At 68.3% G+C, this 115343-nt stretch carries 106 protein-coding genes, 1 pseudogene and 1 riboswitch (2 of these 108 running past the window's edge); of the genes and pseudogenes, 50 read left to right on the top strand and 57 right to left on the bottom strand.

Annotated elements, in window-relative coordinates; all coding sequences use genetic code 11:
- Both AC4HOU_RS23540 and AC4HOU_RS23535 read left to right on the top strand, forming a co-directional pair.
- A protein-coding gene (locus tag AC4HOU_RS23540) for an MFS transporter (RefSeq protein WP_194991434.1) crosses the window boundary here: on the top strand, positions 1 to 437 show its 3' portion. It extends 988 nt beyond the left edge of the window; only the last 437 of its 1425 coding nucleotides appear in the window; its start codon lies off the left edge, out of view; the stop codon is at positions 435 to 437.
- Between the two features lie 166 nt (positions 438 to 603).
- Positions 604 to 2127, top strand: a complete 1524-nt coding sequence (locus AC4HOU_RS23535) for an alpha/beta hydrolase (protein WP_228806712.1) — start codon at positions 604 to 606, stop codon at positions 2125 to 2127.
- A 90-nt stretch (positions 2128 to 2217) separates the two neighbouring features.
- Here the strand turns inward: AC4HOU_RS23535 and AC4HOU_RS23530 are convergent, their stop codons facing one another.
- Complete coding sequence (locus AC4HOU_RS23530; RefSeq protein WP_194991431.1) at positions 2218 to 2784, bottom strand: DUF8020 domain-containing protein; 567 nt, start codon at positions 2782 to 2784, stop codon at positions 2218 to 2220.
- A gap of 296 nt (positions 2785 to 3080) precedes the next feature.
- Here AC4HOU_RS23530 and msrA point away from each other — a divergent pair, with 296 nt between their 5' ends.
- The 4 genes from msrA (at position 3081) to AC4HOU_RS23510 (ending at position 8690) form a co-directional block, all read left to right on the top strand.
- Positions 3081 to 3596, top strand: coding sequence for a peptide-methionine (S)-S-oxide reductase MsrA (gene msrA, locus AC4HOU_RS23525; RefSeq protein WP_163812339.1), 516 nt, complete (start codon positions 3081 to 3083; stop codon positions 3594 to 3596).
- A 372-nt stretch (positions 3597 to 3968) separates the two neighbouring features.
- On the top strand, positions 3969 to 5240 hold the full coding sequence (locus AC4HOU_RS23520) for an ABC transporter substrate-binding protein (RefSeq protein WP_163812337.1): 1272 nt from the start codon (positions 3969 to 3971) through the stop codon (positions 5238 to 5240).
- Position 5241: 1 nt separating this feature from the next.
- Positions 5242 to 7047 (top strand): ABC transporter permease family protein, encoded by a 1806-nt coding sequence (locus AC4HOU_RS23515; protein WP_194991432.1) that lies wholly within the window; start codon positions 5242 to 5244, stop codon positions 7045 to 7047.
- Positions 7044 to 8690 carry a tetratricopeptide repeat protein gene (locus AC4HOU_RS23510; RefSeq protein WP_195007171.1) on the top strand — a complete coding sequence of 549 codons (1647 nt, stop codon included), beginning with the start codon at positions 7044 to 7046 and terminating at the stop codon, positions 8688 to 8690. The genes AC4HOU_RS23515 and AC4HOU_RS23510 overlap by 4 nt, the downstream gene beginning before the upstream one ends.
- On the opposite strand, the gene AC4HOU_RS23505 is transcribed toward AC4HOU_RS23510, so the two are convergent.
- Together AC4HOU_RS23505 and AC4HOU_RS23500 are read right to left on the bottom strand one after the other, a co-directional pair.
- Positions 8691 to 8840, bottom strand: coding sequence for a hypothetical protein (locus AC4HOU_RS23505; protein WP_194992496.1), 150 nt, complete (start codon positions 8838 to 8840; stop codon positions 8691 to 8693).
- A gap of 117 nt (positions 8841 to 8957) precedes the next feature.
- A complete protein-coding gene (locus tag AC4HOU_RS23500; RefSeq protein ID WP_194992495.1) occupies positions 8958 to 10181 on the bottom strand; it encodes an oxygenase MpaB family protein in 1224 nt (407 codons plus the stop codon).
- Positions 10182 to 10480: 299 nt separating this feature from the next.
- Here AC4HOU_RS23500 and AC4HOU_RS23495 point away from each other — a divergent pair, with 299 nt between their 5' ends.
- From AC4HOU_RS23495 to AC4HOU_RS23485, 3 genes are all read left to right on the top strand, one after another.
- Positions 10481 to 11107 carry an ABC-2 transporter permease gene (locus AC4HOU_RS23495; protein WP_163812329.1) on the top strand — a complete coding sequence of 209 codons (627 nt, stop codon included), beginning with the start codon at positions 10481 to 10483 and terminating at the stop codon, positions 11105 to 11107.
- A 122-nt stretch (positions 11108 to 11229) separates the two neighbouring features.
- On the top strand, positions 11230 to 12693 hold the full coding sequence (locus AC4HOU_RS23490) for a glyceraldehyde-3-phosphate dehydrogenase (protein WP_195019228.1): 1464 nt from the start codon (positions 11230 to 11232) through the stop codon (positions 12691 to 12693).
- A gap of 401 nt (positions 12694 to 13094) precedes the next feature.
- On the top strand, positions 13095 to 13436 hold the full coding sequence (locus tag AC4HOU_RS23485) for a DUF5713 family protein (protein WP_195019229.1): 342 nt from the start codon (positions 13095 to 13097) through the stop codon (positions 13434 to 13436).
- A gap of 131 nt (positions 13437 to 13567) precedes the next feature.
- Here AC4HOU_RS23485 and AC4HOU_RS23480 read toward each other — a convergent pair whose 3' ends face one another.
- The 8 genes from AC4HOU_RS23480 to AC4HOU_RS23445 all read right to left on the bottom strand — a co-directional run bounded on the left by AC4HOU_RS23480 (position 13568) and on the right by AC4HOU_RS23445 (position 20797).
- Entirely contained in the window at positions 13568 to 13741 is a 174-nt protein-coding gene (locus AC4HOU_RS23480) for a hypothetical protein (protein WP_163812319.1), read from the bottom strand.
- 103 nt (positions 13742 to 13844) lie between these two features.
- Positions 13845 to 14573, bottom strand: coding sequence for a flavodoxin family protein (locus tag AC4HOU_RS23475; RefSeq protein ID WP_195019230.1), 729 nt, complete (start codon positions 14571 to 14573; stop codon positions 13845 to 13847).
- 40 nt (positions 14574 to 14613) lie between these two features.
- On the bottom strand, positions 14614 to 14955 hold the full coding sequence (locus tag AC4HOU_RS23470) for a hypothetical protein (RefSeq protein WP_195019231.1): 342 nt from the start codon (positions 14953 to 14955) through the stop codon (positions 14614 to 14616).
- A gap of 273 nt (positions 14956 to 15228) precedes the next feature.
- Positions 15229 to 15792, bottom strand: a complete 564-nt coding sequence (locus AC4HOU_RS23465) for an LGFP repeat-containing protein (RefSeq protein ID WP_163812315.1) — start codon at positions 15790 to 15792, stop codon at positions 15229 to 15231.
- Between the two features lie 265 nt (positions 15793 to 16057).
- Positions 16058 to 16273 (bottom strand): dodecin, encoded by a 216-nt coding sequence (locus AC4HOU_RS23460; protein ID WP_163812313.1) that lies wholly within the window; start codon positions 16271 to 16273, stop codon positions 16058 to 16060.
- A gap of 48 nt (positions 16274 to 16321) precedes the next feature.
- Complete coding sequence (locus tag AC4HOU_RS23455) at positions 16322 to 17290, bottom strand: Acg family FMN-binding oxidoreductase (protein WP_195019232.1); 969 nt, start codon at positions 17288 to 17290, stop codon at positions 16322 to 16324.
- A 296-nt stretch (positions 17291 to 17586) separates the two neighbouring features.
- Complete coding sequence (locus AC4HOU_RS23450; RefSeq protein ID WP_195019233.1) at positions 17587 to 19380, bottom strand: hydroxysqualene dehydroxylase; 1794 nt, start codon at positions 19378 to 19380, stop codon at positions 17587 to 17589.
- Positions 19373 to 20797, bottom strand: coding sequence for an NAD(P)/FAD-dependent oxidoreductase (locus AC4HOU_RS23445; RefSeq protein ID WP_195019234.1), 1425 nt, complete (start codon positions 20795 to 20797; stop codon positions 19373 to 19375). The genes AC4HOU_RS23450 and AC4HOU_RS23445 overlap by 8 nt, the downstream gene beginning before the upstream one ends.
- 153 nt (positions 20798 to 20950) lie before the next feature.
- Here AC4HOU_RS23445 and AC4HOU_RS23440 point away from each other — a divergent pair, with 153 nt between their 5' ends.
- From AC4HOU_RS23440 to narI, 6 genes are all read left to right on the top strand, one after another.
- Positions 20951 to 21601, top strand: coding sequence for a TetR/AcrR family transcriptional regulator (locus AC4HOU_RS23440; protein WP_163812305.1), 651 nt, complete (start codon positions 20951 to 20953; stop codon positions 21599 to 21601).
- 267 nt (positions 21602 to 21868) lie between these two features.
- Positions 21869 to 22159, top strand: a complete 291-nt coding sequence (locus AC4HOU_RS23435; RefSeq protein WP_171048237.1) for a hypothetical protein — start codon at positions 21869 to 21871, stop codon at positions 22157 to 22159.
- 273 nt (positions 22160 to 22432) lie between these two features.
- Positions 22433 to 26116 (top strand): nitrate reductase subunit alpha, encoded by a 3684-nt coding sequence (locus AC4HOU_RS23430; protein WP_490725290.1) that lies wholly within the window; start codon positions 22433 to 22435, stop codon positions 26114 to 26116.
- Positions 26116 to 27786, top strand: coding sequence for a nitrate reductase subunit beta (gene narH, locus AC4HOU_RS23425; protein WP_195019237.1), 1671 nt, complete (start codon positions 26116 to 26118; stop codon positions 27784 to 27786). The genes AC4HOU_RS23430 and narH overlap by 1 nt, the downstream gene beginning before the upstream one ends.
- Positions 27783 to 28445: a nitrate reductase molybdenum cofactor assembly chaperone gene (gene narJ, locus AC4HOU_RS23420; RefSeq protein ID WP_195019238.1), complete on the top strand. Its 663-nt coding sequence runs from the start codon at positions 27783 to 27785 to the stop codon at positions 28443 to 28445. Before narH ends, narJ begins: the two co-directional genes overlap by 4 nt.
- A gap of 2 nt (positions 28446 to 28447) precedes the next feature.
- Positions 28448 to 29179: a respiratory nitrate reductase subunit gamma gene (gene narI, locus AC4HOU_RS23415; RefSeq protein WP_195019239.1), complete on the top strand. Its 732-nt coding sequence runs from the start codon at positions 28448 to 28450 to the stop codon at positions 29177 to 29179.
- Positions 29180 to 29226: 47 nt separating this feature from the next.
- Here the strand turns inward: narI and AC4HOU_RS23410 are convergent, their stop codons facing one another.
- The 12 genes from AC4HOU_RS23410 to AC4HOU_RS23355 all read right to left on the bottom strand — a co-directional run bounded on the left by AC4HOU_RS23410 (position 29227) and on the right by AC4HOU_RS23355 (position 43227).
- Positions 29227 to 31920, bottom strand: a complete 2694-nt coding sequence (locus AC4HOU_RS23410) for a fumarate reductase/succinate dehydrogenase flavoprotein subunit (RefSeq protein ID WP_195019240.1) — start codon at positions 31918 to 31920, stop codon at positions 29227 to 29229.
- Entirely contained in the window at positions 31917 to 32654 is a 738-nt protein-coding gene (locus AC4HOU_RS23405; protein WP_194991536.1) for an ABC transporter ATP-binding protein, read from the bottom strand. Before AC4HOU_RS23405 ends, AC4HOU_RS23410 begins: the two co-directional genes overlap by 4 nt.
- Complete coding sequence (locus AC4HOU_RS23400) at positions 32651 to 33457, bottom strand: ABC transporter permease (protein WP_324197293.1); 807 nt, start codon at positions 33455 to 33457, stop codon at positions 32651 to 32653. The genes AC4HOU_RS23405 and AC4HOU_RS23400 overlap by 4 nt, the downstream gene beginning before the upstream one ends.
- 191 nt (positions 33458 to 33648) lie before the next feature.
- The gene (locus tag AC4HOU_RS23395) at positions 33649 to 35031 is read right to left on the bottom strand and encodes an ABC transporter substrate-binding protein (protein WP_490725289.1); all 1383 of its coding nucleotides are present in this window, start codon (positions 35029 to 35031) and stop codon (positions 33649 to 33651) included.
- Positions 35032 to 35039: 8 nt separating this feature from the next.
- The gene (locus AC4HOU_RS23390; protein WP_036536327.1) at positions 35040 to 35267 is read right to left on the bottom strand and encodes a 4Fe-4S dicluster domain-containing protein; all 228 of its coding nucleotides are present in this window, start codon (positions 35265 to 35267) and stop codon (positions 35040 to 35042) included.
- On the bottom strand, positions 35268 to 36041 hold the full coding sequence (locus AC4HOU_RS23385; RefSeq protein WP_195019242.1) for a GntR family transcriptional regulator: 774 nt from the start codon (positions 36039 to 36041) through the stop codon (positions 35268 to 35270).
- 161 nt (positions 36042 to 36202) lie between these two features.
- Positions 36203 to 36847: a QsdR family transcriptional regulator gene (locus AC4HOU_RS23380; protein ID WP_280211681.1), complete on the bottom strand. Its 645-nt coding sequence runs from the start codon at positions 36845 to 36847 to the stop codon at positions 36203 to 36205.
- Between the two features lie 43 nt (positions 36848 to 36890).
- Positions 36891 to 38684, bottom strand: a complete 1794-nt coding sequence (locus AC4HOU_RS23375; protein WP_194991859.1) for an acyl-CoA dehydrogenase — start codon at positions 38682 to 38684, stop codon at positions 36891 to 36893.
- A 99-nt stretch (positions 38685 to 38783) separates the two neighbouring features.
- Positions 38784 to 39329, bottom strand: a complete 546-nt coding sequence (locus AC4HOU_RS23370) for a dihydrofolate reductase family protein (protein ID WP_195019243.1) — start codon at positions 39327 to 39329, stop codon at positions 38784 to 38786.
- Between the two features lie 224 nt (positions 39330 to 39553).
- The gene (gene cysC, locus AC4HOU_RS23365; RefSeq protein WP_195019244.1) at positions 39554 to 41386 is read right to left on the bottom strand and encodes an adenylyl-sulfate kinase; all 1833 of its coding nucleotides are present in this window, start codon (positions 41384 to 41386) and stop codon (positions 39554 to 39556) included.
- A complete protein-coding gene (gene cysD / locus AC4HOU_RS23360) occupies positions 41386 to 42318 on the bottom strand; it encodes a sulfate adenylyltransferase subunit CysD (RefSeq protein ID WP_163812281.1) in 933 nt (310 codons plus the stop codon). Before cysD ends, cysC begins: the two co-directional genes overlap by 1 nt.
- Positions 42319 to 42327: 9 nt before the next feature.
- Positions 42328 to 43227, bottom strand: coding sequence for an IclR family transcriptional regulator (locus AC4HOU_RS23355; RefSeq protein ID WP_195007169.1), 900 nt, complete (start codon positions 43225 to 43227; stop codon positions 42328 to 42330).
- 82 nt (positions 43228 to 43309) lie between these two features.
- Here AC4HOU_RS23355 and AC4HOU_RS23350 point away from each other — a divergent pair, with 82 nt between their 5' ends.
- From AC4HOU_RS23350 to AC4HOU_RS23340, 3 genes are read left to right on the top strand one after another with little or no spacing between them, the layout of a single operon-like run.
- Positions 43310 to 44473, top strand: coding sequence for a hypothetical protein (locus tag AC4HOU_RS23350; protein WP_490725288.1), 1164 nt, complete (start codon positions 43310 to 43312; stop codon positions 44471 to 44473).
- Entirely contained in the window at positions 44473 to 45249 is a 777-nt protein-coding gene (locus AC4HOU_RS23345) for an SDR family oxidoreductase (protein ID WP_195019245.1), read from the top strand. Before AC4HOU_RS23350 ends, AC4HOU_RS23345 begins: the two co-directional genes overlap by 1 nt.
- Positions 45250 to 45263: 14 nt before the next feature.
- The gene (locus AC4HOU_RS23340; protein WP_195019246.1) at positions 45264 to 46427 is read left to right on the top strand and encodes a sulfotransferase family protein; all 1164 of its coding nucleotides are present in this window, start codon (positions 45264 to 45266) and stop codon (positions 46425 to 46427) included.
- A gap of 81 nt (positions 46428 to 46508) precedes the next feature.
- On the opposite strand, the gene AC4HOU_RS23335 is transcribed toward AC4HOU_RS23340, so the two are convergent.
- Together AC4HOU_RS23335 and AC4HOU_RS23330 are read right to left on the bottom strand one after the other, a co-directional pair.
- On the bottom strand, positions 46509 to 47177 hold the full coding sequence (locus AC4HOU_RS23335; RefSeq protein ID WP_194992131.1) for a PaaI family thioesterase: 669 nt from the start codon (positions 47175 to 47177) through the stop codon (positions 46509 to 46511).
- Between the two features lie 52 nt (positions 47178 to 47229).
- Positions 47230 to 47826 (bottom strand): TetR/AcrR family transcriptional regulator, encoded by a 597-nt coding sequence (locus AC4HOU_RS23330; RefSeq protein ID WP_163812268.1) that lies wholly within the window; start codon positions 47824 to 47826, stop codon positions 47230 to 47232.
- Positions 47827 to 47847: 21 nt separating this feature from the next.
- Here AC4HOU_RS23330 and AC4HOU_RS23325 point away from each other — a divergent pair, with 21 nt between their 5' ends.
- The 5 genes from AC4HOU_RS23325 to AC4HOU_RS23305 all read left to right on the top strand — a co-directional run bounded on the left by AC4HOU_RS23325 (position 47848) and on the right by AC4HOU_RS23305 (position 51273).
- Positions 47848 to 48216: a hypothetical protein gene (locus AC4HOU_RS23325; protein ID WP_194992130.1), complete on the top strand. Its 369-nt coding sequence runs from the start codon at positions 47848 to 47850 to the stop codon at positions 48214 to 48216.
- Entirely contained in the window at positions 48213 to 48701 is a 489-nt protein-coding gene (locus tag AC4HOU_RS23320) for a hypothetical protein (RefSeq protein WP_194992129.1), read from the top strand. Before AC4HOU_RS23325 ends, AC4HOU_RS23320 begins: the two co-directional genes overlap by 4 nt.
- 297 nt (positions 48702 to 48998) lie before the next feature.
- Complete coding sequence (locus tag AC4HOU_RS23315; RefSeq protein WP_280213786.1) at positions 48999 to 50315, top strand: cytochrome P450 family protein; 1317 nt, start codon at positions 48999 to 49001, stop codon at positions 50313 to 50315.
- Positions 50316 to 50408: 93 nt separating this feature from the next.
- Positions 50409 to 50717 (top strand): DUF7677 family protein, encoded by a 309-nt coding sequence (locus AC4HOU_RS23310; RefSeq protein WP_218586385.1) that lies wholly within the window; start codon positions 50409 to 50411, stop codon positions 50715 to 50717.
- Between the two features lie 43 nt (positions 50718 to 50760).
- Complete coding sequence (locus tag AC4HOU_RS23305) at positions 50761 to 51273, top strand: mycothiol transferase (protein WP_163812261.1); 513 nt, start codon at positions 50761 to 50763, stop codon at positions 51271 to 51273.
- Positions 51274 to 51366: 93 nt separating this feature from the next.
- Here the strand turns inward: AC4HOU_RS23305 and AC4HOU_RS23300 are convergent, their stop codons facing one another.
- Positions 51367 to 52170, bottom strand: a complete 804-nt coding sequence (locus tag AC4HOU_RS23300) for an ABC transporter ATP-binding protein (RefSeq protein WP_490725287.1) — start codon at positions 52168 to 52170, stop codon at positions 51367 to 51369.
- Positions 52167 to 52838, bottom strand: coding sequence for a FadR/GntR family transcriptional regulator (locus AC4HOU_RS23295; protein WP_490725286.1), 672 nt, complete (start codon positions 52836 to 52838; stop codon positions 52167 to 52169). The genes AC4HOU_RS23300 and AC4HOU_RS23295 overlap by 4 nt, the downstream gene beginning before the upstream one ends.
- A gap of 173 nt (positions 52839 to 53011) precedes the next feature.
- Between AC4HOU_RS23295 and AC4HOU_RS23290 the strand changes: the two genes are divergently transcribed.
- The gene (locus AC4HOU_RS23290) at positions 53012 to 54778 is read left to right on the top strand and encodes a 2-isopropylmalate synthase (RefSeq protein ID WP_490725285.1); all 1767 of its coding nucleotides are present in this window, start codon (positions 53012 to 53014) and stop codon (positions 54776 to 54778) included.
- 119 nt (positions 54779 to 54897) lie between these two features.
- Here the strand turns inward: AC4HOU_RS23290 and AC4HOU_RS23285 are convergent, their stop codons facing one another.
- On the bottom strand, positions 54898 to 55419 hold the full coding sequence (locus AC4HOU_RS23285; protein ID WP_490725284.1) for a DinB family protein: 522 nt from the start codon (positions 55417 to 55419) through the stop codon (positions 54898 to 54900).
- A gap of 59 nt (positions 55420 to 55478) precedes the next feature.
- Complete coding sequence (locus AC4HOU_RS23280) at positions 55479 to 56108, bottom strand: maleylpyruvate isomerase family mycothiol-dependent enzyme (RefSeq protein ID WP_490725282.1); 630 nt, start codon at positions 56106 to 56108, stop codon at positions 55479 to 55481.
- A gap of 263 nt (positions 56109 to 56371) precedes the next feature.
- Here AC4HOU_RS23280 and AC4HOU_RS23275 point away from each other — a divergent pair, with 263 nt between their 5' ends.
- The 5 genes from AC4HOU_RS23275 (at position 56372) to AC4HOU_RS23255 (ending at position 60580) form a co-directional block, all read left to right on the top strand.
- Positions 56372 to 56833, top strand: coding sequence for a thioredoxin family protein (locus AC4HOU_RS23275; RefSeq protein WP_490725280.1), 462 nt, complete (start codon positions 56372 to 56374; stop codon positions 56831 to 56833).
- A gap of 112 nt (positions 56834 to 56945) precedes the next feature.
- On the top strand, positions 56946 to 58409 hold the full coding sequence (locus tag AC4HOU_RS23270) for a serine/threonine-protein kinase (RefSeq protein ID WP_280211598.1): 1464 nt from the start codon (positions 56946 to 56948) through the stop codon (positions 58407 to 58409).
- Positions 58410 to 58527: 118 nt separating this feature from the next.
- Positions 58528 to 59358 (top strand): IclR family transcriptional regulator, encoded by an 831-nt coding sequence (locus AC4HOU_RS23265; protein ID WP_490725278.1) that lies wholly within the window; start codon positions 58528 to 58530, stop codon positions 59356 to 59358.
- A gap of 134 nt (positions 59359 to 59492) precedes the next feature.
- Positions 59493 to 59825: a hypothetical protein gene (locus tag AC4HOU_RS23260; protein ID WP_490725276.1), complete on the top strand. Its 333-nt coding sequence runs from the start codon at positions 59493 to 59495 to the stop codon at positions 59823 to 59825.
- A 101-nt stretch (positions 59826 to 59926) separates the two neighbouring features.
- The gene (locus tag AC4HOU_RS23255) at positions 59927 to 60580 is read left to right on the top strand and encodes a cutinase family protein (protein ID WP_490725274.1); all 654 of its coding nucleotides are present in this window, start codon (positions 59927 to 59929) and stop codon (positions 60578 to 60580) included.
- 9 nt (positions 60581 to 60589) lie between these two features.
- On the opposite strand, the gene AC4HOU_RS23250 is transcribed toward AC4HOU_RS23255, so the two are convergent.
- From AC4HOU_RS23250 to AC4HOU_RS23240, 3 genes are all read right to left on the bottom strand, one after another.
- The gene (locus tag AC4HOU_RS23250) at positions 60590 to 62620 is read right to left on the bottom strand and encodes an SDR family oxidoreductase (RefSeq protein ID WP_490725272.1); all 2031 of its coding nucleotides are present in this window, start codon (positions 62618 to 62620) and stop codon (positions 60590 to 60592) included.
- A 341-nt stretch (positions 62621 to 62961) separates the two neighbouring features.
- Positions 62962 to 63645, bottom strand: coding sequence for a biliverdin-producing heme oxygenase (locus AC4HOU_RS23245; protein ID WP_280499165.1), 684 nt, complete (start codon positions 63643 to 63645; stop codon positions 62962 to 62964).
- Positions 63646 to 63796: 151 nt separating this feature from the next.
- Positions 63797 to 65359, bottom strand: coding sequence for a threonine/serine exporter family protein (locus tag AC4HOU_RS23240; RefSeq protein WP_490725270.1), 1563 nt, complete (start codon positions 65357 to 65359; stop codon positions 63797 to 63799).
- Between the two features lie 167 nt (positions 65360 to 65526).
- Between AC4HOU_RS23240 and AC4HOU_RS23235 the strand changes: the two genes are divergently transcribed.
- Positions 65527 to 67458, top strand: a complete 1932-nt coding sequence (locus tag AC4HOU_RS23235; RefSeq protein WP_195007166.1) for an acyl-CoA dehydrogenase family protein — start codon at positions 65527 to 65529, stop codon at positions 67456 to 67458.
- Between the two features lie 117 nt (positions 67459 to 67575).
- Here AC4HOU_RS23235 and AC4HOU_RS23230 read toward each other — a convergent pair whose 3' ends face one another.
- From AC4HOU_RS23230 to AC4HOU_RS23220, 3 genes are all read right to left on the bottom strand, one after another.
- A complete protein-coding gene (locus AC4HOU_RS23230; RefSeq protein ID WP_490725268.1) occupies positions 67576 to 68244 on the bottom strand; it encodes a phosphatase PAP2 family protein in 669 nt (222 codons plus the stop codon).
- Positions 68245 to 68278: 34 nt separating this feature from the next.
- Positions 68279 to 69157, bottom strand: coding sequence for a nuclease-related domain-containing protein (locus tag AC4HOU_RS23225; protein ID WP_280212815.1), 879 nt, complete (start codon positions 69155 to 69157; stop codon positions 68279 to 68281).
- A 134-nt stretch (positions 69158 to 69291) separates the two neighbouring features.
- Positions 69292 to 70701, bottom strand: a complete 1410-nt coding sequence (locus tag AC4HOU_RS23220; protein WP_490725266.1) for a DUF2252 domain-containing protein — start codon at positions 70699 to 70701, stop codon at positions 69292 to 69294.
- Positions 70702 to 70897: 196 nt separating this feature from the next.
- Here AC4HOU_RS23220 and AC4HOU_RS23215 point away from each other — a divergent pair, with 196 nt between their 5' ends.
- The 7 genes from AC4HOU_RS23215 (at position 70898) to gcvP (ending at position 78253) form a co-directional block, all read left to right on the top strand.
- Positions 70898 to 71488: a CDP-alcohol phosphatidyltransferase family protein gene (locus tag AC4HOU_RS23215; RefSeq protein ID WP_104361077.1), complete on the top strand. Its 591-nt coding sequence runs from the start codon at positions 70898 to 70900 to the stop codon at positions 71486 to 71488.
- A 63-nt stretch (positions 71489 to 71551) separates the two neighbouring features.
- Positions 71552 to 71950 (top strand): glycine cleavage system protein GcvH, encoded by a 399-nt coding sequence (gcvH, locus tag AC4HOU_RS23210; protein ID WP_163812232.1) that lies wholly within the window; start codon positions 71552 to 71554, stop codon positions 71948 to 71950.
- Between the two features lie 159 nt (positions 71951 to 72109).
- Entirely contained in the window at positions 72110 to 72595 is a 486-nt protein-coding gene (gene odhI, locus AC4HOU_RS23205) for an oxoglutarate dehydrogenase inhibitor Odhl (protein WP_036536402.1), read from the top strand.
- Positions 72596 to 72649: 54 nt separating this feature from the next.
- Complete coding sequence (ftsR, locus tag AC4HOU_RS23200; RefSeq protein WP_163812230.1) at positions 72650 to 73459, top strand: transcriptional regulator FtsR; 810 nt, start codon at positions 72650 to 72652, stop codon at positions 73457 to 73459.
- A gap of 158 nt (positions 73460 to 73617) precedes the next feature.
- Positions 73618 to 74091, top strand: a complete 474-nt coding sequence (locus AC4HOU_RS23195) for a bifunctional nuclease family protein (RefSeq protein WP_163812228.1) — start codon at positions 73618 to 73620, stop codon at positions 74089 to 74091.
- A gap of 229 nt (positions 74092 to 74320) precedes the next feature.
- The gene (locus AC4HOU_RS23190; protein WP_014350797.1) at positions 74321 to 74878 is read left to right on the top strand and encodes a MerR family transcriptional regulator; all 558 of its coding nucleotides are present in this window, start codon (positions 74321 to 74323) and stop codon (positions 74876 to 74878) included.
- 312 nt (positions 74879 to 75190) lie between these two features.
- A riboswitch (glycine riboswitch) is annotated at positions 75191 to 75287 on the top strand.
- A 215-nt stretch (positions 75288 to 75502) separates the two neighbouring features.
- Positions 75503 to 78253 carry an aminomethyl-transferring glycine dehydrogenase gene (gcvP, locus tag AC4HOU_RS23185; protein ID WP_490725296.1) on the top strand — a complete coding sequence of 917 codons (2751 nt, stop codon included), beginning with the start codon at positions 75503 to 75505 and terminating at the stop codon, positions 78251 to 78253.
- A gap of 137 nt (positions 78254 to 78390) precedes the next feature.
- Here gcvP and AC4HOU_RS23180 read toward each other — a convergent pair whose 3' ends face one another.
- Positions 78391 to 78978 carry a TetR/AcrR family transcriptional regulator gene (locus AC4HOU_RS23180; protein ID WP_490725263.1) on the bottom strand — a complete coding sequence of 196 codons (588 nt, stop codon included), beginning with the start codon at positions 78976 to 78978 and terminating at the stop codon, positions 78391 to 78393.
- Between the two features lie 124 nt (positions 78979 to 79102).
- Here AC4HOU_RS23180 and AC4HOU_RS23175 point away from each other — a divergent pair, with 124 nt between their 5' ends.
- Complete coding sequence (locus AC4HOU_RS23175; protein ID WP_490725262.1) at positions 79103 to 79960, top strand: Vgb family protein; 858 nt, start codon at positions 79103 to 79105, stop codon at positions 79958 to 79960.
- A 147-nt stretch (positions 79961 to 80107) separates the two neighbouring features.
- On the opposite strand, the gene AC4HOU_RS23170 is transcribed toward AC4HOU_RS23175, so the two are convergent.
- The 7 genes from AC4HOU_RS23170 to AC4HOU_RS23140 form a co-directional block, all read right to left on the bottom strand.
- Positions 80108 to 81778: a VWA domain-containing protein gene (locus tag AC4HOU_RS23170; RefSeq protein ID WP_490725260.1), complete on the bottom strand. Its 1671-nt coding sequence runs from the start codon at positions 81776 to 81778 to the stop codon at positions 80108 to 80110.
- Between the two features lie 84 nt (positions 81779 to 81862).
- Positions 81863 to 82111 (bottom strand): WhiB family transcriptional regulator, encoded by a 249-nt coding sequence (locus AC4HOU_RS23165; protein WP_163812220.1) that lies wholly within the window; start codon positions 82109 to 82111, stop codon positions 81863 to 81865.
- A 28-nt stretch (positions 82112 to 82139) separates the two neighbouring features.
- Positions 82140 to 82688, bottom strand: coding sequence for an HNH endonuclease (locus AC4HOU_RS23160; RefSeq protein ID WP_490725258.1), 549 nt, complete (start codon positions 82686 to 82688; stop codon positions 82140 to 82142).
- A 69-nt stretch (positions 82689 to 82757) separates the two neighbouring features.
- Positions 82758 to 82883, bottom strand: a complete 126-nt coding sequence (locus tag AC4HOU_RS23155; protein ID WP_490725256.1) for a hypothetical protein — start codon at positions 82881 to 82883, stop codon at positions 82758 to 82760.
- Positions 82884 to 83010: 127 nt separating this feature from the next.
- A complete protein-coding gene (locus AC4HOU_RS23150) occupies positions 83011 to 83544 on the bottom strand; it encodes a DM13 domain-containing protein (protein ID WP_194992689.1) in 534 nt (177 codons plus the stop codon).
- An 88-nt stretch (positions 83545 to 83632) separates the two neighbouring features.
- Complete coding sequence (locus AC4HOU_RS23145) at positions 83633 to 84766, bottom strand: acyl-CoA dehydrogenase family protein (RefSeq protein ID WP_490725254.1); 1134 nt, start codon at positions 84764 to 84766, stop codon at positions 83633 to 83635.
- 108 nt (positions 84767 to 84874) lie between these two features.
- Positions 84875 to 86167 (bottom strand): acyl-CoA dehydrogenase family protein, encoded by a 1293-nt coding sequence (locus AC4HOU_RS23140; RefSeq protein ID WP_490725252.1) that lies wholly within the window; start codon positions 86165 to 86167, stop codon positions 84875 to 84877.
- Positions 86168 to 86439: 272 nt separating this feature from the next.
- On the opposite strand from AC4HOU_RS23140, the gene AC4HOU_RS23135 reads away from it, so the two are divergent.
- Positions 86440 to 88620 (top strand): malate synthase G, encoded by a 2181-nt coding sequence (locus AC4HOU_RS23135; RefSeq protein ID WP_490725250.1) that lies wholly within the window; start codon positions 86440 to 86442, stop codon positions 88618 to 88620.
- Positions 88621 to 89507: 887 nt separating this feature from the next.
- Here AC4HOU_RS23135 and AC4HOU_RS23130 read toward each other — a convergent pair.
- From AC4HOU_RS23130 to AC4HOU_RS23115, 4 genes are all read right to left on the bottom strand, one after another.
- A complete protein-coding gene (locus AC4HOU_RS23130; RefSeq protein ID WP_490725248.1) occupies positions 89508 to 89933 on the bottom strand; it encodes a hypothetical protein in 426 nt (141 codons plus the stop codon).
- A 234-nt stretch (positions 89934 to 90167) separates the two neighbouring features.
- On the bottom strand, positions 90168 to 91331 hold the full coding sequence (locus AC4HOU_RS23125) for an alpha/beta hydrolase family protein (protein WP_194991663.1): 1164 nt from the start codon (positions 91329 to 91331) through the stop codon (positions 90168 to 90170).
- A gap of 446 nt (positions 91332 to 91777) precedes the next feature.
- Positions 91778 to 92143: a hypothetical protein gene (locus AC4HOU_RS23120; protein WP_194991661.1), complete on the bottom strand. Its 366-nt coding sequence runs from the start codon at positions 92141 to 92143 to the stop codon at positions 91778 to 91780.
- 411 nt (positions 92144 to 92554) lie between these two features.
- Positions 92555 to 92764, bottom strand: a complete 210-nt coding sequence (locus tag AC4HOU_RS23115; RefSeq protein ID WP_228806793.1) for a hypothetical protein — start codon at positions 92762 to 92764, stop codon at positions 92555 to 92557.
- Positions 92765 to 92843: 79 nt separating this feature from the next.
- Here AC4HOU_RS23115 and AC4HOU_RS23110 point away from each other — a divergent pair, with 79 nt between their 5' ends.
- On the top strand, positions 92844 to 94232 hold the full coding sequence (locus AC4HOU_RS23110) for an enoyl-CoA hydratase-related protein (RefSeq protein ID WP_490725244.1): 1389 nt from the start codon (positions 92844 to 92846) through the stop codon (positions 94230 to 94232).
- 197 nt (positions 94233 to 94429) lie between these two features.
- Complete coding sequence (locus AC4HOU_RS23105) at positions 94430 to 95218, top strand: MHYT domain-containing protein (protein ID WP_490725242.1); 789 nt, start codon at positions 94430 to 94432, stop codon at positions 95216 to 95218.
- A 10-nt stretch (positions 95219 to 95228) separates the two neighbouring features.
- Here AC4HOU_RS23105 and AC4HOU_RS23100 read toward each other — a convergent pair whose 3' ends face one another.
- From AC4HOU_RS23100 to AC4HOU_RS23090, 3 genes are all read right to left on the bottom strand, one after another.
- Entirely contained in the window at positions 95229 to 95882 is a 654-nt protein-coding gene (locus AC4HOU_RS23100) for a DUF305 domain-containing protein (protein ID WP_490725240.1), read from the bottom strand.
- The gene (locus tag AC4HOU_RS23095; RefSeq protein WP_490725238.1) at positions 95879 to 97453 is read right to left on the bottom strand and encodes an LVIVD repeat-containing protein; all 1575 of its coding nucleotides are present in this window, start codon (positions 97451 to 97453) and stop codon (positions 95879 to 95881) included. Before AC4HOU_RS23095 ends, AC4HOU_RS23100 begins: the two co-directional genes overlap by 4 nt.
- A gap of 323 nt (positions 97454 to 97776) precedes the next feature.
- Positions 97777 to 98658, bottom strand: coding sequence for a 3-methyladenine DNA glycosylase (locus AC4HOU_RS23090; RefSeq protein ID WP_490725295.1), 882 nt, complete (start codon positions 98656 to 98658; stop codon positions 97777 to 97779).
- A 174-nt stretch (positions 98659 to 98832) separates the two neighbouring features.
- On the opposite strand from AC4HOU_RS23090, the gene AC4HOU_RS23085 reads away from it, so the two are divergent.
- Positions 98833 to 99453: a TetR/AcrR family transcriptional regulator gene (locus AC4HOU_RS23085; protein ID WP_490725236.1), complete on the top strand. Its 621-nt coding sequence runs from the start codon at positions 98833 to 98835 to the stop codon at positions 99451 to 99453.
- Here AC4HOU_RS23085 and AC4HOU_RS23080 read toward each other — a convergent pair whose 3' ends face one another.
- Entirely contained in the window at positions 99454 to 100446 is a 993-nt protein-coding gene (locus AC4HOU_RS23080; protein WP_490725234.1) for an NAD(P)H-quinone oxidoreductase, read from the bottom strand.
- Between the two features lie 198 nt (positions 100447 to 100644).
- On the opposite strand from AC4HOU_RS23080, the gene AC4HOU_RS23075 reads away from it, so the two are divergent.
- Entirely contained in the window at positions 100645 to 100767 is a 123-nt protein-coding gene (locus tag AC4HOU_RS23075; RefSeq protein ID WP_490725232.1) for a hypothetical protein, read from the top strand.
- A 30-nt stretch (positions 100768 to 100797) separates the two neighbouring features.
- Here AC4HOU_RS23075 and AC4HOU_RS23070 read toward each other — a convergent pair whose 3' ends face one another.
- The gene (locus AC4HOU_RS23070; protein WP_490725230.1) at positions 100798 to 101412 is read right to left on the bottom strand and encodes a TetR/AcrR family transcriptional regulator; all 615 of its coding nucleotides are present in this window, start codon (positions 101410 to 101412) and stop codon (positions 100798 to 100800) included.
- Between the two features lie 84 nt (positions 101413 to 101496).
- On the opposite strand from AC4HOU_RS23070, the gene AC4HOU_RS23065 reads away from it, so the two are divergent.
- From AC4HOU_RS23065 to AC4HOU_RS23040, 6 genes and pseudogenes are all read left to right on the top strand, one after another.
- The gene (locus tag AC4HOU_RS23065; RefSeq protein WP_490725228.1) at positions 101497 to 102249 is read left to right on the top strand and encodes an SDR family oxidoreductase; all 753 of its coding nucleotides are present in this window, start codon (positions 101497 to 101499) and stop codon (positions 102247 to 102249) included.
- 43 nt (positions 102250 to 102292) lie between these two features.
- Positions 102293 to 103552 (top strand): acyl-CoA dehydrogenase family protein, encoded by a 1260-nt coding sequence (locus tag AC4HOU_RS23060; RefSeq protein WP_195019264.1) that lies wholly within the window; start codon positions 102293 to 102295, stop codon positions 103550 to 103552.
- Positions 103549 to 104687: pseudogene (locus AC4HOU_RS23055) on the top strand (phosphotransferase family protein). The gene AC4HOU_RS23060 and the pseudogene AC4HOU_RS23055 overlap by 4 nt, the downstream one beginning before the upstream one ends.
- 202 nt (positions 104688 to 104889) lie before the next feature.
- Complete coding sequence (locus AC4HOU_RS23050) at positions 104890 to 105606, top strand: type 1 glutamine amidotransferase domain-containing protein (protein WP_490725226.1); 717 nt, start codon at positions 104890 to 104892, stop codon at positions 105604 to 105606.
- A 376-nt stretch (positions 105607 to 105982) separates the two neighbouring features.
- Positions 105983 to 107170 (top strand): lipase family protein, encoded by a 1188-nt coding sequence (locus AC4HOU_RS23045; RefSeq protein ID WP_256673393.1) that lies wholly within the window; start codon positions 105983 to 105985, stop codon positions 107168 to 107170.
- Positions 107171 to 107443: 273 nt separating this feature from the next.
- Positions 107444 to 108748, top strand: coding sequence for a DUF1254 domain-containing protein (locus AC4HOU_RS23040; protein WP_195007162.1), 1305 nt, complete (start codon positions 107444 to 107446; stop codon positions 108746 to 108748).
- Positions 108749 to 108759: 11 nt separating this feature from the next.
- Here the strand turns inward: AC4HOU_RS23040 and AC4HOU_RS23035 are convergent, their stop codons facing one another.
- The 3 genes from AC4HOU_RS23035 to AC4HOU_RS23025 all read right to left on the bottom strand — a co-directional run bounded on the left by AC4HOU_RS23035 (position 108760) and on the right by AC4HOU_RS23025 (position 112878).
- Complete coding sequence (locus AC4HOU_RS23035) at positions 108760 to 109827, bottom strand: hemolysin family protein (RefSeq protein WP_163814704.1); 1068 nt, start codon at positions 109825 to 109827, stop codon at positions 108760 to 108762.
- Positions 109817 to 111196 (bottom strand): hemolysin family protein, encoded by a 1380-nt coding sequence (locus AC4HOU_RS23030; protein WP_195019267.1) that lies wholly within the window; start codon positions 111194 to 111196, stop codon positions 109817 to 109819. Before AC4HOU_RS23030 ends, AC4HOU_RS23035 begins: the two co-directional genes overlap by 11 nt.
- A gap of 242 nt (positions 111197 to 111438) precedes the next feature.
- The gene (locus tag AC4HOU_RS23025; RefSeq protein WP_490725222.1) at positions 111439 to 112878 is read right to left on the bottom strand and encodes a GuaB1 family IMP dehydrogenase-related protein; all 1440 of its coding nucleotides are present in this window, start codon (positions 112876 to 112878) and stop codon (positions 111439 to 111441) included.
- Positions 112879 to 113056: 178 nt separating this feature from the next.
- Here AC4HOU_RS23025 and AC4HOU_RS23020 point away from each other — a divergent pair, with 178 nt between their 5' ends.
- On the top strand, positions 113057 to 113479 hold the full coding sequence (locus AC4HOU_RS23020) for a PPOX class F420-dependent oxidoreductase (protein WP_163814707.1): 423 nt from the start codon (positions 113057 to 113059) through the stop codon (positions 113477 to 113479).
- Between the two features lie 356 nt (positions 113480 to 113835).
- On the opposite strand, the gene AC4HOU_RS23015 is transcribed toward AC4HOU_RS23020, so the two are convergent.
- Together AC4HOU_RS23015 and AC4HOU_RS23010 are read right to left on the bottom strand one after the other, a co-directional pair.
- Complete coding sequence (locus AC4HOU_RS23015) at positions 113836 to 115182, bottom strand: DEAD/DEAH box helicase (RefSeq protein ID WP_490725219.1); 1347 nt, start codon at positions 115180 to 115182, stop codon at positions 113836 to 113838.
- Positions 115175 to 115343 carry the end of a M56 family metallopeptidase gene (locus tag AC4HOU_RS23010; protein WP_163814709.1) on the bottom strand. Its footprint extends 770 nt past the window's final position, so the window shows 169 of its 939 coding nt (coding positions 771-939); its start codon lies off the right edge, out of view — the gene reads right to left on this strand; the stop codon is at positions 115175 to 115177. The genes AC4HOU_RS23015 and AC4HOU_RS23010 overlap by 8 nt, the downstream gene beginning before the upstream one ends.

Genomic DNA, 115343 nt, shown 5'->3' with positions numbered 1-115343 from the left:
CCGGTGCGATCGGCTCGCTGATCCTGGTGCAGCGCTGGGGGATCCGCGTTCTCGCCGCAGGCATCGCCCTGTTCGGCGGCTGCATGGCCGCGGGTGCGATCTACCTCCACCTCAGCGGGGGCGAGATCAACGCGCTGCTCTGGGCCGGGCCGGTGTTCGCCTCGGGGTTCGGCGTCGGCGTTTTCGGCGTGCAACTGCAACCGATCATGCTGTCCGGTTTGGACGCCGACCGGATGGCGGAAGCTTCCGGTGTGCTGCCCACCATCGAACAGATCGGCAACGCCGTCGGTCTCGCGGTGCTGACCACACTGTTCTTCGGTTCGCACACCGTCGCCGGCACCATCACGATGATGGCGGCTATCGCGGTGGTGGCCATGGGTATCGGATTGCTGACACTCGCCATGCCGGAGCCCGGGGACCGCAGGGAGACCGAGTGAGTGCCGGTCCCCGAGTGTCGTAACCCGCTCAGGCGTCGACCGGGCTGTTCTCGCGGCTGTCAACCCCGAAATTCGCACCCTGGATGTCGCACCAAAGGAGGATGCTCGGCCGAGGGAGGTCGCGGATCATCGGGTGATGCGGTGGGCGAGAGTTGTTCTTGCGGTGATGTTCACGGTGACCGTCGCGGGATGCGCGGCCACCGGAGAGCGCGTCGATCAGGCGTCGGCGATGGTGGCCCGCTTGGCCGCGGAGGCCGACGCCGTGCCCACGCCGGAGCTCAGGTGGGATGCGTGTGCGGAGCCGGGGCTCGACGGCCATCAGTGCGCTCGGGTGCGGGTGCCGGTGGACTACGCGCGGCCGCAGGGGCGAACGGTGTCGTTGGCGCTGGTCCGGCAGCCCGCCGCCGATCCGGAGCAGCGCATCGGGACGGTTTTCGCGGCGGTCGGTGGGCCGGGCGGCTCGGGATACGACTGGGCCCGCGACACCGAGATTCTGTCGGGTGAGATCGCGCGACGCTTCGATGTCGTGACCTTCGATCAGCGGGGCATCGGGCGCAGCGGACAGGTGCGATGTTTCGCCGACGATGCCGCGCAACAACAGTTCTGGGATGGCCTGCGCATTCCACCGGTGAACGGTGAGCAGGACAGGGCGGCTGCGGCGGCGGCTCGGCAACTGGCCGCCGGGTGCGCCGAGCACAGCGGTGCGATGCTTCCGTACCTGACCACCGTCGACGCGGCGCGCGATCTGGAACTGTTGCGTCGCGCGGTCGGCGAGCCGCAGATGACCTACGTCGGTTACTCCTACGCCAGCTACCTGGGCCAGGTGTACGGCGCGCTGTTCCCCGACCGGGTGCGCGCCTTGCAGCTCGGTTCCATGATCGACCCCCAGCGGTATACCAACGACAGCGTCACCGCCCTCGGTGACGCTGCCACCGGCACCGAGGAAGTGCTCACCGAATTCCTGCGATTGTGCGAGACCGCCGCGCCCGGCGCGTGCGCGTTCGCCGGCGGGAATCTCCGTCAGCGGCACACCACGCTGCTCGCGTCGCTCGAACGGGCTCCGATCGTGATCGGGTCGGGCGCCGACGCGCTGCCGTTCAGCTACCACGATCTGATGCTGGTGCACGCGGCTCTGCTCTACGATCCCGATCAGGGCTGGTCCGCACTGGCCCGGCTACTGTCCGAGCTCGAACGGGCAGCGCTCGGTGATCCGGCCGCTGCCCGCGCGATTCTGGCGTCGGCGCCGTTCGACTACGACTTCCTCGAGTCCTACGTCGCGATCAGCTGTGCCGACAACTCACTGCCGCGCGATCCGGACCGCTGGCCGGAACTCGGGCGCGAACTCGACCGCACCGCACCCACTTTCGGCGGTTACTGGCTGTATCCGCTACAGGCTTGCGCTGCCTGGCCCGCACCCGAGTCGGGCTACCCGCAGCGTTATCTCGGACCGTGGACGTTGCGCACCAGAACGCCCGCGCTGCTGATCAACAACCGTTTCGATCCTGCCACCCCGCTGCCTGCTGCCCAACGCGCACAGCAGGCGCTCGGCAACGCACACCTGATGGTGATTCCCGGATACGGGCACGATCCGACCAGCCCGTGCGTGCGCGCTGCCCAGGAGCGATATCTGATCGAGCTGGAACTTCCCGCTGCCGGATGCCCGGCCGCTCATCGGCCTTTCACCGCTTGAGCGGCAGTCGGCGCACGAGTGCGACGGCCCGCGGCGTCCACCTCCTACCGCGGGCCGACACGAGCAACCGCGTCGTCGGAAATCTCTCGATTACGGCGTCGAGAACCCGATGAGCGCGCCGATGCCAGCGCCGATCGGCACGGTGACCAAGGCGCCGACTCCGCCGAGGAAGAAGCCGAGGACCGCGCCGATTCCGGCGCCGATGAGTGCGCCGACGCCCGCGTTGTGCTGCTTGCGGGCGAGGGTGGCCGCATCGTCGTCGACGAAGGAGGCGAGGCGGTCGGTGGTGGCGGCCGGGGCGCCGACGGGGGTGAGGGTGAGGGTGCGGCCCGCGTCGCTGATCTGCGGCGCGAGGCCGAACTTGTGGCCGTCGGCGACGAAGGCCATCGGAAGGGTGGCGACCACTCGGCCGGTGCCATCGGCGAGGGTGACGGCCTTTCCGTCCGCGGTCAGCGCGAAGCCGCCCTGGGCGACGGTGGCCGACACGCCGGTGCCGTCGGCGGTGGGTGCTGCGGTGTAGCCGATGCCCTGTTCGGTGCCGTGTACCGCGATAGCGTCGGGGGCCGGTGCTGCCGGGTGGGCGTGCACGACACCCGCGGAAGCGCCCAGTACCCCGATGGTCAGGAAGGCGGTGGCGGTGAAACGCTTGAATCTCATCTGAATCCCCACTTAGTCCGATGCGGCACGACGGCCGACACGTCCCCTCTGCGCCGAAGGCTTCGTTCATTGTGATCGATAAGGTATTGCGCTGCAAGGGTATTCGCTCATAGATAGCTGGCGGCCGAATACTCGGCGCGGATCGGGCGCACTGCGCAGCGGTGTCTTGGCACCCCGGCCACCTCGCTCGACGCCGAGGACCGGGACTATCGTGGAATATCCTGCGCCCGCCACCACGTTCTACTGGTCGACCAGAGGCGCGGACGGCGCTATCCGGAAGCAGTGAAGGAGACGGTGTGAGCAATCCACGGAAGGCGATTCTGGCCGGCGGATGCTTCTGGGGGATGCAGGACCTGATTCGCAAGCAGCCGGGGGTGCTGTCGACGCGGGTCGGCTACACCGGCGGTAGCAACGACCACCCGACCTACCGCAATCACCCGGGCCACGCCGAGGCGGTGGAGATCGTCTACGACCCGGATCGGACCGACTACCGCGCCCTGCTGGAATTCTTCTTCCAGATCCACGACCCGACGACCAAGAACCGCCAGGGCAACGACATCGGCACCAGCTACCGGTCGGAGATCTTCTACCTCGACGAGGACCAGCGGCGCACCGCGCTGGACACCATCGCCGACGTCGAGGACTCGGGCCTCTGGCCGGGCAAGGTGGTCACCGAGGTGTCTCCGGCTCGCGAGTTCTGGGAGGCCGAGCCGGAGCACCAGGACTACCTCGAGCGCTTCCCCGACGGCTACACCTGCCACTTCCCCCGTCCGGGCTGGAAGCTGCCCAAGCGCAGCACGGCGAGGCAGTAACTCTCGGTTGTATCGCGGTGGCAGGCCGTCGGCGTTGCCATCGCTTGCCGTTCCGCCGGGCACGCGCATTCCGCATTGCTGTCCCGTGGCCGGTCGGCCGGGGACCGAGGTGCCCGCTGTGATGGGGGGAGTAGGCGTCGGTGCGGCAAGTCCACGGCAAGGAGCCGCTACCAGACGCCGGGCTCCGGTGCCCGAATTTCGTTGCGTGAACCTGGGTCGCAGTGGCGTCGAGAGGTTCGCTGCCGAACGGCCGTGCCGAGCGTGATGCCAACGGCCGATCGGGGCGAAGCCGGGCAATCCGCGGCGAAATACCCTGTCGCCTAGCATAATAGGCCGTGCTCACGCGGAGATGACGGCTGGGACTGGGGGGCGATGCTGACCCGTAGGACGGTGTTGCATGCGGCGCTGGTGGCGCCGCTGGCGGCGTGTGGCGACGGTGTGCTTGGGACGCCGGGGGCGGTGCGGATCGCGGTGGCGTGGAGCGGGTCGGAGCTGGCGGCGTTCCGGCGGGTGCTGGAGGCGCTGGGCTTGTCGGGCTCGGTGGATGTGATTCCGCTCGGTGATGAGATCGGTACGGCGTTGACCGGTGGGCGTTCGGCGCCGGAGTTGGTGATGTTGCCGCTGGCCGGGCGCGTGCGTGAGCTGGCGGCCCGGGGTGCGCTACGGGATGTGCCCGAGTCCCTGTGGGCGGATGAGGCGCTGGAGCCGCGCTACCCCGCGGTGTGGCGGGGGCTGCTCTACCACGACGGACGCCCCTACGGTGTGCCGTTCAAGGCCGCGGACAAATCGCTGGTCTGGTACGACCGGGAATCGGCGCGCGACTACGAGCTCGGCGATCCGGCCCGGTGGACCCTGGAGGACTGGCTCACCCGCATCGAGTTCCTCGCCGGCAAGGACATGCATTTGCTCGCGTTATCGGCGGGAGACGGCTGGGCATTGACCGACCTGTTCGAAAACCTGCTGTACGCCGAATCTCCGGACACCTACATCGCGCTCGCGGACGCAGGCCCGGACGCGGTCTGGGAACGCGACGCGGTGCGCGCGGCTCTGCACCGGCTCGGCACCTGGTCGGTGCACGAATCGGCCTATCCCGGCGGCATCGGCACGGCACTCACCATGCAGTTCTCCGATGCGGTGCGGGAGGTGTTCGAACGGCGCCGGGCGGTGATGGTGGTGGCGCCGGATTTCGCCGAGCCGGTGGTGCGCAAGGCCGTCGCGGCCTCGGGTCGCAATCCGTACGACGTCGTCGGTGTCACGGGTTTTCCCGCGGTCGAGGCCGACGGTCCCGCGCCACTGATCTTCGGCGGCGACGCGCTCGTGCTGAACCGGGCCGCCGATGAGCGGGCCGAGCGGGTGCTCGTCGCGCTGGCCGCGCCCGCGGCGCCGTTGCAGTGGATCAACTCGTTTCACGGGTTCCTCGCCCCGAATCTGGCCACCGATGCCGCCTATTCGCCGTTCCTGCGGATGTCGGCCCAGCGGCTGCGCGGCGAGGTGGTCTTCGAACTGCCCGACCGATTCGGCCCGGCCGGCGGCCGCCATGAATTGTGGCGGGTACTGACTGAGTACCTGATCGCCGTCGACGCGGACCGCGCCCACGTCGTCCGCGCGGTCAACCAGGCCGTCCTCGCTCTCACCGGGCGGTGAGATGAACACGATCCCCGGTTTCTCCAGCAACGGTGTGCGGCTCGAGCTCGCGACGCGGCGGATGCGTGGCGCGCTGATCGGCGGCAGGCATCCCTGGCGTGGGTGGGAACGAGCCCAGCTCGTGCCCGCCGTGCTGCTGCAGGTGCTGTTGGTGGTCGCCTCGGCGTGGACGGTGGCGACCGCCGGGCCGCGAGTGGGTGTGCCGCTGGCTGTGCTCGCCTGCGGGGTCGCTGCGGTGTTCGTGCTGCGGAAGGCGGTGCGTCCGCAGCCGCGGGCACTCATGTGGACCGTGTATGCCGTAGTGCTCGCGCCGGGTCCGTTGCTGTTCTGCCGCATCGCGAATGCCGACGAGCTCGGGGTGTATGCGCGCACGCTGCTGTTCGTGGCGGCCGGGCTGGTGTTGATGGCGCTGGCGCTGGCCGCGGCGTGGTTCGGGCGCGGAGTGCGCTGGGTGTGGCTGCCGCTGGTGGTGCCGTTCGGCATCGCCGCGTTCGTCTCGGGTCTGGCATTCCGGGTGATGTTCGACCAGGCGGTGCCCGTCGGCGACGTCGGCACCTTCCGCACGGGGTACCGATGGATGCCGTTGTTCGCCTTCTGGTGGACCTGGTTCGGTTTTCTCGCAGGCATCTTCTCGGCGGCGCTGCGCGCGATCGAAGCGGACTCGGTGCGCTGGGGTTACCTCACCGGTCCCACCACCACGTTCCGGCCCGCGGTGCTGATGTGGCGGCTGCTGAGGCTGATGCAACCGGTGCTGCTGGTCACCGGGATCGCCGTGGTGGTCGCCGCGGCGCGGGTTTTCGACGTGATTCTCATCGGCGTTCCGGCCTCCTATCAGTACCAGCGCGACAGCGCGACCGTGCGCTGGTGGCGGTTGGTGACGGGGGAGAGCACCGCCGCCGAGGCGGCGATGTATTCGGTGCCGTTGGCGGTCCTGGTCGGCATGTGCGCGTTCGCGCTGTGGAAGGCGGGCGGCGCCAGGGAAATTCGCCTGCCATTGCGCCCGAATCCGCATGAGCCGTACGGCGTGCCACGCACGGCGTGGCCGACCACGGTGTTCGCGGTGCTGGTTGCCGCGGTGTTCGCGACGCCGCTGCTCATGCTGCTGTGGGTGTCGACGCGTCGTCCGGGTGGCCACGGCTGGCCCGCGCTCGGCCGGGTCTGGGAGGCCGGTCTGCCGTCGACGCTCGGCCTGACAACCCTGGTCGCGACCGTTGCCACCGTGCTTGCGGTTTCGGCGGCGCTGCCGGTGGCGCGCTGGCTGTCGACCACCGCGCCGGGCAGCTGGCGGTTCCGGATCGCCATCACCGGGCTGGTGGTGCTGGCCGTGCTGCCCGCCCAGATGTATCTGGGGCCGATCGACCAGGTGAGTGGGGCGCTCGGGTTCTCGGGGACGCAGTATCCGTTGATGCTGGTCCACGCCGCGGCCGGTATCCCGGTCACCGTGCTGATCCTGCGCGGTGCGTTACGGGCCGCCGCCGAGAATCCGCGCACGGCCGCGATCCACGGGCTGGCTCGCCCCGGGGCGGTGGCGCGGCGTTTGTGGGCCGGGGTCGGCGGCGCGGTAGTCGCCGCCGCGGTGCTGGAATTCGTTCAGGTGTGGAACGACTTCTTCGTCAGCCTGATGATCAGCGGGGCCGGGGTGAGCCCGTGGTCGCTGCTGCTGTGGGGCGAGGCCCGCCACTTCGAGGAGAATCTGCCGCAACTGGCGGCCGGATCACTGGTTTTCGCGATCGTGCCGGTCACGCTGTTGCTGGCCACCTGGCGGCGATTCCTGGTGCCGGCGCTCACCGGAGGAGTGCTGCGGTGACCGATCAGACGCCGCGGCCGCGATCCCCGGTAGTGCGTGCGGTGCCGTCCACCGGGATCCGCCTGCGGTTCGGCGGCGGCGCGCTGGCCGGCGCTATCCTGCTCGGACTGGTCATCAATATCGTGTCCAGTCTGTTCCTCGAACGCGGTGTGGGACTGCTGATCTCGGTGGCGCTGCTGGTGATCGGCGTGACCGTCGTCGTGGTGCTGGTGATTCGCTGGTTGTCGGCCGAACAGCGCAGACTGCGCGAAAGCCCGTACACCGCACGAGAACTCGAACTACTGGCGCAATTCGACGATGCCGAGACCCCGGTCGGCGTGCATACGTGTGCACCTCGCCCGCTGACGGTTCACCATGGCTCGGGCGTCGAGGCGAGGGTGCTCGGCGCGCTGCCGGTGCACGAATACACCGCCGCTGCCCTGCTCGATGTGCTGACCGCGATCCTGGACGCACCCACGCGCATTCCCGACGCGGGCGAGCCCGCCTACACCGGCGCGCCGCTGCTGCTAGCCGAACTCGAGCGCCAGGGATGTGTCGAGAACGCCGGAGTGCAGCAGTATCGCGTCGTCGCGGTGCCGCCGCCCGATGCGATGGCCGAGGTACGGGCGCAGGTGCAGTGGCAGGCCGCGATCACCGCACTGGCTCGCCACCACGCCGACCAGGCCGAACGATGGGCGATCGGCCTCGGCACGCTGCGCTTCGCCGCCGCAGCGCGCCGCTGGTTCGAGGTGGAAGAACCATTCCTGCGGCGGTTGGTGCTCGGCTGCGCGGAGCTCGGCGTGCGGCTGCCCCGCAGCGCGACGCCCGGACTGATCCGGATCACCGACGCCCTCGACGTATGGCACGCGCGCACCGGCGGCTACGACGTGCCGCTGGCCGAGGCGGTGGCCCGGCTGCCCGGACTCGACACCTTCGGCGCGCACGCCGCCCAGGTGCGGCTGCGCGCGGGCCGGGCCGAACGGACACCCCGCAACGGCCAGGGCGGCCGCTACGCCGATCTGGCCGCGCGCCGCGAACACGCAACGGCCCTCGCCGACCTCCCCGACCCGGCGGCGGCGGGCCCGGAGCACCTCGAACAGGCCCGCAAGCGCCTCGAACGGGTCTGGTGGATGCTGCCGCGCGAAGACATCCCCGGCGAGGTCTGCGCACTCGTCAACCTCGGGGTGGTCCTGTTGTGTCAGGGCAGGCTCGACGACGCGCAGGATCGTCTCGAACTGGCGGAGGCCCTGACCAGTCAAGGCCGCGACCCGGGCGGCCGCGCGCACATGCACGAAATCCTCGGGCATGTGTGGTGGGCGCGCGGCGAGGGGATCCGCGCGCTGCGGTGCTGGCGGCTCTCGCTCACCGCCAACCGCGCGCTGTGCGACGACCGTGCCGTCGCCCGCTGCCTCCAGCATCTTGCCGCGGCGGTGATCGTGGACCCGCGCTGCGCCGACGACGTCCTCGGACCCGACTCGGCCCGCCTACCTCGCGCGGCCGTGAAGGAGGCGACCGGCTGGCTCGCCCACGCGCTTCGGCTCGATCCTCGCGCCTCGACCGCCGGTCACTACCGCGACCTGGCGATCAGGCAGTACGGCATCGTGCCGCTGACCAGCATCGGCCATTGGCCACTGGCACTAGAGGAGAGTGTGCCGGGGGAGTGATCAGTCCGGCGGCTCCTGCGCACCGTCGGTCTCGGCGATCTCCGGAGCCACCTCGCGGGTCGCCATGCCGCCGTCGCGGCCCTGATCGGTGGGACCGGGGCGTCCGCCCTCGGGCTCGTCGGCGTCGTCGGTGTCCTTCTGTCGGGGCATGGGAATCCTCCTCGGTGTTTTCTTGGCAGTACCCACTCCCACCGAGTTCGATCACGCACGAGCCACGAGCTTCGTGGCGAGCACAGTGACTGCGCTACCCCGGTGCGGGCAGCCGCGTCAGGCGGCCTGGTGGATTGCCTGCGCGGAGTCGCCGACGACGGCGGTCTCGGCTCCGGTGAGTGTGCGGATGAAGGCGATCTGCGCGGCACGCCCGCGCGCGGCCGAGCGTGCGAATTGGCCGGGGACGACGCGTGCCCACGCTGTGCGAGCGAGGTTGATCGGCGCGCGCAGCATCGGGTACCACGGCAACGTGTAGGCGGGGAGGCCGAGTTTCTTCATCGCGTCGGGGCCCAGCAGCATGGTGGCGATCGACAGGTGCTGCGAGCGGGCGATGCGCCGGCGCGGTCCGGCGAGGTGGTCGTAATGCCAGCCCAGCGGTTCGTCGCGCATCGGCAGTGCCAGCTGGGGCGAGGTCTCGTCGGGGTTCGTGATGGCCGTCATCGTGTGGTAGAGGATGCGGACGCTGTCGCGGAAATCCTTGGGCAGGAAGCGTTCTTCCACGCCCATCACCCAGCCGACGTAGCGGGTGAAGTGCGCGACGGCGTCGGCGTCACGCGGGGTCACCAGCCCGCCCATGCCGATGGCGCCGATCATCGGAGCGATGAGCGCGCCGATGATCGTGGCGGCCATATCGGTCTGGTTGATCGGCAGACCCCATTCCTCGCCGCGCCAATCCGGTTGTGCCGCGATATGGCGGCGGACCATCGAATGGATCATCCGCACGTGCATCGTCGACCGGTAGCCGAGGCCGCGCGGCCGCATGCCGTCGGTCGAGGTGACGTCCATCGCCCACTGCGTCGTCTCGGCGAACCGCTTGGCCGGTCCCTTCTCCAAAGCCCCCGTGCGCAACAGGGTTTTGTTGAAACCCGAGGCGAGGTAGCCGCCGAGGAAGGACATGTCGCGCGCGACGTAGAGCCCGTCGCGGCCGCCGAGGCCGAAGACGAGTTCGGCGTGCCGGATCTTTCGCCAGTCGACCCAATCGGGGACGGCTTCGACGTACTCGAAGAACTCCCGCAGCGGCGCGGGAGCCTCCGGCACGGCGGCGATGCCCTCCCGCAGCGCGCGCTCGAACAGTGGGCGGGTGTTCGCCATCCCCTCGCGGTACATCCAGTCCACCAGCTCGTCCATCGGCTGGTCGCCGATGGTCAGCGCCGCACCCAGTTCATCGAACTGAGCGGGTGTCGGCTTGCGCAGCCCGAGCAGGCGGGCGAACGGGGCCAGCCCAAGTCCGGGGACGGTCTGCGGCGCGTCCGGGTGCCGGCCGGGGATCGTCGAAGCCATGGTCACTCTCCTTTGAGTAGGCGCGCACGGCGGGAACCCCAGGGATCGGCTGGAGCCCGCGTTCGCAGCTTCTGGCAAGAGTCTCTACCAGAATGAAGGTTTTGGCAAGAGTCCCTACCAAAGTCTGGTTCGAGTCAGCAGCGTCTGGCCCGGTTCGCAGCATCGGGGCCGGGCGGCACTTCACCCGCAGCGGGTGAGCCGTCCACCGCCGTCGGCTCCTAACGTCGCTATCGCGTGCAGTGAGCGGCCGTTGCGCCTGCTCGCCAGGTGGGTGGTCCGGCAGTCGAAAGGGGTGCCCGATGAACGGCATCGTGGTCGCGGTCGTCGGCGTACTGCTGTGCTTCTACGGGATCCGTTCGGTCCATCTGGGGATCCTGGCGATCGGGTTCGGCCTCGGCTGGATGATCGCCGACCTGTTCGACGCCTCGTTCTGGTGGTTGCTGCTGGTCGCGCTGATCGGCGCGATCTCGTCGTGGGTGGTGACCTCGCTGATCTTCCGGTTCGCGGCCTACTTCATCGGTGGGCTCACCGGCGCCATGATCGGCACCAAGCTCGCGATGGTGCTGCAACCCGGCGACAAGAACTGGGCACTGAGCATGATCGTCGCGCTCGCGGTCTGCGTGGCGGGCGCGTTCCTCGCGCAGAAGTTCCGCGCCCGCGCCCTGCTGTGGCTGACCTCGATCGGTGGCGCCAGCATGATTCTCAGCGGCGTCGCCCGCATGAGCGACTCGCTCGAATTCCTGCGCAGCCCCGAACCCGGCTGGCAGCAGATCACCTCCACGCTGGCCTGGATCGGGCTGTCGGTGCTCGGCTGGATCACCCAGCGTCACCTGTTCGCCGAGAAGCTCGGCATCGAGCATCTCGCCGGCGACGACGACGCCAAGGCCGACATGCGCCGACGCAACGGAGGCTGGCCTGCCGGCTGACGGCCGTACCTCGGTGCGCGCCATCAGCGGATCTCACAATGCGGTATCCGGCTCCGGTGATGTCACCGGGCCTGACTAGCATTTATGCGGCGAACCTTTCGATCAAGCCCCGAGGATCTGCGTTGACGACTGAACAACTCGACCGCTGGAACAGCCAGGAAGCAGCCGCAGAGGCGATGATCCCCATCATCGGTACGTTGTATCGAGACAAGGGCGTGACGATCCTGCTGCACAGTCGATCGCTGGTGAACAAGTCGGTGATCAGCATCCTGCGCACGCATCGGTTCGCCCGTCAGATCGAAGGTGAGGAGCTGTCGGTCGGCGAAACGCTGCCCGTCCTCCAGACCCTCACCGAGCTGGATCTGGGGCCGTGCAAGATCGACCTCGGCCAGTTGGTCATGGCCTACCGCGCCGACGATCGCGGCCTGTCGATCCGCGAGTTCACCGCCGCCATCCTGGCCGACGTGACCAACGGCAAGGTGCAATCGAACGGTCCGAGGGACGTCGTGCTCTACGGCTTCGGCCGCATCGGCCGGCTGGTGGCCCGGCTGCTCATCGAGAAGGCGGGCTCCGGGAACGGCCTGAACCTGCGCGCGGTGGTGGTGCGCCGCGGCGGAGCCGACGACCTGGTCAAGCGTGCGTCGCTGCTGCGAAGGGATTCGGTGCACGGCCAGTTCAACGGCACCATCAAGGTCGACGCCGACAACGACACCATCATCGCCAACGGCAACGTCATCAAGTTCATCTACAGCAACGATCCGGCGTCGGTCGATTACACCGAGTACGGCATCAACGACGCGATCCTGATCGATAACACCGGCAAGTGGCGCGACCGCGAGGGCCTGTCGAAGCACCTGCGCCCCGGCATCGCGAAGGTCGTGCTGACCGCGCCCGGTAAGGGTGACGTCCCGAATATCGTGCACGGCGTCAACCACCGCAGCCTGGACCTGTCGCAGCAGATCTTCTCCTGCGCCTCGTGCACCACCAACGCGATCGTGCCGCCGTTGAAGGCGATGGACGACGAATTCGGCATCCTGCGCGGCCACGTGGAGACGGTGCATTCGTTCACCAACGACCAGAACCTGCTGGACAATTACCACAACGCCGACCGCCGCGGCCGCTCCGCGCCGTTCAACCTGGTGCTCACCGAGACCGGCGCCGCCTCCGCCGTCGCGAAGGCCATGCCCGACTTCAAGGCCAAGATCACCGGCAACTCGATCCGCGTCCCCACCCCGGACGTCTCGATGGCGATCCTGAACCTGCACCTCGAGCGCGAGACCACCAAGGCCGAGGTGAACGAGTACATGCGCCGGGTATCCCTGTCCGGCCCGCTGAGCCGCAACCTCGACTACACCGCCGCCACCGACGTCGTCTCCAGCGACTTCATCGGCTCCCGCGCGGCCTCCATCATCGACGCCAACGCCACCATCGTCGAAGGCGACACCGCAATTCTGTACGTCTGGTACGACAACGAATTCGGCTACTCCTGCCAGGTGGTGCGCACGGTGCAGTACATCTCGGGCATCGAATACCCGACCTACCCGCAGCTCGAAGCAGCACAGGAGGTCGCCGCCGTCGCGGGCTGAGCGCCCGCTTCGGTCCGCTCGAAATCCGGGCCGAGTTCCGGGGATGCCGGCTTCCACGGCTCCCCGGAACCGGCCTTTCGCGGCCTCGTCATAGTGACGCCGAGAGCTCATTGCTTGCCCCACGGACCGGGCAGCGCTACGGCCAGGACCAGCACGGCCAATGGAAGGCCTACTGCGATGACATATCCCACCGCGATCACAGTTGCGGCTCGGCTGGCACGGCGACTATCGACCATCGGGGATACCGCTGCGTGCGGGTGATGAGTTCGGCTGGCTCGGTCACCACCCACCACGGAGTGCGTGCCTGGAGCGTGCCTAGATGGGGGACCACCACCACGTCGGCGAGGTGCTCGATGGCGTGCTGCACCGACTGCCTTGTCGAAATCCGAGAATGGGACGTTATGCCGATCACCGATCAGCAGGTGGCCACACACCATTTTCTTCGTCTCCTCGACGAGGACGATTACTATCCCAGCCGACTGGTGGAGCGAGGTAAAGCGATCCTGCTCGGGCTGTGCGAGCGCATCGAAGTCGAGCAGCCCGCCGACCTCTCGGCGCTGTACGTCCTCACCCACGCTGCTACGGAGGATTTCAATGCGCTCGAGCTCGAATTCGACTCGGCGGGAAGCGAATTAGATACTGTGGCACGTGAAGAAATAGGCGAGGACTTCTGGTTCATCGCCCGCGCCTATGGTTTCCACGAGGCGGACCTGTCGGAGCTGATCGCCGCCCGCGAGTGGTGAACCGAGTGGCTGGTTATCGCGGGGCGCGAAGGTGTCCACCGTGTGCGCCGGGACGGAAGCCGGCGGAACTCGGCCCGGGCGGAGCGGCGGCAGCTCGCCCCGGATGTCGCCGCTCACCCCTCGCGGCCGAATTACTTTGCGGTTCGCTGGAATTCGAACGAACCCGGCTTGTGTAGCGCGTTCGTGGTGAGTGTTCCGACGATCCGGCCCGGCCCCGGATCGAAGCGGATCTGGGTGCCGCCGGTGCCGTAGATCTGCTGGTGGACGGTCCCGGCGGCCCCGGTATCGAGGTTGCGCCAGTTCACCGCCACCTCCACCGAGCACGGCCCGATCCCGTGCAGCGCGCTGACAAGCCCGAAGTAGGGCGTGTCGGGGCCATGCGTTTCCTCGTCGTGTCGGTTGGATCGTTCAGCGATGTTCAGGGTTGGCGAAGTCGGGGCGGCAGCCGGCGTCCCATTCGCTGCGCCGGTTGCCTTCGGTGGGGAACCCGCCGGCATCGCGGAGCATCGCGGCCAGGTGCATGAGGTTGTAGGTCATAAAGGTCAGGTTGCGGTTGGTGAAGTCGTTGTCCGGGCCGCCGGAGCCCGGGTCGAGGTAGGAGGGCCCGGGTCCGGCTTCGCCGATCCAGCCGGCGTCGGCCTGCGGCGGGATGGTGTATCCGAGGTGCTGCAGGCTGTAGAGCAGGTTCATCGCGCAGTGCTTGATGCCGTCCTCGTTGCCGGTGATCAGGCACCCGCCGACGCGGCCGTAATAGGCGTACTGCCCGGCCTCGTTGAGCAGGCTCGAACAGGCGTAGAGCCGTTCGACCACCCGTTTCATCACCGAACTGTTGTCACCGAGCCAGATCGGCCCGCACAGCACAAGCATGTGCGCCGCCATCACCTGCTCGAACAACCCCGGCCAGGCATCCCGCGCCCACCCGTGCTCGGTCATATCCGGCCACACCCCGGTCGCGATGTCGTGGTCGACGGCTCGAACGACGTCGACGTGCACACCGTGCTGCCGCATGATCCCCGCCGAACGCTCGATCAGCCCGTCGGTATTACTGATCTCGGGCGAAGGTTTGAGCGTGGCGTTGATGAACAGCGCCCGCAGCCCGGTGAACCGGTCGGAGATCGCACCTTCCACCCGGTCCATGCTCAGCTCCTTTCATCGAAGCAGCCGATCACTCCTCGAACTATCCGCGGGGCCTACGGGCTTGGCATTCCTCGAACGGCACGCCGGACTGCACGCAGTCGTAGAGACCGCTTTGGACATCGCCGGAGGTGGGTGGCTCACCGCAGAGCAGCCCGCAGCGCTTGTAGCCCGGCACGTCTGACCCGTCAGGGAAATGGCAACCCGAGTCGTCGCAGGTGTAGTCGCGCAGGTTGGGGTCGTGTGGCATGAGACTTCGTGACAGTGACCAGACGTAGGCATCGGTCTGTGCGACACGCGTGCAATAGACCGTTCTGCCGTCCGCAAGTTGAGCGACCGCGCCGGGATCTTGGCAGTAGTCGTTCAGATTGACCTGCTGGGTCACGGTGCCACCGGCGGAGCCACTATCCACCAAGGGAGCGGCGGTCGCAGCGCCGGCGGATGCCGCGATGAGGGCGGCACCGAAGACGGCTCCGGCAAGTCGGGAGCGGACGGTTGTAGGTGGTGCGGCGGACTGCATCGGATCAATCCCGTTCTGTCGGCCCCGACCCGGTTCTTCGTCGACTCTAACGCTGTCCGATCACCGACACGCGCAGTTTCGGCTGGGCGGAAACTTTACCACCAGCCCATACCCGGCCGGGCGAACTGTTGGTCCGCCTCACGGCTTCCAGGTGATGCGCCCACCCTGGAAGTCCTGCGCTTTCCCGCCCTGATGGTCGTATTCGTCGCTGGTCGGGTACCCGTAGCGGCCGTTTTCGGCGCCGGCGGCGAGCCAGGTGTCGCGGATGGAGCCCCAGATGATGTGGGCGCCGGTGGCGGGGGACCAGTAGATGTCGCCGCCGTTGAAGCGGTTGAAGCGGCCGTTGTTCTTGGCGGTGGCTTCGTCGGTGATGGGGAAGCCGAGCGGGCTGTTCTCCCAGCCGACGGTGCCCCATTTGTCGCGGATGGCGCCGCCGATCTGGTGGGCGGCGGTGCCGAGGGACCAGTAGATGGAGTTGTTGCGTTCGAAGGCCTGGAACTTTCCGCCGTTGGCGTCGAGTTCCGGGGTGATGGGATTGCCGAAGGTGTTGTAGCCGCCGGCCTGGTCGTATTTGACCTCGATGGCCCCGCCGACGTCGAAGGGGCCGATCGGGCGGGCGCCGGCGGTGGTGGCGAACGCGGTGGTGAGGGCCAGGCCGGTGGCGGCAAGGGCGGTGGCGGCGGTGATCTTTCGGCGTGCCAAGTGAGCCTCCTAGGTCAGCTGGTGCGCGGTCGTTGTCGCGAGCCCGTGCACGGTGGCCGTCGGCCCGAAACCAGCCCCTGCGCCGGTCGGCACAGGTGAAGGGCGCGGACTGCGGCGCCGCGATGCACGGACGTTCTCCTTCGGCAGATGTGGACGTGTGGCATCCCCGAATGCTCTCCAGCCCTATCGGACCACTGGCGGGAGCCGTTAGCGTGGCCGTCGTCTCGCCGCGTGAACCGGCGCGGCGCTATCCCAGCCGACCGGCTCAGTCCGGTGGGTCGATCCGGAACCCGATCTTGACCGTGACCTGGGTATGGGCGATGGCACCGTCGACGATGTGGCCGCGCACGCTCACCATCTCGAACCATTCGAGATTGCGCACGGTCTCGCCGGCCCGGGTGACCGCATTGGCGATCGCGGCGTCGACGCCGTCTGGAGAGGAACCGACCACCTCGATAACGCGATAGACGTGATCACTCATGAGAAGAGTGTGGCACCTGTCACACGATGCCGCGGGAGAGTTGGGTGATCAGATCTCGAGCACGTCGGCGACCGGCCGTCGCGGCGTCGAGGTGAGCGGCGCGGCGGTGTGCGCCATCCAGCCCACCCGGACCATCGCTTGCGGATAGGCGCAGTCGTGCAGCAGGCCGGCTCGGATCTCCTGGCGGGGATCCGCCATGCCGAGCGGTTCGGTCTGCAAGCTGGTGGCCAGGCCGCGATCGGTCGCGGTGAGCAATACCGCGCTGGTGGCCTCACCGGCGCGTAGCTGCGATTGCCGATCGTCGCGAGCGGTGCCGACGACCAGCCACACGGCGGCGTCGGGCTGATCGGCCGAGTCGGCCAGCGTGGCATCGGCGAAGGTGCGGACCGGAATCTCGCCGGCGGCGCGGGGCGGTGGGGCGTTACGGCCGGGTACGCCGTCGGTGCTGCGCTCGCCACTGCTCCATCGGGCGAGTTCCGCCTGGTAGGCGGAATCCGTGGCGTGCGAGGCGGCGGCGCGGCGCATGGGCCCGGCCAGCCGTGGCAGCCACGGTTCGGGGATCTGCCGGACCACGGCGCCACAGTCGGCCGCCCGCTGGGCGAGCGCGCGGATCAGCCTGGCCGGAACGGGGCGGTGCAGGTAATGGCGCCGGTCGGTCTGCCGCATCAGGATGGCCGCGGCGAGCTCGATATCGGAGTCGCTCGGCGGCCTGCGGGTGACGTCGATATGGGCCAGATGGTCCGGGTCCCGCGGATCCGGCCGGCGCTCGACGCTCGTCGCCCATCCCAAGGCGGCGAATGCCACGCGCAGGTGATGGAGCACGACGCCGCAGCTGACGACCAGCGCGCGCTCGTGGGGGTCGGTGGCACCGAGTCCGCGGCTGGTATCGGCGAACAGATCGATCCCGCGGCGACCGATCCGCCACCGCCACGGCTGGGTGTTGTGGATCGACGGTGCGCGGACCGCCAGGTTCAGCGCGATATCGGCGGTGTGGAGATCGAGGCTCGAGCAGGGCATCGGTGGGTATCCTTCCGGCCGCGAGCGTCCCCGGAGCGGCCGTAGTCATCGGGTCAGCGCCCGAGGGTAGGCCGTTTTCCCAGTTCACGACGTCGCGTGCACGACCGCCGCCCGGTCGGCCGAAGGGTGCGCACAGCGCCGCGGTCGGACCATGGGAGGCGAAAGGGCCGGGCGCCGAATGACTCTGGGTACCCCTGAACACCGATCGACAGCTCGGCTATGAATTCGCTCATAGAGAGGTTTCGATCGGCTCGAACCGGGGTCGTGCTGCACGGCGCCGGCCTGGACCGAGGAACTCAGACATCGAGCACATGCGGCAACCCCGCCCGGAAGCGGTCCGCGTCCAGCTGCTTGGCGGCCGCGAAGATCGGCAGGTCGACGAGTGGGTGGATGACCGCTCGCGGCGCGGGGTCGTCGGCGGCGTCGAGGATGGCGTTGGCGGCCGCGCGCCCGGCCTCGTTGGCACCTTCCATGGTGGCGAGGTCGATGTTGGTGCGCACATGGTCGCCCCCGAAGAACAGATTCGGGATGGCGCAGCGCGCGTCGGGACGATGCTGGTAGGAGCCGACGGTGTTGACCAGCAGTGGAGTCTCGTTGTAGGTGGTGCCACCGGACCAGCTGATGCCCGGATCCAGGTGCCAGGAGTGGATGTCCTCGGCCCGCAGCCAGCCGGTGCCGGTATTGAGCCACTGCTCGAGCTGGGCCCACACCTCGCGGGCGATCTCGTCCTTCGAGCACTGTTTGGCGGTTTTGCCGAAGAGGATGCCGGGGGTGTCCCAGTCGGAGACGTCGACCGACAGGCATTCGACCGCGCGCCCGTCACCGTAGCGCTGCGCGAAATCGCCGACCCACATCGGTGCCTGACGCAGCGCGGTGATCGCCCACGGCGAGCCGAGCGCGGCGATATGGCCTTCGGGGATCTCGGTGGGCCGGGTCAGGTAGTACTGGATGCCGACCATCCAGTCGGTCACCAGTTCGGCCATCCCCGCCAGCCGCGGATCTGCGGCCAGGATCGCCGGGCTCAGCAGCGGCACCGTTCGCTCCACCGGCATCGCGCAGATGTACCAATCCGCCTCGACCCGCGTGGCGGCGCCGCCGGAATCGATGACGGTGGCACCGGTGATGCGTCCGCCCTGGAGGTCGAGCGCGGTCGCGCGCTGATCCATCACGAACCGCACGCCCCGCCCGCGCAGGTACGTGACCCACGGATCGATCCACGCCTCATTGGTCGGGCGATTGAGGATCCGGTCGATTCCCGCCGCGTATTGCGGGATCAGCCCGGTGCCCGCCAGCACCAGCGCCTCACCGATGGTGCCGATGGTGCGCGCCGAGCTCATATGCGGTTTGGCGGCCACGGTGATGCGGGTCAGCGCCGACACCAGGTAATCGCGGTAGGCCTGTGATTTTCCGTCCGCGCGCAGAATCTGTTCCCAGGTCAGGTACTCCCACTGCCCGAACCGCCGTTCGGTGGACGAGGTGAACCACATCATCATCTGTTTGGTGAAGAACGCCAGCTCGGCGGGCGGCAGCTCGGGGATGAAGCCGAAGGCCGTGACGAGGGTGTTCTGCAACAGTTCCGGCGTGAGCTGCCCGATCGCGGCCGGCTCGACCGGAAGGAACACCGGTGGCCTGCCGCGGAATCCGGCGACGGTGCCCTCGACCCGCACCAGATTTCCCGCCACGCCGTCCGGATTGCCGGGAAACGGTATGCGCCGCATGGTGTCCGGGAGATTCTGATAGCAGCCGGGGAAGAAACGGAAGCCGTGCTCGCCGGGCAGATCGAGCCTGCCGTCGGTGGCGGTACCGGGAACGCCGAGACTGCGGGCCTTACCGCCGAGATAGGCCGGCTCGTACACAGTCACCGTGTAGCCGCGTTCGATGAGCTCGTGTGCGGCCGACAGCCCGGCCACCCCGCCGCCCAGGATCGCGACATCGCGGTTGCCGCGTGCACCGGGGGAGCGGCGGACAGGGGTCGCACCAGAGGTGGCGGCACCGAGCGATAGTGCCGCTCCCGCTCCCGCGACGACGGCACCGCGCAATACATCGCGACGGGTCCAGGACGGGGCCGTATTCGATGGCGATTCAGACATCTTCGTCTCCAGCGCGGGAAGGGTGAGCGATCGGTGCGGGTGTGAGCGGAGGTGCGGGGGCGCGGTAACGATTGGCGCGCAACGCGGTTCGTGCCTCGTGCCAGTCGGCGGCCGCCTCGCGCAGTTCACGGGTGACGTCGGCCAGCACCGCGCCTGCGGCGGTCGGCGTGTGCCGGAGCGCACCGGCAGCCAGCCCGACCGCCCGGCGCGGCGTGAACACCGCGCCCGGTTCGGTGGTGCGGGAAAAGATGCCGGTCACCGCGGCGGCCAGGGACGGGTCGCGGGTAGCGGTGCGATAGAGCTCGATCTCCAAGGGATGCATGTCTTCTGCCCGCGCGAGCCGATTGGTCCACTGGTAGATCGGCAGGCACTCGCGAAGGCGTCGATCGGCCCAGTGCGACATGGCGAGGTCGAGGGCTTTCGGATGCTCGAGCAGCGGGGCAGCGGTGTCGGCGAGCAATCGGCCGTAGCGCAGCGCATCGCGAATGCCCTGGGCGGTGACCGGATCCTTGAAATGTCCCGCGTCCCCGGCCAAGGCCCAGCCCGGTCCACTCGAGCGCCGGAAGTACGAGGCGATCCCGGTGGCGGCCCGGACCCGGCCCACCCGCTCGCATTCGCGCAGCCGCTCGGCGAGGCCGGGAATCCGGGCGATCGCCTCGAGGTAGCGCTGTTCGGCGCGGCCGGGTCCGAGGCCGGGTTCCTCGCTGACGGGTGGCTGGACCAGCGACAGCAGCAGCCCGTCGTCGCAGGGAAACGCCGTGCCCAGGTCGCGTCCGGCACGCCACTGGGCGGCAACGTGACGCCACGATGAACTGTCCTCGCGCCAGTACGCGTAATAGCATTCCCGGCCGCTCGGGGCGTGCAGGAACGGCTCGAGTGCTCCGCACAGCCGCGCCACCGTGCTACGCCTGCCGTCGGCGCCGATCACCAGCGGGGCCCGCAGCTCGACGAGCGTGTCCGCGTGGTCGCGATACCGCACCCCGGCACATCGATCGTGCTCCCACACCAGCTCCACCACCCGGCAGCGCTCGCGCACGTCGGCGCCGGCCGTGCGCGCCGCGCCGACCAGAACCGCGTCCAGCCCGGTGCGGCGCACGCACATCGCGTAGTCGATTCCGCCGGCCGGAGTGAATTCTGAGGGCACCCGATAGCCGGCACCCGCCGCGAAGGCCGACGTCAGGCGGGGCGCGCCGAGTGCTTCGACCTGTTCGAGCACGCCGAGCGCGTGCAACTCGGCGAGTCCACCCGGCCAGAGCAGGTGGGTCGAGAGCGTGTCGGACGGGAAGTGCGCACTGTCGAGGACGATGACGCGCCGCCCCGCCCGGGCGATCGTCATGGCGACGGCGGAGCCCGCGCAGCGCGCGCCCACCACGATGACATCGGTGTATTCGACCGCCGTACTGGAGGAATCGGCCATTTCTCACGCCTCGGTCATCGCGTCTCGGACACTATGTCCGATTGATGGTGAACGTCTGCCGCCCCGCTGTCAACGGGCGATGGTGCTTCGGCCGGATATCCGCGCCCCGAGGCACAATGGCCGCATGGAGCCCTCCGAGCGAGCCAGCAGCCGATGCCGTCGCTGACGCGCGTCCCGCGCGGCGGCCGCAAGCCGTCCGACGATCGCCGCGCCGAATTCGAACGGCGCGTGCTGGCAGCCGTCGAAGAGCTGCTCGCCGACGGCACCCCGTACACCGAACTGGCCGTGCAGAAGATCGCCGCCGCCTCGCAATCGGCGAGATCGACGTTCTACCGGTACTTTCCGGACAAGAGTCAGTTGCTGATCCGGATGGCCGACCTGGCCACCACCGATCTGTTCGATGCCGCCGAACAGTGGTGGACCGCCGATCACAGCGACGGCGTCGACGGTGTGGTGCAAGCGATCCGGGCCATGATCGCCGGCTTCCGCACCCATCGCTACTTGCTCCTGGCGCTGACCGAGGTTTCCGCCTACGACCGTGACGTCGGCGCGTATTGGCGTTCGCGGGTCGCTACCTTCGCCGCGATGGTCCGGGCCCGCCTCGACAGCGACCGCCGGGCCGGGAAGATCAGCTCCGCCGTCGACCCGACGGCGACCGCGGTGGTGCTGACGTCCATGGTGGAACGCTCCATCGCGGTCGCGTTCTCCGCCGATACCGGCATCTCCGACGACGTCCTGGCCGACTCGCTCGGACGCGCGATCTGGCTCGTCGTCTACGGCGACGCGCCGCGCGCCACGCCGTGACGCGCCGCTGGATCGTGTGTCTTCCCTCGGATCGCGAAGGCGTGCTGTTCAATTGATCCGGTCAGCGTGTTTCCAGCGACGAGCGCACTAGGAGACGACATGGCACGGCCCCCGATGAACATCGGGCACCGGGCGGACTGCATCGTCAGCCGCAGATGATTCCGCGGCGTCGCGGTCGGTCGTTTCCGCACATGCCGCGATGCCAGGAGTCCTGAGACGGAAATCTCCAGCATCACTCAGCATCCGAAAAGGAGCACGAACGTGAGCATGATTCTCGTTGCGCTGCACGACAGCTACGGCGCGGTGGTCGCACAGATCGGCAACCCCACCCCGGAAGCACCGCCGTTGGCGGACAAGATCATGCAGATGACCCGGTACCTCACCTGGTTCGTTCTGCTGTCCGGCGTCGCCGCGATCACCTACGGCGGCGGCCGATTCGCCTGGGAGAAGTGGAGCGGCGGCGGGCTGCAATCGCCGAAGATGGTGGCCGGCGCCATGGCCGGCGGTGTCGTCGCCACCAGCGCGGGCACCATCATGAACGCGGTGATCGGCGCCTGAGGCCGATCACGGGCCGGTATGCGGGTGGCGGCGCGCCACGGTGCCGACACCCGCATACCGCCGCCGATGGATCGCCGGGCACGCCGGCGACTCGAACGACCATTGTGGCCGAAACGTAACCTGCATCCACCGGTTCGGAACCGCGGAACCCGCGCCGGCATGTTCTGCTGAATCGGTGACGTCAGTTCCCGCTGAATCGCACACCCCGCGCGGCCCCTGCCGCTGAACGGACGTTTGCGGCGAAACCGTACAGCGGACGAGAGGCAGACTCACGTGGCGTCGAACGAACACACCGGTGGTTCCATCGAAGACCTGCTGATACGCAGCGGACGATTCTTCACTCCCGGCGACATCTCACCGGATCGCCGCACGGTCACCAGGGAAGGCGGCCGCGAAGGCGACGTCTTCTACCGCGACCGCTGGAGCCACGACAAGGTCGTCCGCTCGACCCACGGCGTCAACTGCACCGGCTCCTGCTCGTGGAAGATCTACGTCAAAGACGACATCATCACCTGGGAAACCCAGGAAACCGACTACCCGTCCGTCGGACCCGATCGCCCCGAATACGAACCACGCGGCTGCCCGCGCGGCGCCGCATTCTCCTGGTACACCTACTCACCCACCCGCGTGCGCTATCCCTACGTGCGCGGCGTCCTGCTCGACCTCTACCGCGCCGCGAAAGCAGAACACGGCGACCCGGTGACGGCATGGGCCGCGATCCAGACCGACCCCGCCCGGCGAAGCAGCTACCAGCAGGTCAGAGGCAAAGGCGGACTGGTACGGGTGAGCTGGGAGGAAGCCACCGAGATCATCGCCGCCGCGCACGTGCACACCATCAAGACCTACGGCCCGGACCGGATCGCCGGATTCTCGCCGATCCCCGCCATGTCGATGGTGTCGTTCGCGGCGGGTTCGCGCTTCGTCGAACTGCTCGGCGGGGTGATGACCTCCTTCTACGACTGGTACGCCGACCTGCCCGTCGCCTCACCGCAGGTCTTCGGCGACCAGACCGACGTCCCGGAATCCGGGGACTGGTGGGACGCCGCGTATCTGATGATGTGGGGCTCCAATGTGCCCGTCACCCGCACCCCGGACGCGCATTGGATGGCGGAGGTGCGCTACCGCGGCACCAAGGTGGTCAGCGTCAGCCCCGATTACGCCGACAACACGAAGTTCGCCGACGAATGGATGCCGTGCGCGGCGGGCACCGACGGTGCGATGGCGATGGCGATGGGGCATGTCATCGCCACCGAATACTTCGTGCGACGGCGTGAACCGTTCTTCGTCGACTACGTTCGCCGCTACACCGACCTGCCGTTCCTGATCAAGCTGGAGGAGCGCGACGGACGGCTGGTACCTGGCAAGAACCTGACCGCCGCCGATCTGGGGGAGAGCTTCGAGAACGCCGCCTTCAAACCGGTCCTGCTGGACGGCGCCACCGGTGAACCCGCGGTGCCGCATGGCTCGCTCGGGTTCCGTTTCGGCGCCGAGGGCGTCGGTAAATGGAACCTCGACCTCGGCGATCTGGTGCCCGCGCTGACGGTCGCCGCGCGCGACGGCGACACCGCCGTCATCACGTTGCCGCGGTTCGACAGCCTCGACGGCCGCGGCAGCACCATCGAGCGCGGTGTTCCGGTGCGCAGCGTGGCCGGCCACCGGGTCTGCACGGTCTTCGACCTGATGCTGGCCCAATACGGCGTGGCACGACAGGGCCTGCCGGGACGATGGCCCAGCGGTTACGACGACCCCGATTCACCCTGCACGCCGGCCTGGCAGGAGCCGATCACCGGCGTCTCCGCCGCTCAGGTGATCCGCATCGCCCGCGAATTCGCCGACAACGCCATCGCATCCGGTGGGCGCTCGATGATCATCATGGGCGCGGGCATCTGCCAGTGGTTCCACGGTGACGCCACCTACCGCGCCATCCTGAGCCTGCTGCTGCTGACCGGATCGATGGGCCGCAACGGCGGCGGGTGGGCCCATTACGTCGGGCAGGAGAAGTGCAGGCCGGTGACGGGCTGGGCAACCGTCGCCATGGGCACCGACTGGCATCGGCCGCCTCGCCAGATGGCGGGTACCTCGTACTGGTACGTGCACACCGACCAGTGGCGTTACGACGGCTACCGCGCCGACGCCCTGGCCGCGCCGACCGGCCGCGGCAGGTTCCGCAGTAAACACACCATGGACGTGCTGGCCTCGGCCGCCGCGATGGGCTGGACCCCGTTCTATCCCCAATTCGACCGCTCCACCCTGGAATTGGCCGACGAGGCCCGCGCGGCCGGCGCCGACCCGGCGGCGTACGTGACGCAGCGATTGGCCGATGGGGAGCTGACGTTCGCGCTCGCCGACCCGGACGCCCCGCAGAACTGGCCGCGGGTGTTGAGCGTGTGGCGGGCCAATCTGCTCGGATCCTCCAGCAAAGGCAACGAGTACTTCCTGCGGCATCTGCTGGGGACGACGTCGAATGTGCAAGCCGAACCGGCCGGACCACATCTGCGCCCCGCCGACGTCACCTGGCACGAGCAGGCCCCCGAGGGCAAGCTCGATCTGCTGATGTCGATCGACTTCCGGATGACCTCGACCACGATGCTGTCCGATGTGGTGCTGCCCGCGGCCACCTGGTACGAGAAATCGGACCTGTCCAGCACCGATATGCACCCCTACATTCACGCCTTCACCCCCGCCATCGACCCGCCGTGGGAGGCGCGCTCGGATTTCGACGCCTTCGCCGCGATAGCCCGCCGCTTCTCCGTCATGGCCGAGAAACACCTGGGCAAGCGCACCGATCTGGTGCTCGGGACGTTGCAGCACGATACGCCCGGTGCGATGGCCTATCCCGGTGGTGCCGAGAAGGATTGGCGAACCACCCGGGTGGCGCCGGTGCCCGGCGCGACGATGGGGCCGCTGGTCGCGGTCGAGCGCGACTATCCGGCGCTGGCGCAGCAGTGGGCGGCGCTCGGTCCGCTCGTCGAATCGGCGGGCCTGACCACCAAAGGCGTGACGGTGCACCCGGATCAGGAGGTCGCCGAGCTCGCCCGTAAGCACGGTGTGATGAATTCCGGTGTGGCGGCGGGCCGTCCGGCCCTGGATAGTGCCGAGAAGATGGCCGAGACGATCCTCGCGCTCTCCGGCACCTCGAACGGCAGGCTCGCCGTACAGGGGTTTCGCGAGCTCGAAAAGCGCACCGGGCGCCCGCTCGCCCATCTGGCCGAGGGCAGCGAGGAGCGCCGGATCACCTTCGCCGACACCCAGGCCCGTCCGGTGCCGGTGATCACCAGCCCGGAGTGGTCCGGCAGTGAGACCGGCGGACGACGGTACGCGCCGTTCACGGTGAATATCGAACAGCTCAAACCATTCCACACGCTCACCGGCCGCATGCATTTCTATCTCGATCACGACTGGATCGAGGAGCTGGGTGAACAGTTGCCGATCTACCGGCCGCCACTGGATATGGCGCTGTTGTTCGAGGAGCCCCGGCTGGGGTCCGGCCGCGACGGTGTCGGGCTGACGGTGCGCTATCTGACACCGCATTCCAAATGGTCGATCCACTCCGAATATCAGGACAACCTGCTGATGCTGTCCTTGTCGCGGGGTGGTCCGACGATGTGGATGAGCCCCGGCGACGCGGCGAAGATCGGTGTCGCCGACAACGACTGGGTGGAGGCGGTCAACCGCAACGGCGTGCTGGTGTGCCGCGCCATCGTCTCCCATCGGATGCCCGAGGGCGTGGTCTATGTCCATCACGCCCAGGAACGCACCATCGACGTACCGCTCACCGAAACCACCGGCAATCGCGGCGGCATCCACAATTCACTGACCCGGCTGCTGATCAAACCGTCCCACCTGGCCGGCGGCTACGCGCAGACCTCGTTCGCTTTCAACTATCTGGGCCCGACCGGCAATCAACGCGATGAGGTGACCGTGGTGCGTCGCCGCAGCCAGGAGGTGAGGTACTGATGAAGGTGATGGCGCAGCTGGCGATGGTGATGAACCTCGACAAATGCATCGGCTGCCATACCTGTTCGGTGACCTGCAAACAGGCATGGACGAACCGTTCGGGCACCGAGTACGTGTGGTTCAACAACGTGGAAACCCGCCCGGGACAAGGCTATCCACGAACTTACGAGGATCAGCGACGCTGGCGCGGCGGCTGGGTCATCGACCGTAAGGGCCGCCTGCGATTGCGCGACGGCGGTAGGCTCGCCAAGCTCGCGCGCATCTTCTCCAACCCGAAGATGCCCGCCATGGACGACTACTACGAGCCGTGGACCTACGACTACGACAACCTCACCAACGCACCGCTGGGTGATCAGATGCCCGTCGCGCCGCCGCGCAGCTTGCTCACCGGTGAACGGATGAAGGTCGGCTGGTCGGCCAACTGGGACGACGACCTCGCCGGCTCACCGGAGATCGTGCCGGGCGATCCCGTCCTCGCGCAGGTCAGCGAGAAGATCCGGCTCGAGCTGGAACAGACCTTCATGTTCTATCTGCCCCGGATCTGCGAACACTGCCTCAACCCGGCCTGTGTGGCGTCGTGCCCGTCGGGGGCGATGTACAAGCGCACCGAGGACGGCATCGTGCTGGTGGATCAGGACAAATGCCGGGGCTGGCGGATGTGTGTATCCGGATGCCCCTACAAGAAGGTGTATTTCAACCACAAGACCGGCAAGGCCGAGAAATGCACCTTCTGTTATCCGCGCGTGGAGGTCGGCATCCCCACGGTGTGCGCGGAAACCTGTGTGGGCCGGCTGCGCTACATCGGACTGATGCTCTACGACGTGGACAAGGTGCTCGCCGCCGCGTCCGTCGCCGATGACCGCGACCTCTACCGAGCGCAGCTCGACACGTTGCTCGATCCCAGCGATCCGGAGGTCGTCGCGGGCGCCCGCGCCCAAGGCATCCCGGACAGCTGGATCGAGGCCGCGCGACGCTCGCCCGTCTACGCCCTGATCACGAAATACCGGGTGGCGCTGCCCTTGCATCCGGAATACCGGACCATGCCGATGGTCTGGTACGTGCCACCGCTGTCGCCGGTGGTGGACGCGGTCAGCCGGGACGGCCACGACGGCGAAGACGCCGGCAACCTGTTCGGTGCGCTGGAAGCCCTGCGGATACCCATGGAATACCTGGCGGGCCTGTTCACCGCGGGCGATACCGAGGTGGTCGCCAACGTGCTGCGCAAGCTGGCCGCGATGCGCTCGTATATGCGCGACATCAACCTGGGTCGTGAGCCGCAGGGCAGTATTCCGGCGGCGGTCGGGATGAGCGAGGAGCAGATCTATGAGATGTACCGGCTGCTCGCGTTGGCGAAATACGAAGACCGGTATGTGATTCCGTCCGCCTACGCCGAGGAAGGGCATCGGCTCGAGGAGGCGGTCAGCGACTGCGCGCTGGATTTCGACGGCGGGCCGGGCATGTACGGGGAGGGGCCGTTCGGGGAATCCAGCGGGGGACCGGTACCGGTCGCGGTGGAGACATTTCACGCGTTGCGCCAACGCCAGACCAGTGAATCCTTCGGCGCGACCGCGCGCAATCCCTCCCGGGTCAATCTGCTCAACTGGGACGGCAATGGCGTTCCCGAGGGCATGTTCCCGCAGCGCAACGGCCACCGGGGGACGGACCGATGAGGTGGCGGCGCCACCATGACAACCGGGCCGCGCATCGACTGGTGTGGCAATCGGCCTCGCTGCTACTGGCCTACCCGGACGACGCGCAGTCCGCGCGGCTCGCCACCGTCGAGACCTTGTGCGATCGGCTCGGTGATGAGCGCGCCGAACCACTGCGTGCGACCGTCGGATATCTGCGGCGAACAGCGTTGTCGGAGGCGGCGCGGCACTACGTCGACACCTTCGACCTGCAACGACGCACGACCTTGCTGCTGACCTACTGGACCGACGGCGACACCCGCAACCGCGGCACAGCCATGCTCGCCTTCGCGCAGGCCTATCGGGCGGCCGGTGCCGCACCGCCGAAGGGGGAGGCCCCGGACCACCTGGCCGTCGTGCTCGAATTCGCCGCCACCGTCGACCCGCACACCGGCGGCGAGCTGCTCACAGCGCACCGTCCGGCAATCGACGCGGTGCATACCGCCCTCGCCGAACGGCGCTCGCCCTACGCCGGTGTCCTCGGTGCGGTGGCCGCGACTCTGCCCGCCGCAACTGATCAGGACGTGCGCCGGGCTCGCGAACTGGTGGCGGCGGGCCCGCCCGCCGAGCAGGTCGGGCTGCAACCGTTCACGCTGACCGTGCCACCACGCCGCGCCGCACCAGAACGAGGAGGTCGCTGATCATGTCCGCCGGAGAGATCTTCTGGGACGTGATTCCCTATGTGACACTGGCGATCCTGGCCGTGGGGACCTGGTGGCGCTACCGCTACGACAAATTCGGCTGGACCACCCGGTCCTCCCAGCTGTACGAGAGCAAGCTGCTGCGGATCGGCAGCCCACTGTTCCACTTCGGCATTCTCGTCGTGATCGTCGGGCACATCATCGGATTGGTGATCCCGCAATCGTGGACCGATGCCCTCGGCCTGAGCGAACACGCCTATCACGTGCAGGCCTTGACCCTCGGAACCATCGCCGGTGTCGCCACCCTGACCGGCGCGGCGCTGCTGGTCTACCGGCGCCGCGCCACCGGCCCGGTCTTCACCGCGACCACGTGGAACGACAAACTGATGTACGTCGTGCTGATCGCGGCCATCGTGGCCGGCCTCGCGACGACGCTGATGGGATCGGGCGTGATCGGCGAGGAACACAACTACCGCGAGACCGTCTCGCCGTGGTTCCGGTCGATCTGGATCCTGCAACCGCGCGGCGACCTGATGGCGCAGGCGCCGCTGTCGTTCCACATCCACGTCCTCATCGCGTTGACGCTGTTCGCGCTGTGGCCGTTCACCCGCCTGGTGCACGCGTTCAGCGCGCCCGTGGCCTACCTGTTCCGGCCCTACATCGTCTACCGCAGTCGTGGACATGCCCGTCCGGGGGAGCTGGTGGGTTCGCGGCCGCAGCGGCGCGGCTGGTGAGCGAGGCGGGGCGGGCCGAGCACAAGCGGCGGCGCCCCGGTCGCGGCTCACCCGGCGAGTGCGCGGCGGGCATAGGCTCGGACGTCGGCGTCGGGGTCGTCGACGGCCTGTTTCAACGCGATCCGCGCCGCATCCAGGCTCGCCCAGCTCGACAGCGCCAGGACCGCGGCCTTGCGCACATCCAGATGCGGATCCGACAGCGCCTCGGTCAACGCGGGCAGGGCGAGCTCCGGGTCGGCGCCCGCCAGTCCGCGCGCCGCGCCGACGCGCACCTGCCAGGCCGAATGACCCAGCGCGGCGACGAGTTCGGTGGCCGAGTCGATATCGGTCCCCAGTGCGGCGTACGCCGCGAGCGCCGCCGCGCGCACCAGCGGGTCACGGTCGGCGGCCAGGGCGCGGATGGCCTCGGCGCCGGTGCCGATGGTGGCCAGGCCCTGGGCGACCGCGATCCGCACCTCCCGGTTCGCATCGCCGGCGAGGGCGGCCACGGCCGGACCGTCGTCGAGGGAGACCAGCGCGCGCACCGCCTCGATCCGCACCCGATGATCGGGATCGGCGAGCGCGGCACCGAAGTGCGCGGCGGTTCCGGCGCGCAGCGCCCGCAGCAGATCGACGACGGTGGCGCGGACCACCGGATCGGCGGAGCGCAATCGCTGTGCCAAACCGTCGGCCGAGGGCAGCACCTCGACCAGTTCACGCAATCCGGCCGCGGCCGCGGCGCGCACGGACGCGGCGTCGTCGTCGAGTGCGTCGATCAAGACGCCGGCGAACCCGTCCGGGGTGTGCTCGGTGAGCACCGATAGGGCGGCCACCCGGACCACGGGGTCGGCATCGGACAGATACTCCGCCAGTTGCGCCACCGTCGGTGCGTCCAACCCGAGCAGGGTGACCAGGCGCGGGGAGGGCGGTGCGGCCGGTTCCTTCTCGACGGTCACCACGGTCGCTGCCGAAGGCGCGCGGCGCGCGACCAGTTCCGGCTGCTCGACGACTTCGATCGCGGCATCGGCCGACGGCAGGTCGTCCAGCCCAGGCACCGGCACGAGGTACGGCGCCACCGGACGCTTCAGGAACTCCATGTCGCCGTCGGCGGTTTTGCGCAGATTCAGGTGGTAGCGCCAGCCCACATCATCGCGCTCGGGCAGGTCGGCGCGCTCGTGATAGAGCCCCCATCGCGATTCGGTGCGGGTGAGCGAACTGCGGGCCGCCATCTCCGCGCAGTCGCGGATGAACGACACCTCCACCGCACGCATCAGCTCGTGTGGGGTGCGCGCGCCCATCTCGGCGATCTCCCCGCGCATCCGTTGGAAGGTTTCCACCGCGATCGAGAGTTTGGCGGCGGTCTTGGGTGGGGCCACATAGTCGTTGACGAAACGGCGCAGCTTGTATTCGACCTGCGGCTGCGGTGGCCCGTCCGGGTGGCGCAGCGGCCGGTAGATCAGCTCGTGCGCCTCGGCGAGCTGCTCCTGCGGAAGCTGCTGCGGTGCCGCCACCTCGGTGAGCGTGGAGGCGGCGTGTGCCCCGGCGAGATCGCCGAAGACGAAGGCGCCGATCATGTAGTTGTGCGGAACGCAGGCCAGGTCGCCGGCGGCGTACAAGCCGGGAACGGTGGTGCGCGCGTTCTCGTCCACCCAGACGCCGGACGCGGAATGCCCACTGCACAAACCGATTTCGGAGATATGCATCTCGATATCGTGGGTGCGGTAGTCGTGGCCGCGGTTGGCGTGGAAGGTGCCGCGGGTGGGCCGCTCGGTGGTGTGCAGGATCCCCTCCAGCGTCGTCAGCGTCTCCTCCGGCAGATGCGACACCTTGAGATAGATGGGTCCGCGCGCGGATTCGATCTCGCGCTTGACCTCCGACATCATCTGCCCCGACCAGTAGTCGGAATCCACGAAGCGTTCGCCCTCGGCATTGACCTGGTACCCGCCGAACGGGTTGGCCACGTATGCACATGCCGGTCCGTTGTAGTCCTTGATCAGCGGATTGATCTGGAAGCATTCGATGCCGCTGAGCTCGGCGCCGGCGTGATAGGCCATCGAGTAGCCGTCGCCGGCGTTGGTCGGATTCTCGTAGGTGCCGTACAGGTAGCCGGAGGCCGGCAGCCCGAGCCGCCCGCACGGCCCGGTCGCCAGGATGACCGCCTTCGCACCCACCGCGACGAACTCCCCGGTGCGGGTGTTCAGGGCCGCCGCGCCGACGGCCCGGCCATCGGCGGTGAGCACACGCACGGGCATCAGCCGGTTCTCGATCCGGATCCGTTCCCGCATTTTGCGCTGGCGCAGCACCCGGTACAGCGCCTTCTTGACGTCCTTGCCCTCGGGCATCGGCAGCACATACGACCCGGACCGATGCACCCGCCGCACCGCGTATTCGCCGTATTCGTCCTTCTCGAACTTCACTCCGTAGCTCTCCAGCCGCTGCACCATGGCGAAACCGCGGGTCGCGGTCTGATAGACGGTGCGCTGGTCGACGATGCCGTCATTGGCGCGGGTGATCTCGGCGACGTAATCCTCCGGTTCGGCCTTTCCCGGGATGACGGCATTGTTGACCCCGTCCATTCCCATGGCCAGCGCACCGGAATGGCGCACATGCGCCTTCTCCAGCAGCAGCACATTGGCGCCCTGCTCGGCGGCGGTGAGGGCGGCCATCGTGCCCGCCGTTCCGCCGCCGATGACGAGCACATCGCAGTCCAGACGGACGGCGTCGGCGAGATCGGGTGCCGCGAACAAGGTCGGAGCGGTCACGTGAGAGCCTCCACGATCTGGGCGCGCTCGACCGGCCGGGCGGCGGCCGTGCGCGGATTCGGAACATCGATGACGGCGCGCAGCGGCTGCCCGGCCCGGCCGAGCACCGCGACCCGATCGCCGAGCAGCAGCGCCTCGTCCACGTCGTGGGTGACGAAGACGACGGTCGTCGGGTGCGTGCGCCAGGTATCGATGAGTAAGCGCTGCATGGTGTTTCGAGTTTGGGTGTCCAGTGCCCCGAACGGTTCGTCCATCATGACCGCGCGTGGTGCACCGGCCAGGCCGCGCGCGAGCTGGACCCGTTGCCGCATCCCGCCGGACAGGCTCTTGGGCAGGAAATCGGCGAATCCGGCCAGCCCGACCTCCTCGATCCAGCGGTCGGCGGACGCGCGGCGACCCGGTTTCGGCTCGCCGCGCAGCTTCAGCGCGAGCTCGATATTGGCGCGCACACTGCGCCAGGGCAGCAGCGCGTTGTCCTGGAAGACGACCGCGCGGTCACGGGAGGTCGTCGTCACCGGCTCGCCGTCGGCGAGCACCCGGCCGGAGTCGGGCGCCAGCAGTCCGGCGAACGCGCGCAGGACGGTGGATTTCCCGCATCCGGACGGTCCGGTGAGGACCAGGATTTCGCCGGGCCGCACCTCCAGGCTGAGCCGGCTGATCACCGGATCGCCGGTGTAGGACAGCGACACTTCGTCCAGGCGCAGACTCATGCCGGTGGTGATCGCGGTGGTCATCGCGCGTTCTCCGCTCCGCGCGGCAGCCAGCGGGTGACGCGGCGGCCGAGCAGTTCGATCGCCGCCGACGTCGCGAATCCGAGGACGCCGATGGTGATGATCCCGACGAACACACCCGGATAGTCGACGATGGTGTAGGCCTGCCAGGTCCGGTAACCGACACCGAGACGGCCCGAGATCATCTCCGCGGAGATGAGGCAGATCCACGCCACCCCGATACCGACCGACAGTCCGCCGAAAATCCCGGGCAGCGCGCCGGGAAACACCACACGCACCAGCACATCCCACCGGTTTCCGCCCAGGGTGCGCACCGAGTCCTCCCACAGCGTCGGCAGCGCGCGCACCGCATGGCGGGTACTGACCATGATCGGGAAGTAGGCCGCCAGCGAGGTGATGAAGACGATGCCCGCCTCGTCATCGGGGAACAGCAGAATCGCGATCGGCACCACCGCGATCGCGGGCACCGGCCGGGCGAGTTCGGTGAGCGGGCCGAGGATATCGGCGAACAGCCGGGACCGGCCGAGCGCGATGCCGCTGGCCACTCCGAGCACCGTCGCGACGGCGAAGCCGGTGAGGATGCGGATCAACGATTGCCCCAGATCCAAGTAGTAAACCTCGGTGCCCAGTTGGCGGCCGAACGCGGTGATGATCTCGGTGACCGTCGGCAGGGTGTCGAAGCGCAACCACAGGCGAACATCGTTGGCCGTCAACACTTGCCACAGCAGAACGGCGGCCAGCACCGAAACCGGACGCAGTGCCCGCGATGACCACACCGAGCCGGCCACCGAACTACGTCCGGTCACCGGTGTCGTGGTGGCCGGGGGCGCCGAGGGCGAACCCGATTCGATGCCATCGGTTGCGCCCGGGTGGGCGCCTGAGCCGACGGCCCCGGCCGACTCCCGGATTGCACGGGGGATGGCATCGGACGCGACGTCCGAGACGCGACGCTCTGCCGCAGGCTCGGCGACCGCCGGTGACTCGGCGTGTGACCGTGTCATGACCTGACCTCACTGACGGCCTGGTCGTAGCTCACCGGCTGCGCGCCGGGGTGGGCCTGGCGGTACCGGCCTGCCGCGGCCGCGGTGGTGAACGGCAGGAACGTCTCACCGTCACGCAGCCAGACCGCCTTGTCGGCGAACCAGCGGGTGCCGAGTTCGGTATCCACGATGTAGGCGGAGCGGATGGTCGCACCCTGTGACCGTGCGGTTTTCACCGCGCGCAGCAGTGCGGTGGCGTCGGCGGCGGGCTGGGTGGCGGTCTGCCCGTCCAGCCAGACTTCGGTGCCCGAACCGGTGGTCTGATTGGTGGTGTCGGCCAGGGCGCTGTCGTAATCGCGGCCGCCCCGGGCGGCGAAGGCGGCGCGGATGCGGGTGTCGTCGACGAAGGCGTCGATATCGAGGTCGGCGAAATCGCCGATCGACTTCAGATACCGCACATCGTCTTTGAACGCACTGATCAGACTCGGTTTGAGGGTGGTGTCGAAGGAGGTGCCGCCGGGCCCGTTGTACAGGTACACGACCTCCTGCGGCAGACCCGAACCCTCGGCGACGATGCGCGCGGCCTCCAGTGGTTCCCGCCACAGGAATTCGGTGGCGTCCAGCTGGGCCTGCAAGAAGGCGTCGACCACCTCCGGATGCTCGGCGGTGTACGCCTTGCGGGCGACCACGCCGTGGAAGGTGGGCACATTCAGCTCGGCGCCGTCGTAGAGCAGCTTCGCCTTGTCCTGGAACACCAGCAGCCCGGGCCACGCCACGAACTGCGACAGCGCGCTCACCTGACCCGACTCCAGCGCCGAGGCACCGACCTGCGGTTGCTGATTGAGAACCTCGACGCCGCCGACGGGGTCGATGCCCGCCCGGGTCAGCGCTTGCACCAGCGTGCCGTGCCCGGCCGAACCCACACTGGCCGAAACTTTCTGGCCGGCCAGGTCTTTCAACTCATCGGCAGGTGAGTCCGGCGCCACCACCACCATGTTCAACGCACCCTTGGGGTTGTATCCGGTGACGGAGATGAACTCGGTGCGCGAACGCTCGTTGGCCTGCGTGCGCGACCCGTTGATCAGCAGCGGGTAATCGCCCATCGAACCGATATCGATCTTCTCCGCCACCATCTGCGCGGTGATCGGCGCACCGGTGTCGTAGTCCTGCCATTCGACCTCGTACTTCGCGCCGCCACTATCGGTGATCTGCTGCAGGCGCTGTTCCAGATAGCCCTGGGCGCGCAGCAGCGTACCGGCGGTGACGGTGTTGATGGTCTTGGACTGATAGCCGATGACCACCTTGACCGTGTCGCCGGAGGTGGCCTCCTCGAGCGAGCATCCGGTGAGCGTGAACGCCGCCGCGGCGGCGACAGCGACCAGGCGTTTCCACTGTTTCATGATGTGAACTACCTCAGGAGATACGGCATGTTGACGGTGACGGCGCCGGTGGGGCAGCGGGCGGCGCAGGGGCCGCAGTACCAGCACTCGTCGACATGCATGAAGGCTTTGCCGTTGTCGGGATTGATGGCGAGTGAGTCGAGGGGACAGATCTCGACGCACAGCGTGCAGCCGGAGATGCACAGCGATTCGTCGATGGTCACGGGGATATCGGTGCGCTGGTTCGCCAGAGCCATCTAAAGGACCTTCCATTCGGGGATGCTGCGAGACAGGCTGCCGCGCATGGTGATCCGGTCACCGCGCATGCGGACGTACTCGAGATCGACCGGGGTGCCGTCCTCGAGGCGGGTGAGACGCTCGAGCATCAGCAGCGCGGCGCCTGCGGGGATGTCGAGGGTGGCCGCGGTGTGCGGATCGGCGCAGAGGGCTTCCACCGCGAGGTCGGCCGAGCCGAGCGACCGGCCGCTGATCTGCTCCAGCAGCACGAAGATGTCGGTGTGTTCCAGGTCGTGTTCGAGCACCGCGTCCCCGATGCCGGGCGCGAGGTAGGTGAGATCAAGGCTCAACGGTAGGTCCCCGAGGTAACGCAGGCGCTCGAGGTAGACCACCCGGGTACCCGGTGCCAGCGCCAGCCGGCGCGCCACGGCGGGCGGTGCGCTGATCCGGGTCGCGACCCTGACCTCATTGCGGACCACCCCGTGACCCTCGAAGGTCTCCTGCAACCCGAGCAGGGTGTCGAGGCCGTGGTCGAGTTTGCGGCCCGTCACCTTGGTGCCGACCCTGGGCGCGCGGTCGATCAGGCCCTCGTCCTGGAGCAGCGCCAGCGCCTCGCGCACGGTATTGCGGGAGGCCTGATGTTCGGCGGCCAGGACCTGCTCACCGGGCAGGGTGTCGGCGAACGCGCCGGTGTGGATCTGTTGGCGCACGATGTCGGCGACCCGGCGCGCATCGTCGGCCCGTAACCGGCGCACCGGAGAAGGCGACTCCGAGTTTCTGTCGCTGACCTGCATGAACAGCGACGATAGCGGCGATTCCGGCCGCCCTTTCGCCGCTGATCGTGCGGCTCGCGGCAGGTGTGCTGATTACGCCGGGTCGGTGGGTCGCGCGACCTGGGCAAACACGCGCGCCGAGCGCCATTGCGCCACCTTCGCCGGGCCCGGGACGGTTGTGATCACGCCGATTCCAATGAACGCCGCGGCGCGCGGATGTCCTCGCCCTCGGGGGTGAGTCCGAGCAACGCCGCCTGCACCTGACGCAATCGGTCGACGTCGCCGCGCAGACCGGTGACGTTGTCGCTGTAGAGGAAGGCCTCGGCGAGCCGGACCAGGGTGTAGGCCAGCAGCGAACGCTCCAGCGGTGGCCGGTAATCGTCCTGTTCTTCCGTGCGGGCGATCAGGTCCTCCACCGCGGCGACCACGCGCGGCTGCACCGGACCGTCGCCGGTGGTGAGGATGCGCAGACCGGCGATCGGCTCGTTCTCGAAATAGCGGCGGAACGGTTCGTTGCCCGCCATCCACCGGTTGACCCGGTAGAGCACGTCGAGGATCCGCTGGGCACCACTGGCCCGGCGGCGGGCATCCGCCCGTTCGATCAAATTCTCGAACTCACCGGCCAGCACCGCGCCGAGCACGCCGTCACGTGAACCGAACCAGCGATACACCGAGGCGCGGCTGAGCCGTAGTTTGGCCGCGATGGCCTGCACATCCACCCGCTCACCGGCCAGGAACGCCAGCCGCGCCAACTCCACGACCTCTTCTCGGGTCGCGGAGGCCGGACGCCCCGGTGGGCGGGATACGGTAGGTTCGTCGCTGGTCACCCAAGAATGATACATTCGGTAAGATATGTATCTAATGGGGGTGTCAGAACCAGGCGTCGCGCATCTCGAGTGTGGTGGTGTCGCGGGCGGCCAGCAGCTCGAGCTGAGGTGCGGTGCGGGGGAGTTCATAGCGGAAGAAGTACCGCGCCGCATGGCGTTTGCCGTCGTAGAAATCGCCCTCGCGTCCGGCGGCGGCCAGGGTCTGCTGCAACCAGATCCACGCGAGGGTGATGTGCCCGAACGCTTCCAGATAGATCGAACTGTTGGCGAGTGCGGCTTCGATGTCGCCGTCGGCGAACAGGCCTGCGGTCACCTCGACCAGTCGCTGCCACGACGATTCGAGCTGCGCACCCATTTCGGCGGGCTCACCGGCCTGTGCGCGGGCCTCGCCGATGGTCGCGCGGATCCGTTCGTCGAGCGCGCGCAGGCGCGCCCCGCCCTGCTGGGTGACCTTGCGCCCGAGCAGGTCCAGGCCCTGAATGCCGTGCGTACCTTCGTGAATCGGATTCAGCCGGTTGTCCCGGTAGTGCTGCTCGACGTTGTACTCGCGGGTGTAGCCGTAGCCGCCGTGCACCTGGATGGCCAGGCTGTTCGCCTCCAGGCACCACTGCGACGGCCAGCTCTTCGCGATGGGGGTGAGGATGTCCAGCAACAACGTCAGCGCGCGGCGTTCCTCATCGGAGGAGGCGGTGCGGTGCTCGTCGACCAGGCGTGCGCAGTAGAGCACCAACGCGAGCGCGCCTTCGGCATAGGCCTTCTGCGCGAGCAGCATTCGCTTCACATCGGCGTGCTCGACGATGGGCCGCTGCGGCGTGCTGGGATCGGCGGCACCCTTGGTCCGGCCCTGCGTGCGCGTGCGTGCGTACTCGAGCGATTCGAGATAACCCGTGTAGCCGAGTGCGGTGGCCACCAGGCCGACGCCGATGCGCGCCTCGTTCATCATCGTGAACATGTAGCTGAGCCCGCGGTGCTGCTCGCCGACCAGATAGCCGATCGCACCCGGTGCGCCGCCAGGGGTCCACTTGCCCTCGCCGAAGTTCAGCACCGTGTTCACGGTGCCGCGGTAGCCCATCTTGTGGTTGAGTCCGGCCAGCGCGACGTCGTTGCGTTCGCCGAGGGAGCCGTCGTCGCCGACGAGGAACCGGGGCACCACGAACAGTGAGATCCCCTTGGTCCCGGCCGGTCCACCGGGAATCTTCGCCAGCACCAGATGCACGATGTTCTCGCCCAGCTCGTGATCGCCGCCGGAAATCCACATCTTGGTGCCGAAGAGCCGATAGGTGCCGTCGGGCTGCGGCTCGGCGCGGGTGACGATATCGGCCAGCGACGAACCGGCCTGCGGTTCCGACAGGCACATGGTGCCGAAGAATCGGCCCTCCACCATCGGGCGAACGAATCGGTCGATGTGCTCGCGGCCATGGGTGAGCAGCAGGTTCGCATTGGCCATGGTGAGGAACGGATAGCCGGAGGTGCCTGGATTGGCGGCTTGGAACCAGGCGAAACTGGCCTGGGCGACGCTGGCCGGAAGCTGTGAACCGCCGAGTTCGTAGTCCATCGCGGCACCGGGGAGGCCGGCCTCCGCGAAGGCCCGCAGCGCGGCGCCCACCTCGGGAATGAGGGTGACGCGCTCACCGTCGAACGTCGGTTCGTTGGCATCGCCGAGCTTGTTGTGCGAGGCGAAGTACTTCGTCGCCAGCTGTTCGCTCAGATCGAGGACGGCGTCGAAGGTCTCCCGGGAATGCTCGGCGTAGCGCTTGCGCTCGGTGAGCCGCTCGACGTCGAGCCATTCGTAGAGCAGGAAGTCGAGATCACGCCGGGACAGGAGAGTAGACCGCATCGAGCATCCCTTCGGTACAAGTTGCCTCCTGTGTACCATACTGTGCGCGGTGGCACCCGGCCCGGTCGCCAGGGGAGCGTGACGACCGTCCGCGGCGAATCAGTCCGCGGCGGGCCCGTAGTTCAGGTGCACCACGCCGTTGTCGTAGACGTCGGTCGATACCAGGGTCAGCTTGGTGGTGGCGTCGTCGAAGAATCGCTCACCCGTGCCCAGGGCGATCGGATACACGAACAGGTGCAGATTGTCGACGAGGCCGTCCCGGAGCAGGGCACGGACCAGCCGGCCGCTGCCGCTGATGTAGAGGATGCCGTCGGTCTCGGCCTCGAGCTTGCGGATGACCTCCGGGTCGTACGGGCCGAGGCGGGTGCTGTTGGCCCACTCTACCGCGGGTTCCTGCGCACCGACGACGTACTTCATGGTGTCGTTGAAGAACGGCGCACCCGGATCGTCGTCGACCGTGCGCGTCGACCAGGCCGGTGCGAACATCTCGAAGGTGTTGCGCCCGAGCAGAATCCCGGTCGCGGCGCCGGTGATCTCGGCCAGTGTGTCGCCCATCTTCGGATCGAACCCGTAGGCGAAGGTGAAGCTCGGGTCGTCGTACATCCCGTCGAGGGAGATGAATTCGTGTACTGCGATGGTGCCCAAGGCGCTCCCTTTCGATGATCCCGCCGCCCCACCGCACGTGGTGCGGCTCGAAGTGTCCGGTCCGGCTCTGCCGGCGCGTCATGTGGTGCATCGACGGCCGGGGAGAGTCGGCGTTCTCGCCCGACGATAGGCGGTGCCGCTCCGGTGCGCGGAGGCTTTACCGCGATTCGCGGCCCCGATGGCCGCCGGGCGGCGGGTACGCCCGGCGGCCATCGCCTCCGGTGTCAGTCCATGCTCGTCAACAGGGTGAGCACGGTCGACGCCATCGCGGCCGGATCGCCGTCGGCGGGCCGGAGCACCAGGCCCGGTGTGAGCGGATGCTCGTACGGGGCGTCGACGCCGGTGAAATCGCGGATCTCACCCGCACGGGCCTTGGCGTACATGCCCTTCGGGTCGCGCGATTCGCAGATCTCGAGCGGAGTATCGACGAAGACCTCGAGGAAGGGGATGCCCGCGGCCTCGTGCACGGCCCGCGCCCGGTCCCGATCGGCGCGATACGGGCTGATCAGCGACACGATGGCGATGACACCGGCCTCGGCGAACAGCCGCGCGACCTCACCGACCCGGCGCACATTCTCCACCCGGTCCTCGGCCGAGAACCCGAGATCGGAGTTGAGGCCGTGGCGCAGATTGTCGCCGTCGAGCAGGAATGCCGGACGCCCGGACGCCACCAGGCGCCGTTCCAGTTCCACCGCGACCGTCGACTTGCCCGAGCCGGACAGGCCCGTCAACCACACCGTCATCCCACGAGTCGCGCGCTCGGCCCGCTCGACCGCGGTGGAATGCCACACCACCCGCGATGACGGCAGGCTCGGGCCGGTGATCATGCCGCCGGCGACGGTATTGCCGGTACTGTCGTCGACCAGCAGGAAACTGCCGGTCGTGCGGTTGCGCCGGTAGGGATCGAACAGCAGCGGTTGCCGGGTGTGCAGCTGCACCCGGCCGATCTCGTTGAGTGACAAGGTGGTTGCGGCCTCGTCGCGGTGCAGGGTGTTGACATCGAGACGATAGTCCAGCGTCCGTACCTGCACCGGGGTGGCCCGGGTGGTGTGGCGCAGCGTGTAGGACGCGCCGGGAGTGAGTTCGGCGTCCTCGGCGAACCAGCACACCATGGCATCGAGATCGCGTCCGACCTGTGGCCGGTTGGCGGGACGGCAGATCAGGTCACCGCGGGAGACGTCGAGCTCGTCGGCCAGCTGGACCGTCACCGCCTGCGGCGGGAACGCTTCGTCGATGGGCACTCCGCCCGGACCGAAGATCGACCGGACCGTGGTGTTCAGGCCCGAGGGCAGTACCGTCACCTCGTCACCCGGTTTGAAGACGCCGCCGGCGATGGTTCCGGCGTAGCCGCGGAATTCCGGTGTGTGACTGCGGATCACGTACTGCACCGGCAGCCGGGCGTCGATCAGATTGCGGTCGGAGGCGATATGCACCTCTTCGAGATGATGCAGCAGCGGGGTGCCCTCATACCAGGGCATCGAGGTGCCGCGGTGCACGATATTGTCACCGTGCAGCGCCGACACGGGCACGAAGGTCAGATCGGTGACGTCGAGTTTGGACGCGAAACCGGCGAACTCCTCCCGGATCTCGGTGAACCGCTGCTGCGACCAGTCCACCAGATCCATCTTGTTCACGCACAGCACCAGGTGCGGGATGCCGAGCAGCGCGGCGACGAAGGCGTGCCTGCGGGTCTGCTCCACCACGCCCTTGCGCGCATCCACCAGCACCAGCGCCAGATCGGCGGTGGAGGCGCCGGTGACCATGTTGCGGGTGTACTGGATGTGGCCGGGAGTGTCGGCGATGATGAATTTGCGGCGCGGCGTGGCGAAATAGCGGTGCGCCACGTCGATGGTGATGCCCTGTTCGCGTTCGGCGCGCAGGCCGTCGGTGAGCAGTGCGAGGTTCGGGTAGTCCTCGCCGCGATCGCGGCTGGTGCGTTCCACCGCGTCGAGCTGGTCGGTGAACAAGGTCTTGGAATCGAACAGCAGCCGTCCGATCAGGGTCGACTTGCCGTCGTCGACGCTGCCCGCGGTCGCGAGGCGCAGCAAAGTGGTCATCAGAAGTAGCCTTCTCGTTTGCGGTCTTCCATCCCGGCCTCGGAGATGCGATCGTCGGCGCGGGTGGCGCCCCGTTCGGTGACGCGGGCGGCGGCGACTTCGGCCACCACCTCGGCCGGGGAGGCGGCGCTGGATTCGACGCAGCCGGTGCAGGTGGCATCGCCGACGGTGCGGAACCGCACGGTCGACTCGTACGGCGTCTCGCCGTCGAGCAGGTGAAGAAAACGAGTGTGTGCCAGCAACATTCCGTCGCGCTGCACCACCGGCCTGCGATGCGCGTAGTACAGCGAGGGCAACTCGATGCCCTCGGCGGCGATATAGCTCCAGATGTCGAGCTCGGTCCAGTTCGACAGCGGGAACACCCGGATGTGCTCGCCGGGCCGGTGGCTGCCGTTGTAGAGGTTCCACAGCTCGGGGCGCTGTCGGCGCGGGTCCCACTGGCCGTATTCGTCGCGGAAGCTGAACACCCGCTCTTTGGCGCGCGCCTTTTCCTCGTCGCGTCGCGCGCCGCCGAATACGGCATCGAAGCGGCCCTCGCGCACGCTGCGCAGCAGGGTGGTGGTCTGCAGCCGGTTGCGGGTGGCGCGCGGACCGCTGTCCTCGGTGACGCGGCCGGCGTCGATGTCGTCCTGGACCCGGCCGACGATCAGCCGCAGACCCAGCCGCGCCACCGTGCGATCACGGAACTCGATCACCTCGTCGAAATTGTGCCCGGTGTCGATGTGCAGCACCGGGAACGGTAGCGGCGCGGGCCAAAATGACTTGGCCGCGAGGTGCAGCATCACCACCGAATCCTTGCCACCGGAAAACAACAGCACCGGGCGTTCGAAAGTCGCTGCGACTTCACGGAATATATGTGCCGACTCGGCCTCGAGCGCGTCCAGATGGGGAAGCTCGTAGGTGTTCGCCGCCGACTTTGCGTACTGGCTCACGATGCAAAACTAGAACACGTTTCGGGATTTGGTCAACGGTTGGCGTCCGCCGGACTTTTCGGTGACGGCATCGGCGGCGGCCACCAGGTCCGCGCCGCGCCTGGCGATCTCCGCGCCGGTGATCGACGCGCCGACATACATCGTGAGCACCATGTTCTGCCTGCCGTCGGCGTCGAAGGTCGGTGCGGCGAGCAGGCTCACCGGATGCTGTTTGCGTGGCCGCAGATCGGTGCCGAGATACACCCGCTCGCCCAGGCTCGTGACCAGCTCGGCGACCACTTCGCGGAGCTCGTCGGGCAGTTCGCGGGCGGCGACGCCGGCCAGCAGCGAATACAACCGCCGTCCGGCCGCCGTCATGGATTCCACCAGGTAGCCGCGCTCGCGGCATTCGGCGACGATCTGCCGCAGCCGGGCCTCGTCCTGCTGCAGCGGCACCGTCGCGGGCATCGCCAGCCAGGCGTCGAAGGCCGCGTCGGTATCCCAGAGCACGTACATCAGGCCGACCGGTGGCGCGAAAGGGTAGGAAGCGCCCACCTTGACCATGCCGGGGCCGGTGCTCTCCAGCACGATGATCTGCTCACCGACCAGCGCCGATGCCGTGCAGGTGGTGCGGTAGGCCCGGCTGAGCCGGGCCAGCTCGGGGTGGGCGACGCCGGCGATGGCGAAGCTGTCCTGCGCGACCCGGCCCGCCGCGATCAGCGCGGGGCCGGGCCCATAGGTGCGGGTGCGCGGATCGCGGACCAGGTAGCCGCCCGCGGTGAGCTCGGTGAGGATGCCGAGTGCGGTGGGTTTGGCCAGGCCGAGGGTGCGGGCGAGCTCGGACAGGCCCACCCGCTTGCCCTGCTGCTCGACGATGAAATCCAGCACCTGCACCACGCGCTGGGTCGGCGCGGATCGCCGTTCGACCATTGACCACTCCTAGAACACGTTCTAATGTCTCTGGTATCGGAATGTACCAGAGCGGTACATATATGGAACACCGGAGAGTCTATTGCTGACGCAACCGTTCGCGGACGCCATCGCCGCCGCCGAGAAGATCATCACCGAAGCGCCGCACATTCGGACCGAACAGGATCTCGTCGAGGGCTACGACTATCTGGCGGGCAGTATTCGAGCCGCCATTCAGATGGCGTGGGCGTATGAGCGTGATTTCCCGTTCTTCGTCCAGTCGACGGGGCCGTACACGAAAATGGGGCTGGACAATCCGGACACCCTCTACTTTCATTCGTATCTGCGCCCGGATGCCGAATATGTGGTCACCGGAACTCGCGGTTCCACTCGCGATCTGAGTTTTCAGGTATTGAACGGCGATTATTCGCCGGTCGATGTGCCCGACAGCACCACCGCATTCGACGATCGCGCGATTGATATCGCCGCGGACGGATCTTTCGAGGTTCGTTTCGGTCCGGGTGAAGCCGGTCCGAACTACATCACCCTCGCGCCCGATTCGGCCATGCTCGTGGTCCGTGAGGTGTTCAGCGACTGGGGCGCCGAGAAGCCGGGCACCCTGCGCATCCATCGGGCGGACAAGGCCGGTGCCGCGCCACCGCCGCTGACCAAGGACCTGATGACCAAACGCTACGGCGTGGCGGGCAAGACGCTGGTGTCGCGGTTGCAGACCTTCCTGGCCTTCCCGCAGTGGTTCTACCTGAACCTGCCGGTCAACACCATGACCGAGCCGCGCAGCACGCCGGGCGGGCTGACCACGCAGTTCTCCTCGGCCGGGCACTACGAACTCGCCGAGGACGAGGCGATGATCATCACCGTCCCGAAATCGGACGCGCCCTACCAGGGCTTCCAGCTCGGCAGCATGTGGTACCTGTCGCTGGACTACATCAACCACCAGACCAGCCTCACCGCCGATCAGGCGCACGTGGATCCGGACGGGATGATCCGGCTGGTGGTCAGCGAACGCGATCCCGGACTGGCCAACTGGATCGAATGCACCGGCCACGCCCGCGGCTACCTGCAGTTCCGCTGGCAGCGGCTGTCGCGGGAGATGAAACCCGAGGACGGGCCGACGGTCGAGGTGGTGAAATTCGATGAGATCGACGCCAGGCTGCCGTATCACGAGCAGGCTCGGGTGACGCCGCAGCAGTGGCGCGAGCGCATCGCGGCCCGGCAGGCGGCGGTCGCGGAAAGGATGCTCGGCTGATGTTGTTGCAGGACAAGGTAGTCGTCGTCTCCGGGGTCGGTCCCGGCCTCGGCCGCGCCATCGCGGTACAAGCCGCGGCCGCCGGCGCCGACGTGGTGCTCGCCTCGCGCACCGAATCCCGCCTGGCCGAGGTGGCCAAGGCGATCACCGACCTGGGCAGGCGTGCGGTCGTGGTCCCCACCGACATCAACGACGAAGCGGCGGCGGCGAATCTGGTGGAAACGGCGCACAGCGCGTTCGGCCGGGTGGACACCCTGGTGAACAACGCGTTCGCCATCCCGCCCATCGTCGATCTGGCCGACGTCGAGCTGGACGCGGTGCGCGCCGGCTTCGAGACCAATGTGCTGGCGGCGCTGCGCCTGACTCGGCTGTTCGTGCCCGCCCTCGCCGAAGCCAAGGGATCGGTGGTGATGATCAACTCCGCCGTGCTGCACCACTCGCGGCGCACCTTCGGTCCCTACAAGATGGCCAAGGCGAGCCTGCTGGCCTTGGCGCAGAGCCTGGCCACCGAGCTCGGCCCGCGCGGCATCCGGGTCAATTCCGTTGCCCCCGGCTATATCTGGGCCGACAACCTGAAATGGTATTTCAACTACCTGGCCGAACAGCGCGGCATCACCCGCGACGAGGTGTACGCCGAAACCGCCGCGACCATCGACCTGCGCAGACTGCCGGAGCCCGACGAGATCGCCGATGCGGTGGTCTTCTTCGCCTCACCACTGGCGCGGGCGATCACGGGGGCGTGCCTGGATGTCAACTGCGGGGAGTACCACAATTGAGGAGCGAGACGAACATGATCGGCAGGGACGACGTCGGCACCATCGACGATCTGCACGCCTCGGCGAGCAAAGTGGTCGGGCTGAGCGATTTCGGCACCGACGACTACCGCGAAGGGCTGCAGGTCCTGCTCGATTCCTACGCCAGGGATGCGGAACTGACCCCGTTCGGCAACAAGGTCAACCGTGCCTTCCTCCGCGGTGCGCTCATCGCGCGGCTGCTGAGTGAATCGGCCTGGCAGCAGTACCCGCAGCATGCGCAGGTGTCGATCGAGCGGCCGATCTTCGTCACCGGGTTGCCGCGCTCGGGCACCACGGCCGTGCACCGCTTGTTGACCGCCGACCCCCGGCATCAGGGGCTGGAGATGTGGCTGACCGAGATGCCGCAGCCGCGGCCACCGCGCGAGACATGGGAGCAGAACCCGATCTTCCAGCGGTTGCAGGCGGCCTACCACAAGCATCACGTCGAACACCCGGAATTCATGGGCGTGCATCATATTTCGGCCGACCAGGTCGAAGAGTGCTGGCAGTTGCTGCGTCAATCGGCGATGTCGATCTCCTATGAGTGCCTTGCCTATCTGCCGACCTATTCGGAGTGGTTGCGCGAGCAGGACTGGACCGGCGCCTACCGCAGGCACCGCCGCAACCTGCAACTCATAGGGCTCGACGACGTCGACCGGCGGTGGGTGCTGAAGAATCCGAGCCACCTGTTCGCCCTGGACGCGTTGCTCGCGGTGTATCCGGACGCGCTGATCATCCAGATGCACCGGGCGCCGAGCACCATCATCGCCTCGGTGTGCAGCCTGAACGAGCAGGCCTCGGCGGGCTGGTCGGACAAGTTCCACGGTGGAGTCGTCGGGCGCACGCAGCTCGAGCTGTGGTCACGCGGCGCGCAGCGGTTCCTGGACGACCGCAAGAATCATGACGCGGCCCAGTTCTGCGATGTGTACTACGACGATTTCGTGGCCGACCCCATCGGCACCGTCGAGGGGATCTACCGCCACTTCGGCCTGGACCTCACCGACGAGGCCCGCGCGGCGATGACCGCCTTGCATTCGGAGTCGACCTCGGGTGCGGCGCGCCCGGCGCACAAGTACACCCTCGCCGATTTCGATCTCACCGCCGAAGCCGTCGACGCGAGCTTCGGGCCGTATCTGGAGGCGCATTTCCCGGCGCGCTGAACCGTTCCGGCCGGTCGTATCGCGGCTTTCGGCTCGCGGCGGCCGGCCGGATTGTCGCGTTCAGGGCCTTCTACGGCACGCTCAGGGCTGGCCCGGCTTCAGGACGATGAACAGCCCGTTGGCCTCCGCGCACAGCCGCTCACCGTCGTGCAGCGTCGCCCGCACGTACACCTTGCGGCCTTCCCGGCGGTCGGCCCACGTGCGCAACGACAGTTCCTTGTTGAGCGGGGTGATGGAGCGATAGTCGACGGTCAGTGACGCGGTGCGGGTGACACCGCCCGCGTAGAGCGCCGCTGCCATACCCAGCAGGTCGTCGAAGCCGACCACGATCTGGCCGCCGTGCGCGGCGGCGTTTCCGCCGAGGTGGAAGGTGCGGAAGGTGATCCTGGCTTCCACGCCGTCCTTGCTCGCCTTGTCGATCACATACGGCGGGATGGTGATGTTGCCGCGCGCGGGCAGATCCGCCCTGGTCCAGGTGGGGGCCGACCATTCGTCGACGACGGCCGCATCGAGCCGGTCGTTGAGCTGTTTGAGCACCCCGATCGTCTCCAGCGCGAGCTCATCGGACGGACACGACAGCCGCGCCCGGTCCATCAGCTTGCGGACTTCCTCGATGAACGCGCCGTAGTGCGGACCGCCACGGGTGATGTCGGCGTTCTTGGCGGCGTCGATGAGCTCCGACATCGGCCGGAAACCGCCCTCGTGATGCTCGGCGTCGGGCAGTGCGCTGCCGGCCAGGTCTTCGGTCATGAGAACACGTTATCGGTAGCCCGCGGAATGCTCGGTGACCGGGGCGTCCGGTTCAGCTGCGGCGGTAGGACTCGAGCAGCGTGCGCGCGGCGGCGGTGACGTCGTCGTCGAGCCACTCCGGGAGTTCGGGCGCGTGGGCGTGTCTGCGCAGCGCGGCGTACGGCAGATCGGCGATCGCGCGGGCGACCGCGTCGACTTCACGTTCTCCGGCGCGCCCGAACAGCCCTGCGGCGATCCGCCGTAGCTGCTCGATCAGCGGCGCGTTCATGCCGGCCAGCCGGGCACCGAACTCCTCGTCGGGGCTGCCGTCGAGCAGATCGCTCGGACGCAGGCTGAGCAGCAGCCGGGCATCCTCGGGCAGGTCACGGCCGAATCCGAGCGCCGCACGCACCATGGCCACGCCGGCCTCCAGTGGGTCCGGCTCCTCGGCAGCGGCCTCGACTCGGTCCTGGAACCGTTCGAGCGCGCGGATCCACGCCGCGGTGAGCACACCGTTGCGGTTGCCGAAGCGGTGGTACAGCGTGCCGACCGGAGCGCCGCTGGCGTCGGCGATCGCGGCGACGCTCGCCGCGCGCGGTCCGTCGGCCAGTACCAGAGCGCGGGCTGCGTCGAGGATCACATCGGTGTCGTGCTTGCGGGGCGGAGCCATGTACTAGTACGTTCCTTCCATATGGAGCGATTGCCCTATATCGATGAGCATGCCAGATCGGTCGACGCGAACCGCGACCGGACGTGGAAGGCATTGCGGAAAGTTGTCTGTAAGGATCCGGCCGATCCGTCGACCGTGCCCGGCGGGTTCGCAGTGGAAGAGGCCGATCCGCCGCGTCGGCTCGCCCTCGCGGGCAGCCATCCCTTCTCCCGGTACAGCCTGACCTTCGAACTCGACGACGACGGCCCACGCCATACCGTCGTGCGTGCGATCACCCGTGCGGAATTCCCCGGCCTCGCGGGTTCGATCTACCGGGCGCTGGTGATCGGCACCGGTGGGCACAAGCTGGTGGTCCGCCGGATGCTCGCCCGCGTCGTGGCGGCGGCATGAACGCCGGACTGGTGTGGGGCGCCACCGAAGCCGAACGCGAGGCGCCGCTGCCGTGCGATGACCTCGAACCCGATGCCCTGGTCGCCGACCGCGCCATCAGCATCGCCGCCCCGCCCGCCGCGGTGTTCTCCTGGCTGTGCCAGCTGCGGGTGGCCACCTACAGCTATCGCATCGGCAATCGCTGGAAATCCAGTCCGCGGGTGCGTGATCCGCAGTTGACCGAACTCGCGGTCGGGCAGGAGTTCATGGGGCAGTTCGTGCTGGAATCGTTTGCCCTCGGCAGGCATGTGACATTGCGCGCCGACGATATCTGCGTGACCTACGCGGTGCGACCGGAGGGGTCGGGCTCCAGGCTCGTCGTCCGGGTCCGGATGGGCGGTCCGCGCCTGGTGGGCCGGGTGCTCGCCCTCGGCGACGTGATCATGATGCGCAAACAGTTGCGGACGCTGAAGGAACTGGCCGAAGCCGAGGCCGTGCGCGCCTGAGGCGGGGCGATCCGGGACGGCTTTCGCCGATCCGCTGCGGCCGGCCCGGACGGCCGTGCAATGATGTCACCCGGAAAAGCGGCCGCCACGGCGGGTGATCGAGATGCCGTCGGCCCCAACCGGTCGCAGCACCGGGCTTTTCCGCGTCACACCGATCGACACTGCTCGACCACGCACCGTCGCAGACCTGATCGAAAGTTCGGAGCGCCACACTGTCCGCCGCGATTCGCGCGGGCCGTGCGCTGGATCGGGTCCACGCGGGGCACACGTCAGAACTGTTCGAACGTGGAAAGGACTGTGGCACGTGCACTCCCTGGATTCATCGCCGGACGCGGCAGCGCGGGACGGTGGTCGTTCGTGACGGCCGCACATCAGATTCTCGAGCTGACCGACGAGTTCTATCAGGATCCGCACGCCGTCTACCGGACGCTGCGCGAACGCGGACCGATCCACCGTATTCGGCTGGACGGGGTGGTGGGCTGGCTGGTCGTCGACCACGAGGTGGCCAAGCAGGCCTTCGTCGAGCCGAGCATCAGCAAGCGGATCGGATCACCGGAAGGCCAAGCGGTACTGGCCAAACACGGTGCCGCCGAGATGTTCAATGCCGCCATCAATGACAACATGCTCTTCGCCGACCCACCGCAGCACACCCGGCTACGCAAGCTGGTGTCGAAAGCGTTCGCCGGCCGTGCCATTCGCGAGCTCGGCCCGCGGATCACCGAACTGGCCGATGGTCTGCTCGACGAGATGGCCGGACACCACACCGTGGATCTGCTCGACAGCTACGCCTTCCCGCTGCCGATCGCGGTGATCTGCGAACTGCTCGGCGTACCGGACGACGACAAAGACGACTTCCGTTCCTGGACAGCTGTTCTGGTGAACGATGCCGCCCCGATCGAGGACCGCACTACGGCCGGGATCAGCTTCTTCACCTACCTCACCGAGCTGATCGCCGCCCGCACCGATGATCCGCGCGAGGACCTGCTGTCGGAGCTCATCATCGCCAAGGACGACGACGACCGGCTCGATCAGCAGGAACTCATCGCGATGCTGTTCCTGCTGCTGGCCGCCGGTCACGAAACCACCGTCAACCTCATCGGCAACGCGGTGCTCGAACTGCTGCGCGACCCGGCCACCGCGGAGCGGCTGCGGCGCGACCCGGAGGGCATCCCGGCCTTCCTCGACGAGGTGCTGCGCTGCCAGGGCCCGGTGCACCTGGCCACCGCGCGCTACACCACGGCGCCGATCACGTTGGGCGGCCAGGATATCGAGGCCGGCGAATTCATCATGATCTCCCTCGCCGCCGCCAACCGTGATCCACGCCTGTTCAATGATCCGGACCGGATGAATCCCGGCCGCACCGACCATCGGCATATCGCCTTCGGCCACGGCATCCACTACTGCCTCGGCGCCGCCCTGGCCCGCACCGAGGCGACCATCGCCCTCACCAGGCTGCTCGACCGCATCCCCACCCTGTCGCTGAACGCCGGGTTCGACGACCTGGTGTGGCGCAAGAGCCTGCTCATCCGGGGGTTGGCCGAGCTGCCCGTGCGGATCGCGCCGGCGTCGGATTCGCCTGCGCTCGCGTTCGCGATGGAATCTTCGGCACCGTGACGGCGCGGTGCGATGCGGGCGCTGTCGCCCGCATCGCACCGAACGGGACCGGTCGAGTGGAGGCGCGATCTGCCTGCGACGTACGGTGCACAGATGTCCCAGAAGCTGTCTCATGGTGTGTCGGGTGCGCTTCGACGTTTCGCCGGGTGGGTTGCCCGCGGATCGGTCGGCCATCCGATGCTGGAAGGCATCGACTACTGGGATGAACTGAAGGACTCGCCGTCCCAGATGGAGATCTGTTTCGCCATCTTCGTGAATGTCCTCGAACTGGACGAATCCGGCGAGCCGATCAACGAGAAGTATGCCGAGCGGCGCGCTGCCACGTGGCTGTATCGGTACTGCACCGGTGAGCTCCCGCCAGGTGAGCCGGCGCTGGAGTCATGGGAATGTGAGCTCTATTGATCCGAGGGGAATACCGGGCACCGGCCCCGGTCTTGCACCGAACATGACCAGTGCTGAGCTGTTGATCGACGGGTTCGGGCGGATCCGGGAGAACGTGCGCGGGGCAGTGGAGGGGTTGACGGGGGCCGAGCTGGGGGCGCGGCTCGATCCGGAGGCCAACTCGATCGCCTGGCTGGTGTGGCACCTGACCCGGGTGCAGGACGACCACATCGCGGATGTGGCGGGGACCGAGCAGGTGTGGACCCGCGATGGCTGGGTGCGGCGGTTCGGGTTGCCGTTCCCGGCGGCCGACACGGGGTACGGGCATTCCGCGGCCGAGGTCGATGCGCTCGCGCAGGTGCCTGCGGAGCTGTTGCTCGGCTACCACGACGCGGTGCACGCCCAGACGGTCGACTACGTCGGCGGGCTCACCGATGCCGATCTGCCGCGCGTGGTCGATACCCGGTGGGATCCGCCGGTCACGCTCGGTGTTCGGCTGATCAGCGTCATCGACGACGACATCCAGCACTCGGGCCAGGCGGCGTTCATTCGCGGGATTCTCCTGCGCCGCCGATAGCGCGGCGCGACCAGCACCCGCCGCTCTGTCCGGCACCCGGGGGCCGCGATATCGCCGCGCCGCCCGCCCGCAGCGCTGTGTGGCACAAAATGTTCAGGAGCGGTTGAGCTCGGGGATGGGGGAGCGGGCAGTCCAGCGGTTGTGGGTGCGGTGTACGTCGACCGGGTGGGCGAAGGTCGCCGAGATCGTTTCGGTGGTGATGGTCTCCTCGGCGGTCCCGCACGCCACGGTACGGCCCGCAGCGATCAGCAGGGCGTGGGTCGTGGTGCTCGGCAGCTCCTCGAGGTGATGGGTGACCAGGATCGACGCCACTTCCGGATGGGTCCGGTCGAGCGCGTCGATCGTCTCCAGCAGCTGTTCGCGAGCGGCGACATCGAGGCCGGTGGACGGCTCGTCGAGCAGCAGCAGGCGCGGATCGGCGATCAGGGCGCGGGCGATCAGGGTGCGGCCGCGCTCACCCTGTGACAGCGTCGGCCATATCTCGCCGGCCTTACCGGACAGGCCGACGGTGTCGATCATGGCGTGCGCGCGAGCCAGATCGTCGGCCGATGGGCTCCAGCGCATCGGGGTATCGATCGTGCCGGTGAGCCCGGTGAGCACCACCTCGCGCACCGTCAACGAATACCGCAGGGGATGGCGCGGGTTGACATGCCCGATGGATCGGCGCAGCCGCTGCAATTCCACCCGTCCCAGCTGCTCGCCGAGCACATGGACCGTGCCGGAGGTCGGGTGGGTGACAGCGCCGCACAATCCGAGCAGGGTGCTCTTGCCCGCACCGTTGGGCCCGAGTAGTGCCCAGTGTTCGCCGGCGTGCACGGTCAGCGAGATGCCGTCGAGGATCTGTTTGCCCTCGCGCCGGAAGGTCACCTCGGTCAGATCGAGCACCGGTGTGGTCACGAGAACGCCTCCTTCAGGGCGGTGAGGTGGGTGCGGCTGAATTCTGCTGCCGCCGTGGGGTTTCGGGCCGCGATCGCGTCCGCGAGCTGTTCGTGGGCGGCGTGATCGGCTCGCTCGGAGGGGACCGGGCGGATCTCCAGCATGTCGATCATCGCCAGTCGCAGGCGCGGCAGGAATGCGTCGAACAGCTGCACCAGGATGTCGTTGTGGGCGGCGACGAGGACCGCGCGGTGGAACTGCATGTCCGCGTCGACGTGCTCGGCGACCGTCTGCCCCGGCACGTTCCGGCCGGCCAGCGCGCGCCGGATCGCCCGCAGGTCGGTGGGGGTGCGCCGGTGCGCGGCCAGGGCGGCCGCCTCGGCTTCGATGGCGATGCGGGCCTCGATCACCGAGGCGATGGTGGCGCGACGCAGCACGATGTCCCATTCCTCGCTGACATCGAGTGCCGTGACGAACACCCCCGCGCCCTGTCTGCTGGCCAGCACGCCCTTGCCCGCCAGCTCGCGGATCGCTTCGCGCACCGTCGAGCGGCCCACACCCAGTTGCGCGGCCAAGGTCGTCTCGCCGGGGAGCCGGTGTCCCAGCGGCCATTCGCCGCCGCGGATGCGTGCCAGCAGCAGTTCGGCTGCCTGCTCGGCCAGCGGATGCCGGCGTACCTGGTTGTCCATTCGCCAACCTCTCTACTTGTCTGAGGAGTTGTGTATAGTCTAGGCCATGCTCGCCTACCGCCTGCTCCTCGACCGCCACGGCGGGGCCTGACCGATCGGCCACCCCGCCGTGGGGTTTCGTCGTCGGCCGGTCACCTCCTTTCGTGACGGCCGCACGGCCAGGAAGCAGAACCATGACATCGCGTGCATTCCCCACCATCGACACGCCGGCGGGCCGCATCCCCGCGCAGGCTCCCGCGTGGAACCGGCAGCGGCATTCGCAGATGCCCTCGCACCGCTACCGCAACGTCTACGAACGTGTGGATGTGCCACTGGTGCACCGTGATTGGCCTTCGGCGCAGATCGTTCAGGCGCCGCTGTGGGTGCCGGTCGACCTGCGTGACGGCAATCAAGCGCTGGCCGAACCGATGGATCCCGCACGCAAACGGCGATTCTTCGAACTGCTGGTCGCCATGGGATACAAGGAGATCGAGGTCGGCTATCCGTCGGCCTCGCAGACCGAATTCGATTTCGTGCGGTTGCTGGCCGACACCGATATCGCGCCGTCCGACGTCACCATTGTGGTGTTCACTCCCGCCCGGCGGGATCTGATCGAACGGACCGTCGCATCGGTGCGTGGACTGCGCAACGAGGTCGTCATCCACATGTACACCGCTACCGCGCCGGTATGGCGCAACACCGTGCTCGGCAAGGACATTCGTGAACTGCGCGACATGATCCTGGCGGGCGGACGCGATGTGCTCGAATTCGCGGGCGATCTGCCCGATGTGCGCTTCGAGTTCTCCCCGGAGGTGTTCAACCTGACCGAACCGGGTTATGTGCGCGATATCTGCGATGCGATGACCGAGCTGTGGGATGCCAGGCCCGAACGGCCGGTGATCCTCAACCTGCCTGCGACGGTGGAAGTGGCGACGCCGAATGTGTACGCCGATCAGATCGAGTACATGCATCGCACCTTGGCGCGGCGTGACGGCATCATCCTGTCGGTGCATCCGCACAACGATCGCGGCACCGGCATCGCCTGCGCCGAACTCGCCGTGCTGGCCGGGGCGCAGCGGGTGGAGGGCTGCGTGTTCGGCAACGGTGAACGCACCGGCAACGTCGACATCGCCACCCTCGCCTTGAATCTGCACGCCCAGGGTGTGGACCCGATGATCGACTTCTCCGATATCGACGAGATCCGCCGCACCGTCGAACACTGCACCCGGCTGCCCATCCCCGAGCGCCATCCCTACGTCGGCGATCTGGTGCATACCGCGTTTTCGGGCACCCACCAGGACGCCATCAACAAGGGCCTGGCCGAGCACCGTGCCCGCGCCGCCGCCACCGGCCGCCCCGAACGCGAGCTCGACTGGCAGGTCCCGTATCTGCCGATCGACCCCGCCGACCTCGGCCGCAGCTACGACGCGGTGATCCGGGTGAATTCCCAATCCGGCAAAGGTGGCATCGCCTACCTGCTGAACAGTGAATTCGGCATGGACCTGCCGCGGCGCCTGCAAATCGATTTCGCCCGGCACGTACAGCAACACACCGACGGCACCGGTGCCGAGATCACCGCGGCCGAGCTGCGCGAACTGTTCGACCGGACCTACCTGGCCACCGGTTCCGCCACCGTCACCCTCGACCACTGGCAGTCCGGCGAATCCACTACCACCATCACCCTGACCGCCGACGGGCGCACGCACACCACCGACCATCACGACGTCGGGCCGATCGACGCACTGGCCTGCGCGCTCCGGGACATCGGCCGCCCGGTGGAAGTCCTGGCCCTGCATCAGCAATCGCTCGGAGCAGGCAATGCCGGTCCGGCCATCACCTACCTCGAGTACCGGATCAACGGCCGAACCGGATGGTCGTGCGGCCGTAGCGATTCCGTGCTGACCGCGTCCATGGCCGCGGTCATGGTGGCCGCGAACACGGCCGTGCCCTCGATGATCTGACGGTCGGCGGTGCGGTGGTCGCTCGCGATCATCGCACCGCCTGGTTCGCTCCGGGGCAGCTCGGTGCCCGGGGGAGTGCAGCCGGCCGCACTCGGCCGCGGCGCAGCCGGGCGGATGTCCTACTCGCCCGTCCGCCCGTCGATGCGTTCGCGGAGGAAGTCGGCGTGGCCGTTGTGGCGGGCGTATTCCTCGATCATGTGCAGGTAGATCCAGCGCAGGGTGTATTCGGTGCCGGTGACGGGATGGTGGCAGCGGTGGTCGAGGGGGAGGGCGGCCACGGCGGCGTCGGCCGCTTCGATCTCGCGGTGGTAGGTGGCGAGGTCGGAGGCCGGGTCGGCGTCCGGGACGTCGTCGAAATCGCCGTCGGGATTGTCCTCGGAGCAGTAGAGGTAGCCGAGGGATTCGCCGGCGGCGGTGACGCGGAACCAGCCGCGTTCGTTCTCGGTGAGGTGCCGGATGAGACCGTGCAGGGACATCTTCGACGGGGCGACGCACCGTTGCGCGAGCTGAGCGGCGTCCAGGCCCGCGCATTTCAGCAGCAGCGTCTGGCGGTGGTAGGCCAGCCAGGACTGCAACATCGGCCGTTCCTCGGCCACGGACAACGTCTCGATCCGATCGATCTCGGGGGCTATCCATGCCACCGGGGGACTGTACCGCGCGGGCCACGCAAGCGTGGGATGAATTTTCGGCGGCGCCGGACTCACCGGGCGGCGCTGAACCGATCCGCCGCAGAACCGCGCAGATGACCTGCCGGGAGGCTGCGTCCGCACAACACCAGCAGCAGGTCTTGGGCGCGGCCGGTGAGCGGGGCGCCGGTGCCGTAGGTCCAGTCGAGGTCGTCGGCGCGCAGCTGGATGCCGTCGAGGTCGACGCCGAAGTACTTCACCTGCTTCGGCCGCACCGATTCCAGCACCGGTCGCAGCCGATGTTCGGGCAGCACGTCGTCGAGGCCGAGGCCGACGGTGATATCGAGGCCGTGGATGATGTCGTGGCTGAGGGCGCCGACGTAGCCACCGCCGGGCGGCTTCCATGGGTGGTGCACGTTGTCGTGCAGGCAGGTCAGCAGCTGTGACGAGGTCATGTGCGCCGCGTCGGCGCGGGCGCTGCGATCGGACATGCGGTTGAAGTTGCCGCCTGCCCTGATCATGCCGAGGACGAACCGCGGCAGCGAGAGCCGGTACGGCATGGTGATGTGGGCGACGACTTCGCGCACCCGCCACCCCTCGCACAGCGTCGGCGCGTCCCAGCCCGTTTCGTCCAGCCCGCCCAGCACCTCGGTGAGATATCGGCGTTGCTCGGCGACCACCGCCCGGACATCGGTTTCGGTCATTGTCGACTCCTGTTCGTCGCGCATCGGCCGGTCGCGCACACCGGCCGTTCAGGGATAGGACCGGTCGAGAGGACGGAATTCATCGGCGAGCGCGGGATGAGGCCGGCGCCGTCCTGTCCCGGCGCAGCTGCCCGGTCGGCGAGGCGATCGCGGTGAGTGCGGGCGACCTCGGCGCGCGGGCGGGCGCGTTCTGTGCCAGGATTCGAGGTCGGTTGCACGCGAGGAGCGACTCGGGTCCGAGCCGGTCGCCGGGAGGAACACCGATGCCGACGAGAGCGCTCACCCAGCAGACCTTCGACCAGGTCATCGCGAGCAACCACATCGTGCTGGTGGAGTTCTGGGCATCCTGGTGCGGCTGGTGCACCCGTTTCGCGCCGGTCTATCAATCCTCGGCCGATACCCATCCGGACATCGTGCACGCCACCATCGACGGTGAGGCCGAACCCGGCCTGGTCGCCGCCGCCCAGGTCGACAGCTATCCGTGGCTGATGGGTTTCCGTGAAGGCCTGCTGGTGTACTCGCAGGCCGGCTACCTGCCCGCCGACCACCTCGAAGAACTGGTCCAGCAGATCCGCTGGATGGATATGGACGCCTACCGCCGCACCATCGCCGACGCCGCCCGCACCCAGGCATCCCTACCGCAGCCCGCGCCGCAGGAGGCCACCCAGCCCCGGCTGGCGGGCTTGGCGCCCGGTTCCTCCCGGTACGGGTGGCCCGGTCTCTGAGCCGAATCCCGTCGCACGCACGATCCACACCCCCGCGCCATGAGAATTCGTGGCGGTCGGCGGGCCCCGCCCATCCGCTAAGGTGTGCGGCAGTTTCGTGGAGGGATTGCGGGTGGATCGACGGCTGGCGGTGGGGCAGGAGTTCGCCGGTTATCGGATCGAACGGCTGCTGGGGGAGGGCGGCATGGGGCAGGTGTACCTGGCGCATGACCGGGATCTGCCTCGGATGGTCGCGTTGAAGCTGCTCAGCCCCGTAATCGGGGACGACGACGAGGTGCGCGCACGATTCCTGCGGGAAGCCGATACCGCGGCGCGGCTCGCGCACCCGAATATCGTCGCGGTGTATGCCAGGGGGCAGGAGCAGGACCGGCTGTGGATGTCGATCCAGTACATCGAGGGCACCGATGTGGCGACCGCACTGCGGGAGGGGCCGATCCGGCCCGCCGACGCCGTCCGGATCACCGAGGAAACGGCGAAGGCCCTCGATCACGCGCATCGGTTCGGTGTGTTGCACCGAGATGTCAAACCCGCCAACATCCTGCTGGAATGGGGACCGCAACGGCAGGTCTACCTCACCGATTTCGGTATCGCGAAGGCCCTCGACCGCGTCGACGGCCTGACCAGGACCGGGGAGCTGTACGCCAGTTTCCATTACGCGGCGCCGGAGCAGTTCGAATTGCGCGCCGACACCGACCACCGCGCCGATGTGTACGCCCTGGGCTGCACCCTCTACTACATGCTGACCGGGGAGCTGCCCTATCCCGGGGCCAGCACCGGTCAGCTCATCGCCGCCCACCTCAACGCACCGGTGCCGCGTCCGAGCGCGCGCAACCCGGCGGTTCCACCGGCCTTCGACGACGTCATCGCGAGAGCCATGGCGAAGAATCGCGACGAAAGATACGGCAGCTGTGGTGAATTGGCGGCCGCTGCCCGCCGGGCATTGACCGCGCCGCGCGCGACCGGCCCGACAGCGTTGTCTCCGAACGCCGCGCCGGGAGCCGGATCCGGCGACCGGCCCGCGGTCGCCACTTCCGCGATGAACCGGGCGCCGGCATCGCGATGGCGCACCGCACGCAAACCGCTGGCCGCGGCGCTCGCCGCCCTTGCGCTCTTCGCCGCCGCCGCCATCACCGCGGTGGTGCTGCGCGGCGGCGGCGACCCGCAGATGCCCGCACCGCCCACGCCGCCCGCCGGGGCACAGGCGGCCGCCGAACACGCGGCCTGCGAGTACAGCAAGCTGATGGCCACCTACGACTACGACGATCCCGACAGATGGGAGCAACGCGTCTATGACGGTGCGACCGGCGAATGGGAAACCCAGGCGCAGGGGGTGCTGCCGGTGGTCGGGATGCTCGTGGCCTCCGACCCGATCCGGTCACGTGCCGCCGACGCCGCATGCACCGCCACCATGAGCGCTGCCGACACCGTCGCCGACGTCGATGTGCTGCTCACCCAGATCAACTCGCCGCCGGGCAAACCGGAGGAGACCGAGCAGATCTCGATGTCGGCTCGCATGGAGCTCGTCGATGGCCGATGGCTGTGCAGCAGGCTCATCACCCCGCTGCTGCCCAACTGACGGCGACCCGTGATACCGAGACCGGCCGGTATGTGATCGTGGTCTCGGCCGGCCGAATCCATACTGCCCGTGGGTGCACCGCTCCTAAGCTGTACCCGCTGCACGATGGAGGTTGATCTTGACGGTCGAGGTGCCGACTCACCCCGGGACCGGCGCGTTGCGGGCCGGTCGGGATCCGGTGCCACGCCCCGAGCCGCCGGTCTCGATGATCGAGCGGATGACCCTCATCCTGGACGCTTTCGACGGTGCCACGCCGATACTCACCCTGCACCAACTGGTCGAACGCACCGGCTTGCCCCGCTCCACCGTCCACCGCATCCTCGATCAGATGATCCGGCTGCGCTGGCTCGCGCACGGGCCCGGCGGCTACCGGCTCGGCCTGCGCGTGCTCGAACTCGGCGGACTGGCCGCGGGGCACAACGAGATCCGCGACGCGGTGAGCCCGCTGCTGCACGACCTGTGCAGGCACAGCGATCTCGAACTCGTCGGGCACCTCGGTGTGCTGGACGGGCGCGAGGTCCTCTACCTGGACAAAGTGGGCGGCCGGCATACCGCGAACGTCCCCACCCGGCTGGGCGGGCGCATGCCAGCGCACAGCACCGCTCTCGGCAAGGCCATGCTGGCCGCACTGGAGCCGAGCGTGGTCGACGCTTCGTTCCGGGAGCGGCTTCCGCAGCTCACCGCTCGCACCATCGGCGACCGCGTCGAACTGCACCGTGAACTGGCCCGTATCCGGCACCGGCAGGGCGTCGCGGTCGACAATGAGGAATCGGTGCCCGGAATAGGTTGTGTCGCGGTGCCGGTGCGCAGGCGGGGGATGGCGGTCGCGGCTCTGTCGCTGAGCACCCGGGTAGGGGCCGACCGGTCCGCCACCGATATCAGCAGTCAGGCCCGCATGCTCATGAGTCTCGCGCGGGAAGCCGCGAATGTGCTGGCGTCTCGTTTCTGACCGCGGCGTCACCACGCCCATCGGACGGCCGGGTCGTCACAGCGGAGTAGTCTTCGTCGCAGAAACCGTCCACACCGCTCGTCGTCGAGCACGAGGAGTGCGATGGAGCAGCATGTCAGCGACAGGTATCGCCGATGCTGGCGAGTGCGCACGCCGGGCCCGATGGGGAGCGGTCCGCGGGCATTCACCTCAGCGATGTCCCGGCCCTGAACTATCAGCGGCATCTGTTCCGGGAACGCGAGATCCGCTCCGTCACCGCCAATGCCCGCGACGACGCGCACGAGTTCCTCGCCGCCGCGGGCCGGCAGCGCATCCACCTGGCCACCCACCCCTATCCGCTCGACGCCGCCGATCGCGCCCTCGGCGACCTCGCGCACGGACGATTCGCGGCGCCGCGGTGCTCGTTCCGTGACGGATCAGGACACGGTTGGGCGTTGAGTCGATATCGGTTGGCGCATCCGGCTTGACCCGGTAGGGCACCGTTCGTACCTTCGCGGATACGGCCGGGCCGGTGTGCCGACACCGTCTCCCCGGCAGGCACTTTCGGGTGTGAACGGCGGTGATCACGATGGCCGGACAGTGTGGTCGGACCATTATTCGTACTGCGGCAACATTATTCGCGGCAGTTCTGCTCGCGCTCGGTACCGGGTGCTGGAGTGCTGCGGCCAGGGGAGACGGCTGTGCGGCGGCGGAACTGGTCGTCGCCCGCGGCACCCATGAGCCGGGATATCTCGGTGCGGTGGTGGGCGATCCGCTGTACGCCGCGGTGACCGAGACGGTGCCGGTGAGCGTCGGGGCCTATCCGGTGCGTTATCCCGCCGACCTGCTCGACCCGGGGTCGGTCGGCCAGGGCACCACCGATCTGGTCGGCCACCTCGTCGACCGTTCCGCACAGTGTCCGGGACAGCGCTACATCGTCACCGGGTACTCACAGGGTGCCCTCGTCGTGCACGGGGCGCTGGGCACCGGAGTGATGGCCCTGATGCCGGGAATCCGGCAGCTGCCGCCCGCGCTGGCGCCACGGATCGCCGCGGTGCTGCTGTTCGGTGATCCGCTGCGGCTCAACGCATGGTCGGTCACCGACATCTATGCGGCCCGGACCAGGAGTTATTGCGCGCCAGGCGATCCGATCTGTGAGCTCGGCGCGATGAACCCGGACGCGCACGTCGGCTACCGCGACACCATCGCCGCGGCAGCCGACTTCGCGGCTCGCCTGCTCTGAGCTGCCGGATTACCAGTGCAGGCCCGGCACCACCCTGGCCATCCGCGCCGCCGGACCCGGCAAGGCCATGAGCGGCAGCAGGACCGGCGACAGCGCGGTCAACGGGTTGCGCGGCTGCTCGGCGAACTGATCGGCGGTGGCCGCACCGGGGCCTTCCGGCCGCGGCGCTACCCCAGCGGCGGCCTTCGATTCACCGAAGATCCGGTACCCCTGGTGCATGATCGTGCGCTTGACCGACGGCATCAGCAGCTCCACCGCCTGCGCGAACGTGCCGACCGGCGTGTCGATCCGGTCGGGGCGTTCGACCAGTGCCCGCACCACGATAGCCGCGGCCTGCGCAGGGTCGGGGACCGGCAGTGAACGGTAGAGATCGGTCGGCGCGATCATCGGCGTGCGCACCAACGGCATCCGCACCGAGGTGAACGTGATGCCCGCATCGCGATTCTCCACCGCGGCGATCTCACTGAAATTGTCCAGCGCCGACTTGCTGGCGACGTAGGCGGCGAACCGCGGCACCTTCGTCTGCACCGCGATCGAGGAGATGTTGACGATGTGGCCGAAGCGGCGCTCGCGCATCGACGGCAGCAGCGCCAGGATCAGCCGGACCGCGCCGAAATAGTTGACCGCCATGGTCCGTTCGAAGTCGTGCATCCGGTCGGTGGAATTGACCACCGAGCGGCGGATCGACCGGCCGGCATTGTTCACCAGGTAGTCGACCCCGCCGTGGTCGGCGAGAATCGTGGCGACCAGGGTGTCGACGGCCTCGGCATCGGTGATATCGCATGGATAGGCGTGCGCGTCACCGCCATCGGCACGCACCGCCTCCGCCGCGGCCGCCAACTCCGCGCGGCCACGCGCCACCATCAGCACTGTCGCACCGCGCCGCGCCACCGCATGCGCGGTGGCCAGCCCGATTCCCGACGACGCGCCGGTGATGAGCACTACCCGGCCGGTGAAGATCTCCTCGGCGGAGGCGGGCCGGTGACGATCCGGATCGAGGTTGGCGCGCCAGTACTCCCACAGCCGGGCCGCGTAGCTGTCGAACTCCGGCACCGGCAGCCCGCGCAGCAGCGCGCGGGTGGAATCGGAGACGAACTCCGCCGAGAACGACACGTGCGGCGCGACCGCGGCCGGAATGCCCACCCGTTCCAACAGGAAATCGCGCACCGCGGGCACGCCGGGCAGATGCGACAGCCCACTCAACGCGCGACGGCTGCCCGGCAGCGGACCCACGCCCGAGGGCGCGCCGGCCGCGGCGGCGAGCGCGCCGTAGATCTCACCGAAGGGTTGCGGGCGCGGATTCACCAGGTGGAACGTGCGCCCGTCCAGGCCCGGCCTGCGTACCAGCTCGACCATGGCCGCGCCCACGTAGTCGACCGGAACCACGTTGGTCGCGCCGAGATCGGGCAGCGGCAGCGGCAAGTCGGCGGGCAGCCCGCCGAGCGCGGCAATGGCGGAAAAGAAGTAGTAGGGGCCGTCGATCTTGTCCATTTCGCCGGTACGGGAATCGCCGACGATGATCGCCGGCCGGTACACCCGCCAGCGCACACCCTGGGATTCGCGCACCATTTTCTCGGCCGCGAACTTGGTGCGATGGTAAGGCGAGGTCAGGCGCTGCCCGAGATCGAAATCCTCTTCGAAGAACTGGCCGCGATGATCACCGGCCACCGCCACCGAAGAAACGTGATGCAGCACCGCGTCGAGTTGTTTCGCCAGTGCCAGAACCGAATACGTGCCGCGCACATTCGCCGCGTGCGCGGTGGTCTCGTCGGCGGTCATATCGTAGACGGCGCCGAGGTGGATGATGTGATCGGCGGCGGGTGCGGGCTCGGTGAGTCCGAGGCCGTCCGCGGTCAGGTCGCCGACCAGCGGGTGCAGCCGTTCGCTGCCGCGCCAGCGAGTCGCCAGCGAGGCGAACTTGGCCAGCGATTCGGGGCGAACCAGCACGTGCACCTGTGCGTCCGGTTCATTGTCCAGAATTCCTTGCACGACACGACGACCCAAAAATCCGGTACCGCCTGTCACAATAAAAGAGACCACTGTCTACCCCTGCTGTTCACTCGAAGCCGTTGTCGCACAGAGCTGTCCGGCATGCAGCGGTGAATGCGGACAATCGAAGATTTCGACCCCCCGAAAGATTTCGCCGGGCCGAAAGTAGGAACACCTTCGTCCTGACTGATCGGAACAGTAATCGGGGTTACCCGTCGGTAGCAAGCCGGATGGGCGCGGAGTCGTTGTGGGAATGGTCACGACGGCGCCGACGGGGATTTTGTGTGTTACAACAGTTTTCAGATAAGGATTATGAAACCGAGGGTGACAGATAATCGAATCGCGCGTCCAGAGTGGACAATCGGTCGCTTGACCAGATGTCGCCTACCGGATCAGGACGGCCGTCGCGTAGGGAATTCCTCGGCCAGCTCCTCGAACACGGCGGTATTCATCGCGAAGGCCCGCTGACCCTCATCGAGGACGCGGCGACGCTCCAGATCGTCGAGCGGCATCCGGTCCAGCAACGCCCGGTATTCGCGTTTGAACGCGGCCGGGTTGCCGACGCCGTCGAAGACGTAGAACCGCACACCATCACCCCGGTGGGGCAGATTCCACAGTTTCTCTGCGGTCCCGCGGATGACCTGGCCACCGGACAGGTCGCCGAGATAGCGGGTGTAGTGATGGGCGATATAGCCGCCCGGCCACTCGCGCGCGCACTCATCGATGCGCGCGGCGTAGGCGGCGGTGGCAGGCAGCGGTTCGAGCCCGTCACGCCACCGCGGGCCGGCCAGATGGGCGAGGTCGCGCTCGAGTTCGGCGGTGCGAGCCAGCTCGGGACGGATGAACGGCCCGGCGATCGGGTCATCGGCCAAAGCGTCCCAGCGGCCCTCCAGCGCGCGGTAGATGAACCAGAGCTGGCCGGTGTAGCGCAGGTAGGACTCGACGCCGAGTTCGCCGCCGAGCATGTCGGAGATGAACGAGGAGTTCTCCGCCTCTTCGTGCTGACGGGCGGTGGCGCTGCGGATCTGCACCGAGAACGGCAGCGGCTCCGCGGTAGCGTGATCGGTCTCCGACACATTCGGACCGTGCGACATATCCGAAACCACCTCACCCTCACTGAAACCGTCTGCGCGGCCGGCCGCGGGCCCGGGCACGCCGTGGCGGGACCGCGCCGCGGCGGACCGATCGCTTCGACGATACCGGCTCACCGATATTCCCGCGATGGGCTCACTTCTGCTTGCGAAGGTAGGGCGGGATCTCCTTGCGCAGGTACGGCGGCAGTCCGGCGGGCCTGCGACGGCGCCGGACGATGGGCCGGCGCAGGTTGCCGAAGCGGCGCAGCACCGGCGGGCGCACCACCGTCCGGTCGAACCATTCGCCGAGGGTGACACCGGCGGCCAGCGCACACCCGACACCGAGGGCGGCCAGCAATTGATTGGCCCCGATCAGCAGTTCGTCGTTGAGCGTGCCGTACAGGCCGCGATAGACGCTGAGGCCCGGCAGCAGCGGGGTGATGCCCGCGACCGCGACGATCAACGGCGGGGTCAACGCGCGCCGCGCCATCAGACCTCCGGCGAGGCCGATGATCGTGGCCGCGGCGCCGGAGGACACCACCGGCCCGAACCCGGCGTGCTGAACCAGCAGGAAGACGACGGTGCCCACCGCGCCGCTGAGTGCGGCGGCGGCCAGTGCCCGGCGCTCGGCGTAACAGGCCAGCGCGTAGGCCAGCGCCGCCACCGCACCGGCGAGCAGTTTGGCAGGCAGATCGGTGAAGACCCGGGCCGGAGTGAGATCCAGCGGGGGTGATGTGGCACCGAGGATCTGGCCCATCCGCAGCGCCAGCGCGATCCCGGCGACGATGCCGCCGGTCATCATCACCACCTCGAGCATGCGTGCCGCCGCGGTGATCGGGCTGCCGGTGATGGCGTCCTGCACCGAACCGACCAATTGCAGACCACTGAGCAACACGGTGATACCCGCCGCGATGATGAGCGTCGGGTCGACGTCGATGCCGAGCGGTTCGGCCAGCGTCGCCAGCACGATCGCGGGTGCGGCGGCGATTGCACCGCCGACCATGTGCTGGAAGAAGAAGGGCAGTCCGTATCGATTGAGAATCCGGTTGACGCGGTCGATCGCCGCCGTGGCGGCGAAGCTGATCACCGCGACCAGCGCACCGGCACCGAGCAGCACCGCGATCGAGGCGGCGAGCAGTGACCAGCCGAAGGTCGCCACCCAGCGCGGGTAGGGGTGTGGCGCCGAGGTGATGGCGTCGAGCGCCGCACGCGCGTCTTCGGGGTCGACGATCTGGGTGCGGATGCGCCGGGTCAATCGGTCCACCGCCGCCAGCCGGGTGAAATCCATGCCCCGGTAGTGCACGATGCGCATGCTGCTGGCCGGCGGCAGCGAGCGGCCACGGTCGGCCCAGATGCGGATGGCGTCGAAGGTGACATCGACATCGCAGCGCGCCAGACCGTAGGTGGCCGCGATGAACCGGACGGTCGTGGTGGTGTCGTTGACCGAGGTACCGGAGGCGAGCACCACCTCACCCATCCGCACGGCGAGGTCGAGCACCTCGGCGACCTTGGCGTCGTCGGTGAGGTCGATCGGCTGCAGCGGCGTCGGCGCGGCGACGATGGTGTCGGCGGTCGCCTGCCGGTCACCGACCAGCCGCCCGACGGCCTGCGTCACCACGGGCAGCCGCAGAATTCTGCGTCGTCGTGGACCACGCGCCGCGAAATCGTCGACGCGTGGTTCGCCGATGTCTCCTCCCGAGGGCGCGCCAATAGCCATAGCCGTGAAGGTAGTCACCCCGACCGGGCCCGCGCATCGTGATACCCGCAACCGCAGGCAGACGCGGTATCCGCCGTCCCGGCGGCCGGGGCGAACCGTGCTGTGGTGACCGATCTCGCCCCGCGTTCTTTCGGCCCGGCGCCGACGGATGCGGCTATGGTCGGGTCATGGCTACCGGCAGCGCATCGACGGCAGATCACCTTCGTGAAGCCCTGGACGGACCGTGGGGCGAGGTCCGAGAACAGGCAAGGGAACAACTGGCGGGCGACCGGTTCGCCGGCGACCCCGAACTCGACCACCGCGCCGCACGGGCCAGGGTGCTCGAGCAGATGCGGGCGCTGGCCGGGCTCGGTATCGCCGAACGCGGCTTTCGCCGGGAGAACGGCGGTACCAGTGAGCCGGGCGCGGCCGTCGTCGGGCTGGAAATGCTGGCCTACACCGACCTGTCGCTATGGGTGAAATCGGGCGTGCAGTGGGGCCTGTTCGGCGGCGCGGTGGAAAACCTCGGCACCGAGCGGCATCGCGATTTCATCAAACGGCTGATCTCGCTGGATCTGCTCGGCTGCTTCGCGATGACCGAATCCGGCCACGGCAGCGACGTCGCCAATCTCGAAACCACCGCGACCTACGATCCGGCCACCCAGGAATTCGTGGTGCACACCCCGACCCCGTCGGCGCGTAAGGACTACATCGGCGGCGCGGCCGAACACGCCCGCATGGCAGCGGTTTTCGCGCAGCTGATCACCGCCGAGGGCAATCACGGCGTGCACTGCCTGCTGGTGCCGATCCGCGACGAGCAGGGCAACGACCTGCCCGGCGTCACCACTTCTGACTGTGGGCTCAAGGGCGGGCTGCCCGGCGTCGACAACGGCCGCATCGTCTTCGACCACGTGCGCGTGCCCCGGGAGAACCTGCTCAACCGCTACGCCGACGTCGCGCCGGACGGCACCTACAGCTCCGAGATCGAGAACCCGAGCCGCCGGTTCTTCACCACCCTCGGCACCCTGGTGCGCGGCCGCGTGAGCGTGGGCGGCGCCGCGGCGGCGGGCGCGCGGGTGGCGCTGAGCATCGCAGGCCGCTACGCCCTGAAGCGCCGGCAATTCGGCGACCCGGACGACGGCGGCGAGATTCTTCTGCTGGACTACCGCAATCACCAGCGCAGACTGCTGCCGCTGATCGCACGGTCCTACGCGCTGGCCTTCGCGCAGAACGACCTGGTCCGGCGCATGCATCTGGTGCAGACCGGCCAGGACCTCGATCCGGGCGCCCAACGCGCGCTGGAGAAGCGCGCCGCGGGCCTCAAGGTGGCCCAGACCCGGCACGCCACCCGTGCCATCCAGGAATGCCGCGAAGCCTGCGGCGGCGCCGGCTACCTCACCGAGAACCGCCTGGTCACCCTCAAGGCCGATACCGATGTGTTCACCACCTTCGAAGGTGACAACGTCGTCTTGACCCAGCTGGTCGCCAAGGAACTGCTGACCGCCTACTCCGATGAGGTGCGCGATCTCGACGCGCTGGGCTGGGTGCGCTTCGCCGCCACCATGGCAGGCGATGTGGTGCGCAAGCGCTCGGGGGTGCGTCAGCTGATCCAGACCCTGCGTGATCGCGGCGACGAATCCGTCGACGAGGGCGATCTGTCCAAGCGCGCGGTCCAGTTGCAGTTGTTCGCCGACCGCGAGGACTATCTGGTCCGCACCGCGGCGCACCGGCTGCGCGCGCGGGCCGAGGAGACCAGCCCGTTCGAGGCGTTCAACAACGCGCAGGATCATATTCTGGCCGCGGGCTCGGCCCATATCGATCGGCTGGTGCTCGAGGCGTTCATCGAGGGCATCAGCGGAATCGAGGATCCCGACGCCCGCGCCTTGGCGGAGACGGTGTGCGATCTGTTCGTCTACGCCACCCTCGAAGAGAACCTGGCGTGGTTCATCATGCACAGGTTCATGTCGGTCGAGCGGGGCAAAGCGGTGCGGCGCGGAGTGAACGAACTCGTCGACCGGTTGCGCCCGGACGCGCTGACGCTCATCGAGGCGATGGGCGTGCCCGAATCCATGCTGCGCGCCGCCATGCTCGACGACGCGAGCGTCTACGAGCGGCAGTGAGCGAGTAAGGGGGCTCGGCCGCGCCGGGTGGGCACGACGCACTCGGCGCGGGTGGGTCCTGCGCAGTGTGCTCGGTGCGGATTCGATTCGGGCCGCACCCGCTCGGAGCGCGGGTCGTCACCCGGCCTGCGCCGTACGACGCTGCACCTGCGCGATCCCCGAACACAGCAGCACCGACATCGCGATCGCCGCACCGGCGCCGCCGATGATGTCGGTGGCATGGTGATAGTCGAGGGCGATCATGCCGATAGCCGCCGATACCCACGCCACCACCGCGCAGCCGGCGATGATCAGCCGCGCCCTGGTGGATTCGATCAGCACCAGAAACGTCGTCGCGACCGCCACCAGATGCACGGTGTGCCCGCTCGGATAGGCGAGATAGTCGTGCAGTGGACGACCCCAGAACGGTTTGAGCGCCCAGGTATTGAGCCCGGCGGCGACCTCCGGCACCGCCACCATGCTCGCGGCGCGCCACCAGCGCTGCTGCCAGCCGAACCAGGCGGCGCCGGCCAGCATCAACGCGATCACCACCCAGGTGTTGCTCGCCAGCGCCAGCACCTCGGCGACCCACGGCCGGGGATCGAGGGCGGCGCTGATCGGTTCGCCGATGCGCTGATCGAGGCCGGTCGGCCCGCCGTCGGGCGGGAAGCTCAGCGGAATCGCGACGGTGGCCGTGCCCGCGACCGCGGCCGCACCCCACGGGCCGGTTCGGTCGGGCATCGGCGCGTCGGGTGCGGTATCCGGTCCACGCGCCGCGGGTTCGCCCGTTCCGGGTGCTGCGATCACCGCAACGACGATAGTCATTGCCGCCGACAAGCGCCTACGGACCGTAGGTGAGGATGGCGGTGATCACCATCCACAGCACCCAGGCGAAGGCGATGACCATGCCGACCGCGAGGGTGGATCGCATGAACGCGCGCCCGAAATCGACGTCGCCGCGCTCCGGCGGATACAGCTTCCACGGGCTGTACCAGGGCGCCTGCAGCACCTTGGGCTTGGCGGCCTCGCGTTCGGCCTGCGCCAGCTCCTCGGCGTAGGCCTCGGCCTGCGCCTGCGCCGGACCGCCGTGCCACAGCGTGATATCGATGGGGCCGAGGAATCCTTCGTTGAGCAACTCCTGTGGGGCGGGCAGGTACGGCAGGATGCCGAGCCCGCGGAAGGCGATCGCGACGTCGTTGGCGGTCCAGAGGTGGTTCTCGGCCTGGGCCAGGGTGTCGAAGTAGTGCCGCAGGCGTTCCGGATCGTCGCCGAGAATGGCATCGAAACTCGGGTCGCTCCATGCTTGTTCGAGCTGTATCCGGGCGCCGCGCATCGGCACGATCAGCGCCACACCGTGCACCGCGCGCTGGCCGAGCCCGCGGGCCGCCAGCCAGTTCTGGAGCGCGAAGGTGTGATCGCGGGAGCGTTCCAGGGGGGTGCGCCGATCCTTGTTCTCCCAGACGGCGGGCTCACCCGAGACCGTCCACGCGCCGTTGAGCGGGATCTGCAGCACGCCCTCCTGGCGTGCCATCAGTGCTTCGGCCTCGATTACCACGCAGCTGGTCGGCGTCCAGATGACCGCATCGAACTGATGCAGGGTGTCCTGATGGAACAGGCTGCAATTGATGGTCGCGACCCCGTGTGGGCTACCGGGGTCCTTCCAGGTGCGCAACCAGTCGATCAATGCCCGTTCGGCATTGGTGCCTGCGCTGTTCTGCACTCGCACGAGCATTGGCGACCGCCCTTCACGTCGACACCCGGTACCGGACAGGATACGAGGCGGGTCGGCGCCGACCCGAGATTTGCGGCTCCGCGCTGTGTCCGGGGCGGACGGGCGTGGCGCCGGTCCGAAGGCTACCCGTCCGCGGGCTCCGCGGGAAGTTTTCCGGCGCGCACCGCGGCGACCAGCTCGGCATGATCGGCTTCGGTCCGGTCGGCGTAGCGCACCGCGAAATCGGCCACCGCCTCCTCGAAACGTTCGTCCTCGCCGAGATATCCGGCGGTGGCGCGTGGGTCGAGCGACCGGGTGTGCGCACGGGCCAGCAGTGCGCCCGCGAGCCTGCCGTAATCGTCGAGATCCTTCGAATCCAGTTCGGCAGGGTCGATCGCGCCCTTGAAGTTGCGGAATTGGCGCACCACGAACGGCAGTTCCCGCTCGGGTTCCTCGGCGGTCGCGGGCACCCGCATGCTCGTCCAGCCGAGCAGGATGTCGGTCTCGGCCTGAACCAGCCTGGCGCCCTGCACGATTCGCTCACCCTCGTGGCGCGGCGGGGCCGGCGCGACGAAGGGCGTCAACGCCGACGGATTGGCCTGCTTCAACTGCAGCACCAGCACTTCGCCGTCGTTGCCGTGCAGCAGTGCGACGTAGCTGTGCAGGCCGACGCTGCCCGTCCCGACGATACGAAACGCGATGTCGGACACCGAGAATCGGACCAGCAAACCCTGCCTGGACTCGCGCAGCGTGCTCCCGTAGTTCTCCAGCGCGTCGATGGCGGCCTCGGCCACCGCCTCGTCGACATGGGTCAGAATCGGCGGATCGTTGACGAAACGCTGCTTACGAATGCCGGTTTCGTGGTCGTCGAGGTGCTCGGTCCATTTGGCGACCACCTTGGCGCTGGTGTTCTTACGGGCTTTCTTCGCCGCCTTCTTGAAATCGTCGAGCAGATCGTCGGCCTTGGCCTTGCTGATCATCGATTCGTCGGGCAGGGCGGTCCAGGACTCCATGAACGGCATCTCGGCCAGCGCGGCGATGGTGCGACGGTAGGAACGTACCGCGTCTCGCGCGGCATCACGGCAGTCGTCCTCGCTGGAGCCGCCCTCGCGCCCGGCCAGCACCAGGCTCGCCGCCAGCCGCTCCAGGTCCCACTCCCATGGCCCGGCCACGGTCTCGTCGAAGTCGTTGATATCCATGACGATGTCGCCGTGCGGGGTGCCGTAGAGGCCGAAGTTGGCGGCGTGCGCGTCGCCGCACAGCTGGGCGGTGAGCCCGGTGACCGGCCCGGCGGCGAGGTCGGCGGCCATCAGACCGGCCGCACCGCGATAGAAGGTGAACGGCGAGGTGGTCATCCGTCCGATTCGCAGCGGGACCAGGTGCGCCAACCGGCCCGCATTGCTCGCCGCCACGAACGGGAGCACGCCGGGGCGATCCGGGGCGGCGGCCTCGCGATCGCGGGCGCTGAAGGGCACCTGTTCGCGCAGTGCCGCGCCGCGGGCGCGGACGTCGTCGGCGGAGACGTGGCTGCGGAGGTCGATTCGACTGCTCATCACCGCGTACGCTACCGACTCCGGCGCCGCGTACGGGTGCCCGGTACGGGAGTGAGCCCGCACGCACCCCGCACCGGGCCATGCGCTGCCCCCCAGGTGCGGGCCGGATGGCGCGTGAGAGCGCCGATGCGGTATGCACGGGGCTGTGACAAGCGAATCGGGGACGACCGAATCCGGCCGGGGTGCCGAGCGCGAGGTGTTCGGCGGCGTCTTCGCCGACCGCATCCTGACCGTGCCCAACGCGCTGAGCGTGCTGCGGCTGATCGGCGTACCGGTGTTCCTGTGGCTGATGCTGGTCGAGCATGCCGACGGCTGGGCCTTCGCGCTGCTCGTCGTCAGCGGCGTCACCGACTTCCTCGACGGCAAACTGGCCCGGCTGCTCGACCAGTCCTCGAAGCTGGGCGCCCTGCTCGATCCGTTCGTCGACCGGCTGTATCTGGTGACCACCCTGGCCGCCTTCGTGATCCGCGGGCTGATCCCCTGGTGGGTGGCGGCGCTGCTGATCGGCCGCGACCTGATCCTGACCCTGACCCTGTCGGTGTACCGGCGCCGCGATCTGGATCCGCCCGAGGTCATCTATCTGGGCAAGGCCGCCACCTTCGCGCTGATGTCGGCGCTGCCCTGGCTGCTGGCCGGGCAGATGGACTGGCCGGGCGATGGTTTCGGCCGGGCCTTCGGTGGGGCACTACTGGTCTGGGGCACCGCGGTCTACGTCTGGACCGGCGTGCTCTACACCGGTAAGGCCATCGCCGTAGCACGGGCGATACCGCGCAGGACCGACCACTGATCCACGCTCGGACCGGCGCTCGCTATAGAGTTGCGTGCACCGTGCACAACGAAAGGATGCCTTGTGACCCAGACGCCCGAGGACCTGCGCTACACCGAAGAGCACGAGTGGGTGCGTCGGATCGGCCCCTCCAGGGTCCGGGTCGGCATCACCGACTACGCCCAGTCCCAGCTCGGTGACGTCGTGTTCGTTCAGTTGCCTGCCGTCGACGTCGATGTCGCGGCCGGTGAGAGCATCGCGGAGGTCGAATCGACCAAGAGCGTCTCCGACATCTATGCTCCCCTGAACGCGAAAGTTGTTGGGGCGAACCAGGAATTGGAGAACGCACCGGAGACCTTGAACACCGACCCCTACGGTTCGGGGTGGCTGTTCGAGCTCGAGGTGAGCGATGCCGCGGCGCTGGACACCGCACTCGGTGAACTGCTCGATGCCGCAGGTTATCAAGGAGTTATCGGGGGCTGACCCGGCCTTCCCAGTTCTCCCTGCACGGGTCCGCCCCGGCAGGGTACGGTCAATGCCAACGGATGTGCTGCCGGCCGCTGGTGGGTTGTGCGGCCGCGACTCGAGGTCGCGGCGGTCGAGGCAGCAACTGCCTTATCAGGTTCGAGGAGGAGAGAAACGGTGAGCGAGAACAAAGACCCGGGTTACGGGGAGACCGCGGCCGAGACGACGTCGGTCTTCCGCGCGGATTTCCTGAACGAGGTCGACGCGTCACGCTCCGGAGAGGCGACCGGCGAACAGCCGGTCCAGGGTGTCGAGGGACTGCCCGTCGGCGCGGCCCTGCTGGTGGTCAAGCGCGGTCCGAACGCGGGCTCGCGGTTCCTGCTGGACCAGCCGACCACTTCGGCCGGACGTCACCCCGACAGCGACATCTTCCTCGACGACGTGACCGTCAGTCGCCGTCATGCCGAGTTCCGTCAGGACGAGGATTCCTTCCAGGTGGTCGATGTGGGCAGCCTCAACGGCACCTACGTCAACCGGGAGCCGGTGGATTCCTCCGAGCTGCAGAACGGTGACGAGGTCCAGATCGGCAAGTTCCGGCTGGTATTCCTCACCGGTCCGCGCGCCCAGACCACCGATTCGGCGGCGGGTGCGGGCAGCTTGTGACAGGCGGTGCGCCGGTACACGTGATCGGCGCTCTCACATGAAAGACTCGATGTCATGACGGGCGCGGCGCAGTGGGCTCGCGGAGGCATGTCGATCGGCTCCGTGCTCGACCTGCTGCGGCCGGATTTCCCCGACATCACCATCTCCAAGATCCGTTTCCTGGAGGCGGAGGGGCTGATCCGGCCCGAACGCACGCCCTCGGGCTACCGCAGATTCTCGGTGGCCGACTGCGAGCGGTTGCGTTTCGTGCTCACCGCGCAGCGGGATCAGTACCTGCCGCTGAAGGTGATCAAGGAACAGCTCGAAGCGATCGACAGTGGTGCGGCGACGCTCGGTGTGCGGGAAGCCCGCGCCCGGGCGCACTCCGTGCGCACCGAACCCGAACGTGCCGCCGGCGAGGGCGAGCGTGCCGCGGGGGAGCGGGCCGCGGCCCCGCGCAGGCTCGGCGTGGTTCCCGGCGAGATCTCCCCGGATGAGCTGCGCTTCGACCACGAGGTCCGGCTCACCCGCGCCGATCTGCTCGAGCAGGCCGGTATCGACGAGAAATTCCTCAACGACCTGATCCGGGCCAATCTGATCACCCCCGGCGCCGCCGGTTTCTTCGACGCCGACGCGGTGACGCTGGCCAAAACCGCTCGCGCGATGTCGGAGTTCGGTTTGGAGGCACGGCATCTGCGGGCGTTCAAACTCGCCGCCGACCGGGAGGCGGCCCTGGTCGCCCAGATCGCGGCCCCCATCGCCAAGAGCCGCGACGCCGGTGCGCGCGCCCGTGCGGAGGAGACCGTGCGTGAGCTGGCGGCGTTGTCGCTGACCCTGCACACCAGCCTGGTGAAGGCCTCGGTCCGGGCCTCGCTCGGCAACTGATCGCGCGGCGTTCGAGAGGGTCCGCAGCGGTGCTCGACGACCGCGCAACGCCGTGAACTCAGCCATCGCGGCACCGTCGGGAATTCGCTTAGACTCGTGTTACGGCGAGCTCGGGTAGGGACACGGCGGGCTGTCGGCGAGTATTGGGAGGCAGTGCGATGAGCGAAATGCGCGTGATCGGCATCCGTGTCGAGCAGCCACAGAACCAGCCCGTGCTGTTGCTCCGGGAGGCATCCGGTGACCGGTATCTGCCGATCTGGATCGGGCAGGCGGAGGCGACCGCCATCGTGCTGGAGCAGGAGGGCGTCACCCCTATCCGCCCGCTCACCCACGACCTGATCAAGATCTTGATCACCGATCTCGGGCACACCTTGAAAGAGGTCAGGATCGTCGATCTGCAGGAGGGCACCTTCTACGCGGATCTGGTCTTCGACAACGATCTGCGCATCTCCGCACGTCCGTCGGATTCGGTGGCGATCGCCTTGCGCGTGGGCTGCCCGATCTTTGCCGAGGAAGCGGTGCTCGACGAGGCGGGTCTGGTGATGCCGGACGAGCGCGAGGACGAGGTGGAGAAGTTCAAGGAGTTCCTCGAGTCGGTCTCGCCCGACGATTTCAAGGCCACCGACAGCTGAGCGCGAAAACTATTTTTTAGACCTTAAGTACAGGTCGAGACTCTTACCGCGCGTCGCGTTTGGTCGGACGAGACCGCTCCCGAGACAATCGAGAAGAGTAATCTCGATAGTTGGGCCACGTCCGTTTCGGCAGGATCGCGCCGGGGTACCGGTGCTCGATTCGTGGGCCGTGACGGAGCCGGGTCATCGATGAGGCTGAGAACGCGTCGGCGGAACAAGGGAGTGGTCAGTGGCAGAGCATTACCAGGACGAGGTACAGCCAGGACTGTTCCCGGACGACTCGGTGCCCGACGACCTGGTGGGCTACCGCGTGCCGAGCGCATGCCAGGTGGCCGGTATCACCTACCGGCAGCTCGATTACTGGGCGCGCACGGGTCTGGTCGTCCCGTCGATCCGCGGGGCGGCCGGCTCGGGGAGTCAGCGGCTGTACTCGTTCAAGGACATCCTGGTCCTCAAGATCGTCAAGCGACTATTGGACGCGGGCATCTCGCTGCAGAACATCCGCATCGCGGTCGACCACCTGCGCAGCCGCGGCGTACAGGATCTGGCGGGCATCACCCTGTTCTCCGACGGCACCTCGGTCTACGAGTGCACCTCACCCGAGGAGGTCGTCGATTTACTGCAGGGCGGGCAGGGCGTCTTCGGTATCGCCGTCAGCGGTGCCATGCGTGAGTTGACCGGCGCGATCGCCAACTTCCCGGCCGAACGCGCCACCGCGGCCAGCGACCGACCCGAAGACGAGCTCGCCTACCGCCGAAAAGCACGGATGAACCGTAAGACGGGCTAGTTCCCGTCCGGTCACACCCGCGCACGGTCGGGCCGCCGACTGTGCCGAAACGATGGTCCCGACGCCGGGGATGCGCCGGGACCACCGTGTTCTCGAGCACACATCAAGATCACACTCGCGTGTGCCCTGCTATGGCCGCAGCTCTCTTCGTGACCGGAAACCGCCAGGTAGACCGCGTGGTTTCTGCCCGGTTCGGGTTTCGGTGGCCGCAGCGTGCGTGCCGCAGGCGCGAGTCGCGGCCGCCGACACCCGAGCCATCCGGGGGGCCGAAAACCGGCTGTTCTGCAGCTGCGGCCTAAAATGACAGGGCGTCGCCGCCGTGCGGGAGAGTTCCGGGCCTCGAGTCCGGGCGCCGAAGGAGCAGCACCTCCCCGTCAATCTCTCAGGCAACAGGGACCGTACGGGCTTCGGCGCCTCTGGAAAGCGGTGGCTGCGGGCTGCCCGCCCATGGGGAAAGGGGGCACGGCCGTCCGGTCGTCGCCACCGAATCTCTCAGGCGCCACGACAGAGGGGGAGGGCTGGAACCCGTCGACCACTGGGTCGACCCGCCCGACCTGGGAGTTAGCCGTGAGACGCACCTTCGCCGACCGCCACATCGGACCCGACAGCGCCGAACTCGACCGGATGTTGCCCGTCGTCGGCGTCGATTCGCTCGATGATCTGGCCGCCGCCGCGATTCCCGCCGGGATCCTCGATGGCTCCGCCCTGTCCGGGCTGCCGCCGGCCGCCAGTGAGCACGAAGTGCTGGCCGAGCTGGCCGCGCTCGCGCAGTCCAACACGGTGGCGACCTCGATGATCGGGCTCGGCTACTACGACACGCTGACGCCGCCGGTGCTGGTGCGCAATCTGCTGGAGAACCCGGCCTGGTACACCGCCTACACCCCCTATCAGCCCGAGATCAGCCAGGGCAGGCTCGAGGCCCTGCTCAACTTCCAGACCATGGTTTCGGACCTGACCGGCATGGAGGTCGCCAACGCGTCCATGCTGGACGAGGCCACCGCCGCCGCCGAGGCGATGACGTTGCTGCGCCGCGCCAACAAGTCGGCCTCCCCGCGCCTGCTCATCGACGCCGACCTGTTCCCGCAGACCCGCACCATCCTCTACACCCGCGCCGAGCCGCTGGGCATCGAGATCGTGGAAGCCGACCTGGCCTCCGGACAGCTGCCCGACGGTGAATTCTTCGGGGTGCTCACCCAGGTTCCCGGCGCCTCGGGCCGGATCGTGGACATGGCGCCGATCATCGAGGCCGCACACGAGCGGGGCGCACTGGTCGCCGTCGGAGCGGATCTGCTGGCACTGACCTTGATCACGCCGCCGGGCGAGCAGGGCGCCGATGCCTGCTTCGGCACCACCCAGCGTTTCGGCGTCCCGATGGGCTTCGGCGGCCCGCACGCCGGCTATCTGTCGGTGCACACCAAGCACGCCAGGCAGCTGCCCGGCCGGCTGGTGGGTGTGTCGGTCGACGCCGATGGCGCGCCCGCCTACCGGCTGGCCCTGCAGACGCGCGAGCAGCACATCCGGCGGGAGAAGGCCACCTCCAATATCTGTACCGCCCAGGTGCTGCTGGCCATCGTCGCCGCCATGTACGCCAGCTATCACGGTGCGGACGGCCTGCGCGCGATCGCGCGACGTGTGCACGGACATGCGGCCGCGATCGCCGTCGGTCTCGACGGCGCCGTGGTGCACGAGCGGTTCTTCGACACCGTGCTCGCGCATGTGCCCGGCGGTGCGGAAGCCGTTGTGGGCAAGGCGAAGTCGCGTGGCATCAACCTGCGGCTGGTGGATGCCGATCATGTCGGCATCGCCTGCGACGAGGCGACCACCGAGGCCCACGTGGCTGCGGTGCTCGAATCCTTCGGTACCGCACTGCCTTCGGAGCAGCCGGGTGGCGAGCCGGTGTCGATCGAGAACCGCACCTCGGAGTTCCTGACTCATCCCGCGTTCACCAGCTACCGCACCGAAACCGCGATGCTGCGCTATCTGCGCCGGCTCGCCGACAAAGACATCGCCTTGGACCGCAGCATGATTCCGCTCGGTTCCTGCACCATGAAGCTGAACGCGACCGCCGAGATGGAGGCGATCACCTGGCCCGGATTCGCGCGGGTGCATCCGTACGCGCCGGTCGAGGACGCCCCCGGCCTGCTGCGGCTGATCGCCGATCTGGAGGGCTGGCTGTCGTCGATCACCGGCTACGACTCGGTGAGCCTGCAACCCAACGCGGGCAGCCAGGGCGAGTACGCGGGTCTGCTGGCGATTCGCCGCTATCACCTCGATCGCGGCGACACTCACCGTGACACCTGCCTGATCCCGTCCAGCGCGCACGGCACGAACGCGGCGTCGGCGGCCATGGCGGGGCTGCGGGTCGAGGTGGTGGCCTGCCGCGACAACGGCGACGTCGACCTGGACGATCTGCGCGCCAAGATCGCCGATCACGCCGACCGGCTGGCCTGCATCATGATCACCTATCCGTCGACGCACGGCGTGTACGAGCACGAGGTCGCCGAACTGTGCGCGCTGGTGCACGAGGCGGGCGGGCAGGTCTACATCGACGGTGCGAACCTGAACGCGCTGGTGGGCCTGGCGCGGCCGGGCCGGTTCGGCGGCGACGTCAGCCATCTGAATCTGCACAAGACCTTCTGCATCCCGCACGGCGGCGGCGGTCCGGGCGTCGGACCGGTGGCGGTGCGTTCGCATCTGGCGCAGTATCTGCCCGGCGATCCGCTGGAGCCCGGTTCGCACGCGGTGTCGGCGGCGAAATACGGTTCGGCCTCGATTCTGCCCATCACCTGGGCCTACATCCGGATGATGGGCGCCGACGGCCTGCGCCGGGCGACGTTGTCGGCGATCGCGTCGGCCAACTACATCGCCCGCCGGTTGAACGACTACTTCCCGGTGCTCTACACCGGCGAGAACGGCATGGTCGCCCACGAGTGCATTCTCGATCTGCGCGAGATCACCAAGCAGACCGGCGTCACCGTCGATGATGTGGCAAAGCGGTTGGCCGACTACGGTTTCCACGCGCCGACGATGAGCTTCCCGGTGGCGGGCACCCTGATGGTCGAGCCCACCGAGAGTGAAGATCTCGCGGAGCTCGACGATTTCATCGAGGCGATGATCTCCATCCGTCGTGAGATCGATCAGGTCGGCGCCGGTGTCTGGCCGGTCACCGACAACCCGCTGCGCGGTGCGCCGCATACCGCCGCGAGCCTGGTCGGGGAGTGGGAGCACCCCTACAGTCGTGAAATCGCGGTGTATCCGCGCGGTCTCGGCCACGCCCGCGCCAAGGTATGGCCGCCGGTGCGCCGTATCGATGGCGCCTTCGGCGACCGCAATCTGGTGTGCTCCTGCCCGCCGCTGGACGCCTACACCGACTGACGAATGCGCGACCGCCGCCACGGGTCATGCCGTGGCGACGCGGGAATCCTGTTGTGGTGCACCCACATTGTCGAGATCAGGGCTGCGACGCAGAGCCGGGAAGCGCCCCCGACCGGAGAACGTACGGCCCGGTGGTCTCAGAGCGCGCCGGCGCGGGCAGCAGCGATGGCGGCACGCGCGGCGGCTTCGCTATCGGCGACGGTGACCGGTTCGTGTGAGACGAACAGCCGGTAGTAGATCGGGGCGACAGCGAACCGGATCACCGCGTGCGCATCGACGGTCGCAGGCAGTTCGCCGCGGCCGACAGCGCGCTCGATCACCCGCGCGGACTGTTGATGACGTGCGGTGAAGAAGGCGTTCAGCGCTGTTGCCGCCGAAGGGTTCTGCATGGCAGCGGTAATGAACGCGGTGGAGATCGGGCCCGCCTGCGGGTCGGCGAAGCCGGTGCGTACCAGTTCGACGATGGCGCGCAGATCGCCCTCGATGCTGCCGGTGTCCGGGATCGGCCACGGTTCGGTGGCGGCGAGGTCGAGCGCATCGGCGATGAGCCCTTCCGGGTTGGTCCAGCGCCGGTAGACGGTGGTTTTGTGCACGCCGGACCGTTTGGCGACGTTCTCCATGGTCAGGCCTGGATAGCCGTGCTCGGCCAGTTCGGCGATGGTCGCCGCGCGCACGGCATCGCGGACACGTGCACTGCGCCCGCCCGGCCGCTTCTTGACCTCCAAAGACAACTCCTATTGCGTTAGTGTCTCAATTCCACTAGCTTAAGGCTACACAAGTTGTGATTGGAATCGGCACGGCGGCTACGGACAGGCGTGACGAGGACGATCGAGAAGGGAACCCGCAAGTTTGACCGACACTATCCAGACGATCGACGTACCCGGCGCGCCCTACGGGGTCACGATCGCCTCCGACGGCACGATCTGGTTCTCCATGGCGACAACCGGTGCCATCGGCCGCTACCGCGACGGCGTGGTCGACACCTTCGGCCTCGATCCCGCCGACGGGCAGCCGACCATCATCATCGAAGGCCCGGACGCGGCGATGTGGTTCACCGAATTCCGCGGCAATCGGATCGGGCGGATCACCGCCGACGGCGAACGGACCAGCATCGACGCCGACGCGCCGTACGGTCTGTGCGTCGGCCCGGACAAGGCGCTGTGGTTCACCGAACTGCAATCCGGACATATCGCCAGACTCGGCGCCGACGGCGAGATCGCCCGCTTTCCGGTGCAGGGCATGCCGTCGATGATCGTCGCGGGACCTGATGGGGCACTGTGGTTCACTCTCAATCAGGCCAACGCGATCGGCCGCTGCACCACCGCGGGCGAGATCACCGTCTACCCGCTGCCCACCGAGGCGGCGAACCCGGTCGGCATCACGGCAGGCCCCGACCACGCGCTGTGGTTCGTGGAAATCGGCGCGGGTCAGATCGGCCGCATCAGCACCGACGGCGCCATCGAGGAGTTCGCCCTGGCCGATCGAGCCGCGCGTCCACACGCCATCACCACCGGCCCCGATCAGGCGCTGTGGTTCACCGAATGGGGCTCGGGCCGGCTGGGCCGGATCACCACGGACGGCAAGATCAGCAGCGTGGACCTGCCTGGCGCCGAACCGCATGGGCTGGTCTCCGGACCGGACGGAATCATCACGGTGGCAATGGAATCGGGCGGTTTGGCGCGGCTGCCGATCGGCCTTTCGAAATGACGAGCGAACCCGGACGTTGGCAAGGTCCGGGCATGCCGCCGCTGCGAACCGACCTGCGCGGCAGTGACGGCCGTATGTTCGCAGCGGGCGGTGTTCCGGTGTCGATCGGGATCGGTCGGGCCGAGGCGGGCACCGGAGGGTGAACCGCTACGTCGTCGTGAGAGCCTGCACCATCGCCGTGCCGAAGCTGATGTCATTGGACGTCGGGACGCGGGTGTAAGTTCCGCCGGTGCGCTCGGTGACCGTACGCAGGGTGTCGGTGCCCTCGCCGCCGATGACGATCACATCCACCCGCACCGGGGTGGCCGGATCGCCTGCGGCTGTGAGATCGGCGAGTAGCTGCGCGCCGGTGAGTGCCGAATCGTCTTCCGGGCCATCGGTGATCAGCAGCACCGAATTGGTGCGGCCGGTGGTGTATCCGGAGACGGCGGCACGGTACGCGGCCAGCAGCGCGGGATAGCACTGATCGGCCCGAAGATCGGAGGGCCGGATGGCGTTCAGCGATCGGGTGACCTCGGTGCGGTGTTCGGCGGCCAGCGGTGCGGTCGCCGCCTGCACTCGATAAGGCGTGTTCCCGTCCAGGTTCTTGCCGAAAGTCCAGACACCGAGGCCGAAGTCGGGCGGCATGACGTTCATGGTGGAGCGCAATGCGCCGAGGGTATTGGTGAGCCGAGTGGAGGATCCATCGCTGCCCGCCATCGACGCGGACACATCGAGCAGCACGGTCGCCGAGACGCCGAGCACCGGATCGGCGAGTGTGGCACCGATCTTGTCCAGCGCGGCACGCGTGGGTACCGCAGCGGTGGCGGCGGGCGCGGGGCCGAACCCCGCGGCGGCGAACACGGCCGCCTGCTGCGGAGCGCGCAGATAGTCGGCGAAGACGCCCGCGGCCATGTTCTGGGTGGTGTCGACCCAATGACCGGTCATCAACGCCGCCGGATAGTCGGCGACGGGCGCGGCGCCGGCGGGAACGAAGGCGGTGAGCCCGCCGTGCGCGTTGATTTGCTGCTCGGTAGCGGCGACCGCGTGCAGGGCGGCGGCCGCCGGTGGAGCGGAGGTGAGCGCGCCGAGCGCGGTGCGGGTGTCGGCAACCTCCGGTGCGCTGGTGGCCAGAGCGGACACGGCCGCGACCACCTGACCCGACCGTGCGGCCTCCTCGGTGAGCGGCTCCGCCCCCGACACCCCGGAGGCGACGGCCGTCGCGGCGGCCAGCGTGGCATCACCAGGCGGCATCGCCATTGCGAGCCCACCCCACGGCAATTGCAGCTCGTCGAGTGAGCTGCGTTGCAGGCGAGGCAGATCCGCCCAGGTGATGCCCGCACGCTGCAAGGCCGCGCCGAGTTCACCGGGGACCGCCAAGGCGATCGGACTGACGGCTACAGACGCGGGCGTGCCCTGAATGAGCCCGGGCACCCGCACCGATTCGATCTGGCGCATCGACTCGGGGATCCACAGCGCGGGCTGCGGGCCGAGCGCGGGATCCCACGGGGCGTTCGCGGTGAACGTCGCGACCACCGCCGAGGCCGGCCTGCCCTGCACCGCCACCGTTACACAGTGATCGCCGACGATCGGCTCGGTGGCGTTGTACCGATCGGCGATCGCGCGTACCGGCGCCTCGAGCGACGGGTCCACGGTCACATTGAGGACGGTATCGCCCTCCACGCATTCCGCGGCCGCCGCACTGCTGTCGCTGCTCGAGCGGTCGCGTAACTGGAACCAGCCGAACACCGCGCCGACGAGTAACAGCACAGCCACCACGGCGATAACCGGACCTTTGCTGATGCCCCGTGACCTGGAATGGCTGCGATGTGTACCCACGGGGCACGAGTGTATGCGTGTGTGGGCCGCCACACCCGGGCTGTGGCCCGCCGCCGGTGGACGACGACGGGCCACAGCTCCGGATCATTCGCGGATCACCCGCCCGCGATCGAATTCGTGCCCACCCCACACACCGGACTGTCCGGTGCGCTCGGCGAAATCGCCGCAGGCCAGGCGGATCGGGCAGCCCCCGCAGACCTCGCGGGCGTAGGCGAAATCCTGCGACGGATACGGGAACCACGCCTCATGGTTGGGGTCACCACGGCAGGCGGCGCGGTGCCACTCCCGGCTGTCCGACAGCGGGAGCAGGTCGGTCAAGGTGGTGACGGTCATGGCGATCCTCTCCTTTCTGCGGATCTCGTCAGGTGGTGGCGGCGAGCTGCTTCCAGATGTGGCGCTGCCGCTTGGCCAGCGGATCGGGTGCCTTCGGCTCCCACAGCAGCCGCATTCCCGCCTCCTCCGGGGTGCGGTCGGCCTTGCTGGTGTTGCACGGCGCGCAGCAGGCGATGAGGTTGGCCCAGGAGTTGGGCCCACCCCGGCTGCGCGGACGGATGTGGTCGACGGTGCGCGCCCACCCCGCGCAGTACCCGCAGCGGTGCTTGTCGCGGCGCAGGACACCGGCCAGGGTGGCCCGGCTCTCGTCGCGCACCTGGGTCACATGGTCGAGGTAGACGTAGCGCAACAGCCGAATCGTTTCGGGCAGAACGATTTCCACATGATTGGAGCGAATCGGGAAACGCGGCTCCCGCTCGGCGATCGACTCGGCGGCGCCGCTGAGCAACAGCACCACCGCGCGGTCGGCGGTGATCTCGTCGATCGCCTCGTAGCTGGCGTTGAGCACCAGCACCGGGGTGTGTATCCAGTTGTCGGCAGACGGGGCCACCACGGTGGTGGCATGGCGTATCGGCATGGGAATCACCATGTTTCGGCAGAGCGAGAAGGAAGGTCGAACAGCGAAGAGGGGAGCAGGGGCTCGGGGTCAGCGGCCGTCCTGGAGGCGGCCGGACTCGAGTTCCGCGCTCGCGATGCCGGGCATGAGCCGCGGCTGGGCGAGTACGACCGGAGCGCACAGTCGCACGGGTTTCTGCGTCGAGTACAAAGCCACCTCCTCTCCTGAGTTCTCGTCGATCACCGCCGGATGCGGTCGATCGGCGTGGAGATCATGGTGGCACACCGGATGTGGTGTTGTCGGGCCATTTTTCGGCCGCCCGGTCACGCGCGGCGGCCGTACCTCACGCCTGTTGCAGCAGTGCCGCGCCGAAGGAGACGTTGAACCGGTCGCACCAGATGGACACGCTGGTCAGCTGGGCCAGATCGACCTCGGCCGGGAGGGGGTAGTTCTGATTGCCCTTGTTGCCACGCAATTTGCCCAGGTCGCGGTAGGCGCCGTCGTCGAAGACGCCCCACCCGTCTCGACCGGACAGCACCGGCGCGTCCGACAGCCACACGTGCAGGTCGGGGCCGTCGGAGGTGTCCAGATTCTCCAGCCGCAGTACCCGGCTGCCATCGGGCAGGCCGAGCACGACCACGGTCCCTGAGGTGTCGTGCTCATGGGAGATGAGTGCGCCGCGGGCGAGCACCCGGGGCTCGGCGGGCGGCGCACCGGGGGTGACCGGCACGCTGACGGTCGGAGCCGCTTCGTCGACCGTGGTGTCGGTGAACAACCGCCAGGGCTGGAAATACGCGAGCCCGATGCCGATGCCGGTGACCACGATCAGCGTCAGCATCCAGGTCAGTGGCGAACGGGCGAGTCGTTTCACGGCCATCTCCTCGGTGTCTGTCCGCTCCGCTGCGAGGACGGGCTCTGCCACCATTCAACTCCACCGGGGCGGGGGGACCCGCCCGAATCGGGTGTCATCCCATCGGGCCGTGCCCGAGCAGCACGCGCCCGGTGAACCGGGTCTGCTTGGCGCGGGGCAGCGGATGGAACAGGCAGCCGTGGATGTCGCGGTAGTACATCTCCAGCTCGCAGGTGCGCGAGTAGCCGACCCCGCCGACGGTCTCGATGGCCAGGCGCACCGTGTCGATCAAGGCGGTCGCGGCCACCGTCTTACGGCTGAGGATCCGGGCCGCGTACTGATCGGTGGCGGCGAATCCCAGGTTCTGCGATGCGGTGAACATCGCCTCGATGAGGTCCTCGGCGGTGGTGTGGGCGTTCATCATCTCCCCGGCCAGTTGCAGCGTGTGCGGGTCGGCCCGGCCGGAAACCTGCGCGACCGTCAGCTCGACGGCGGCGTCGGCGATGCCGAGATAGGCCGACATGACCAGCGGCATCGCGGCGCCGATCACGGTGTCGAGGATCGGCGGCCAGGTGTCGGCGGGCCGGATCATCGCCACGGCGGCGTCCGGGACGAACACCTCGTCGAAGACGAGGGTGTGCGAGCCGCTGGCCCGTAGCCCGAGGGTGTCCCAGGTCTGTTCGATCCGCACACCGGGCGCGTTCATCGGGATCGCGCAGTGCAGCACCTGCGGTCCGTCGGGCGCGCTGTCCCAGCGGATACTGGTCACCGCGATCGTGCCGACCTCGCAGCCGCTGGCGGGGGCCTTCCGTGCGCTGACCAGGTAACCACCGTCGACGCGCTCGGCGCCGCCATTGGAACCCACCCAGTCCGAGGCCCCGGTGCTCACCAGGATCGCACCCGACACCACCTTGCCGAACACCGCGCTCGCGTCCATCCCGTGCTTGTGCCGCCACACCTGCGCGGCCACCAGATGCGAATGCATCGCGAACGCGACGGCGGTCGAGGGATCGTGGCGGCCGAGCTCGCGCAGGATCGCGCCCATCTCGCGGTGGCCGGCGCCGCCGCCACCGAATTCGCCCGGGACCAGCGCCGCGGTGAGACCGGCGGCGCGTAGTCGATCGAACGCCTCGGTGGCCAGCAGGCCGCTGCGGTCGCGTTCGGCGACGCCGGGGCGCAGTGTTTCGCCGATCTCGCGGGCTCGGGCGATCCAGTCGGTGGTTTCGAGGAGGTCTGTGGTGACAGTCATGGACGAAGCTACGAGCGTGCGTCGCACCTGGTTCGATCGCCCGGTGTCCGGGCAGGTCGCGCGCCCGGGGCGAAACCCCTGCCGACCAGGCGCGATGGCGCCGGCGGGTCAGAGATTGCCGACGATGTGTTCCAGCCGCTGGGCGATGTGCTCGCGGGCCTGCTCACGCAGCGCCGGCCGGTACCCCGATGGATACACCGGGTCGCCGGGCGCGTAGTTCTTCAGCACCTCTTTGGCGAGGGTGATCTTGTGCACCTCGGTCGGACCGTCGGCCAGGCCCATCACCTCGGCGTAGTTCATCATGTCGACGAACGGCAGATCCTGGCTGACGCCGATCGCGCCGTGCAGATGCAGCGCGCGCTGGGCGATATCGTGCATCACCCTCGGCATCGCCACCTTGATCGCGGCGATGTCCTTGCGCACCTTCAGATAGTCCTGCTCCTTATCGATGCGCCAAGCGGTGCGCAGCACCAGCAGCCGAAACTGCTCCATCTCGATCCAGCTGTCGGCGATCCGTTCCTGGGTCATCTGCAAGCTGCCCAGCGGGCGGCCCTGGCGCATCGGACGCGAGACCGCGCGTTCGCACATCATGTCGAAGGCCTTGCGCACCAAGGCGACTGTGCGCATCGCGTGATGCACCCGCCCGCCGCCGAGCCTGGTCTGTGCCACGATGAAACCCTGTCCCTCGGCACCGAGCAGATGATCGGCGGGTACGCGGACATCGGTGAACCGCAGGTGACCCTCGTGCTCGCTGAACCCGTGCACGTGGAAGTTCTTGACGATCTCGAGGCCGGGTGTGTCCGCGGGCACGATGAACATCGACATGCCCTGGTACGGGCTGACATCCGGGTTCGTCACCACCATGACGATGTGGAACGCGGCGAATTGGGCGTTGGAGTTGAACCACTTCTCGCCGTTGATCACCCAGTGGTCGCCGTCGCGTACCGCGCGGGTCTTGAACAACGTGGGATCAGAACCGCCGGTGGGTTCGGTCATCACGTAACAGGAGCCGATCTCGCCCGCCAGCAGCGGTTCGAGGTACTGCCTCTTCTGCTCCTCGGTGCCGTAGTGGGCGAGGATCTCCGCGTTGCCGGAATCGGGGGCCTGGCATCCGAACACCGACGGCGCCCAGACCGAGGTGCCGAGCACCTCGTTGAGAAGTGCGAGCTTCATCTGGCCGAACCCTGGACCGCCCAGCTCAGGGTCGAGGTGGCAGGCCCACAGCCCCTGCTGCTTCACCTTCTCCTTCAACGGGCGCATCAACGCCATCGCCTCGGTGTCGGCGCGGTCGTAAGGGTTCGGGTAGAGCAGGTCCAGTGGCTCGACTTCGGTGCGGACGAACTCCGCGGCCCAGTCCAGTTTCGCCTGGTACTCCGGATCGGTCTCGAAATCCCAAGCCATGGTCGGCCTTTCGTCGGCATCTGCGCTGCCGCGGCGGATCGCCGTGGATCGCGGGTGTTCCGTAGAGCACACTATCCACCGCCGCATACCGCGGCAAGGGTCGCCGGGAGCACCGGCTCCTCGTCGGCGAGTGGTAAAACGCCCGGTAGGGTCGGGTGGCGGCGGAACATACCGGCCGGTGCCGGTGTTGACCCCGACGCACGGTCGTAGCACTACCGACGGGTAACATGGCTGCGACTTTTCCTACTCGTTTCTCGACAAGTGAGGCTTAGATGACAGAGCGGATTCAGGTCGGCGGGCTACAGGTGGCACGCGTTCTCCACGAGTTCGTAGAGAACGAGGCGCTTCCGGGTACCGGCGTGGATTCCGCCGCGTTCTGGGCCGGTGCGGAACAGGTGATCAACGATCTCGCCCCGCGTAACCGTGCCCTGCTGGCCGAGCGCGACGAGATCCAGGGCAAGCTCGACGCCTGGCACGGCGAGAACCCCGGCGCGAACTACGACAAGGCCGCCTACAAGAACTTCCTCACCGAGATCGGCTACCTGCGTCCCGAGCCGGCCGATTTCCAGATCGCCACCCAGAACGTCGACGACGAGATCGCCACCACGGCCGGCCCGCAGCTGGTGGTGCCGGTGATGAACGCGCGCTTCGCGATCAACGCCGCCAACGCCCGCTGGGGTTCGCTCTACGACGCCCTCTACGGCACCGACGCCATCTCCGAGGAGAACGGCGCGGAGAAGGGCAAGGGCTACAACAAGGTCCGCGGCGACAAGGTCATCGAGTGGGCGCGCAACTTCCTCGACGATTCGGTCACCCTGATCACCGGCTCGCACATCGGCTCCACCTCGTACAAGATCGTCGACGGTGAGCTCGAGGTCGGCCTGGAAGACGGCACCGAGATCGGCCTGGCCGACGCCTCCCAGCTGGTCGGCTACAAGGGCGACCTGGAGTCCCCGAGCTCGATCCTGCTGAAGCACAACGGCCTGCACATCGAGATCCAGATCGACCCCGAATCGCCGATCGGCAGCACCGACAGCGCCGGCATCAAGGACGTCGTGCTGGAGTCCGCGGTCACCACGATCATGGACTTCGAGGACTCGGTGGCCGCGGTGGACGCCGAGGACAAGGTGCTCTGCTACCACAACTGGCTGGGCCTGATGAAGGGCACGCTGGCCGAAGAGGTCAGCAAGGGCGGCAAGACCTTCACCCGCACCATGAACCCCGACCGCGTCTACACCGCGCTCGACGGCTCCGAGCTGGTGCTGCACGGCCGTTCGCTGCTGTTCGTGCGCAACGTCGGCCACCTGATGACCTCCGACGCCATCCTCGACGCCGAGGGCAACGAGGTGCCCGAGGGCATCATGGACGGCCTGATCACCTCGCTGATCGCCAAGCACTCGCTCAACGGCGACACCGAGCTGAAGAACAGCCGCACCGGCTCGGTCTACATCGTGAAGCCGAAGATGCACGGCCCCGACGAGGTCGCCTTCACCAACGAGCTGTTCGGCCGCATCGAGGACGTCATCGGCGTGCCGCGCAACACCCTCAAGGTCGGCATCATGGACGAGGAGCGCCGCACCACGGTCAACCTCAAGGCCTGTATCGCCGCCGCCAAGGACCGCGTGGTCTTCATCAACACCGGCTTCCTCGACCGCACCGGCGACGAGATCCACACCTCCATGGAGGCCGGGCCGATGGTCCGCAAGGCCGATATGAAGGCCCAGCAGTGGATCGCCTCCTACGAGGACTGGAACGTCGACACCGGCCTGGCCACCGGCCTGCCGGGCAAGGCGCAGATCGGCAAGGGCATGTGGGCCATGCCGGACCTGATGGCCGACATGCTGGTGCAGAAGATCGGCCACCCCAAGGCCGGCGCCAACACCGCCTGGGTGCCCTCGCCCACCGCCGCCACCCTGCACGCCACCCACTACCACCTGGTTGATGTGTTCAAGCGGCAGGCCGAGCTGGCCAAGGGCGGCGCCCGCGCCACCGTCGACCAGATCCTGGAGATCCCGCTGGCCGCCGACATCAACTGGTCGGACGAGGAGAAGCAGCAGGAGCTCGACAACAACTCCCAGTCCATCCTCGGCTACGTGGTGCGCTGGATCGACCAGGGCGTCGGCTGCTCCAAGGTGCCCGACATCAAGGATGTCGCGCTCATGGAGGACCGCGCCACCTTGCGCATCTCCAGCCAGCTGATGGCCAACTGGCTGCGTCACGGCATCGTCTCCGCCGACGACGTGGTGGCCAGCCTGGAGCGGATGGCCCCGGTCGTCGACCGGCAGAACGCCGGCGACCCGAACTACCGTCCGATGGCCCCCGACTTCGCCGGCAGCGTGGCCTTCCAGGCCGCCAAGGAGCTCATCCTGGAGGGCACCAAGCAGCCCAACGGCTATACCGAGCCCATCCTGCACCGCCGCCGTCGCGAGGCGAAGGCGCTGGCGAACAAGTGATGCTCAGTGACTGACAAGTAGCTCCCCGCAGCTGTTTCGGCGCAGGCCCCGTAACGGAGACATTCCGGTACGGGGCCTTTGTCATCTCTGGAGTTCAGCTCGAATACCGGCGTGTCACGGTCGAAACGGACACAAAAAGGACACACATCTAGGTGGGCAATCGTGCTCGAGAAGAAGGGCTGATCAGCAGGTTTGCGCCGCTCCTGAAATAGCCCGCGGCGGCGCATGCCGAACGTCACGTGATGGACTCGGCGGGTCGGTCGCAGCCCGCTGGTTGCCTGGGCTGGCTGAGCTGAACGCCGCGTCGACAGCGCGGGTGCGCTCTCTACGAACCCTTCCGAGTGGTCGGACGTGGGGGACGCTGAAGAACACGGTCGGCCGAGCGTCCGGCCCTACGGATCACCGAAGTCGACCAGCATTCCCCGGCCCACTCGACACCAGACTGACCCTGATGGCACACACGCCAGGCGGAATCGTGCCAGTGAAACCAGTGCGCCGGCGATTTCCCGGGGGTCCGCGACGGTTGTGATTCGACCACTCCGTAGCGCCGCTCGTGTGTGCGGATCATCCGCTCCGTACGGCTTCAACCGTGCGCAGTGACGTCATTTTTCACCGTCACGGTCACGCGTGACAGGCTCCGCGCGACGCCGAACTTCCTTGATAAACGGTGTCGGAATTCACTGGGACAGCCGACCAGGGGTGGCAGTTCGGCGGCGTTTATGACGAGGTCATCATCGATCATGAGGCAGAGTTCGCGGTGGGCACGCACGCGGCGCGAGGCAGCCGCATCGACTACTCGTCTACCACGACGACGGACATCGAACCGGCGTCGAGGTGAAGACGGCGAGCCTGTGGACCGCCGACGCAGTGCACGAGCAGCTCGTGCGCTACCGCACAGACCGAGCAGGTGGACTCACAACTGCTGCTGACCGCAGACCCGGAACTGACCGATTTCGACTGGCCCCGCGATCTGAAGATCCACTGTTCATGGTATTACTCGGCGGCCGCCGCGGCCGCTGGTAGCAGCCGCGTACGGCATCGGCAGCCCCCGTGTGCGGCGGTCGGGCGGCGGTGCCGATATCGATGCCGTGGTCGTCGATGTCACCGGCGGCGGCTTGTTCGACTTCGTCGAGGGTGTAGTCCCCTCCTGCGCCGGCGCCGACGCAGGCGAGCAGATACAGGTATGCCGGAGTCGTGGCCGGGTGGTCGTGCCACAAGCTCTTGCCGAGTGGGGTTTCGTGCGTCGCGATCACCATCGCGAGCGCGATTACCCAGGCGCGGTTGACCGGTGCGTCGGCGATGGCTTTGGACAACTGCTCTCGACACGGCGCGGTCCCGGGGCCCCACATCGCCAGTGGTGCACGCACACCCCGGTGTGGTGTATCGGGTATGCCCAGCTGCAGGCCCGGGCACTCCTCATCCGCTGGCGTCAACAGCCGCGCACCCAGGCGGGGCCTGCTCGAATCGCTCGGCCGTCAGATCCCCCGACACGGACGCCGAGCGCCTTGCTCACACCGATGGTGGCTACGGTTGTCGTAATAGGGGATTCAGGTGCAGTAGGGGGGCGCTGCTGGCCGATCACCATGGGCGGCGAGGTAGGTGTTGAAGAAGGCAGCGAGCGTGCGGTGTTGAACAGCGAGGCTGTGGGTGGGGTCGATGGTGCCCACGAATGTCGGATCAGGCTCACCTAGCTGGGGTAGCAGGAGTTGGTAGTCGGTGTAGCTGAAGTGCTCACCGTCGGGGAGGTGGACCTGGCAGAGCGGACCGCGGTGGGTGGCGAGGAACTGTTGCCAGGACGCGTCGTTCGCGGCGCTGTGATCGCCCGCGCTCATCAGCAGGAACGGACGGTCCAGACCGTCGTCGGCGACGCGGCCGAAGTCACGGGCGGATTGGGAGTAGGCCATGCTGCCGTCGAGATCGGCTCCGGCACGAATGCGATGGTCGGCGGTCATGACTTCGCCTGTGGTGAAACCGCCGGCGGAATGACCGAACATGCCCATCCTGGAGAGATCCAGTGAGGTGTGCAACCCGGCTGGCAGACCACGCCCTTGGGTCCCGGGGTTGTCGCCGCTGGCCACGTTTTCGAGCTGGTCCAACACGAATCGGATGTCCTGCACACGAGTGGTGATGAGGCGCTTGGACACTTCGATGGTCGGTGCAGGCAATGCTCGCCGTTCAACGCGGTTATCGGGGAATGCGACGGCTTCGGCTTCGTGGGTGTGGTCGATCGCCACGACGATGTAGCCGTCGCTGGCGAGTTGTTCCATCTGGACGGTGCCGTGTGCGCGCGACAGGGTCGCTCCCGGCGAGTACAGCAGAACGGGCCATCGGCCTTCGGCCACGGGTGCTCCCAGGCCGGCGTGGGTGGGAAAGCGGAAGTCGAGCAAGCCAGGATCGATGTCGAGTTTTCCGGCGTCGAGCTCGGCTGTGGTCGAGGCGACCCCGGCCGGCATGTACGGAGCTTTCGGCTCGGTGTTCGGTCGTGCCGGGTACCGCACGGTGATCATCAATTCCCGCGGGCTGCCGACAACCCACGGGTCATGCCGGTCCGGATCAACCAGGTGCAGATCGACGCTCCCTACGGGATAGGAACCGGTCGGGGCGGGCAAGGCGAAACGTACCGGTTCCGCGGATGCGGTAGCAGGTACGGCGGTCACTAGGAGGGCGATCACAGTCGCGCCGACCCGGCGCAGCGCGGAGGTAGCGGTCATAGACAAGAACCTAGAAGCGGAACCGGCGCCCACGCATCAGGGAGATCACCTGTTGTGCCCCCGAAATCCTGGCGAGCATCGTTGCCCTCTTCACTGAGTAACATTCCCGCTACAGGTGCGGGAGCGCGCTCAGCTACAAAGATCCGATTCGGCCTGACCAAGCGCCTGGATGCGATCTGCATGACATCGAGGTCGCACGTGCAGGCGCTCCACGCGACCAGCGCGCAAGCACCTGTACCTTGCTCAACGGGAGCCGCGACACCGGCTGCTGGGGCGAAACCCGCATCGTCTCGATATCATTGTGTCCGTTGATATCTCTCGACACCGCACCACACTCAGATGGATTCCGGATGCGCGCTGGAGCGCTCACTGGCCGCGACGGGCCCGCGACGCCTTCGATGTGCGAAGGTTTCCTGCCGTGGGCGCTTCAGATGATCGCGGTGGCTTTACGCGTGATCGCGGTCGGAGTTGCGTTCGATTTCGTCGTCGCGTTCGCGGTCGCGCTGATAGTCGGTCTTGGCGTTCGCGTTCCACGTGACCGGGTGCGCGCCGGGGCCGCAGTCCTCGCTCAATTGGATTGTCGATTCGGGACGCATTCGGACCTCCCGGACCAGCACGGCGAGGTTGCTGCACGTTATCAGCGCTCCGACGGTCGCGGGCCCCACATCGGTGTTCGTGCATGTGATATCGACGCGGCTGGCGACCGGAACCGATGTGCAGAAAGCGTCGGCGGGCGGTCGTGCCTGAGCCAAACCCACGCCGACGGTTGCCGATACCGGCGCGGCCGCGAGAGCGGAGATCGCTGCGCCCACGATATATAGCCGTCGGGAACTTCTCCTGGGGATGGACACCAAGCTTCTCTCTTTCGCTGTGCCGAACAACAGTTCCCGAAATCGTAGGTGTATCCGAGTCGAGTTCCCAGAGTGGGGAATTCCCGAGTGTAGTCGCCGGAGGTGTTCGGCAGCGTGGTGCCGACGTCGGCGCACTGTGTTGTCGATGGGTCGTCGGATCCTCGCCGGGCTACCTCTCGGCCCGGTCGAGCTGGTCGAATATGCCGTCCAGGATGTGCGCGGATTCCCGCCTTGGCGAGCGCACCACGCAGGACGACCCACGGGCCGCGCTGCGTCCGAAATCCGCGAGCGCTAGCTTGGTCTCCGACATCTAGATCATTCAGGGGATGACACTGCTCATCCGCCGGTAGAGGGGAAAACGTGCGCATCCTGCTAGTTGCCAGTGCCTTCAACAGCCTCACCCAGCGCGTGCACGCCGAACTGCGCGCACGCGGCCACAAGGTGGGAGTGGAACTGGCGCTCGGTGACGATCTGCTGCGCGCGCGGGTGGCCCACTTCCGGCCGGAGCTGATCGTGGCGCCCATGCTCACCACCGCGATCCCCGAGGACATCTGGACCGAGCACACCGTGCTGATCGTGCATCCAGGCCCCAAGGGCGACCGCGACCCGTCCTCGCTGGACTGGGCCATCGCCACCGGCGCCCAGGAGTGGGGTGTGACGGTTGCAGGCCGTCGCGGAAATGGATGCCGGGCCGATCTGGGCGTCGGTGCCGTTCGAGATGGCAGCGTGCGGCAAGAGCGAGCTGTATCGCAACGAGGTGTCCGACGCCGCGGTGGCTGCGGTGCTGCTGGCGGTAGAGAGGTTCGCGGCCGGGACGTTCGAGCCCGAACCGCTGGACTACGGACGCCCGGATGTGCGGGGACAGTTGCGGCCGTACCACTCCCAGCAGTACCGCCGCATCGACTGGTCCGCCGATTCCACCGCTGATGTGCTGCGCAAACTGCGTGCCGCCGATTCTCAGCCGGGGGTGCTCGACGATCTGCTCGGCCGTGAATACTTCGTCCACGGCGGGCACAACGAGGACCAACTGCGCGGCGCCCCCGGCGAGCTGATCGCCACCCGCGACGGCGCGATCTGCCGGGCGACGGTGGACGGCGCGGTCTGGCTGCCGCAGCTGCGGCCACGCCGGCTGCCCGGCGGCCCCGCGACGTTCAAACGCCCGGCCGTCGACGCACTGGGCGCCGACCTGCCCGACGTGCCCGAAGTGCCGGTGACGCCGGCCGAGGCGGCGGTCCGCGACACCTGGTCCGAACTGCGCTACCGCGAGGAGGGCGCCGTCGGCTTTCTGGAATTCGCTTACAGCGGCGGTGCGATGAGCACGAGCCAGTGCGAGCGACTGCTGGCCGCCTACCGGCAGGCCTGCGCCCGGCCGACCGCCGTGCTGGTGCTCGGGCCCGCCCGCGACTTCTTCTCCAACGACATCCACCTCAACGTCATCGAGGCGGCCGCGGATCCGGCGCTGGAGTCGTGGCACAATATCAACGCGATGAATGACGTGGTCGAGGCGATCCTGACCACCACGGACAAGATCGTCATCTCGGCACTGGCCGGCAATGCCGCGGCCGGCGGGGTGATGCTGGCGCTGGCCGCCGACGAGGTGTGGTGCCGGGAATCGGTGGTCCTCAACCCGCACTATCGCCTGATGGGCCTCTACGGCTCGGAGTACTGGACCTACTCGCTGCCGCGCCGCGTCGGTGAACCCGAGGCCGCGCGGCTCACTCGCGAGACGCTGCCGGTGGGTGCCGCGGCGGCCGCCGAGATCGGCCTGGTGGACCGCGTGGCGCCCGGCAGCACGACGGCCTTCCGTGATTGGGTGCGCCGCGAAGCCGCGGCGCTGGCCGATTCGCCGGAGCTGGAGGGCCGGTTGGTGGCCAAGAAGCAGCGGCGCGAAGCCGACGAACTCAGCAAACCGCTCGCCGACTACCGCGCCGAGGAGCTGACCGAAATGCGCCGCAACTTCTACGGCGACGGCGAGCCCTACCACCGGCTGCGCCGGGAGTTCGTCTACGGCGTCGTACCCGCCGCTACGCCCGCGTACCTGCTCGGCTGACCGGCTCGCCATCCGGTGGCGCAGTAGAGACACCGATTGGCGACTCCCAGCACATTCGTGGTGAACTTCTCACCTTGAAATCCTCATTTCGGTGGTTCGCACACCTCGTGCACCCGATCGCGGATCGGAAATCGACTAACGCAACATCGGAGTAGCACTTCAGCAATGGGTGGGTAACCCCTGCCCTGGCTTATCTCATGTCCTTCATCGGGTCGGTCCTCGGCCTGCGCTGCGCGGCGCACGCGCGCACGGCGAAGTCGCCGATCGGCTGGCTGGTCGCGGCGGCGGTGGCGCTGGGCGGCGCGGGTATCTGGGTTATGCACTTCACGGCGATGCTCGGGTTCGCCATCGATGGCGTGGACATCCGCTACGACGTGCCGCTGACGCTGTTCAGCGCGGCCATCGCGGTGGTCGTGGTGCTGGTCGGGCTGGCGATCGTGGTGCGCGGGCATCGGGAGGCGATGGCCCTGCCGTTGGGTGGTGCGATCACCGGTTTCGGAGTCGCGGCGATGCATTATCTGGGCGTGGCCGCGATGAACAGCGGCGCGACCATGGAGTACGACGCCGGTCTGGTCGCGCTGTCCATCGCCATCGCGGTCGTCGCCGCCACCGCCGCGTTCTGGTTCATGGTGCATGTGCGCGGCTGGGCCAACACGGTCGGCGCCGCGGTGATCATGGGCCTCGCGGTCTGCGGCATGCACTACACCGGCATGATGGCGATGAGCGCCCACCACGGTGATCACCAGGCGACGCCGGTGGGTATGGCGCCGGTGGATCTGCTGACGCCGCTGATCACGACCGTCGCACTGGTCGTGGTGGGTCTGGTCGTGCTGGTCGGGGTCGCCGAGTTGGACGTCCGCAGTACGGCAGCCGCGGCCGCGTCCCTGGAATCCGACCGGCCCGTCGCCACCACGCTGGCCACCACCGATCCGACGACGCTGGTGAGCAGCGGCCGGCAATGGCCGCGTCAGCCGATCGAGCACTGACTGCCGACGCTCACGGCAGGGGCCGGGCGTCGCGTTGGCCGAGCAGGGCGGCCATCACCCCGGATTCCTGGGACTGGGCGTGGATCATCGACCGCGCGGTCTCCTTGACCGGTCCGGATTCGATGAGTTGATCGGCCGCCTGCGCCATCGCCACGCCGCCCTGGTGGTGGCGCAGCATGAGTTGCAGGAACAGGATCTCGGCGGCGCGGCCCCTGGCGGCGGACAAGGCATCGAGCTCGGCCATGGTCGCCATCCCGGGCATGGGGTGCCCGGCCGGGGCGTGCGCGCCGGCCGGTCCCGTGCGATGCGCCGGTTCGGCAGCGGCCCGCATCCAGTCCATCGGCTGTGGGGACAGCGGAGACGCGTTCGCCAAGCGCAGCCATCCGAGCATGGTGCCGATCTCCAGTCGCTGGGTGTCGGCCATCTGCTGGGCGAGCCGCGCGACGGCGGGGTCGACGGCCGGATCGAGTCGCTGCACCATGATCACGGCCTGCTGATGGTGGGCGGTCATGTCCTGGACGAAGCCGATCTCGACCGCGTCGAGCACCGGATCGGCCGGTCGGTCGTCATCGACGAACAGCGGACGCAGCGCCGCGCCGATGACGAGCAGCAACACCGCGACCGCCGCGTACCCGGCGATCCGCATTCCACGCGGCATGCTCACGATCCGACGATCGAGGACTGGTTCGGCGGCGGCGTGTACACGCCGTTGTTCAGCTCCAGCACCATGAAGCCGTTATCCGAACACGCCACATACAGCTTGTTGCCGCGCCATTCCGGCGGGGAGAAACACCAGTCGGTGGAGACGTCGCCGAAGGCGAGCCGCCCGGTACGCGGTGTGAGCGCGTCCATCGGGTTGAACTGGCCCTCGAGCACCGCGCGCACGGCGTTCGGCGCGCTCATCAACGGCACGCCGATGATGGACGCCAGCGCGTGCGGTGAATTCCACAGCTCGAGGTTGCGTCCGGTGCGGGCCGGGGGATTGAAGTAGGCGATCTCGCGGATATTGCCCGGATCGCGTACGTCGAAGACCCGGATGCCCGAGGAAATCCAGCCGCAGGCGAGCGCGGTCGGGTTCTCCTGCCGGTCGGCCGCGCAGTAGTGGGATTCGTAGGCGAAGGCCGAGCCGCCCATCGAGGAGCCGATATTGCTGTCGATGTGCTGCGGCAGATTGATCTCGAGCTTGAGTTTGGCCGCCACCTTCGGCGCGGTGTCATCGGAGATGTCGATCAGCTTGACCCCGCCGGATCCGCCCTCGTCGACGGTGTAGAGATACGGCTTGCCGTCATAGCTGACCGGCACGCTGTGCTGGGTCGCCCAGCCGTCGGTCCAGAACACCCGGCCGATGTGATGGACCTGCGGATTCGGGTCGCGCCGCTGCACGGCGCTGATGTCGAGCACGGTGAAGCCGCCGAGCGCGGAGATGTACATGCGGTTGCCGTCGGGGCTGATGCCGAAGCCGTGCGCCTCGATGCCGGTGAGGCCCTGCCACACCACATGCGGATTCGACGGATCGGTCAGGTCGACCGCGCTGACGAACCCGGGTGCGATGCCCGAGGCCCAGTAGGTCCGGCCGTCGGGGGAGAACCCGCCCTCATGCGTGGTGATCGGCAGCGGCATGGCCAGATTCGTGCCGGGCCCCGGATTCAGCAGCCGCGGATGCGCGCAGTCGGAGATGTCGTACACCGACAGATAGCCGACGCCGATGCCCACCGGGACACCGGTGCCGACCAGCAGTTTGCGTTCCTTGTTGACCTTCAGGCTCTCCCATGTGCCCGCGAGCATCGCCGGCTCGGTCAGGGTGGCCGTCGGCCGCGGATTCGCCGGATCGGAGACGTCGAGCACCTGCACGCCACGACCCTCGCCGAGCAGATTGCCGGGGAAGAACGAGCCCATGTACGCGCAGTGCTCGAAGCTGGTGGAGGTGATACCCGCACCGCGCCCGGCGAACTGGCCCACCATCGACATGTTGCAGCGGTAGCCCTGGGTGCTGCGCCCGCTGTCGCGATCGGCGGCCGGAACATCGCCCTGGAGGCCGGGTTCGGGCATCGAGCCGGGGCCGCAGTCGGCGCGCGGCACCGAGGTCCGGCCGACGTCGAGGAATTCGCGCACGCCAGTGGCGATATCGGATTGCAGGTCGGCCGACGCGCCCGCGGGCAGCATCATCGTGGCGATCAATGCCGCCGCGGCCAAGGCGAACGGCCTGGCCTGGCGCAGCTTCAACGGACGCCTCATCGCATCCCCCAACTTTCTGTTGTCCGACTCACGTCGGCCCCGCAGCGGGTTGGCTAGCGTCCCAGACAGCAGGGCCGACGTTACTGACCGGAGTTTAATAAGGGCGCGTCGGGGCGGGAGCGTTTTCGCGGAATTGCCCGCCGCGACCGGCGCTCAGCGCGAAGGCATCGGCTCTGACCAGGTGGAACGCTGTGCTGCATGGAGGGATACGGTGCTGGACGGCGGGACCGAGCCAGGGCCTGTTGATCGACGTCGGTGCTCGGATGTGGTGGTTCCACTGTCTGTGAAACTCGCACAACGAGCGCCTCGGTCGAGCCGGCTACTCAGTGGGTGGGCGCCGCCGCTGCCTCGAGCAATCGCTCGCACGCCCGCAACAACCGGGCCCGCAACGGGGCGGCCCGCTCCGCGAGCGCGGACTGAGCGCGCGCGTATTCGCTTCGCCCGGCTGCGGTTTCGATGGTGACGGGCTCGTAGCCGTACTCGGTGAGATCGTAAGGACTCGCTCGCATATCGAGCTCTCTTGCAGCGCAAGCGAGTTCGAAGCAATCAGCCAGCAGGTCCGAGTCGATGAGCGGGACGAGTTTGAAACCCCACTTGTACAGATCCATATTCGCGTGCAGGCAGCCCGGCTGTTCCCGCAGCGGTTGATCATCGCGGGTGAGCGCTTGGTTGTTGCGGCCGACAGCGTCCGCGGTGAAGAACCGGTAGGCGTCGAAATGCGTGCAGCGCAACGACATCGACTCGACCACCGCATCGGTCCCCGCCCGGCCCAGACGCAACGGCACCGCCCCGTGCCGCACCTCATCCGAGCGATACACCATCGCCCATTCGTGCAGCCCGAAACACGACAGCTGCGCCGGCCGCCCTGCCGTCGCCCGCAGCAACCGCGCCACGAACTCGACGGTGTCACGCCGCTTCGCCAGAAATGCCGGATCGGGCGTCGCGACCATTCCCGAACCGATATCCACCTGGCGATACCCGCGCGCTCCCGCGTATTCGGCAGCCTCCGCTAGGCCCACCCCGAAGCCGGGATGCCACCTCCGCAATTGCGCCGGCTTATGCCCGTAATACGTGAACAGGAAATCGATGACCGGATGCGCCGCGCCCGCCGCCCTGCGCCGCAGGTACGGCCCGACCAGCTCGTCGATGCGTTCCCGATGCGCCCGCGCCCGCTCCCGCCACTCGACCTGCGGCAATACCCGCAGGTCGGGGGAGTGGTCGAGATCGTTGGGCGTACTCACCCGTTCATTTTCCCGCACCCGCCCGCGACGGACGACGCGCCCTCGACCCGCGCCTCGACCGGATTCGGGCACCTCCATACACCGCTATCATCGGGGCAACGATAATATTAGCGCCGTTAACTAGTGCTAGGTGGTGCCATGGCAACGTCGAATACGCCGTACCATCACGGCGACCTTCCTGCCGCGCTGGTTCGGGCTGCGATCGAGCTGCTGGAGGAGAACGGCGAGCTGTCGCTGCGGGCGGCGGCGCGGCGGGCCGGGGTGTCCACGGCGGCGCCGTATCGGCATTTCGCCGATCGGGAGGCGCTGGTGTCGGCGGTGGCCGCGGTGGGGTATCGGGAGCTGGCTGCCGCACTGGCGGCCGCGAACCCGGCGCCGAAGACGGCGGAGGATTTCTCCGACATCGCGATTGCCTATGTTCAGTTCGCGTTGGCCCGCCCTGGCCTGTTCCGGGCCATGTTCTCCGAGCCGTGCGATCCCACAAGTCCCGAGCGCGTGGCGGCCACCGAAGCCATCCACGAATACGTGCGGTCGATCGTGCGTGAGGCGTTTCCGGACGCGGACGTGGAGGCGCTGGCCACTGCCATGTGGTCGATCGTGCACGGGTTGGCGTTTCTGTTCCTGCACGGCAAGTTCGACGCCGACGCGCCGGGGGAGCCCGCCGCCACTGTCAGCGCGGCGGTGCGCTCGGTGCTCGGGCCGGCGGTGCGGCCCCGGTCCCGGCGAACGGCGCGGTCGGCCGTCCGGTCGCATTCCTGATCAGGGTTCGCGCACCGTCAGCAGCACCTTGCCGACCGTCTGCGCCGAATCCAGCAAAGGATGCGCATCGGCCACCTCGGAAATCGGGATCTCCGCCGAAACAACCGGCCGGACAGCACCTTCGGCGATACGCGGCCACAGGTCCCGGCGCAGCGCGGCGATGATCTCCGCCTTGGATCCGGGGCCGCGTTCTGGGCGTCGGCACAGGTTTGTCACGTGGATCGACCCGCGTTTGCTGAGCAGGGTTCCGAGGTTGACCTCGGCGACCGCACCGTCCTGCAACCCGATGATGGTCAGGTCGCCGTCCTCGGCCAGCGCATCCACATTGCGCGCCAGGTAGCCGGCGCCCATGATGTCGAGAATCACGTCGGCACCGCCGTATTCCTCCGTGACGGCGGAGACGAAATCCTGTTCGCGGTAACTGATCAGCGTGTCCGCGCCGAGCTCGCGGCAGCGGTCGAGCTTGAACTGTGATCCGGCGGTCACCGCGACCCGCGCGCCCAGCGCCTTACCGACCTGGATCGCATGCGTGCCGATCCCACTGCCGCCGCCGTGGATCAGCAGCGTCTGCCCCCGCCGCAGGCCCCCGGCCATGACCACATTCGACCAGACGGTGGCTGCCGCTTCGGGCAGGGCCGCGGCGGCCGTCAGGCTCACACCGTCGGGCACTGGCAGCACCTGCGTGGCCGGCACGTTCACCCGTTCGGCATAACCCCCACCGGGTAGCAGCGCGCATACGGCATCACCCGGGCCCCATTCGGTGACGCCAGCACCGACCGCGGCCACGATGCCGGAAACCTCGAGGCCGAGGATGTCGCTGGCACCGGGCGGCGGCGGATAGACGCCCCACCGCTGCATGATGTCGGCGCGGTTCACCCCGGCGGCGACCACATCGATCGCCACTTCGCCGGGGCCGGGTGCGGGCAGATCCTCGACCTCCCGCCAGTTCATGACCTCAGGTCCTCCGTAGCCGTTCAGCGTCACCGCGAACATATCGATCCTTCCGATCGGGGTATGTAAACAACGCTTACATTACCCGTGGTGGCGGTGGCGTCAACACGGTGGAGTCGATGATCACATCCGTCTCACCGGCCCGCGGAGCTGCGGTGGCGCGAGGCGGGCTCGCCGCGCCAATGAAGAATCTCCAGTGCGGCAGCCACAGCAAGGATGTTGTCCGACAAGGGTTTCGGCGTGGCATTCCGTTACTTCGACGGGAAACTCCACGCGGCCTCGCCCGGGCGCGTGGCCGACCAGCTGCGGGCGCCGGTGCTCGCGGGCGTTCGCCACGAAGAGGTGCTGACGGCGCGGTCGTGAGCCGCTTGCGGCCGCGGTTCGACGTGGCAGCTACATCTGGTCGACCAGGCGCAGCGTGGCGGCGAGCTGATCGAGTAATGCCTCGACGACCTGCTCGGTGGTGACCTCGCACCGGGTGCTCTCGATGGCGATCTCCTCGCCCATCGCCAGCCAGCCGCGCACCGCCAGGGTCTGCCAACTGGTGGGGGCGGCGATGCCCGCGGCGTTCATGACGCGTTCGGTGAGTTCGGAGCGCACGTCACGGAAGGCGCCGACCACCCGTTCGTCACCGCCGGCACCGCCGCGCACCAGCGAGACATAGTTGCGGGTCCGGCGCCGGATGAACGCCACATAACCGGTGGTGATGGCCCGCAGTCGATCCCGGCTGCTGCCTTCGCCTGGGTCGCGCGCCTGATCGAGCATCCGGCGCGCCGCGGCGACGACGACCGCGACGTAATAGTCGGTCTTGGTGTCGAAATAGTGGAACAGCAGTCCGCGCGAAATCCCGGCCTGTTCGGCGACCCGATCGATGGACAGCTCATGAATCGGGGTGTCGACGAGCAGGCGCAGCCCGATCCCTACCAGCTCGGCGCGCCGGTCCTGCGCACTCTTCCTGCGCCCGCCGGTCGTTGCCGGGCCGGCTGTTCGTGCGCTCGCCTCCGTCATGGCCTCACCATAGCCCTTGTTGAGCGTTGCTCAGTAATGTAGGTTTTGAGCAATGCTCAACAAGGACGTGCGAGGAGTTCGTTGATGAAGCGGTCGAAGATCTTGATCACCGGCGCCAGTTCCGGATTGGGGATGGGCCTCGCGCGCGAATTCGCCGCCCGTGGCGCGACCCTGGCGTTGTGTGCTCGCCGCACCGATCGCCTCGAGGCGCTGGCCGCGGAGCTGCCCTCGGCGCACCCCGGATGCCGGGTGTTCGTGCGGGCCCTGGATGTGAACGACCATGCCGCGGTGAACGAGGTGTTCGCCGCCTTCGCCGTCGATCTGGGTGGAGTGGACCGAGTGATCGTCAACGCCGGCATCGGCAAGGGCAAAGCGCTGGGGACGGGTGGATTCGAGGACAACCTCGCCACCCTGGAGACGAATCTCGTCGCCGGATTGGCGCAGATCGAGGCGGCGATGTCGATCTTCCGCGCCCAGCAGCACGGGCATCTGGTGGTGATGTCCTCGGTCAGCGCGTTTCGCGGGATGCGCCGCGCGATGACGACCTACGCGGCCAGTAAGGCGGGCCTGGCGATGTTGGCCGAGGGCCTGCGCGCCGAACTGTCGGGGCGCAGCCCCATCAGGGTGAGCACGATCTACCCCGGCTACATCCGCACCGAACTCAACGAGCAGGTGGCGAGCGCGCCGTTCATGGTCGATGCCGAAACCGGCTGCCGGGCGTTGGCGAAGGCGATCGAGAAGGAACCCGACACCGCGGTCGTGCCGGCCTGGCCGTGGGCGCCGATCAGCGTGGCGATGCGTGTTCTCCCGCTCTCGCTGGTACGCAGACTGAGCTGACCGTCCCGCCCGCCCAACATCAACCGAACCCTGAGGAACCACGATGCTGCTCTCACCGTCACCGCGCGGGGCCGAATTGGCCGCGCGGGTCAAGGAATTCATCGACACCGAGATCACCCCGGTCGAAGCGGCCTATCACGCCGAGCTGGCCGAGGCCCGCGCCGCCGGCACCGCGTGGGAACCGCTGCCACGAATGAAGCAGCTGCAGGCGAAGGCGCGCGCGGCCGGATTGTGGAATCTTTTCCTGCCCGCCGGGCACGGCGACGGCTACGCGCAGCGCTTCGGCACCGACGGTGGCGCGGGCCTGACCAACATCGACTACGCGCCCATCGCCGAACTCACCGGCCGGTCGCTGATCGCACCGTATGTGTTCAACTGCAACGCACCCGACACCGGTAACGCCGAGGTGCTGCTGCGCTACGGCAGCCCCGAACAACAGCGGCAGTGGCTGGAACCGTTGCTGGAAGCGAAGATCCGCAGCGCCTTCTTGATGACCGAGCCGGGCGTGGCGTCCTCGGACGCCACGAACATGGCGGCGACCGCCATCGTCGACGGCGACGAGATGGTGCTCAACGGCACCAAATGGTGGTCCACCGGAATCGGCCACGCCGACTGCGAACTGCTGATCTTCATGGGCCTCACCGATCCGGACGCGCACCGGCACCGGCGCCATTCGATGGTGATCGTGCCGCGCAGCGCACCGGGCGTGGAGGTCGTCCGCATGCTTCCCACCATGGGCTGGTACGACGAACCGCACGGCCACGGCGAGATCCGGCTCACCGATGTCCGGGTGCCGCTGTCGAACGTCATCGCGGGCCCCGGCCGGGCGTTCGAGATCGCGCAGGGCAGGCTCGGCCCCGGGCGGATACACCACTGCATGCGGCTGATCGGTCTCGCCGAGCAGGCGCTCGAGCTGGCCTGCCGGCGCGCCCTGTCACGCACCGCGTTCGGTAAACCGCTGGCCAACCTCGGCGGTAACCGGGAACGCATCGCCGACGCGCGGATCGCCATCAACCAGGCCCGCCTACTGGTGCTGCACGCGGCCTGGCTGCTGGACACCGGCGATCTCGCCGCCTACGGCGCCGTCAGCGAGATCAAGGTGGCCGTGCCCACCATGGCGCAGCAGGTCATCGATATGGCCATGCAGCTGCACGGCGGCGCCGCGTTGTCCGAGGATCTGCCATTGGCGGCGGCATGGTTGCAGGCGCGGGCGATCAGGTTCGCCGACGGCCCCGACGAGGTGCACCGCGGCGTGGTCGCCCGCCTCGAGCTCGGCAAATACCAGCGGAAGGCGGACGCGTGACGCGCGCCGGCGAACTCGACCCCGCTCGCACGGTGCGCGAGGAGGACTCCTTCGACGTCGAGGCCGTCGCGCACTGGCTGCGCGAGCACGCCGCGGATCCGGCCGGCCTGGATGGTGTGCCCGAGGTGCGGCAGGCGTCTCCAACCTCACCTATCTGCTGCGCTACCCCGGGCGTGAGCTGATCCTGCGGCGTCCACCCGCGGGGAGCAAAGCCAAGAGCGCCCACGATATGCACCGCGAATACCACGTGCAGCAGCTGCTCGCGCCCGCATACGACTATGTCCCGGGCATGGTCGCCTACTGCGACGATCCCGCGGTGATCGGTTCCGACTTCTATGTCATGCAGCGGCTGACCGGCCGCATCCTGCGCCGCGATCTGCCCGAGGACCTCGCGCTCACGCCCGCGCAGGCGCACGAGCTCAGCCGCGTCTTCGTCGACCGGCTCATCGACCTGCACCAGGTCGATCTCGCGGCCACCGGCCTGGACGAATACAGCCGCGGGCCCGGCTACGTCGAACGCCAAGTCGGGGGCTGGTCCAAGCGTTATCGCGCGGCGCGCACCAAGAACGTCGGTTCGTTCGAGAAGGTCATGTCCTGGCTGGCGGACAACCAGCCCGCCGACCGCGGCCTGTGCTTCATCCACAACGACTACCGCCTCGACAATCTGGTACTCGACCCCGAGAACCCGCTGCGGGTGGTGGGGGTGCTCGACTGGGAGATGGCCACCGTCGGCGATCCGCTGATGGATCTCGGCTCCGCGCTGGCCTACTGGCTGGAGGCGGGCGACAATCGGATCTTCCGCAGGTTTCGCCGCCAGCCGAGCGATGTCGCGGGCATGATGACCCGCGCGGAGATCGTCGAGTACTACGCCACGCGGACCGGTCAGACGATCACGCCCGAACAGTGGCGGTTCTATGAGGTGTTCGGCCTGTTCCGGCTCGCGGTCATCGCCCAGCAGGTGTACTACCGCTATTTCCACGGCCAGACCACCAATCCCGCCTTCGGGCAGTTGCGAGCGGCGGTCCTCGTGCTCGAGTGGCGATGCACCGAACTGATCATGGGCGGCCCGTTCGCCCGCCTGCGCGCCCTGCCGGGACCGCTGGCGCGGTTGGCCGGGTTCGGCGCGGGAAGGTAACGGACCGCGGCCCGCACGAGTGGCGCGGCACCGATCACTTTTCTTGACGACGAGCAGCCCGGCCGCTAATGTAAGCACTAGAAACATTGACGGTCGGGATCGTTTTCACTCCCCGGCTCCCGGCCCGGTCTTATCGTGGACGCAGCGAAGGTTGCGCAGGCCGAATCCGATATCCATACCACTGACGAGCAGGGGTACAGAAATGACGAAGGTGCTGTTCGTAATTTCGGCCGCCGACCGCTGGACGTTGAACGACGGCGAAGTGCATCCCTCGGGCTTCTGGGCCGAGGAAGTGGCGGTTCCGCATCGGATCTTCGCCGAAGCCGGATGGGACATCACCGTCGCCACCCCGGGCGGCAAGGCACCGACGCTGGATCGGCTCAGCCTCGGCATCGCGGGCGGGATGCCGTGGAAACGGCGCGAGGTCGAACGGTATCTGGACAGCATCGAGAGCGTGCTCGACACGCCGGTCCCGCTCGATTCCGTCGACGCCGACGACTACGACCTGGTGTTCTACCCGGGAGGCCACGGCCCGATGGAGGACCTGGCCTACGACGAGACCTCGGGCGCGCTGCTCGCGCACCGGCTGGCATCCGGCAAGAAGCTCGCCCTGCTGTGCCACGCGCCCGCGGCTGTCCTCGCCGCGACCGGGCCCGACGGGCACTCACCCTTCGCGGGTTATCGGATGACCGGATTATCCAATCGTGAGGAATTGCTCAACCGGTTCGCCAAGAAAGCGCCGTGGCTGCTCGAGGACAAGCTGAAGGAAGCCGGCGTCGAATACTCCAAGGGCCGGATTCCGTTGCGGCCGTATGTGGTTGTCGACCGGAATCTGTATACCGGCCAGAATCCGCAATCGTCGGAAGAACTGGCCCGCCGGTTGGTCGATGAAATCGGTGCGGGACAGTCCTCGAATTAGTTCGTGCACTGATTGTTCCGCTGCGCTTCGCGCGCACCTCCGGCACGAGCACGCAGGCGGATCCGGCGGCCCGGGAGTCTGCCGCACACGCGCAGCAACCAGGCGGCGGCAAGGTAACCGGCCGATGACGGTGGCGGCCATCACAGCGGCCGCCGCCCACCTTGTTGCCCTCCCGCGTCATCGCGACGCCGGGTTGTGATCGGCGACAGGAAACGCTTTCCGTTGTGAGCGGAGACGGTTTCGGCCGTTATGTTCTGTGCGGCCTACAGGACCGCTTGCGGTCGCGGCCTCCCCCCATCCACTCGGCCGGGTGCGATGCGACACGAAAGATGTTGCGGCGCACCACCGGCCATGCGGTGCTGCCCGAAGGAAAGTCTTGTCCAGATCTGTCTTCCGACTACTGACCCTGGTGCTGAGCATTGTCTGCCTCGGCTTGCTCTGCGCCCCGGCCGGTTCCGAACCGAGGTACCCCGATCCCGACCCGGATCCGTTCTACGCCCCGCCCGCCGATCTCGCCGCACGCCACCCGGGGGACGTGGTGCGCATCCGCAAGATCGACACCGGACCCTATCTGGGGACCGAAGGATGGCAGGTGGCGTTCCGGTCCACCGATTCCACCGGCGACCCGATCATGGGGATGACCACGGTGCTGATGCCGATCGGAGTGCCGAACCCGCCGCTGGTGTCGTATCAGGCGTTGATCAATTCGCTCGGTACGCGGTGTAATCCGTCCCGGTCGCTGTTCAACGGCGAGTTGCAGGACGCGGTCGGGTCCATGTTGCCGATCTGGCGGGGTTGGGCCATCTCACTGCCGGACTACCTCGGGCCCAACGTGGCCTACGGTGCGGCGCGGTTGAGCGGCATGGTCACCCTCGACAGCGTCCGCGCCGTTCAGCGGGTCGCCGAGCTCGGCCTGCACGATGCGCCGGTCGCGATCGCCGGCTACTCCGGCGGCGGCATGGCGACGGCCTGGGCCGCCGCCCTGCAACCGAGCTACGCACCCGAACTGGAGCTCACCGCGGCGGTGGCCGGCGGAATCCCGGCCGATCTGGAACAGATGGCCCTCGGTCTCGGCTTCGGCCCGCATCCAGGGTTCGGCCTCGCCTTCGCCGCGGCCATGGGGCTGGAACGGGAATACCCTGAGCGCCTGCCGATTTCCGAGCAGCTCAACGACCACGGACGCTGGTTCCGCGAGTTCACCCATAACGCGTGCCGTCGCTTCCTGCTCTTCCATGGGGTCTTCCGCAGCGCCGAGGAGATGGCGGCGTCCAAGAGCCTGATGGACAGCCCCGAGGCGCGCGCGGTGCTCCACGAGAACAGCCTCACCCATTTCGACGGCGTACCAAGCGCACCGACCTACCTGTGGCACGGCCGCTACGACACGCTGACCCCGTATAACGCCATCTCCACCGTCGCGGACCGGTACTGCCGTGCGGGGGCGCCGGTCGAGCTGGTCACCTACGACATCGCCGAGCACATGACCGCCGCCGTCGCCGGATTCGCCGATGCCTGGAACTTCGTCGAAGCCCGCTTCCGCGGCGACCCCTTGCCGAGCGGGTGCTGATCGATGCGGGACCGTGCGGGTCGGCGGTCCCGCATCGACTTCACCCCGATCGGGTGAGGAGGGGCGGCCGGGCCGGCGAATACCGTCGGTGACGGCGTCGAACCACACCGGTTCCGATCGACGGTCGATATCCACACCGGTATCGAGCGGCGGAACCGGTCAGCGTCCGGTCAGCGTGGACCGGCCGCGATGCCGGCACACGCGATCGACGCCGGCACACCATCGACACGATCGACGCACACCCGTGTCGACGTCGATTGCGATGGAGGGATCATGAGCATCTTGGCCGCCGATCTGCGCACACTGAGTCGCGAAGCCTACATCTATCTGTATCCGCTGGTAACCACCGACGAAACCCGCCGACAGCAGATCAACGGGGCGGCGGGGTCCAAGCCCAGCTTCGGCCCGCCGAACCAGTTCCACCACATCCGGGAATTCCCGGACGCGGCGTTCCGGACGGTCGTGCGGCCCAACTTCGACACCCTGTACTCCTGCGCCTGGATCGACCTCGACCAAGGCCCGGTACAGGTGCACGCACCCGACAGCGGTGATCGCTTCTACATGCTGCCGATGCTCGATGCGTGGACCGATGTGTTCGCCAGCCCGGGCAAGCGCACCACCGGCACAGGACCGCAGGACTATCTGCTGGTCGGGCCCGGATACCGCGGGGACCTACCGCCGGACATCCCGGTCATCCACGCACCGACGCCCCATGTGTGGATCATCGCCCGCCCGCAGACCAACGGGCCCGGCGATTACGCGGCGGTCAACGCCTTCCAGGACGGTCTCCGGATCATCGATATCGGCGAGCGTGCTCCGTTCGAGCCCGACCCCACCGTCGACAGCAGTGTGGAACCGCTGCACGTGGTCGAATCGTTGTCGGCGGCGGATTTCTTCCGGCGCGCCTGCGCCGCGCTCGCCGTCGATCCGCCGCACCTCACCGACTTCTCGCAACTGGCCAGGATCGAACCGCTCGGAATAGTCCCGGGCCGCCAGTTCGATGTCGCGCGGTTCGGCGCGGCCGAGCTCGAAGAGATCGAGGCGGGTGTGGCCGACGCGCGGATGGCGATCACCAACGCGCCCCGAACGGTCGTGCCGCCGGTCGACGGCTGGGTGACCCTCGGCACCGGTGTGTACGGCAACGACTACCTCACTCGCGCGGCCATCGCCAAAGCCGGACTCGGCGCCAACCCACCAGAAGATGCCATCTACCCGTTGCTGCTCGCCGATGCCGAGGGGAAGCCGCCCATGGGCGATTCCGACTACGTCATCCATTTCGACGCGGACCGGCTGCCGCCCGTCGACGCCTTCTGGTCGATCACGATGTACGACGCCGAAGGATTCCAAACACCGAACGAGCTGAATCGCTTCGCCATCGGCGATCGCGACGAGCTGCGCTACAACCCCGATGGCTCCCTCGATATCCACATCTCGCATACCAACCCGGGGCCGGACCGCGAATCGAACTGGCTTCCCGCTCCCATCGGGCCGCTCGGCATCACCCTGCGCCTGTACGCACCGCACACCGCCGCACTCGACCGCACCTGGACGCCACCGCCGGTGCACAAGGTCGGGTGAGCAGGGCGCCGCTATTCGATCACGCGGTGGGTGCCGTCGCGCACGGTGCCGACGAACTCCTCCACCAGATCCTCGAGCGCCACGATGCCGACCGTGTTGCCGCGGTTGTCGACCACGCGGCCGAGGTGGCTGCTGGTCCGGCGTAACCGGGCCAGCGCCTCGTAGAGCGGGGTTCCGGCCAGCACCGTCGGCAGTGGGCGGATGTCGGTGCGCGGGATCGGGGTGTTCGGGCCGGCGGTCTCGTCGGCGACCAGGTCGAGTACGTCCTTGACGTGCAGATAGCCGACCAGTGAGCCGTCGTCGGCGGAGACCGGGTACCGGGAGAACCCGGTTTCGGCGACCGCGGATTCGATATCGCCGAGGGTGGTGCCGTCGCCGTGCAACGGCACCGTCCTGGTGGTGTCCAGCCCCACCATGACGTCGCCGACGACACGCTCGGAGGTACCGAGTGCCTGGGTGAGCCTGCGGTGTTCCTCCTCGTCGAGTAGGCCCTCCGAGCGGGACTCGCCGATCATCTCGGCCAGCTCCACACTGGAGACGGTCGCGTCGAGTTCGTCCTTCGGCTCGATCCGCAGCATCCGCAGCGACAGGTTCGCCGCCAGGTTGTAGACCGCGATCAGCGGACGGGCCAGCCGCAGCCACAGCAGGTGGATCGGCACCAGCAGCAGGGCCGTGCGTTCGGGCCCGGCCAGCGCGATGTTCTTCGGGATCATCTCGCCGAACAGAATGTGCAGCACCACCACGATCGCCAGGGCGATGGTGAACGCCACCGGATGCAGTAGCTGATCGGGTAGCCCGGCCAGATGGAACGGACCTTCCAGCAGGTGCGCGACGGCGGGCTCGCCCACCCGGCCCAGCAGGATCGAACAGATCGTGATGCCCAACTGGGCCGCCGCCAGCATCATCGACAGGTTCTCACCCGCCCGGATGACGGTGGTGGCGTTGCGTTTGCCTTGTGCGGCAAGGGCTTCCAGCCGGTCGCGGCGCGCCGAGATCAGTGCGAACTCGGCGCCGACGAAAAAAGCGTTACCGGCAAGGAGCACGACGGTCAGCGCGACTCCGAACAGATCACCGCCCATGGTCGGCCTCCTGCCCGTCGAGCACGTCGGCGGTGACCGGGATCAGTCGCACCCGATCCACCCGTCGTCCGTCCATCCGCTCCACCCTGGCCAGCCAGCCGCCCTGCCCGTCACCCGGATGACGTTGCTGCGAGCGTGGATCGGGCAGCACCACGGTGTCGCCGGCTTCGGGAATGCGTCCCAGCCGGATGAGCACCAGCCCGCCGAGGGTTTCGTATTCCCCTTCGGGCGCTTCATATCCGGTGGCGCGGGAGACCTCGTCGATGCGCAGCAGACCGGAGCAATCCCAGCCATCGGAGACGCGGCGCACGTCGCGTTCCTCTTCGTCGTGCTCGTCGCGCACATCGCCGAGGATTTCCTCGATCACGTCCTCCATGGTGACCAGTCCCGCGGTGCCGCCGTATTCGTCCACCACCAGCGCCACCTGCATGCCATCGGCGCGGATGCGTTCGAGTACTTCGTCACCGTCGAGGCTGGCGGGCACGATCGGAACCGGCCGGGCCAGCAGATGCAGCGCCAGTCCGCGCCGGGATTCGGCGGGAACGGTGAAGGCCTGCTTGACGTGCACCACGCCGAGGGTGTTGTCGAGGTCGCCGTCGATCACCGGGAACCGGGAGTAGCCGGTGCGGCCGGCGGCGGCGATGAGATCGGGAATCGTATCGGACTTGTCGAGCGCTTCGATCTTCACCCGCGGCGTCATCAGCTCCTCCGCGCTGCGTTCGCCGAATTCCAGCGAGCGGTCCATCACCTGCGCGGTGCGCTGATCGAGGGCGCCGCGCTGGGCGGAGGTACGCACCAGCGAACCCAGTTCCTGCGGCGACCGGGCCGAGCGCAGTTCTTCCGCCGGCTCCACACCGAGGCGGCGCACCACCCAGTTGGCGGTGCCGTTGAGGAAGTGGATCAACCATTTGAACACCACCGAGAACGCGACCATCGGACCCGCGGTCATCCGGGCGGTGCCCAGCGGGGCGGCGATGGCGATGTTCTTGGGCACCAGCTCGCCGTAGATCATCGACAGCGAGGTGGCCAGGATCAGCGCCAGCGCGAGCGAGACACCGCGCGCGGCGCTGTCGGAGAGACCGACGGCGGAGAACGCGGGCGTCAGCAGCCGCGCCAGCACCGGTTCGGCGATATAGCCGGTGATCAGGGTCGTGATGGTGATGCCGAGCTGGGCGCCGGACAGCTGAAACGACAGCGTGTGGTGGGCCTTGCGGACCATTCGGGCCCGGACGTCACCGTCGCGCGCGTGCGCTTCGACGGTGCTGCGTTCGAGGGCGGTGAGGGAGAATTCCGCGGCCACGAACAGCGCTGTCCCCGCGGTCAGTGCGATGAAACCGATCAGGCTGAGCACAGTGAGCACGACGGACACGGTCAGCACCACCCGGGCCGGTGATCGGTGGGCACGGTCGTGCGTACTGCGGTGAGCTGGACGGCTGCGAGATGGAGGACGCCGGGTTGGTCACCCGGCTCGATAGAGGAGCCCTCCTGTGCGGCGTCCTCGGACGCGGGTGACAACTGGTTCCTTTCGCATGGGGAATGGGGGCCGGCGGTGCCGGCAACCCTTATGCTACCGGCCCACGCGCGTCTCGCGTGGGCCGGTCCGTGGTTGATTCACCAACCGCTGGGCAGCGGCCGGCCCTCGGCGAATCCGGCGGCGGACTGCACACCGAGCACGGCCTTGTCGTGCAATTCGGCCAGTGAGCGCGCGCCCGCGTAGGTGCACGCGCTGCGCACACCCGAGCAGATGTGGTCGATGAGGTCCTCGACGCCGGGACGTTCGGGGTCCAGCCGCATCCGCGAACTGGAGATGCCCTCCTCGAACAGCGCCTTGCGGGCCCGGTCGAAGCCGCTGTCGGCGGCGGTGCGGGCGGCGACGGCGCGCTTGGAGGCCATGCCGAAGCTCTCCTTGTAGGCGTTGCCGTCACGGTCGATGCGCAGGTCGCCGGGGGATTCGTAGGTGCCGGCGAACCAGGAGCCGATCATCACGTTCGATGCGCCCGCGGCCAGCGCGAGCGCGACGTCGCGCGGGTGGCGCACGCCGCCGTCGGCCCAGATGTGCACTCCGAGTTCCCGGGCGGCGCTCGCACATTCGGCGACGGCGGAGAACTGCGGGCGGCCGACGCCGGTCATCATTCGAGTGGTGCACATGGCGCCGGGGCCGACACCGACCTTGATGATGTCCGCACCCGCTTCGGCCAGGTCCCTTGTGCCCTGCGCCGAGACGGTATTGCCCGCGACCAGCGGCACCCCCAGCCCGAGATCGCTGATGGCGCGCAGGGTTTCGAGCATCTTGACCTGATGACCGTGCGCGGTGTCCACCACCAGCAGGTCGGCGCCTGCGTCCACCAGGGCCTTGGCCTTGGCGGGCACGTCACCGTTGATCCCGACGGCGGCGGCGATGCGGAGCTTGTTCGCGGCATCCACGGCGGGGGTGTAGATGCCGGTGCGGATGGCGCCGGTGCGGGTGAGCACGCCGGCCAGGGTGCCGTCCTCGGCGAGCAATACGGCCAGACTCGAATGCGCGGCCTCGAGCAGGTCGAAGATCTCACGCGGGGCGGCGGTGACGGGGGCGGTGACGAAATCGGTGGCGGCCACATCGCGCAGCCGGGCGAAGCGGTCGACGTCGGCGCAGGCGGCTTCGGTGACCACACCGACCGGGCGGCCGGTCTCGTCGACCACCACCGCGGCACCGTGCGCGCGCTTGTGGATCAACGCGACGGCCTCTGACACCGACTGCTCCGGGCTGAGCGTGACGGGGGTGTCGGCGGTCAGCGACCGGCTCTTGACGAAGGCGATGGTGTCGGCGGCGGCATTGTTGGGCAGATCCTGCGGCAACACCACGATGCCGCCGCGCCGGGCCACGGTCTCGGCCATGCGCTTGCCCGCGACCGCGGTCATATTGGCGACGACGATGGGGATGGTGGTACCGGACCCGTCGATCGTCGACAGATCGACGTCGAACCGCGACGCCACATCCGTCAGGTTCGGGACGAGGAAGACGTCGTCGTAGGTCAGGTCGTACGGCGGCTGATGTCCAGGGAGAAACTGCACTGCACCGATGGTAATCGCGCCGCACCGAACGTGCGCCGTACTCGGCGCCGGCCGGGGCGGCAGCCCGGCCCGGCCCGCCACGCGCCCGCAGGTGGTTGCGCCGCACGGCCGCATGAACGATCGTCGATCCAGGCTCACCGCCGGCTGTGCTTTTCGCCACGAGGAAGGAAGTCGCCGCATGTCGTTCACCGAGGACGAGCTGGCCTATCTACGGTCGCAACCGGTAGCCAGGGTGGCCACCCTCGGCGCGGGCGATCAGCCCGATGTGGTGCCGCTGGCGTACGAATTCGACGGCACCCACTTCTGGATCGGCGGCGTCGGCGCGTCCGTGCTGGACACGCGCAAGTTCCGCAATGTCCGGGCGGGGCGGCGGAAGGTGGCGCTGGTGGTCGACGATCTGGTGTCGATGGACCCGTTCATCGCCCGCGCGGTCCGGGTATACGGCGAGGCGGGCGACCCTGTCGAACGAGTGGGCATGGTCGGACCCGGTGTTTTCGTCCCGATCACGCCCACCGTGTCGTGGAGTTGGAATATGGCGGGCGAGCCGGCGGGGGAGAGCTGGTATCCGGCGCGGAAAGCGGTGCACCGCCGGCCGGACTGAGCCATGCGTTCCGGCACTGTGGCCGGATCCTCTCGGCAGGTCCGTGGTCGGCGCTCCGCATCCGGTGCTCGACCAGATCATCGGCCCGGGCAACCGGGTGTCGGGCGGATTTGGAGGCCTGATCGGCATCCCTGCAACCCGCGTGGCCGCCTTACCGGCCTCGGACACCACGGGTACCGGGCGGCTGTGCCGAGTCGGCATAAGTGGGGCACCGGTTGCCGATGTACACGCCGTGCCGGATTGCTCGTGCGGCACGTCCTGGTTGCCCTCGACGGCGGCGCGCATCAATGGCGCGCGACGCCGAGTTCGGGGATGGGCGATGCGTTGACCGGATCGTCGGCCCGGAACAGCGCCGATCAGTTTGCGCGCCGGTTGCGGCCCGGTCGCGAGCGTGGCGAATTTCCGGTGTGGCGGCGTGTTTTCCCGGGCGTGTCGTGGGGACGTCCGGCGCGTCGCGGCTTGGCCGAAGCCGTCGGCGCGGCTGGTTCGGCCGCAGGCTGCGGAATCGGGACGCCCGGCGGCGTGCGGGCACCGGTCAGTCGGCGAAGAAACCGATCGCCGGGCGTGACGGTGGCCTCGGCGGCGTGGATGCCCGCCCGGCGGGTGAGGGCGGCGACCTCGTCGCGCTGGTCCTCGGTGACCAGGGTGACGACAGTGCCGGTGGCGCCCGCGCGGGCGGTGCGGCCGGCGCGGTGCACGTAGTCCTTGGGATCGGCGGGCGGGTCCACGTGCACCACCAGCGAGATGTCGTCGACGTGGATGCCGCGGGCGGCGACATCGGTGGCGACCAGGACCGGCACCGAGCCGTCGGCGAACGCGGCCAGCACCCGGTTGCGGTTGTTCTGCGATTTGCCGCCGTGCAGGGCCTGGGCGTCGACCCCGATCTCGCGCAGCCGCGCGGTCAGTTTGTCGGCGCCGTGCTGGGTGCGCACGAACAGCAGGGTGCGGCCCGTGCGGGCGGCGACTTCGGCCACCACATCGCGCTTATCGGCCTTGCGCAGAAACAGCAGGTGGTGCGTGGCGGCGGGAGCCGCGGCCGCGGTCTCGGGCATCGGCTCGGAGGCATGGGTGACCGGGTCCCGCAGGTACCGGTGCACGAGATCATCGACGGCGTCATCCAGGGTGGCCGAGAACAGCAAGTGCTGAGTGCCGGCCGGGATCTGATCGACCAGCGTCTGTACCTGCGGCAGGAAACCGAGTTCGGCGAGATGGTCGGCCTCATCGATGGCGGTGATGCGCACCGCGTCCAGTGCCAGCGCCTGCTGGGCGATCAGATCGGCGAGCCGGCCGGGTGTCCCGATGAGCAGGTCGACACCGCGCGCCAGGCGCTCGGCCTGACGTTTGATGGGCAGCCCACCCACGGCGGTGCCGAGCCGAAGCCCCAGCGCGAGCGCCGCCGGATCCAGCGCACCCTCGATCTGCGCCGCCAGTTCGCGAGTGGGTGCGAGGATCAGGCCGCGCGGACGGCGGGGTGCCGACGGCGCACCGGCCAGGCGTACCAGCATGGGTAGCCCGAAGGCCAGGGTCTTCCCGGACCCGGTGGGTGCCCGGCCGAGCACATCGCGTCCGGCGAGCACGTCCGGGATGGTCGCCGATTGGATCGGGAACGGGGTGCGGATGCCTTCGCGGCCCAGCGCGTGCACCAGCACGACCGGCAGCCCGAGCGCGGCGAATGTGGCCGGGGCAGTGGATGGTTCAGGCACGGAACAGCCGAGTCAGCTCGACCAGCCACGGAATCGCGACGGCCAGCGTCGGCACCACCAGAATCGCGATCGAACCCAGATACGCGGCGGCCGCGATCTTCACATCGCCCAGCGGCCCGGACAACCGCTGAATCCGGATCAGCGTGCTCGGACCGCCGACG

This window comes from Nocardia sp. JCM 38205, assembly GCF_058222935.1.
This window is presented reverse-complemented; position numbering and strand designations above follow the sequence as displayed.

Bases quoted from the DNA above. Each gene is read 5' to 3' on its own strand.
- AC4HOU_RS23535 (WP_228806712.1), top strand. From the start codon at position 604: ATGTTCACGGTGACCGTCGCGGGATGCGCGGCCACCGGAGAGCGCGTC.
- AC4HOU_RS23530 (WP_194991431.1), bottom strand. From the start codon at position 2,784: ATGAGATTCAAGCGTTTCACCGCCACCGCCTTCCTGACCATCGGGGTA.
- AC4HOU_RS23520 (WP_163812337.1), top strand. From the start codon at position 3,969: ATGCTGACCCGTAGGACGGTGTTGCATGCGGCGCTGGTGGCGCCGCTG.
- AC4HOU_RS23515 (WP_194991432.1), top strand. From the start codon at position 5,242: ATGAACACGATCCCCGGTTTCTCCAGCAACGGTGTGCGGCTCGAGCTC.
- AC4HOU_RS23505 (WP_194992496.1), bottom strand. From the start codon at position 8,840: ATGCCCCGACAGAAGGACACCGACGACGCCGACGAGCCCGAGGGCGGA.
- AC4HOU_RS23500 (WP_194992495.1), bottom strand. From the start codon at position 10,181: ATGGCTTCGACGATCCCCGGCCGGCACCCGGACGCGCCGCAGACCGTC.
- AC4HOU_RS23495 (WP_163812329.1), top strand. From the start codon at position 10,481: ATGAACGGCATCGTGGTCGCGGTCGTCGGCGTACTGCTGTGCTTCTAC.
- AC4HOU_RS23485 (WP_195019229.1), top strand. From the start codon at position 13,095: ATGCCGATCACCGATCAGCAGGTGGCCACACACCATTTTCTTCGTCTC.
- AC4HOU_RS23475 (WP_195019230.1), bottom strand. From the start codon at position 14,573: ATGGACCGGGTGGAAGGTGCGATCTCCGACCGGTTCACCGGGCTGCGG.
- AC4HOU_RS23460 (WP_163812313.1), bottom strand. From the start codon at position 16,273: ATGAGTGATCACGTCTATCGCGTTATCGAGGTGGTCGGTTCCTCTCCA.
- AC4HOU_RS23455 (WP_195019232.1), bottom strand. From the start codon at position 17,290: ATGCCCTGCTCGAGCCTCGATCTCCACACCGCCGATATCGCGCTGAAC.
- AC4HOU_RS23450 (WP_195019233.1), bottom strand. From the start codon at position 19,380: ATGTCTGAATCGCCATCGAATACGGCCCCGTCCTGGACCCGTCGCGAT.
- AC4HOU_RS23445 (WP_195019234.1), bottom strand. From the start codon at position 20,797: ATGGCCGATTCCTCCAGTACGGCGGTCGAATACACCGATGTCATCGTG.
- AC4HOU_RS23440 (WP_163812305.1), top strand. From the start codon at position 20,951: ATGCCGTCGCTGACGCGCGTCCCGCGCGGCGGCCGCAAGCCGTCCGAC.
- AC4HOU_RS23435 (WP_171048237.1), top strand. From the start codon at position 21,869: ATGATTCTCGTTGCGCTGCACGACAGCTACGGCGCGGTGGTCGCACAG.
- narH (WP_195019237.1), top strand. From the start codon at position 26,116: ATGAAGGTGATGGCGCAGCTGGCGATGGTGATGAACCTCGACAAATGC.
- narJ (WP_195019238.1), top strand. From the start codon at position 27,783: ATGAGGTGGCGGCGCCACCATGACAACCGGGCCGCGCATCGACTGGTG.
- narI (WP_195019239.1), top strand. From the start codon at position 28,448: ATGTCCGCCGGAGAGATCTTCTGGGACGTGATTCCCTATGTGACACTG.
- AC4HOU_RS23405 (WP_194991536.1), bottom strand. From the start codon at position 32,654: ATGACCACCGCGATCACCACCGGCATGAGTCTGCGCCTGGACGAAGTG.
- AC4HOU_RS23395 (WP_490725289.1), bottom strand. From the start codon at position 35,031: ATGAAACAGTGGAAACGCCTGGTCGCTGTCGCCGCCGCGGCGGCGTTC.
- AC4HOU_RS23390 (WP_036536327.1), bottom strand. From the start codon at position 35,267: ATGGCTCTGGCGAACCAGCGCACCGATATCCCCGTGACCATCGACGAA.
- AC4HOU_RS23385 (WP_195019242.1), bottom strand. From the start codon at position 36,041: ATGCAGGTCAGCGACAGAAACTCGGAGTCGCCTTCTCCGGTGCGCCGG.
- AC4HOU_RS23375 (WP_194991859.1), bottom strand. From the start codon at position 38,684: ATGCGGTCTACTCTCCTGTCCCGGCGTGATCTCGACTTCCTGCTCTAC.
- cysC (WP_195019244.1), bottom strand. From the start codon at position 41,386: ATGACCACTTTGCTGCGCCTCGCGACCGCGGGCAGCGTCGACGACGGC.
- AC4HOU_RS23355 (WP_195007169.1), bottom strand. From the start codon at position 43,227: ATGGTCGAACGGCGATCCGCGCCGACCCAGCGCGTGGTGCAGGTGCTG.
- AC4HOU_RS23345 (WP_195019245.1), top strand. From the start codon at position 44,473: ATGTTGTTGCAGGACAAGGTAGTCGTCGTCTCCGGGGTCGGTCCCGGC.
- AC4HOU_RS23340 (WP_195019246.1), top strand. From the start codon at position 45,264: ATGATCGGCAGGGACGACGTCGGCACCATCGACGATCTGCACGCCTCG.
- AC4HOU_RS23335 (WP_194992131.1), bottom strand. From the start codon at position 47,177: ATGACCGAAGACCTGGCCGGCAGCGCACTGCCCGACGCCGAGCATCAC.
- AC4HOU_RS23330 (WP_163812268.1), bottom strand. From the start codon at position 47,826: ATGGCTCCGCCCCGCAAGCACGACACCGATGTGATCCTCGACGCAGCC.
- AC4HOU_RS23325 (WP_194992130.1), top strand. From the start codon at position 47,848: ATGGAGCGATTGCCCTATATCGATGAGCATGCCAGATCGGTCGACGCG.
- AC4HOU_RS23320 (WP_194992129.1), top strand. From the start codon at position 48,213: ATGAACGCCGGACTGGTGTGGGGCGCCACCGAAGCCGAACGCGAGGCG.
- AC4HOU_RS23310 (WP_218586385.1), top strand. From the start codon at position 50,409: ATGTCCCAGAAGCTGTCTCATGGTGTGTCGGGTGCGCTTCGACGTTTC.
- AC4HOU_RS23305 (WP_163812261.1), top strand. From the start codon at position 50,761: ATGACCAGTGCTGAGCTGTTGATCGACGGGTTCGGGCGGATCCGGGAG.
- AC4HOU_RS23295 (WP_490725286.1), bottom strand. From the start codon at position 52,838: ATGGACAACCAGGTACGCCGGCATCCGCTGGCCGAGCAGGCAGCCGAA.
- AC4HOU_RS23290 (WP_490725285.1), top strand. From the start codon at position 53,012: ATGACATCGCGTGCATTCCCCACCATCGACACGCCGGCGGGCCGCATC.
- AC4HOU_RS23280 (WP_490725282.1), bottom strand. From the start codon at position 56,108: ATGACCGAAACCGATGTCCGGGCGGTGGTCGCCGAGCAACGCCGATAT.
- AC4HOU_RS23275 (WP_490725280.1), top strand. From the start codon at position 56,372: ATGCCGACGAGAGCGCTCACCCAGCAGACCTTCGACCAGGTCATCGCG.
- AC4HOU_RS23260 (WP_490725276.1), top strand. From the start codon at position 59,493: ATGCTGGCGAGTGCGCACGCCGGGCCCGATGGGGAGCGGTCCGCGGGC.
- AC4HOU_RS23255 (WP_490725274.1), top strand. From the start codon at position 59,927: ATGGCCGGACAGTGTGGTCGGACCATTATTCGTACTGCGGCAACATTA.
- AC4HOU_RS23240 (WP_490725270.1), bottom strand. From the start codon at position 65,359: ATGGCTATTGGCGCGCCCTCGGGAGGAGACATCGGCGAACCACGCGTC.
- AC4HOU_RS23235 (WP_195007166.1), top strand. From the start codon at position 65,527: ATGGCTACCGGCAGCGCATCGACGGCAGATCACCTTCGTGAAGCCCTG.
- AC4HOU_RS23220 (WP_490725266.1), bottom strand. From the start codon at position 70,701: ATGAGCAGTCGAATCGACCTCCGCAGCCACGTCTCCGCCGACGACGTC.
- ftsR (WP_163812230.1), top strand. From the start codon at position 72,650: ATGACGGGCGCGGCGCAGTGGGCTCGCGGAGGCATGTCGATCGGCTCC.
- AC4HOU_RS23195 (WP_163812228.1), top strand. From the start codon at position 73,618: ATGAGCGAAATGCGCGTGATCGGCATCCGTGTCGAGCAGCCACAGAAC.
- gcvP (WP_490725296.1), top strand. From the start codon at position 75,503: ATGTTGCCCGTCGTCGGCGTCGATTCGCTCGATGATCTGGCCGCCGCC.
- AC4HOU_RS23165 (WP_163812220.1), bottom strand. From the start codon at position 82,111: ATGACCGTCACCACCTTGACCGACCTGCTCCCGCTGTCGGACAGCCGG.
- AC4HOU_RS23160 (WP_490725258.1), bottom strand. From the start codon at position 82,688: ATGCCGATACGCCATGCCACCACCGTGGTGGCCCCGTCTGCCGACAAC.
- AC4HOU_RS23150 (WP_194992689.1), bottom strand. From the start codon at position 83,544: ATGGCCGTGAAACGACTCGCCCGTTCGCCACTGACCTGGATGCTGACG.
- AC4HOU_RS23145 (WP_490725254.1), bottom strand. From the start codon at position 84,766: ATGACTGTCACCACAGACCTCCTCGAAACCACCGACTGGATCGCCCGA.
- AC4HOU_RS23140 (WP_490725252.1), bottom strand. From the start codon at position 86,167: ATGGCTTGGGATTTCGAGACCGATCCGGAGTACCAGGCGAAACTGGAC.
- AC4HOU_RS23135 (WP_490725250.1), top strand. From the start codon at position 86,440: ATGACAGAGCGGATTCAGGTCGGCGGGCTACAGGTGGCACGCGTTCTC.
- AC4HOU_RS23125 (WP_194991663.1), bottom strand. From the start codon at position 91,331: ATGACCGCTACCTCCGCGCTGCGCCGGGTCGGCGCGACTGTGATCGCC.
- AC4HOU_RS23115 (WP_228806793.1), bottom strand. From the start codon at position 92,764: ATGCACGATCAGCACGGTGTGCTCGGTCCAGATGTCCTCGGGGATCGC.
- AC4HOU_RS23105 (WP_490725242.1), top strand. From the start codon at position 94,430: ATGTCCTTCATCGGGTCGGTCCTCGGCCTGCGCTGCGCGGCGCACGCG.
- AC4HOU_RS23095 (WP_490725238.1), bottom strand. From the start codon at position 97,453: ATGAGGCGTCCGTTGAAGCTGCGCCAGGCCAGGCCGTTCGCCTTGGCC.
- AC4HOU_RS23085 (WP_490725236.1), top strand. From the start codon at position 98,833: ATGGCAACGTCGAATACGCCGTACCATCACGGCGACCTTCCTGCCGCG.
- AC4HOU_RS23080 (WP_490725234.1), bottom strand. From the start codon at position 100,446: ATGTTCGCGGTGACGCTGAACGGCTACGGAGGACCTGAGGTCATGAAC.
- AC4HOU_RS23070 (WP_490725230.1), bottom strand. From the start codon at position 101,412: ATGACGGAGGCGAGCGCACGAACAGCCGGCCCGGCAACGACCGGCGGG.
- AC4HOU_RS23065 (WP_490725228.1), top strand. From the start codon at position 101,497: ATGAAGCGGTCGAAGATCTTGATCACCGGCGCCAGTTCCGGATTGGGG.
- AC4HOU_RS23060 (WP_195019264.1), top strand. From the start codon at position 102,293: ATGCTGCTCTCACCGTCACCGCGCGGGGCCGAATTGGCCGCGCGGGTC.
- AC4HOU_RS23050 (WP_490725226.1), top strand. From the start codon at position 104,890: ATGACGAAGGTGCTGTTCGTAATTTCGGCCGCCGACCGCTGGACGTTG.
- AC4HOU_RS23040 (WP_195007162.1), top strand. From the start codon at position 107,444: ATGAGCATCTTGGCCGCCGATCTGCGCACACTGAGTCGCGAAGCCTAC.
- AC4HOU_RS23035 (WP_163814704.1), bottom strand. From the start codon at position 109,827: ATGGGCGGTGATCTGTTCGGAGTCGCGCTGACCGTCGTGCTCCTTGCC.
- AC4HOU_RS23020 (WP_163814707.1), top strand. From the start codon at position 113,057: ATGTCGTTCACCGAGGACGAGCTGGCCTATCTACGGTCGCAACCGGTA.